The sequence below is a fragment of the Myxococcaceae bacterium genome (assembly GCA_016000045.1).
GTDB lineage: Bacteria > Myxococcota > UBA727 > UBA727 > JABDBI01 > AER2-1.
The window spans coordinates 1-80,822 of the sequence record JAECQY010000009.1 but is presented as its reverse complement, the minus strand read 5'-3'; the positions used below and the strand labels follow the sequence as shown (position 1 = coordinate 80,822).

Below are 80,822 nucleotides of genomic sequence, written 5' to 3'. Positions count from 1 at the left end.
CGATTGGAGACTCGCCATCTGAACACCCTGCTGTGCAGTATGGGTTGTATTTTCAAATTCCACTAACTCCAACAGTGTCAGAAACGAATATAGATACCACTAGCCCTTCTTTGTTCAGTGTTTTAACGACCTCCTTATCACAAAGCACGGTTCAGCCAACAGCGGATTCAGTATCTGTAACATCGCTCACTCAATCCATTGATTTATCTCACACTACAAGCATGAGCTCTGAGAATACGATTAGCATGTCTAAAAATTGCTGGTCTGGTATCTTAGCATTCTGGAATCGTACAACAGGAGTATATTCAGATGGAACAAGTCAGTTAAATCGTTACTACTCATCTGATGGAATTGTCAATGACACTTTAACCGGTTTGCAATGGGAATCTGAAATGAACAACACAACGATGAATTGGACGGATTCCATTTCATATTGCGCCAAACGAACAACAGGTAACTTAAGTAATTGGCGCTTACCTAACGTAGATGAACTGCAGACTCTGATCGACTATACACGTCCAAGTCCATGCATCAATATCACAGTATTTCCTGGTACTCAAACTTACTACTACTGGTCATCAACAAATTCTGCCTCTTCTTCTGCTAATGCATGGTATGTGAACTTGGGCACCGGCGGCTATTACTACAATGGCGGCATTGGTAGTAACTATGGTGTTAGTGCTACTTTCTATGCTCGCTGTGTACGTTCAACCGGGCTTATGAGCGTAATGTGCAGGTACACAGATGAAGATGGATCGGCGCTGAGTGTGGCCGACCAGACTGTAAGAGACAGTATTACTGAGCTGGTTTGGCAAAGAACGCAAAGTTCAAGTACTATGAATCAGACAGCTGCAAGTTCCTATTGCAACTCGTTGCATTTGAATGGATTTTCATTTCGCTTACCAACCATCCGAGAACTTTCTAGCTTAGTCGATTTTAACCGTTATGGCCCTTCTATCGATCCCAGTGCTTTTCCTGGAACCTCTGCAGATTATTTTTGGTCGTCAACGATCTACGAACCAAATCCAGCTTACGCGTGGCTTGTCCTTTTTAGTGCCGGAAATATCGATCAACTTGGTCCTAGCAGTGGGATCAGCACTCCGCACTATGTCCGTTGCTGCAGGGATCCTTAACCAGCTCTTCCTACTTCGTTCTCAACATGCGGAGCAAACGCTGTTACTCCAGTTACCAATGGATTATTAGATGTTTAGTCCCAAATTGTGATGGTTTGGTTAAGCCCTGAGTGATTCTGGCAGATTTTGCCATGATTTAAAAATAAATTCGTAAGGAGTTAGCTGGGTTTCCGTATCTGAATCGGTCTTTTCTCGGAACTCCGCACCAAAGGTGTGGCGAAGCTTGTGGGGATGGATTGGATGGGGTTGTCTAGGGAGTGCTTATTGGCTTCTTGGGCAATGTGTTGGAGAATCCGAAACACTTGGTCACATCCTAAGAAAGGCTTTGGATTGGCTCGATAGAAATAAAGCGGGCTGTTGTCCCAGTTCATCTTCCCCTGCGATTTCTTTGATGCCTCTGCTTGGAAGCACATGCCTAAAAGGTGAAGATAGCTGTTCGCGAACCCAACTGGCAAATCTTCTTAGGGAAGCGAAGGTTCTGTTGAGGGTGGTAGCGGCCCTGTCCAACTGTTCTAATTGGGATAAAAAGATTTGAGTGTCTCGCAGGTGCCATTCTTCTATCTGGACGTGTCCGTTAAATTGGGCAAACCAGTTCATAAAAGAAAACAGGTCTCAGGTTTTGGCTTCTAGGGTGGCCTGTTTTATTTGATTTTGATCTCGCTTTCGGTAGAATTGCAGGCTGAGAAGTGTAAGAGTTTTCGTCTCAATCTGTTGAGCATCTCTATGCCGAGACCAAGTAACTTGTTTAGCAGCTCACAACGCTTTTACGAATGTTGAGGATGGCTGGAAAAAGTCTTAACGAGTATGATTATCGTAATCCACTAAATCACAAGTACCTACGCTTATGTTGCTCAATCGTAAACCAACCCCCAATCCCCAGTCAAGACCTTTCTCATTTCGCACATTCACCCATTACATTTTCTTGACTCGAGATAAGAAAGCGCCCGATTACATCGCACGCAACAAAGTTGCCAGGAAACAGGCCATCTTAGTCTGCGGGATTTTAAAGCATGGAAAACCATTTAATCTAGAGCAATTTGGAGGAAAGCAGAAACCAACACCATCAGATCTTGAAAGTCTTACTCTGTAAATCTGATCACATCTGTTTGGCATAGGCTCTCGAGATGAGGAGAAAGAGCTCAATGAAGACGGTAACGCTCTGCAGATGCAGATGACAGTTCGATATCCCGATTAGCCCCTCCTCCATTTCTCAGATTTATCATAGCACCGATTGAGCTTCGGCCAATCGAGATAGCTCGAATAGACGTCTGTGGAATACTGAATTAACCATCAAAAACCACTTGACTGGGAACTGATAAAGAAAGAGCTGCAATTGCAAACTAATTAAAATGAGTTGTTAACTACGTAACGCCCTGCTTGACTGGTAGCATCTTGATATACACCCGTACTGGCGGGCCACGCGGCCAAAAGGCCGTTCATGGGCGGTACGGGAGCCGTAGTCGGAGCGGGTGATGTTTGGTTTGGCAAAAGAAGGGTGTATCCGGGCTTTGAGACTACGCTCGTTTGGTTATAGAGAGTGCAAGATAGGTTCATCTGCAGATGCGTAATGCGGTTCTTTCTGCTGAACCAGCAGTTGGCGAATCAAAGTAGTCTTACCCACCTGTCTTGGCCCAACCAAGGCCTGAATGAATTGACGCTTCTCACCCAGCCGACTCAACAGCTCTTGCGCAATCAGTCTCTGGAATTTTACACGATCCGTTGAGCAATTTTACTCAATGGATTAAGCAAAATCAATCACTTTGCAAATTTTTCATAACCGCTTTCATCGAAACTCATTTCAAATACGCGAAAGGCGTATAAGCCGCCAACTCAACTTTAGACGGTACAAGTTGACGGCAGCCATGCCAGGCCGAGAATCCAAGAAATTCCCGGCATCTGAAAGTCAACTTGTTTCAAAGAGAAAGTCATGTCCAGAGTCGAATTAATTTGGGAACACATTCAAACCATTTCACACAGTCAAAATCGCTTGGCGATTCGGCAGCCAAGCCTCGCAGAGCATTTTGGTTGCTCGCTCAAAGTACTCAAAGAATTGGACCGGTTGCAAGACACCAGCAAGCATGAAGATCGCGTGAAAGTCTATGAGCTGCCTTGCCCTCGTCCGCTTGCGGCTCTGAGAAATTACACCTGCTTCGAGTTTGAAAAAGCGACTTTTACCTCGCCCTTGTTGCGCATAGAACCAGGCCAGCGGTTGAACCCGCATGCTGAGCAACAATGGCGCCTCTATCATCGAACCATCAAAATCAGTTCGGATTGCTAGCCTATTAGGAACTATAGGTTTGAACTGGCGTTCTCTTCGAAATTTTTGAAAAAATGGCTCTTGAATTCGAAAAAAAATAGGCATACGATGAAACTTCCGTTGCGTTGATTTTAGTAAAACATGGAGGAATGAAAAATGAACGGACTAAGTAATATAATTTTTTTAAGTCTAGTTTCCGTATTCGTATATTCTAGTAAGCATGTGACTAATGAGGATCAGGTAGAACAAGCAAACTGTGCGCAGTTGATTGGCTATTCGATTGTAAATGGTGAGATTAGTCCCCCTATTCCAACTGATTCAATGGGGCTTTGTTGTCAATGGTGTGTTGAAAACACGAATTGTGTAGCTTCTGTGTTTGTCAATAATTTGTGTTCGTTGCATAACATAACAAACTTGGCCGCTAAAATCGGGTATGTAGCGTTGTTGCCGAATGGTACGATACCGTCACCTTTGCCGAGTACTCCAGTACCCATACCTACTTCGACTTCTGTCCCGACCTCACCTACAACAGGATTGCTTGCTGCTTGGAATCAAGCCAGTGGAATCTATGCAGATGGGACAAATCAAACTGCTCGCTATAATATATCCAATGGAGTGGTAATAGACACCCTAAGCTCCATACAGTGGGAGCAAGCAGAAAGTGCAAACACAATGAGCTGGTCTTCTGTATCTGATTATTGTGCTTCTCAAACGACTGGTGGCTTTAGTGATTGGCGTGCTCCCAATATTGGGGAACTTCAAACTTTGGTAGACTTCACAGTTGGTTATCCAAATGTACCTATCAATGCAACAGCTTTTCCAAATACATCTTATATTAACTTTTGGTCGTCTACTCAGGTCTCTGGAAGTTCAGCATACAATTGGGTTGTTCTATTAAGTAGATATGGTGGTACTCAGTCGGATTCCAATACCACGCTTGATCTAGTTCGTTGTGTGCGATCGAGTTATCCTGTTCCGTTTCCAACACGTTATACACTTACATCGGGTGTTGTGACGGATACTGTGACAGGTTTAATTTGGCAGCAGCATGCGCCGACAATTCCATACTCACAACCTGGGGCTAATACCTATTGCAATAGTCTCAGCTTGGGGGATTTTACTTTTGGTTGGCGTCTGCCAACGATCAAGGAGCTTTCCTCTTTAGTTGATTTCAATGTATCTCCCCCCGGTCTTATGATGGATCCCGCTGCTTTTGCAGGGGAACCACTAAGTTGGTACTGGTCATCGACTCCGCAGGCAGGTTTTTCCGGTATGACCTGGTTTGTAGATTTCTCTGGTGATGCTGAACTATCGGTGGTGATTGGCTATACCAACAATCGTTACTCTGTTCGCTGTGTCCATGATCCTGCTACCTGAGATGAATTTGAGAGTCATCATTTGTTTTAATTTCGCTGTGCTACGCGCAGAGACAGTCAATTTCTGACAAAGCGCTTGTGGGTGTTTATCGATCAAAAAACTCATTCTCTAGAACGCCTCAACTTACAAGTCGCTCGCATCAATTCTGGTCTCAGTCTCACCTTGACTTAAGAAACGACTGGAAGAGGGTTTAAACGATGAATCTTCAGAAAGAAGATCGCTTTTGTTAGCCTGTTACAGCGCTTCCCTGAAAGAGTGGATCGACATTGTCAGTTCATTATGATTCAAGAAGTTGATTGAGGAGAGTCCTTTTCCCATCCGGCAGATCCAGGTGGATGGTGGAAGTGAGTTCATGTCAGAGTTTGAAGAAGAATGCGAGAAGAGAGGGATTCTTCTGGCAGTACTGGCTCCCAAGTCTCCGAAGCTAAACGGTTATTTTGAACGGCTTAATGGCACCTGGCATTCGGATTTCTGTGACCTGTTTGATTTGCCGACTTCCCTTCAGGAACTGCGACCGATGTTGAATGATTTTACGGATAGCGATAACTGGGACCGACCTCATGATGGGATTGGTTTACAAACACCCCCAACATTTTCTAGAAGGCTTAGGTATCCAAGTGAGCCCTTTCCAGTCTCAAATGTCTTGAATTGACAGCCACCTTTACATCAGGTAGCAACCAACAGTGCGCAAGGCAGAGTTAGTGAACCTCGCAGTGTTTCTGAAGTCAGTTCGGAAATGAGTGTGGATTTGGATGGCGGCGACGTCGGAGACAGTCCCAATTTGGTCAATCCCAGAAGACTTCAAGATCTGATTAGACAAGGCCTCACTGGGGAAGATTTACTCGGGTTCGACGCGGCTCTAAGTGATCTGAATGCACAAGAAAATCGTGTGCAGCACTCTGTTGGAGAAGCTGAGTTATGAAACCGGTGAAAAGCGCTTTAATCCTTATTTTTCTTGTCAATTCGGCCCAGGCAAGCCTCATTTGGGACAGTGCTTTTCCAACGCTTTTGAGTGACCAAATTTCCAACTTAACTCAGTTCAAAAATAAACTACACTCTCCTGAAGAAAGCGCCCAAATCAAGAAGCTGATCCAAAACGTACTCAATTTTGTTGCACCTCAACTCAGTTCTCAGCCTGGGTTCAGAAAGCCCTTCGATTTGAACTGCACCCTACTGTTCCAGGCAATGCTGAACAAAATTGCCTGTGACGTAGCTTTTGGTCAACAAGCATTGCTGAGTTATCCAACCACTTGTGGTCTCAATATTCCATCACCTGGGAGCCCTTTAGAACTCCTACGTAAAAGCCATGTCTTTCGCACGAGGGTGGCAGTTGGCAGTGACCCCGAGGAACACCCAGCTGTGCAGTATGGGTTGTATTTTCAGCTTCCAGAAACGGAATCGTTGTCTTCCAGAGTTTTCGCCAGTTTGAGTGATAGTCCAAGCGAGGTCACTTCTCCGTCCATGACAAGCGAATTCTTGACCGAATCCAGCAATAAAAGTCAGAGTCAGTCAACCAGTGTTGGCAAGACTGAAACCTCAAGTACAACTCAAACCCGCTCACAAACTAACACCCAGTCGATGAGCGAAAGCTTAAGGCAATCTCTAACTTTGACTAAAACCAAGTCAGACAGCTCAGAGTTTACTGCTTCAGAGAGTATCAGCAGCACACCCTCTAATAGTTCAACGATATCAGTCAGCAGGGTATCTGGGCTTCTAGCAGCTTGGAATTGGACTTCGGGTGCCTATCAAGACGCAACCAATCAACCTGGACGTTATACTGCAAGCAATGGTGTGGTGACGGACTCGTTTACTGGCTTACAATGGCAACAAAACTCAAGTACAACGACCATGATTTGGGACCAGGCTGTTGAGTATTGTGTGAATCAAAATACGGGAGGATACACTGATTGGCAACTTCCAAACAATGCTGAGCTCCTTATGCTGGTTGACTATACGATCAATAATATTGGTTCTAATCCTGGCATTAGTGCGATTTTTTCTGAAACTCCAACTAACTACTTTTACACGTCAACTCCTCTTGTGGGATCTGCTGCTCGGCAACCTTGGTGGGTAAGTTTTGGGCAAGATGCGTGTTGGTCGGGCATTTTGTTTAGTTTAGAGTATAACCCAGGTTGTGGTCCAGTGGTAGGGAATCAAGGATATGTTCGATGTGTGCGCAGCTCTCATCGGCTGTTGCCTTGGAATCGTTATATAGTAAATTCAGAAGCTGTTAAAGACACAGTTACTGGGCTTCTTTGGCAAAAAGTGGCCCCAACGACTGGTGGATCTAATGGCACCGGGGTTTACAACCGATCTGGAGCCTGCAGCTATTGCAGCAGTTTAAGTTTAGGAGGCTATAACGATTGGCGTTTGCCAACAGTTCGAGAGCTTCAGACTCTAGTAGATTACAGCAGGAATTATGGCACATTAATGATGGATGATACTTTTTCTGGAGAATCTGGGAGTTCATTTTGGTCGTTGTCGGCAATGACGGGTAATCCGAGCGGTAGCTGGATTGTTTGGTTCGATCTGGGCGTAGTTGGAACCCTTAATATTGCGACTGATAACCATGTTCGCTGTGTAAAATCTCCGTTGCCTTTTTCATTTTTGACCTGTGTGCCTAATGTAACAACGCCTGTTCCAACGAGTTCGGTGCCTGTAACTCCAATGCCAACTACAAATGTGCCTGCGACGTTAACACCGAGCACCCTGGTTCCAAGTACTGCTATTTCAACTACAGTAGTACCAACAATGCCTGTTCCAACGAGTTCGATGCCTGCAACTTCGATACCAACGACAGCTCCTCCTCCTGTTTCAACAACACCGCTGACTTACACCTGCACCGGTGGCACCATAATCCCACCCACCAACGGCCTTCTTGCTGCCTGGAATGCCAGCAGCGGAGTTTATCAAGACGCTACAAATCAGACCAATCGCTACAGTATTTCCAATGGAATGGTGTTAGATACGTTGACTGGGATTCGCTGGGAGCAGGTTCCAAGCGCTAGTAAAATGAATTTTACGGTGGCTCAACATTACTGTACCCAACGAAATACAGGTGGTTATTCTGGCTGGCGTGTTCCAAATGTCGTCGAAATCATGACGATGTATGATCCAACGTTGCCGGCTCCATATGTGAACACCACAGTATTTTCTGGAACGACCTCCGATCATTTCTGGTCCTCAAGTCCTCGAATCGGAAATATTGGGAGTGCTTGGCAATTGCAATTACAGGCTCAACAGGTGTGGTATCCTATGCTCAGTAACATGGGCTATGTTCGTTGCGTGATTGCTTGTTACCCCATTCCTCCTGTAGATCGCTATGTAAATGCTTCGGGAGAGGTGAGGGATTTGGTGACAGGCTTAATTTGGCAACAGCATAAAAATTCTGGATCGAGTTACAGTGTGTTAAGAGCGACCGAATATTGTTCTAGCTTGACTTTAAATGGTCATACTTGGCGACCACCTACCATTCGAGAGCTGCAAACCCTGGTTGACTACAACGCGACCTATAACAGCAGCAACACAAACAACCCGATGATGGATTTGACGGTATTCTCAGGCGAAGGTGCGACAGATTCGATAGCCTCAACATCCATCCAATGTTTTGCATATTTTGACAACGGAATAGTTGGCTGTCGTCAAGGTTATGGGAGCGGTAATCTTCGTTGTGTCAGAGGTTAGTGTTTTCAATCACCAAAAACGGATCCATTTAATTCTTTTAATTTGGCCAAAACCCAACAAAGGTGTAACCAATGGCTGTGTTGCAAAAATCACTCTTTAGGAAAAATCTGTTAAAACTGACATCTGCTGGATGAGGTTTAAAATGGTCAATGTGTTCAAATGGCGGTATTTTCAAAGCGTGATTATTCTACAATGTGTTCGCTGGTACTTGAAGTACGGCATTAGCTATCGAGAACTCGAAGAAATGATGAAAGAGCGTGGGATTTCCGTAGACCACAGCACAATCTATCGGTGGGTGGTTGAATATGCCCATGAGCTCAAGAAAAGGTCTAGTTGGTATGCTTGAAATTATGGATTCTCTTGGCGAGTGGATGAAATCTATGTCAAGGTCAAAGGCGAATGGAAATACCTGTATCGAGCGATTGATAAAGGCGGTGATACCATTGATTTCTACTTGTCACATACCCGCAACACCAAGGCTGCCAAAAGGACTTGATACCGAGTAGGATTAATACAGACCAAAATTCAGCTTATAATCAAGCGATTTTCTGAACTTAAAATAGAAAATGAAAGCTACGCTCACATCGTACATCGGAAGGTCAAATACTTAAATAATCGGATTGAAAGCGATCATGGCAAGTTAAAACGATTGATAAAACCCATGCTTGGTTTTAAACCGATGAAATCAGCTTACTCTACCATCACTGGATACGAATATATGCACATGTTTAAAAATGGTCAGTTTGACTTCTAGATGGAACATAAAAACATGAACGAAGTCCAATTTATTGGCAATCTATTTTCAGTCTGTCCGGCATAATCTGAAAGTTCAAACAAGGCTGATTTCTATCCTTAAGTGATTTTTGCAACAGCGTCATTTTTTAACCGAATCAAGCAATATCGCGGTCTGGCAACTCGATACGAGCTGGCCATGCTTCACATGGCTGCAGCTCGAGTTTGGTTACTTTGAGGACACGCTCTAGTGAGCTTCCGAGAAATTATGCTTCATTCGCCAATTTTTCATTGTAGGTTCAAACAGACGTTCTCCACCAATAACTTCTTCATTGCACATCGTAGTTACAAACAGATCTGAAGCCAACACAGTTCCATCCACGGTTTCCAGAGTGTATTTTTCATTTTTCGTTACGATCGCTATATCAGTTACTAATAAAGCTATTCCATCAGCTGATAGCATTCGGTCCCCTGCATTGATGTGTTCTGCAGAATCAATGGTCAATTCGTTGTTTTCATTTGACAATACCAAGCCATGTTCAGGAGTCACTAGTATTCGTTTAGGCATGCCATTTTGAAGATCTTCAAACGTAATCTGAACAAACTCAAATCTGCCCTGTGTTTTTTGATTTCTCAATACACTTGTCAAACTCAATTTTTCATTTTTTAAAGTTGAAACAAGATCACCTACAATAATGTCTTTGACATCCTTTTCTATCCTGATTCCTTGTTCCAAGACACTTATTTTTGTCTCATCTGCGAAACAAGCTGGCGGTATAAACGCTGCAGTTGCACATGCTACCATACAAATACCGGTACAACCTGTTAATCCGACAGCAATTCCTAATGGGCCAGCAAAAGCAGCTGGTCCCCCTGCTGTTGAGCAACATGCAATCGCACATGCACCAAAACAGGCTGCGCCAGCCCTTGCGGGAGTGGGTGATAATAGTATCGAGAACAAAGCGAATACAGCTAGTAGTTTCTTATTTCCATTTATAATTTTCATTTTTATAATTTCCTTTCGTCTCGAGGAATTCGAGATTTTTTATCCACTATGGAATCCTAATTGTGTGTTAGGATCAAAAAACAAGAAAAGCAACTCCCAATTCAATGACATTAGTTTCATTTTTACAACGTCTTGACGCCATGATTTGGCAAATGCAAAAATTCCGCGGATTCCGGCTTACAACCCCTAAATGTCTCTGCAGAGCATTAGGGGTCCTTCCAACCGAGATTGCCCAATGACTTGGTCTGTTGTTCCATAAATCTCAAATCCTGCTTTATCTGATCGGCTTGGTTGTTCACTTGAAGCAGGAGCTGAGCATAGTTCAGAACACTTTGAGCTAGATTACCTTGATCAATCAGGGTTCCAAGCCCAAACACGCCAAGAGCCAGTCTAAGAATTGTCGCTTAGCACCCTATCCCAACCACGTACGGTTCTGTGGGGCTTTGGGCCGCGTAAGTGGCCCATTGTACTCGATCGTAAAATTACATGATTCTGGTTGGAGCCCTGTTTTGCAAAAAAAATTCAAAATCTTTGCAATGATGGAGATTTTTTGTTTGACAAACTTTTCCATAGACGGCTTAGAACCCATATCTGGGGTATCGGATACGCTGAAGAGCCAAGGAGATAACAGGTGGCTCATTACCATCAACAGTGACACTGCCTCCAAAAGTCATGTTATCAAAATATGCCTTTTGCCACATGCCGCTCGTTGTACCATTAAAAGTAACGTTGGATCCACGACCTATTCCAAGCATTGGTTCAATCGCAGTCCAGCCAGCGGTCGAGCAAGACCTGTTTCTTCCATCGAATAATACGGCAACCCAGTCTAGTGTGCTGCTAGAATCAACAAATGGTGTATGCCCTGAAGTAATCTCAACCATGGTGGCGCACGAACCACTCGCACCTCCACCCGAAAATAGCACGACTGAACTTAACTTCAGCGATGATTCAGAGATGGTATCCAACTGCAAAACAGATGCACTACCACCCGGGGTCGCAATGCTATGAAGAGTAGATTGAAAAATCGTTGTGCTGGAACCTGTAAACATCTCGGGCAGTGAAACGCCTTCGGCACCTTCTCCTAATGTCCAAATAGTACTATTAATGATAACAACTGTGGATGCATCGGACAATTGGGAAGAATCCCAGAAGAATGCTCGATTATAGCAAAAACCTCCATCGGGTGAACTAGTTGTTGTCAAGATGGTGCTGTTAATAAAAGCGACAGCGGATCCAGTAGAAAGAGGAGAATTGATCCACCAGGTTGATTCAATGCTTTGACCCAAAGGTATTCCCTCTAACCCAACGCTTAATGAATTTATCGCACTACCCAGCACAATCAAAGCGGAGGTATTAGACATCGGAGATTCCTCTAGAACGAAAATAAAGATTTCACATGATGTCGCCAATAACGTACTGTTAATGAAAGCCAAAGTGGATGCATTACTCCAAGGGCAACCAAAAAACTCAACGGTTGTTGCAAACGACGGCGCGGTGGATTGCAGAGTGCTATTAACTACAATGATAGAAGCGTTGGATATCTCAAGGTTAGCACAGATCATGGTGCTAGCAAAAGCCTCTAGCACCACATCTTGGGGTAAACTGGATAAACTGATGCCAACAGGAAACAAAAAATTCGAAGAGATGGTGCTACGGGCAATGGTTATGGTAGAATCGCTAAGCGGAAGGGGGTTCTGCGAATCGCAGGTGCGGCAACCAAACAGCAATGCAGTATACGAAGTTGAGAAATTCACGAGCTGCTCTGGGGTACAAGCAGTCACAGTTGATTGATAGATTGTGATCGTTGAATTAATGATTGGATACGTGAAAAGCAATATAGCAACGGACGGCTGCGAATCAAATCGAGAATAGCTAAAATTACTTATCTTCGTTATATTACTATTAACGATAAAAAATGAGCTGTCAACCATCGGCCTGTCGACAATAATTGTACAATCATCGCAGTTAATGTTTGAGAAGATGATATTGAAAGGATTAGTTCCCGTGATGTTTACAATGGTACCATCGACATATTGGCAGTTGCTAAAGAGCAGTTGGATAATATTTTCTGGGGGAACGATTGTGATATTGCGACATAACGACGATGGTATGTCTGCTTTTTGGGTTATGCTAAGCGTTGTGGATTTGCTAGGCTCTACACTATTCGAAATCGATTGTTTAGATGTGTGAGAAGGAGTTGCACCCATCAAACTACGGCTTATGCTAACCGCAAAGCTTTTCGTTGCCTCGAGTGTGTTGCTAACACTACTCAGCCAACTAGATGTCGCAAGCAGATTGATAGATACTGATTCTGTTGGTGTCGGTTTCCATAATGTGTCTGTCTGACTGATAAAATTGGTAGCGGTATCTGTGCTTGTCGAAGAGACTGTTAACAGACTGGATTTGCTCAAAGATAGATCGACTGTACTTGATCTAATTGTGGAGAAACTCAATGTGTTTAGCACAGAAAAACTGAGTGTCTTTGAGGATGTTTTGGACAGTTTTGATGGAGTTACAACTCTACTCTCACTGTGCGTGTCGGTTGCAGTTGCACTCTTGCTGATGTTTTCTGAGTGACTGTCTGTTGGCATTTGAGTTAAACTCAACGAAGTTTGTACCGACTTCGATAAGCTTTCAGTTGTAGTTTTACTAGAACTGAGCGTTGGAGATTTGGTAATACTGCCTGTCTCACTACAAGTTCCCTGCTTAAAATACAAATCACTCTCAAACTCTTGTAGCTTGCCTCGTCTCCAATCTGCAGATATTTTTGCTAGCAAAATGTTCGTCAACGTAATCTGATGCCAGTATTGAGTAGGCAAGCGCTTTTTCTTCGTTACCTTTGCATCTAAGGTGATGTTTGGAAGATTCATCGGAGCAATCTCGCAACTTGCAGACTCAACCTTATCTTCAAAAAACACCGAGCAATTACCTTTGAATACCCCAGTATAATTCACAAAGCTCTTGATTGTAGGACTCAGCGCATTAAATAGTGCTGACAGCGCATGTCGGCTGTCCATAAATTCATTCGCAACGTTGGATAAGTTTCGGTATTCAGCCAGCTGAGCAAAAAGCTCATGAATGCTTGGATCCATGGGCGGCTCTAAAGAAACATGTTGCGCAATTATTTTGGGCGTCAAAATAAATAAGCAAATTGTTAAAAAACTCGATTTCATAACTTGTTAGATAGCATTTCGTCTATCGGGTTTTGATTCTGCAGTTCTCCAAAAAAAGGTTTCAATCGAATTTCAGAAATAGCCGATGGTTCAGGATCAAACTCTTCGAACGACGATGATGAACTTCGAGAATGCGTTAACTCAGCAGACAAAAGACTCCCTTTATCTTGTGGGTTATCAACAAGGTCTTCAAGTTTAATCATTGTCAAATCATCTTGTGAATTGACACCGATAGTCGGGATTTCAACCAGATCGATAGAATCATCGATTTGAGTGGTGTTGTAGGTCTGGATAAGGCAAGCTTTTTCACTGGTACTGCTCGAGAACGTTGATAAAATCCATAAATTCGTCTTCCAACATCATAGAGGGTTCTGATTGTCAGAGTCCATTCAGCTACCATCACAATGCTTTCTGAAATGGTTCGTGTTGTTGACTGAGATTCTTCTGTGCCTGTCCATAAAGATATGGCTTGCATCGTTAGCGCTGTCGACTCCAGAGCAGCAATGCTGGTAAAAAAGAGGCGATCTTTAAACTCAGCATGAGGTCGTAATACTATAAGCGATGCCAAGTAAGCCAGAGATACTGCAGCGGCAGCGGTAACGATGTCTTTACAATTTGTCTGAGTGGCTTGATACGACTTTAATACACCCGTCGCCAATGACATGAGCAGTTCAGCATTGACAAAGAACTGTCTGCCCCCTCTATAATCTGAAAATAGCAAGCCATAATGCTTGACGTAATTAGGCTCAGATGCATCTGCCCAGGCGTACTCTTGGCCATCTCTAACCCATTGAGCACCAAAGAAAGCTGGGCTCAAAAATACCGACAACATATTCAATCCCATGCTCTGTGCAGTGATGGAACATCCGCCCAATACTTTTTGAACAGCTGTTCCATCTCGGAGTAGAGTGACCGCTGAACTTGAAGTTGGTCCCATTAAAAACAATATCGGCAATATCAACCCGCCCGGAATTCTTGCTCGAGCCATTCCTAGTTGGGTTGCTACAATACTCCAGCCGGCAGTAATTCCTGTTAAGAGAATCCAGTTACCCACCACCGCACCTACGTGATATTGAAGCAAATCATGACCAACAGATAACTGAGTTGGACTGTCCATCCATGATAAGGATCCTGAATCTGGTAAAGCCGCATCGTTACAAGACGCTATTTCAAGTGTTGTGTAAGCTCTGGTGCCTTGCGATAGTAAAGTAACATCCAAGCCTGCCAAGATGCCTGCGATTGTTGAAACAGCGGTTCCAGTTTGAGTGACTTCGGTTAATATCGTTGGAAGAGCTGGGGCAGTTGGCTCATACCAACCGACTCTACTTGAGCGCGAGTAAGGAATCTCACAGCTCGCATCAGACTCTGCCAGTAAAGGCCAATGAGCTAAAACAAAATGCCAGAGGAAGAATATTGGGACCAATTTCATACAGAGCAAAACCTTTAAGCAGCGTTACTTACCCTGCTTCATTGATTGATCGAAAACAAGAGGGCAAGCAATCATAACAGAAACGCCTGTTCTAGCATGAGCCGTAACCAGTTCACCTGCCAGTAAAGCTCTGGAAAAGTACAGATGTTTCCAGCACACGAACTTTTGAAGCGACTTTGACGCGAACGAAGAGCCATGATCTGAGCGGGAGTGGCACAGACAGTCGAAGCCAGGCTCGCAGCGTGAGTGCGAGTCGTGATTCCAGTCGATCGTCCACACAGACCAATCGTCAGACCCAAACGCTCAGCAGCAGCTCAAGTCTCAGCCTTTCGCCGAACCTCAGTGGGACAGAGTCCGTCACTCCCAGCAAGGACTCAAGTTCCAGCATGACCCTGTACAATGGTCTCTTTGCCACCTGGCATCGTAGCACCGGAGTCTATTTGGGACCGACCTCATGATGGGATTGGTTTACAAACACCCCAACATTTTCTAGAAGGTTTAGGTATCCAAGTGAGCCCTCTCCAGTCTCAAATGTCTTGAACCCGGGCAACTGTAGACGGTGCTATATTATGATAAAAGCGATTTTTTTGATGATTACAGGGCTTTTGTTGTCGCCTGACGTTCAGGCTCAGGGCTTTGTGTTACAAAATGGCTTTTCAGAGTTTTTGAACCAACAGTTTTCAAATTTGACCCAGCTCAAAAATCAGACCGACTTTCTGCAAGAGAAACTCGCCGCACAAAATGCGATGAAGGGATTGTTGGTCCTCATTGCGCCTCACATTGAAGCATTATCAGACTATAAAAAGCCATTTAGCTCAAATTGCTCGGTGTTCTTTGACTCTGAAATTGATCAGGTTGCTTGCGATGCTCAGTTTACAGATATCCAAAAAGTATCAGATTCCTGCAGAGCAGAACAACAATTTCCGAGTAGCTATTTAGCGCAATTACACAAAAGCAATATTCTTCAAATGCAAACTGTTGTTGGCTTAGATCCTGTCCAGCATCCACAGGTGATGTACTGGTTGTATTATAAGTTGCCGCCGACGCCAAGCCCTTCTGTCTCGACCAGTCAGACAGAAGCAATATCATTAGAGACAAGCAGTGCTTCGCGGAGCATGAGTTCATCACATAGCAATACAGCAACAGCCCCCATAGTTTGGAATCCAGAATGGGCCAACTGGGACATGAGCACTGGGGTTTATCGAGATGCTACCAACCAAACGGGACGATACAATGAGACGATTCCGGAAATTGTGACAGATGTGAGAACGGGGTTGCAGTGGGAGAAATACGTTTCCGCAGATTTAAATTGGACGGATGCAGGGATTTACTGCGATACCCTTGTAAAAGGAGGTTTTGCTGATTGGAGATTACCGACACCTATAGAACTGAACAGTCTTGTGGACTACGCCTCTGGCACTTGGATTAATCTAGATCATTTTCCTTCTTTTCCATGGAATCATCTATGGTCGTCTATGTCGGAAACAAATGTTAGTGCATATGAGCAAAGCTTTTATAATGGCTACTTGGAAACTTCGCCAACAAACACATACTGGGGTGTTCGTTGTGTTCGACCTCGTGCAGCTTATCAACCATCGGAGCGATATGTCGATGAGAATAACAAGCCGTTGTCTAATAGCAGTGCACAGTTAATGGATCTAATAACCGGTCTAATTTGGGAACGACACGGTTCTTCAGATTTGAAAACATGGGATGCTAGCGGAGTTTCGGGTTCAGCCCAAGAATATTGTGCCCAATTGACCCTTGGAAATCTCAGCCCTGGAACTTGGCGCCTTCCAAATGTAAAAGAGTTACTGACTCTTATGAACTTCAGCATTCCTGCTGATATCGGACTTAAGATCAATACTGTGGCATTTCCCAATACATTCGATTGCTATTGGACTGATTTAATCAGCCAGCTACCAGAGTCATGGCTAGTTTGTTTCAGCCATACTTATCCAGCTCTCACTACCAACCGCGCAAGCAGTTACGGTGTGCGCTGTGTTCGCTCTCCAGTAGTTACTAACCCCGAGTGGGCCAATTGGGACGAATCGATGCAAGTGTATCAAGACGCCACAAATCAAACAGGGCGCTACATTGAAGCTCGACCCAATGTAGTCACAGACACACTCACCGAGTTACAGTGGGAAAAAGAAACCGATCCAAATACCTACAACTGGACAGAGGCCAAAGCACGTTGTGATAACTTGTTCAAAAGTGGCTTTGGAGACTGGAGACTACCGACTCACGTGGAGCTTCAAAGCTTAATCGATTACACGATTAATTGTTCGAATCCAGCGATTAACAATTCTTCTTTTCCAGATACAGCCACGAGTTATTATTGGTCATCAGATCCTCTAGTTGGTTATCCTGGGAGTGCCTGGTGGGCAAGCTTTGGTAACACGGATAACTACGGCGGCTTAGTCTGCAGTCAGGGATATAGCGGAGCTTGCCCAAGTCCCGCTCTAGGTCACGCACGCTGCGTACGCCCTGGGTCTACTGTCAAACCGATGGATCGATACCGAGATGAAATGGGCAACACACTTACAGATGGCAGCATGCAGGTCAAAGATACTGTAACGGGTTTAATCTGGCAACGTGTGGTTTCTGGGGGTTATAATTGGACTGATGCTCAAAATTATTGTGCAGGTCTTACCTTGGGAGGCCAAACTTGGCGTCTTCCAAATGTTAAAGAGCTATCAACTCTTCTCGATGTGAGTGTACCTTTTCCAGGTCCCACGATCAATGCAACAGCGTTTCCTAGTACAACGCAGGGTGTGTTTGGATCGTTAACACCATCTGTTTGTTCTTCTACGGGCTCGTGGATCGTCTACTTTCTCTATGGCTACATTGGCTACCACGTTATGAGCGCTCCCGACTTGATTAGGTGTGTACGCTCCCCGGTAGTGACCAACCCTGAATGGGCCAATTGGGACCAATCGACGGGTGTTTATCAAGATGCCACGAATCAAATAGGTCGTTATATTCAAAACAATCCCAGCGTTGTAACAGATTCTTTGACCAGCCTTCAATGGCAAAGCAGCATCAGCCAAAACACTTTCAATTGGACTGGAGCTAAGACTTATTGCGATAGCTTAGTTCAAGGAGGCTATGCTGACTGGAGATTGCCAACAAGAGTCGAGTTGCAAACTTTGCTAGATTATACAATCTCTGCCACAACCGCCATTCCATCCATCAATACGATTCCATTTCCAAATACCCCAGCAGATTACTTTTGGTCCTCAACACCATTGCTGGGAGTTCCTGAAAGCGCTTGGTACGTAAGTTTTGGAGGCAATGCCTACTATGGTGGACTGATTTGCAGTCAAGGAAGTGGTTGTATTGCTGTCGCTAGTCGCGGCTATGCTCGTTGCGTAAGACCATCTAGTGATTTTAAAACCATCAATCGATACAAAGATGAAATCGGCAATGAACTGACATTAAACAGCACGCAAGTGCAAGACTTGGTTACTGGCCTTATCTGGCAGAGATTTGTGAATGCGACACTCAATTTGACAACTGCTCGAAGTTACTGTGATACCTTATCGCTTGGCAATCAAGTTTGGCGCTTACCTATAGTTAAAGAGCTGTCAACACTGATTGATGTTAACGTCGGCTCTTCTAATGCGACAATCAATACAACTGCTTTCTTGGAAACGCCACCAAGTTTGTTTTGGTCTGCCACGCCTTTCTATAACAACGCTGCTATCAGTTGGTATGTAGGGTTTGACGTGGGTGCTATTGGAAATCACGCCAACACCTTTTCACACTACACCCGCTGCGTTCGTACCTGCGATGTTCCCCCAGCCAACGGAGTCCTAGCAGCTTGGCCAGCCAGTACGGGTGCGTATGCCGATTCAACTAATCAAACTGGACGTTACAATGTATCTGATGAAATTGTCACAGACACCCTAACAAACACGCAGTGGCAGTTAGCAGCAAGCCCCACAAACATGAGCTTTGCCGATGCACAAGACCATTGCAAAGCACAAAGGACAGGGGGATACCGAAACTGGAGATTGCCGAACAATGCCGAGTTAATGCAGTTGGTCGATTATACCGTGAACTACCAAGGTTCAACTCCGGGCATTAATTCAGTTTTCTCGAATACTCCGCTCAATGATTTCTTTTCTGAAACTTCTTTGGTGGGTTCTCTGAATAATAACCCCTGGTGGATGAGTTTTGGACAAGATGCTTGCTTTTCGGGATTTTTGTCCAACTCTGAGTTCGGCGTATGCGGCTCAGATTTATCCGCTTATGTCCGTTGTGTGCGTTCTTGCTATCCGTTGCCTGTTTCTAAGCGATATGTTGCTTCCTCCGGAGAAGTTACCGACGTTACTACAGGCCTGACATGGCAACAAACTGCAACAGGCGGTGCGATGAATCGAACCACTGCTTTCCAACACTGCTCTCAACTGGATCTCAACGCCCACACCTGGCGCCTACCAACGTTGAAAGAGTTGGCTACCTTGGTGAACTATAGTGTTCCTTATGGAGAGTTGATGATGAACTCGCAGGTCTTTTCAGGAGAACCGGCTGATTTCTTTTGGTCTTCGACTCTATTGAGCGGAAGAAGCGCATATCAATGGGTGATGGGTTTCGGGCAAGGACGTGACGGTAATGACCTAACATCCGATCATTATGTTCGCTGTGTCCGCACCCTACCCTCTGCTTTCTTAACCTGTGCCGCAAATGCAAATACCCCACCCACCAATAGCCTTCTCGCTGCTTGGAACGCAAGCACCGGCGTTTATGGCGATGCGACCAATCAAGCGAATCGATATGTCATTTCAAACAACATAACCTATGACACTCTAACCAACATCCTATGGCAACAATACCCAAGTACAACAACCATGAATTTCACGGATACTCAAAGCTATTGTGCAAGCCAAACCACGGGAGGACTTACCGGTTGGCGGATGCCAAACATTGTGGAGTTGAATACGATGTACGACTATACATTGTCCAGTCCCTATGTGAACACAACAGTGTTTCCGAGTACTACTGCGAATAACTTTTGGTCATCGAGCCAACAGATTGGCAATGGAGGGGGTTATACTTGGGATTTGCAGCTGGGAAATCAAGAAACTTGGGTCAATACCAGAGGTACCTTAGGCTATGCACGTTGTGTGATCGCTTGCTATCCGATCTCACCCAGTGGACGCTATGTAAGCGCTTTGGGAGAAGTAGAAGATCTTGTTACAGGACTAACTTGGCAGCAATATACATCAACTATAACTAACTGGACCAATGCAGCTAATTATTGTTTGGGCCTAACTTTGAACAGACACACCTGGAGATTACCAACAGTTCGAGAGCTTCAAACTCTAATCGACTACAGCGCGGCCTTTAACAGCCTTATGATGAATTTAACTGTCTTTGCGAGTGAGCCAGAGAGTTATGATTGGACCTCTACTCTTCGATTCGGCGGTTCGTCTTACGCTTGGATTGTTGTTGCGAATAATGGTGCGTTAGTAAGCGATCACCTTATAGCTAGTAACAGCTATGTTCGCTGTTGCAGGGATTTTCGCTCTGCTCTTCCAGCTTTGTTTTCAACATGCGCCACCAACGTAACCATACCCCCAACCAATGGTCTTCTTGCCGCTTGGAACGCAAACACCGACGTTTATGGTGATGCAACGAATCAAACAAATCGATACGTCATTTCAAACAACATAACCTATGACACTCTAACCAATATCCTGTGGCAACAATATCCAGGTACAGCAACCATGAATTTCAGCGAAGCCCAAGCCTATTGTGCTAGCCAAACAACCGGGGGCTTAAGCCAATGGCGTTTACCCAATATTGTCGAGTTAAACACGATCTATGACTACACACTGTTGACTCCGTTTGTGAATACAACGGTTTTTCCGAATACGACTGGGAACAGCTTCTGGTCCTCTAGCCCGGAGATAGGTCGCTTAGGCTATACCTGGGATGTTCAACTCGGAGGTCAACAAACTTGGGTAGATATGAACAGCACCGCTAATTATGTCCGTTGTGTAATCACTTGCTATCCGGCTCCATCGACCAATCGTTATATGAATGTTTCAGGCGAGGTAACTGATTTTGTAACTGGATTGATTTGGCAACAATATGCTCCTCAGACAGGAAATTGGACTTGGTCTGATTCGACTAGCTATTGTAACGGTTTAGGTTTAAATGGTCACAGCTGGCGGTTGCCGAAAATTCGCGAGCTACAATCCTTGATTGATTATAGCGGAACTTACAACACACTGATGATGAATTTGACCATTTTCGCGAGAGAGCCAGCGAATCTTTTTTGGACCAATACGCCCTGGTCTAGCGGTTCCTCAGACGCCTGGCTCATGAACCCGGTCAGCGGAAGCCTGTACCACGATAGTGTAAGTATTAAATACTACGTCCGCTGCTGCAGGCAAACACCATGAACCGGATCATGACAACTGAGCTTTGCTAAAAAGCCCGCGTTGTTCAGGAGTCTGGCTTAAAAAACGCGGGACCTAACCTCAAATATGTTGATTTGGTTCTTGTCCCCACTCTAAGACCTGGCCATGTTATTTTGGTGAGCAACTTTTGGTCTATAAAGTTTCTGGGATTCGGGATTCAATTAAGCGAGCTTTGCAAATTTTTTTCGTAAAATTTTGAATTCTCCACTAGAGCGCTCATCAATCGAAATAAAAAAAGCATCCTAAAATAGGATGCTTCTCGAAACATGGAAGAGCGAGCTCTTACTTTTCGCCGCTTAGAGCTGTGAAGCGCTTATTGAGCGCATAAACAGCCACCAGCCACACAACAATAATCCCGCACATAATCGCAGCGGAATAAGGTGCAATGACCGTAATCGGCCCAATCACCGCGAACATAATCTGTTGTAAGAGCGATCCTCCGGATTTTCCAAGACGAGCGCCAACGACATCCACCGCGGCTTTACCCTTTGATTTCGATTCATCATCCAGCGGAATATAAGCCATTTCCTTAGTGGGATCGAACAAGGCATATTTGGTGCTTTTGCTGAGTACATTTTGAGCAAAACCAAACCACACGCCTAACATCAGCGGCGTGACTCCCAAAGCCATCGCCAAAGGAGAGAAAAATTCAGGGAAGATCATACAAGCAAAGAAGAACAAGCCAGTAATCCCCAAAATCCAAGGAGTGGCTAAAGCGCCTCGTTTCCAACCAAATCGACGAATAATTGAGCTTCCGAACAAGATCACCAAAACGGTTGCCAATCCAGTCGTCATGGTCATGGAACCCATGAATGCATTGTAGTCATTTTTATCTGCAAACTGCAGCTTCATTTGGTTCTTCCAAGCTACTTCGACCAAGTTGATCGAAACCCCATAAGCCATGACGAGAACAGCAATCAATCCCAAGTACTTAGAATGAAGCAGGAACTTGAAGCTCTCCCCCATGCTCATTTTAGGTTTTGATTTTTTCTTTGGAGCCCCATCGCTTTCAGCACGTACTTGAGCCGGATCACTCAACACAAAATAGTTCAAGTAAGTATAGGTCAGCAAAATAATGACGCCCGCGCCGACAACCGTGCTCATCAAGTAGTTGAGCGAAACTTGCCAAGCATCGACGTTCGAAGCAGCGGTTTTTCCGAGTTCTGAAAAATACTTGGTTAAGTAGCCGGCTAAGACATTTGCAACGTTACCCAACAGATAAAAATGCGCGTAAAATCGTTTTGCTTCCGATACTTTCGTCACATCGTTGGCGAAATTCCAAAACAAAAAGGACAGAACCGCGCTTCCCCAGAGTTCAGCCAAAGTGTAGAACAAGGAATAGGTCCAGTACTTGTAGATAGCAGCCAATCCTTGAAGGCCAGCCGGCAATACACTTGCGAACCACTCCGCGCTTTCAACCGGATGCAACCAATGGCGACTTGGATAAAGCACGGTGGCGAACAAAGCGAAAAAAATCAAAAATGGAGTTACAATCGTGTAAAACAAAGCTTTTTTTGAAAGAATGGTACTCAATTTTGCATACACAAAAAAGAATATAAATGCCGAAGGAACGACTACCCAAAACTTCAAGAAAGTTATGGTCTCAGAGCCTGCTTCGGTGACGATCAAAGCATCTTTAATATTACGTAAAATCGTATAGTTAAAGATGATGAATGCGATCATCAACATCATGGGCATGAACTTTTTGTGTTCTCCCGATTGGATGGGCCATAAAAATTGCTTCAACGACTTCAACATTATCACTCCTAAAAACTTTGTAAAGAAACGGCCAGCATCATACACGATTTGATTTGGATTTGCAAGAGCTCGATTGCAAGATCGCAAGGGCCCTCCAAATAGAGTTCAAACTTCCTCGAATTTAATATTCCGATACAATGCCCAAGCTTTTCGTGAAAGCGCTCGATCTTGACGCCCCATGCACATCAAAGCAGCCTGCAAGTCTTGTTCAGCCCCCTCTTGATTTCCTTCTGAGAGATGGATTTCGGCACGATTTACATACGCTTGTGGCTGCTCGGAAGCAAGTTGAATGGCGTATCCGAATTGCTCGAGTGCACGGTTCGAGTCTCCTTCGTGTTGAGCAAGAACCCCCAAAGCGCGATAATTATACTCGTTAGAGGGCTCGATCGCCACCAAAGCTTCGAACAAAATTCGCGCTTCTCGATATTTACCTTGCATCATCATAAAGTAAGCAATTTGAGAAATGGCTCCCAATTCTTCATCGGTATAACCTTTGATCTCTTTCAGTGTTTCAGGCTTTTCCACTGAAAAGCCCTTGAGACAACTGAGTCAGACTTCGATGGTAAGCTTTTAAGATAGGGCTGGCAGCTTGTTCGATGGAGGCAAAGCGATGATTGGTTTGCCGCTCCAAACGAGTCATCGCTGAACGAATGTCCTGAATCTGTTGATACACGGCTCGCACTTTGCCAGGGATCTCCAAGCGCAAACCTTCCCCATGAGATTGGTTCGCTCCAATAATTTGGCTTTGCGATGGCTCCGCCAAAGGGGCCAATGCAGGAGGCAAAGCCCCCTGAATAGCGGTTTGGGAGAGGTGCACCAACTCCGATAGAGAAGGGTCTGGACGAGTAGAGAATCCGATTCGGTCAAACATGTTGCTTCCTCATTTGATAGACCCAGTTTAACACTTCTGCCACCGCATCGTATAGCTCCTCTGGAATTTCTTCTTCAAGCTCCAACCGATTCAACGCATGCGCTAACGGAATATTCTGCAGAATCGGCACCTTGTATTGCTCTGCGATTTGACGAATCCTCTCCGCGTTTTTACCCATACCTTTGGCTAAAACAATCGGGGCGGCATGCTCTTTGGCCTCGTATCGAATAGCAACTGCAAGATGCGTTGGATTGGTAATCACGGCATCGGCTTTTTTGACAGCTTGTTGACTGCTATGCATGATCAACTCTTGCGCCAAATGCTTACGCTCAGACTTCAACAAAGGATCTCCTTCCGCTTCCTTGTATTCTTGCTTCATCTCGTTTTTGGTCATGCGCATGGTTTTCATAAAGCTATGCCGCTGCCAAAAGAAATCTGCCACCGCAATGATCAAGAACAAAATGGCTGCTTTGATGAAAATATCTTTTAAAACCAACCCAACAATTTGAAGAGCCGCGTCAAGCTCCAGGCGTTGTAAATGCACCAAGTTGGGTACCGCACTTTTGAAAGCACCATACACCAAGAGCGATACCATCGTGAATTTCGCCATTTGCTTCAATAGTTCAACGAAGCGCTTAGCGTTGAACAGCTGCTTGAAGCCCGAAATGGGGTTGATTTTTTCCAGCTTCGGCTTCAGCGCCTCGAAGGTCAGCAAGAACCCAACCTGAATATAATTCCCAACCAGGCCCCAAAAGAAAGCCGTCGCAACCAGTGGCAAAGAAACGAGCAGCCAAATCCACCCTCCTTCTTTTAGAACTTCCTGGGTGGAATTCTGGAGATTCGAACTTGAAATTTGCTGAATGGACAAAGCGATCAACGCCATCAGCGTTTTCCCCATCCAATGTATTGCTATGGCTAAGGTGATTAAAGAACCTGCAAAAACAATGGCAGAAGTCATGTCCTGACTCTTGGAAACCTGGCCTTTCTCTCGAGCCTTGCGAAGCTTTTCAGGAGTCGCCTCTTCTGTTTTTTCGCCGCTTTCTTCCGTCATCCTTTCGAGGACGCTAAGATTCTTTGGATATTTTTACAAGATTTTTAGACCATTTTTGCATTTGAACTGCATCGCCGCGCATCAAATCTCTTAATATCGCATGCCCGGGTTCTACTCGTTCAGCAGCTGTCAATAAACCCTCGGGTGTGCAAACATAGCGTCGATGGATTCCTTTTGCGGTCATAAGCCCGCTCACCACTCGCTCATGAGAGGCTTTTTGCTCATAGTCTCGACGCGCTAAAACCAAGTAACTGCATTTAAGAAACTCGCGATCAAACCCAATCGTTTGATCCACTTTTTTCAATTCCGCAGAACGCTCCACTTTGAGCTCTCGATGGCACCAATTTTCTCGATTTACCAACAAAGGACAACGGTCTATCTGCGGACAAGGAGCCAGAATACGATATTCTCCTTGGGCCATAATTTGATCGCGTAGCGCCATCAGATCTCGCGCCATCACACGAGCAGCCGGCTCGACAATCAACAAAACACCCTGAGATCCCAACAAAGCCATGGCAGACTCGATCAAAGAAAGCTTCGCCTCCAAATGACGAGCGCCCGAGCCAAACTCATTGAGAACGTGTGCCATGATAACCAGATCAGGCTTAAAAGAAGGTTTCCAAAAATAAGTAGGACCCTTGAGGTTTGCTTGAACCAAACGCACGGGCGTTCGTTGCCCTGTCAATTCTTCAACAAACTCAAAACCTGAACGCATAGCGCCAATCTCTCGATCCACTGCCATACACTCGCCCAACTGGCCATAAACTCTTTGAGCCGCCCAAGTTGCCGATAAAGGCCCTGCTCCCAGATCTAAGATGGAGGGCTTTTCCCAAGAGATTGGAAGGCTCTCCAGCAATGAAGCAATTTTCGAAACGTATAGGGGCAAGTAGTAGCCTAAATAAGCCCGTCTTAAAGCCGGTTTTCGAAAGTAGCCAGCCAGTGAATCTGCTCGCTCTGTGTTTAAAGCTTTCCAGAGCAAGCGAATATCTGGAATCAAGTCTGAAGAATGCTTTGATTTTGCTCGACTGTATGCTTGATATTCAAATTGCATGTGACTGAACATAGAAGATTCCAAAAGTTTGGGAACTCGAAAGAGAAAAGTACGATGGGGAAAACGGTCTAGGCACGTTCCAGGTATTCTCCCGAGCGGGTATCTACCTTGATATGATTACCCTCATTCACAAACAAAGGAACCTGGCAACTAAAACCGGTCTGAAGCTTAGCAGGCTTTGTCGCACCGCTCACCGTATCTCCTCGAACAGCAGGCGCACACTCGACTACTTCCAAAACAACGCTGTTGGGAATTGAGATGTTAATCGGTTTGCCTTCGTAGAACAAAAGCGAGCAAATCATCCCGTCGATCAGAAAATTGACCGCATCTCCAAGCACTTTCTTGACGACTTCAAATTGATCGTAGGAACTCGGATCCATGAAGTGATAGATTTCGTCAGCAGAGTACAAAAATTGGACTTCGCGTTCGTTCAGGTCTGGAATATCCACCTTATCACCGGATCGAAAAGTCGGATCCATGGTTAAACCGCTAATCAGATTCTTGAGCCTCGTACGAACAATGGCCGCACCTTTACCGGGTTTGTGATGTTCGAACTCAACAATTTCGTAGGGAATTCCTTGAAAAAGAATCCGCAATCCGCGGCGAAAGTCGGAGGTGGTATACATGTGCCTAGCGACTAACCCGATTTTGAAGGACTTTCAAGAGCTCCTCAAGAACGTGCCCGCTCACAAACCGCCTTCAACTTTTCAAAGTCAACGATGGAAACATCAGGATCCAGAGCTTTATTTCAATCGCCGCTAGCGATAAAAAAACACCTAAAGGCAATGCACCTGAGGGCGGGGACCACGAATCAGCGCCCCGATACGACCGTATGATCGGAAATAAACAGTAGCTCATCAGCCCTTGAAGGCTTCCCAACAAAACCACCCATGAAAGCCAATGCCAAGGAAGATTTGCGGCAATCGCAGCGAGCAAAATCGGATCCCCCCAACCCATCGCCTGGTCTTGGGCCCCAATGCGCCCTACTTTTCTGAAGATCCAAGTAGTGAAGAGCAGAAAAACAGCAAAAAAACCAAAAATGACTCCCGCTACAAGGACACGTTCATAAAACAGAGATGGATCCGCGAATAAAGCATAACCAAATCCATTTAAAAATAGCCCCGTAAGCAAGGAGATCGGGATCATCCAAGCATCCAAATCAATCCAAGCAATCGAGATCAACAGAGCCAAAACGGTAAAAGCCTCAAGCGCTTCAAGCGGAGAATTCGAATAATGCCAGCAGATAGTCCCTAAAATACCGAACAAGAGCTCATTCAAAGGATATCGCAAAGATATTCTTACAGAACAGTTGCGACAGCGCCCCTTCAGCAAAAACCAAGATAGAACCGGAACCAGATCATACCAAGCGATCACACTGTGACACTGCAAACAAGAAGACCGATCCATGAGCGACACCGGATTTTCTCTCGACAGCCTGGAGTTCACCACATTGATAAAACTTCCCACGCATGCGCCGGTCAATCCGGCCCATAAATTCCATATCCAATCGTGCACGATCTCTCCGAAAATAAAAAAAGCATGGTTTGCCATGCTTTAAAAGACAGCTTGACACTTCTTTGAAATATTAAGCAGCTTTCTTCTTGGTTAGCTTCTTCTTGGCTGCTTTCTTTTTGCCTACACTTTTTTTGGGGGTTGTTTTCTGAGAGGATTTTTTTGAAATTAATTTTTTTTCATCCAAGTTCTTCTTGGTTGCAATTTTTTTGACTTTTTTCGGTTCCGTGACTTTTTTCTTCATCGCTGTTTTTTTCTTCACTGCGACTTCAGCTTTCTTCTTGGCTGCTAATTTCTTTTTCTTAATTTCCATTTTTTTGAGCAACAGAGCTTTCTTTTGCTCAGCCGTTTTTCGGCGTTTTTTTCCTTTACGAGCAGTGCCTCCTCGGCTAGCTTCCACACGACAGATATCCCCTGACTTATCGACATAATAAAGGTAATTTTCATCACGTTTCAGGTCTGTTTTATGAACAAGCTCAGGACGATCACCTTCTTTTTTCTTCTCGCCACCGCGCACCATTTTTACACGATAGACGTTTAAATTTTTATCTAGATAATAGAGCCAGCCTTTTTTTCTTTCCAATCCTGCACGAACTACTTTCTCTGTCATATATATTACTCCTTACGATTGGGTTCTTTCAAAAGCCCATCTTCTACTCATGATCTCTTAAAGTAGACATGCACGTCGATTCATCGTCTTTATTTTTTACTATCCCTCAAATCGATAAGATTCAGATATAATTCTGCATTTTTTCAAATACTTAAAATTTTTTTAATCAAAATAGAGCTTGCCTATTTGCCTTTTGAGACCCATTTGCGCTTTCCTATTTATGCAACTATGTCCCCAGTGTGTTATTTCACGACCGGTTTGCAAACGCTTTTGACAAAAAAAGACTTCCTCATGCCCTCCTTTTTATCGGAGAGGAACAAGATACTTTGGTAACAACGGCTGTTTCCCTGACGGCGGGCTTGCTGTGCGATTTTCATCAAACCCCTTCGGGCTGTGAACAATGCTTGAGTTGCCGACTGGTTCAGGAAAAAAAACATACGAAAGCCCAATGGCTCCAGGCTGAAGGCGAGATAAAAATTGATGCCATCCGAGATTTAGTGTCTGCTCCGGGAAGCCCAAACTGGGTCATTCCGAATGCGCATCGCATGAACCGGCAAGCGTCCAATGCACTGCTTAAAACACTGGAAGAACCTCATTCCGAACAACACTATATTCTCCTCGCACCCAGCGTCCGTGCCCTTCTCCCGACCATCGTCTCTCGATGCCAGCGTTTTTATTTTCAGTCTCAGCAAGCCACGGATACACAATGCGTGGACCTGCCCAAATCCAAGCTTGAGCGCATGGCATTGGCGGAGCAGCTGGCAAAAGATAAGCCATTGCTAGAACAAACCCTAGACCATTGGGTTTCTTCAAACTCGGAACCGCTGCGTTTTGGTGCTATGAAAGCCCAAGCCGAGCTCCGAAACCACTTGAATCCTCAACTTATCCTGGAGGAATTATTGTTTTCTCTTCGCTTCTAGTCGTATTTTGAAGCATTATGAAGAAGATTACCTGGCTCCCTCTCTCGATCCTGCTCGCAACTTGCACTTCCAAGAACACAGTGGCTCCTACTTGCGATACGCAAGGCACAGCCCTGAGCCACCATTACGATTCTGGCAAAGCGGCTACGGCATCTGGAGTCGAGTATCACATTTCGCTTCAAGTAGACCAAACTCCCGTTACGGCCATTGCGGATACCGGCAGCGCCAATCTCATTCTTCAAAGTGGCACCCTTCAGCCTTCTGGAAGCCCCCTCGGCAAATTTCAAATTTCTTATGGAAGCGGGACCGACTATTTGACTGCCTATCAAGGCAGCGTGAGTCTGGACTGCCTTGCCGCAGGTGTGCCCAATTTTCAATATGGACTTGTGCAAGATGGCTCGATGAACAACGTCAGCATTTTAGGATTAGCGTTTAGAAACAAGATTGAATCGGTTCCAGATAACGAAGCGCTGTATGCCACGTTTATGACGCAGCTCGCCCAAGATAACTCAGGCATCAGCAATGAATTTAGCCTTCAACTTTGTGGATACAACAATCCCAACAGCACCATTTATTTTGGAGGCCTCCCTACTGCTTCCTCTGCCCTCCGTTTTGAATATACGCCGATTAAAGAACAATCTTGGTACGTTATCGGAGCCAATCAAATCGGCTTGAGTGGCAGCGATGGGGGCATCGTAAGTTCGTTCGGGGATCTGAGCACCTATGGCGCCAGCGTCATTCTAGACAGTGGAACGACCCTCAATTTGCTCCCCTCCGACATCGTCAATCAGATCGTGAGCTATCTTGCCCAAAACTACCCCAATGCAGCAACGTGGCCTCAAATCAAAAATCAGCTTTCGAAGCCAGTCCCCATCGACTGCCCGAGTGCAAGCGAATTGGAAAAGCTCCCAAACATCTCAATCGCTTTAGAGAACGTCACGCTCTCGATCTCGCCGCAGACCTACTTTAAGAAAATCACGGAAGGGCAGTGTTTTTTTGGTTTTAGCATTGCGAATGCTGTCGATCCCAATAATCCGATCATACTCGGACAAGTGACGATGGAAAACTATCTGATACGTTTTATTCGCACGGCTGGGGACAACGGTCCGCTCGGGGCCATTGGTTTCGCCAGCAATGCGGGTTGCAATCCCTAAAAAGTTTCTTTGGCCAAATTCATGAGGACCAGATCACCTTTCTCCACCCTGGTGCGAGCCACGCCGAGATTGGGAAGGGCATCCGAACAAAAAAAGGGCACAGAAGCAAGTTTTCCTTGGTAAAACGCTTGTTCTGCCCCTGTTCAGAATCGATCTTCGTCATGGCCACTTCATCTATACCAAACAGCTTGAAAGGGGAGCAAAAGATCCATATCGTTCCCCCAATCAAGCCATCTAGACGATACTTTCTTCGAGAAAAAAGTTAATTTTTAGGAAAATGAGATATTCTCTTCAAAAATAACCGATTGCTTTTCCGTCCCTTGCCATTTCTCTAAGCTTGCGGGACTTGCTCATACGCTAAGTGCTTTCCAATACAGCCTGTATCTCCCATTGCAGGAACTAAATACTTCTTGAAGACGATTGGAGAGAAAAGGCTTAGTGGAAGCACACATCCTAACATACATTTCCACCAATCCTCTTGGGCTTCTTTAGGGTTTTTTCGTGATTGCAAATTTATAGACTGAGCGAGCCAACCAAATCCAAGACCACTGGAAAGGCCAACTGCCAATCCCAACGGAAGAGGGTGCTTTTGCACAATCCCTGGAATTCCTTTTCTTAGCTCATCTCGCACCTTCCAGGCTGAAAGAATATGAGGCACAACCGAAGCCACTAACGTTTGTATCCGAGCTGGCCAAACATTCCATTCTGCAATCGGATCTTCTATCCTATCATTAAACTGATAAACGCTTATTTTAATCTTATCTAACACACTAGCAGTCCCGTTTGTTGCGTTAATTATGAAGCGATGTTCTCCCATATCACCCATATCCTTAGGCGTAAAACTAATATAGGCTGGCGTTCTGAACTTGTGAATCCAATTGTGATCAATTGTCCATCCTGGGATGGGGTTCCACGCCTGATCGCAAAGCAATAGGGTGTAGTTAAGAACCTGCCCACCAGGAGATGAAAAGTACTTGTTCAAACAGTAACCCGCTTCTTCTCCAAATTTGACGTTTAGATTCTGACCAACCATCACTCGTGTAAGGCTTACTTCGTTCGACACTCCAGGGGAAATAGGGCAGCCATCTTTGTCATCAGGCTTAATCGTGGCCAAAGCGGAAAAAGTGAGCACTTCAGCTCCAAAAAGCATAACGACAGTACGCATAATATTCTTAATGATCTTGGACATGTTCATTATAAATCCTCCTCAAGACCTATTTTTAATTTTCATCATGGATAACAGTAGAACAGCCTTCTTGAGTGGTCATTCTAGGATCTAACGATATAATCTTAACCGTATTACCTTCAAAATGAGTAACCAAAGCATATTTACCGTCGGGAGAGATGGCAACCGATTCAGGAGAAGCACCAACAGGGATCGTGAGTACCACTTCGTGTGTTCTAACGTCAATAACGCTTATTGTACCTTCTCCCGAGCTTAGCCTGGAAAAATTAGGCCTTGCGTATAACGTATTATAGTTTGAGACATAGAGAAAATCTTTATTTGGAGTAATAGCAACTCCTGATGGCTGAATTCCGACTTCAATACTTTTACTCATTTTTTTCGATGTTAGATTTAGAACGGAAACTGTTCTACCAAACGGCGCAAAATTGTTGGTACCGAAATTCGTGATGTAAGCTATATCACGGGAAATAGCAATCTCATATGGGCCCGATAGACGGTTTATTGTTTTGATAACTACGTCATCACTGGAGCGTATAATGCTAACTGAGCCATCCGCAGGGTTAGGATTGCCAGCACCATAGCTGATGAGATAGACAAATTGTTCGTCTTCACTCATAGCTAAAGAAACCGGACCAGCAGGTACGGCAATCACTTTAATAATAGAATCCGTTTTTAAATCAACAACACTTACCGTTTTGCCTTGTCCTCCAGGACTTCCAGCCCCCCAATTACCGACATACGCTTTGCTAGAATGCGGCGCTATCACAATACTGGAAGGCCCATCAAAACCATCTATTATGCCTGAAATTGAGTTATTTAATGTGTCAATAATAGTTACAGTTGTTCCTCCGCTATTTGTCACATATGCTAGATTTGTTTTTTTATTAATAGCTATTCTATATGGCTGATTAAAACTAGAATCGCGAATTGTTTTCAAAATTGAATGACTTCCGAGATCAATAACACTAATCGTGTGGCAATCCATTATTTCATAATCATTACTATTTGCAACATATGCAAATTTACTATCATGAGTTATTGCAATTCCAGCAGGATTAACACCTACATTGATTGTTGACTTAATAACATTATGGTCATGATTAATATCTTTGAAAGCATGTACTGTATCTGTAAGAATTGGCGACATAGAAACGGCAACGAGCGAGGCGATTCTTTGAAATATTTGCATTTTTAGACTCCTTTTAGTTACGATCGATCTAAGATCGTTTTTTTACTTCTGGCGAGTAACATAATCTAAAAATCTGCGAAAGAAAATATAATTTTGACGTCGTATAACTAACAAAACAGATGTCCATATCTTGTCCTTATCTCTTAATTTTGGCGAATAGATCAACTAGTTATGCTTGGGTCCGAGGCAGAATAGAGATCCTAAACGTGGTCTGGCCACTTGCCTCATCTTTGTCCCATGAGGTCAAATAGTATTTTGGGTCTCTAATTTCCTTGACGAAACCGTATTTATGGGATTCAAACTACGCGCCTTGTCAAAATAAAATAACACCTAAGTCAGCAGAATAATGATCAAGCCTTGTTATGTTTTCTAGTCAAATAGTGCACAGACTCTCTTTATGTTTTGGGCCAATCTTCAAATTGCCCGAAATCTTCTTGCACTAAAAGTTGATGAGTCGACTATCTCAAAAGCCACTGGCTTATCGGTGGAAAAAAATAGAGCAGCTTGAAAAATGCGGTTTTTCTGGAGCGCCAGACACAGCAATTTCTAGCAAAATTGTGTTTCAACACTCTCAGGTGTGGCTTGGCCTAAACTTTTCCGAGCGCATTGAAGAGTTAGAGCGCTAAATCAAGCAACGAATGACTTGACGGGTAAAACAGAAAGCTGCTAGAATAATCTCGTTCTCAGCTTTGTGAGAGTGGAGCGATGGCCGAGTGGCTGAAGGCGCACGCCTGCTAAGTGTGTATAGGGGAAACTCTATCCCGGGTTCGAATCCCGGTCGCTCCGCCAGACTCATTCTTGTGTCTTAGGGTTTGTATGCAGCCAATCCATCTTGTCTGGTTTCGCCAAGATCTTCGGTTATTTGATAACCCCGCCTTACAAGAGGCCTCTCGACTTGGAAGGGTTTTGCCTATCTACATTCGAGATCCCGAAGCAGGCGCAGCGAGTCAGTCTTGGGTGACTCAAAGCTTAAGCCAGCTCAACAAACATCTTTCAAACCATCTGAGAATATTTGAAGGCCAGCCACTCGAAATTATCCAAAGACTCATTCGCTCTGAACAAATTTCTGGAGTCTTCTGGAACCGACGATACGATCCCATCGGCCTCCAGCAGGACAAAGTCCTCAAGCACACTCTTCGAGAACAAGGTATTCGATGTGACACGTTTAATGCCTCCTTGCTCTTTGAACCCTGGCAAACGCAGAAAAAAGACGGCACGCCTTACCGGGTATTCACTCCTTTCTACCGAAACTTATCAGCAGAAAGCCCGCCTCCTCGAAAGCCCCTGCCAGCTCCAAAACAGCTTCAGTTGCATTGGATTTCTCCCGAGAAAGAGCTTGAAGCGCTTCCCGCTTGGGCTCTCAAAGTTGCTCAGTACTGGACCCCGGGCGAAGATGGCGCGCAACAAACCTGGGATCGTTTTTGCAACAGCAAGCTATCGGCTTATGAGCTCAATCGAGACTACCCCGCCCTTTCGGCAAGTTCTTGCTTGGCTCCTTACCTTCATTTCGGAGAAATATCCCCGAACGCAATTTGGTGGGACATCCACGAGCCGAATCATCCGTTTATCCGGCAGCTGATTTGGAGAGAATTTGCTCACTCCATTCTCTTTGATCATCCTCATACTGCTTGCGAGAATTATCAAAGCGCTTTTGACTCGTTTCCTTGGCAAGATTCCTCGCCGTTGCTTGAGCGATGGCAAAAAGGTTTGACTGGAATCCCGCTTGTTGATGCAGGCATGCGCGAACTTTGGGAAACTGGAACGATGCACAATCGAGTTCGAATGGTCGTGGGATCGTTTTTAACCAAAAATCTACTCATTCATTGGAAACGCGGACTCGAATGGTTTTCAGACTGCCTCGTCGATGCAGACCTCGCCAACAACGCGATGGGCTGGCAATGGGTAGCCGGCTCTGGAGTCGATGCGGCTCCTTTTTTTCGAATCTTTAACCCCACGACTCAAGCCAAAACTTTCGACCCAGCCGGCGAATACATTAAACGCTTCGTGCCGGAGCTCAGGCATTTAACCATTGCGGAGTTATTCGAACCCTGGAAAAGCAAGCACCCTCCAAGAACTTATCCAAAGCCAGTGGTTGACCTGGCAGAGTCCCGTGAAAAAGCCTTGAGATACTACAAACAACTTCGGTGAATGATGACGATTTTCTTCCAGGAGGCTATAGACCAAGATTATCGAGCGCTATACAGCAATCCGTGATGTTTCGCGCCTCAAAAATCGCTGTAGGAGTCCTGTTTTCGGCATCTCTGCTGCAAGGCCAATCGATGACGCCTGGCTCAATCTCGCCACATTCAAAAACAAAAAAAAACAAGACCGTACGAGATCCTACGCTATCCCGAAGCGCATTGCCTACGGCACAATTCACCGAGGAAAGTGAACAAGCCTTCAAACGCTCGGGCCAAGTAGGGGTCCTGCAAGCCAAGTCTCCTACTCCGGGTCGAATCTATGAGATCCGAGTGATAGGAGCTCAAAAAACCGAGCCCGAAGCTGTGCTGGTCCTGTTAAAATCTCAAATCAACCAACCGCTTCATCGAGAAAGCATCCAAGAAGACATTCGAGCGATCCTGAAGATGGGGCTGTTCGCGGACGTTCAATTTCACCAAGATAGAGGTCCGAATGGCAGCATACTCTTGACCATTCGTTTAACGGAGAAAGCAACGCTTTATAAAGTGCGATTTATCGGAAACCAAGAGATTCTAGAATCCGGCTTGGAAGAGGTGATTGACCTAAAACCCTACCAAATTGCCGATGTGATGAGAATTCGAGAAAACGCTGAGAAAATCCGAAAGCTCTACATCGAAAAAGGATTTTTGCTGGCCACCGTTTCTTATGAAATCAAAGCAAGTCAAGCAACGGATCTCTTAAAAGACGAAACGGTGAAAGCAACGGATTTTGTCGAAGTCATTTTCCATATTGAAGAAGATGCCAAAACGAAAATTGATCAAATCACGATCTTAGGGAACCGGACTTTATCGACTGATCGGATCAAAGCAAGCATGCGCAGCAAAGAAAAACACCCGTTAAGCTTCATCACGCAGTGGGGGCTTTACAACGAGGAGATGCTGGATATTGACGCGCTTTTAATTGAGCAGCTGTATCAAGAGCATGGATATTTAAATGTCCAAGTTTCAAAACCTCGAGCTGCTTTGTCACCAGACAAAACTCGGATCAGCGTGCATATTTCGCTCACCGAAGGCGAACCTTTCAGTTTGGGAACTCTTGAAGTTGATGGAGATCGACTTGATTATTCAGAAGATTTCTTAAGAGATCATATTGAGCTTCAGCAAGGCGATGTTTTCAATAAAACCCAATTGATGAAAGATCTGGTTTCAATCCAAGAGCTCTATCGTGATCAGGGCTATGCGTATGTCAATATTTCTCCAGAGCCACAAATCCACGAACAAGAGCACATCGTCGATTTGAAGCTTCAGATCGATCCGGGTCCCCTCGTCTACTTTGGACGTTTTGAAATCAAGGGCAACACCAGCACCGTGGATGAGGTCATCCGACGAGAACTACGCATCTACGAAGGAGAGCTCTATTCCGCTTCTCTGCTAAGGCTTAGCGAGCAGCGTCTGAATCAACTCGGTTATTTCGAATCCGTCCAAATGGATACCAAACCCAGTGCTCAAAACCCCGACCACATCGATGTGGAGATTGTAGTGAAAGAGAAGAAACTTGGGCAAATCCAAGTCGGTGGCGGTTACGGAACAGGAGGAGAAGGACTCCTCTTTCAAGGCCAGGTCACTCAAAACAATCTGTTTGGGCGAGGACAAAGCCTCAGTGCCGTCGTTCAATTATCGGCCTATCGACGCATCTTCGAACTATCTTTCTCAGACCCTTATTTACTCTATCTGAATCGTGAGCCGGTTTCGTTTTCGCTGCGGGCCTATCACACTCAGCGATTCTTAATTGACTATTATCGAGGAAATAGCGGAGGCGAGCTTGGCTTTGGCTACCCCATCGGATCTTTCTTAAGCCCCTACTCCAATCGCTGGTATCAAAATGCTTCTCCTTTTTGGAAACCCTATGTTCCTGATTTTGAAAACTTGCGTTTTTACCTGTCTTACATGGCTGAACGCGTTGAGGTCGAAGATAGCCTAGAGGGAATCAATTACTGGGGGTGGCATTTACATCAACCCCGTTACACGACCTCGCTAAAGCCGGTCCTTCAGATGGATCAACGCAATAATCGCCTTTTCCCAACAGCCGGCTATCTTTTGGAGTTTCGAAGTGAATTCGCCAATGCTTATTTGGGCTCGGGCTTACTCGACAAGTTGGAATCTCAATCCACCAGCAATAACTTCCTGCGTTTGGGTACCACCACTCGCTTTTATTACAACTTTGACCAATGGTTTTTTCTAAAAAACTGGGTTCTCAAGTTGAATGTTGATTTTGGATTTTTAAATACTTTTGGGGTCCAAATTGTCTCGGAAAATTTCCGTTTAGGAGGAGTGCAACTCGGAGCAGCTACAGGTCTACGCGGGTACTATTTTCAATCGATTGGACCCGTTCTCAACGTCAGCCAACAATACAGCACACAGCCGATCCAACAAATCAATGTAGGTGGCAACAAACAATTCCTATCCAATCTAGAACTAGAATTTCCGATTGCAAAAACACTCAATTTATCCGCAGTGTTCTTTTTTGACCTGGGAAACGTCTACTCGCCTTTTGAGAATCTATTCTACATTGGCCATAAAAATCTCAAAAATACGCATCCACAGTACTGGGATCCGTTGGGACTGTTTTACGGCATGGGTTTGTATAGCGCAGCCGGCTTTGGCCTTCGGTGGCTAAGCCCCTTTGGAGCTCTGCGATTCGAATGGGGATTTCCGTTGGTTCGGCGTCCACATGGCACTCCAGGTATCCCCGCCGGCGATTCTCCTGTGCAGTTTTTGTTTACCATTGGGCAAAGCTTTTAATTAACAATCACTCGCTAAATTGACTTCTTCAAACCCAGGAGGGGTTTTGTAATCAAATGCTGGAGCAGGCAATCGGCGATTAAACCGGCGATTCGAAAATACAAACTCGTTTTGGTTTCCATCGACATCGATCAAGATAACCCGTGAAATCTGGTATGTTTTAGCCTCAAAGCTCAAGATAAGCTTCTCGAAAAGCTCGGTCTTTTGCTTGGGAACCAACACGAGCTGGTTTTTGGAAGCAGACAAAAGCTTAAATTCACGCGCCAATCTTCCTTCTCCACCCAGAAAAATCAACGATTGACTTAAGGTATCACTCTTGAAACAGCGATTGATCGAAACTGTTTTTTCAGAAGGCTCGACTAACCAAAGTTTTTTGCCGTTGAGAATAAAAGACTTAGCGTGCGGAGACCGATAGTCCCAACGCATTTTTCCCAGGCGCTGATAGCGGACTTCCCCCGTACTGTGCTCGGTCCGGTTGAAGAGTTTGTTACGATAGGTTTGTTGAAAGTCCGCCTGAAATGCATGCGTCCGATCGTATAAGGCTTGGATCTTAGCCAAAGCAGCCGCATTCGCTAAGATAGGTAAGCACAGCAAACAAGATGCGATTCGAATCAGCATCTTGTCAACGAATACTAGATTTCGTCTTTTGGCAAGTCAGCGTTCGGAGCAACCGGGGTTTCGGAAACACTGTCTTCGTTTTCCAAGATTTGTTTGCAGGAGCTTTCAACCTTTTCCCAGCTTGTTCGAGCAGTTTCCACGTCTTTTTGAGTTTTTTTAACGAGGCTCCGAGCTCGCTGACACTTCTTGCGCGCACCCAAGAGCGCTCGAGTAACAAAATTATTTTCGTTCGTGTCTTCTTCGATCGGATAGGGCTGTTCCACACGAACATCTTCCGTCGTATTAAAAACAGCTTCCTCTTCAGCCCAAGAAGCGATTGCAAACATCATAGAAACCAAGACAAATTTCTTTTTCATGATCGTTGAACTTCTTGCGCTAGGGGCCTATTCCAGCAAACATGCTTTTTATTTTTTGATTCTCTCTGTTTTAGCCCGTCTTCCGCGAATTTGGTCAATGGTCTGAATTCGGTCTCGATTCGACAATTCTCGCTCAGCCAAATCGTGATTTTCTCGGGACAGGATCTGCTTCAAGAATCGGCCTGTATGGCTTGCTTCAACTCCAGCAATCCGCTCTGGAGAGCCTTGAGCAACAATCTGCCCTCCTCGATCCCCACCTTCTGGACCCATATCTACAATCCAATCCGCCACTTTAATCACATCCAAATTGTGCTCGATCACCAAAACCGTATTTCCTTGATCGACCAAGTACTGCAAAACCTCTAAAAGGTGTTTGACGTCGTGAAAATGCAGCCCTGTTGTTGGCTCATCCAAGATATAAAGCGTCTTTCCAGTAGAACGACGGGCTAACTCTTTGCTTAGTTTGACCCGCTGCGCCTCTCCACCGGACAAAGTCGTGGCTTGCTGACCCAAGTGCACATAGCCAAGGCCCACGCGCCGCAAAGTATCGAGCTTGCGAGCAATCGCCGGAATGGCCTGAAAGAACTCGTAGGCATCGTCTACTGTCATTTCCAGCACGTCCGATATGCTTTTGTCTCGATAACGAACGCTGAGCGTTTCCGTATTGAATCGTTTCCCTTTGCAGACATCACATGTGACATAGACATCCGGCAAAAAGTTCATTTCAATTTTAATCAGGCCTGCTCCGGTGCAAATTTCGCAGCGCCCTCCTTTGACGTTGAAAGAAAACCGGCCCACATCGTAGTGTCGCAATTTTGCGTCCGGAAGACTGGCAAAAAGAGCCCGGATCTCGTCGAAAACACCCGTGTAAGTCACCGGATTGCTTCGCGGCGTTCGCCCGATCGGCGATTGATCAATATCGATCAGCTTATCAATATGTTCCAAACCTCGGATAGACTGATACATCAAGGGCTTTTCTCTCGAATCGAAAAAAGCTTGATTCAGAATCGGCCGAAGCGTATCCACTACCAGGCTGCTTTTACCCGAACCGGATACCCCTGTTATGCAAGTCAAAGTCCCCAGCGGTAGGGTAAAATCAACTGCTTTCAGGTTATGACCCGACGCTCCCACGAGTTCGAGCTTCTTCCCAATACCTGCTCGGCGCTTTGGAGGAATTTCGATGCACAAAGCACGAGACAAGTATCTGCCAGTTAAGGACTCTGGATTCTCAAGAATCGCTTGCGGCGTTCCTTGAGCAACGATCTCTCCTCCTAGCCTGCCAGCTCCAGGCCCCATGTCGACAACATAGTCCGATTCCAGAATGGTTTCTTCGTCGTGTTCAACAACCAAAACGGTATTTCCAAGATCTCGCAACTTTTTCAAAGTGGCGATGAGGCGCTCATTATCGCGTTGATGCAATCCGATGCTCGGCTCATCGAGCACGTAAAGCACCCCAACCAAAGCAGAGCCAATCTGGGTTGCCAAACGAATGCGCTGAGCTTCACCTCCGGACAGTGATCCGGCAGCTCGATCTAAGTGTATATAATCGAGGCCAACTTCCAGCAAAAATTCAAGGCGTCCGCTGATTTCTTTTAAGATTGGCTTTGCAATCGTCTCAAACCGCCCACTCAAACGAAGCTCTTTGAAAAATTCAAAAGCCTGTTGAATCGACTTTGAGGTCAGGCCAACGATCGATTCTCCTCCCACTTGAACCGATCGTGCCTCAGGTCTTAGACGATCTCCTTGGCAAGCAGGACAAATCTCGCCGACGGCTTCTTCATCGACAACCTCTCGACCGTACAACATCCCCAGACCTGAACACTTCGGACAGGCTCCTTGAGGCGCATTGAAAGAAAATAAACGCGGCTCGATTTCCGGATACGAAATCCCACAGTCTACGCAAGCGGAGTGCTCGCTCAACAAAACTTCCTCTTGTTCAAAGAGGACGACCACCAAACCTCGGGATTTTTTAAGGGCTAATTCAACGCTTTCCGCTAAGCGCAACCGACTTTCTGGTTCGACATTCAGCCGATCGATGACCACTTCAATCGTATGCTTCACTTTGGGGTTCAGATTCAATTCTTCTTCTAAAAGTTTAATATGCCCATCGATTCGGACCCGAGCAAACCCTTGCTTTCGCAACTCGTTTAACTCTTGTCGATATTCGCCTTTTCGTGCGCGAACAATTGGCGACAAGATCTGGACTTTACCACCCAAGGCACGTTCTAAAATTTCATCCACTATTTGAGTCGCACTACGACCTTCGATGGGTTGATGACAGCGATAGCAATAAGCTTTTCCCACACGAGCAAACAGAAGCCTCAGATAGTCATATATCTCCGTAACGGTCGCGACCGTAGAACGAGGATTTTTGCTGGTGGTCTTTTGCTCAATGCTAATAGCCGGTGATAGCCCATCGATTTGGTCCACGTCGGGCTTATCTTGCATCTCCAAAAACTGCCTGGCGTAACTTGAAAGAGACTCCACGTATCGTCTCTGCCCTTCCGCGTAGATGGTATCAAAAGCCAATGAACTCTTGCCGGAACCGGAGAGCCCAGTGAGAACCACCAAGCGATCTCGGGGAAGTTCCACCCCAATGTTTTTCAGATTGTGTACTCGAGCTCCTTGAACACGAATTGATGTTATTCCCATATATTAATTTCCATAATGACAATCTTGCAATGCTTGTAAATAAATTTTGAAATCCGGCTTTTTGTCCGCCTTCATTCTTGCCTTTCCTTGTTCCCAAACCAGTATTCCGGCATCTTCGAACCACATGATTGCATTTTCAACCAAAGATTTGCTGACGATTTCTGGGTAATCACTGGCTCCACTTAACACAGCTTCTCGCAAGCAATCGAGAAGCAAACCGACCAAAATTTTGCGAGTCGGAGCCTTTAACAAAGCAGACTCAAGCTTTCTAGCGCAAACCCAATAGGCATCGACAAAGTTAGCCAACAGGTTCGCCATAAAAGAAAGCTGTGAGAATGCTTCTTTGGATTCGGACAAGCGAATTTGATCCTGTACTCGCAAGAGAATCTTCGCTTCAATCCCTTCGTTCAAGCGTTGTTCGAATATATTCTCTAAATTCTCATCCACCGAGTAACTGAATTCGAATTTAAAGATTCGACTTAAAAGCAAGGCTTGCTTGTGCAAAATAGAGCGTTTGACACTTTTTCGGCGATCGCCTCGGGCAGATATTTGAAACGCCATCGCTAAAATCGCATCGGCTGCAAAATGGTGAATCAGGTTGTTCTTGTAGTAGTCAAGCGATAATGCCGCTTTTTCAGGAACGCGATAGTACAAACGACGGCCTGCTGTCTCACAAACAATCAGCTCATCGTGGATTAGATTGTGGAGCACTTTCTCCAAGCTTGGTTTGGGAATTTGAACATACTGAGCCAAACGCTTAATGGACCACTCGATTTGTCCTCTGGAAAGGATCCTCCTCTTGGAACCCATCAAAGCTGTAGCGACTAAAGATACCGGCGTCACCACCGTTGAGCGCTGGATGCCCGCCATGATTCGATGCGCCAAACGTGGCACCAAATCAACTTGACCTGTCTGATAAAATTCCGTGAACGAAATGGGTTCATCAAAATTAACAAAAATTCGCCCATAACGTTTTCTCAAAATTTTGAGAGAACGGAAGATGTCGCCTCGGCTTTCTGCTCGCTTCTCTGCACCTTCGAGTTCTCGCCTGTATTCGTTTGCTTCTAAAAGTTTTTCGTAGGAAATGGAAACTGGGATAAAGGTCGCTTCATACAGTTTGGACTTACTCAGACAATCCACCATGATGGATAAGAGTCCCAGTTTAGGAGGCAATGTTTTTCCGCTGCGACTACGGCCGCCTTCGATGAAAAACTCTTGAGTATAGCCTTCTCGCAAGAGTTTCTTCAGGTAAGCCCGAACCACCTGCGAATAAAGAGGGTCTCCTTTGAATGAGCGACGAATAAAATAAGCGCCCCCCCTTCGAAAAATAATCCCCAGTGGAAAGAAGGACAAATTTTCACCGGCAGCAATATGAGGTACCATCAGGCCTTCCCAGTAAAATATTTGACTGAGAACCAAATAATCCATATGGCTTCGATGCGCAGGGACGAGAATCACAGGCCCTTTTTGAGAGGCTTGCTTGATCTTTTCAATATCGGATTTCTTCCACACCACTCCATCGTAAATTCGATTCCAAACAAAACCAAACACCTGGTTAATGAGATGAATCATATCTACGTCAAATCGAGCTGCGATTCGTAAGTAGTATTCTTGAGCTTTCTTAAAAAGCTTGACACGAGGAAGCCCAGTTTGCTTTTCTACCTCCATCATAAAATTTTGAAGATCGTGATCCCGCAGTGTATCCACTTGAATGCGATTCGTACTTTTCAGCGAAGGTCCATGAAAGGCTCTGGCCAATCCTTTGAAGCGCTTTTGAAGAATCCCTCGAGTCCGACGCGAGAGGACCACATCGGTAGCATGAGGATTTTGCTCTAAAAACGCTTTTAAATTCAATGGCTCTGCAGTAGCCCATTGACCCGAATTTCGGAAAAGCAGCAATCGAAGCAGCAAACGAACAAAACCCGGATCGTTGCGAGAACCAAAAATCATATCGACCGCCGAAGGCTTCAAACTCGACGACCGGTTTCCGAGAACTAAGAAGTGAGGAACCAAAAAAATAGGTGTTTCAGAGCTTTTTTGGATTCGGATCAAAGTCTTGATATAATCCCTCTTCTCACTGCTCCTTTGAGAAAAGGCGGTATTGGCTTTTCTTAAAAAAATCTCAATCGATCCCGTTGCCAATCGAACAGCTCGGATCAGATTAGATACTTTGCTGGCTTTGAATGTCGAGTATAAAATCTCGGGAAGCTCATACCGCGCTATCATACTGGCAAGAACCCAGTGTAACAAAACGGAACGCGTTCGGTGAACATACACCACCACCCCTTCCTCCGCTAAACTGCGCAAAGAAAAAGCTTGATCGTCCGAATACTTTATCTTTCGAAACATAAGCCGCGAGCCTAGCATATGCACGCTGAAACAACACCCCTAGGGTTTACTCACCAGACATTCCATTGCAACTCCACCTTCGTTCATGTAATCTTAAGACCCTATGCAACGCTACTTAGACCCGACTAATGATGTTGGATTTAAAAAAGTCTTTGGTGACCCGATCAGGATGATGGACTTTTTAAATAACATCTTGCGATTATCTGCAGGCAAAAGAATCCAAAAAGTCGAATTTGTGCCAACAGAACAAATCCCTGATTTGGGTCAGGGTAAAAGAAGCCTGTTTGACCTCAAATGCCAGGATGAATCGGGTACTTATTTCCTGATCGAGATGCAGTGCCGACGAAGTCCGATTTTTTTAAAACGCATGCAATATTATGGAGCTCACGCCTATACCTCGCAGATACAAGCAGGTAAAAAACATGCTGATCTTCTGCCGGTGGTCGTTGTCGCAGTTCTCAAAGAATCGATTTTGCCATCGAATATTGAAGCGATCAGTTACCATCGAACTTTGGAAGAGAAAACCGGTCAACATCATCTTCGAGAGTTATCTTATGTATTTGTGGAGCTGGAGAAATTCCACAAAACAGAAAAAGAGTTGTTAAACTTTGAGGACGAGTGGCTATTCTTCCTAAGAGATGCTCATACTCGTTCCCACCCTCCATTGCTTAAAGACCTCTGTGTGAGCCAAGCCTTTGAGGCCATGGAGCGTGCTAATTGGACCCCTGAAGAATATGATGCGTATGTAAGAGCGCGTCTTTTATTAGAAACCGAAGAATTAAGCGCTAAAGAACAGTTTGATCTCGGTATGGTTGAAGGCGAGGCGATCGGCTTAGAAAAAGGCAAGCCCATATGGACAGAGCTGGCCAATCTCCAAACCGCCCGAAATCTTCTTATCCTAAAAGTTGATAAGCCGACCATTTCGAAAGCCACAGGTTTTTCTCTGGAAAAAATAGAACAGCTTGAAGAAAGCGGCTCTTCTGACTCCTCGAGTAAAACACAGACTGATTGAATCAAAAAGATTCAGCAACAAATATATAAAAATTCCAGCGAAATTCAAAAATACAGCACAGTTCAGACGACATGAGCTTGATTCTGGCTGAGAAATGCTTCAACGTGTCTAAAATAACGACGAATTTTTTCATGAGTGACAAGTAGAACTGCTTGAAGTTCAGTGAGAATCCCCAACTTCAGCCACCAAATTGATAGACGACTTAGGCTGCGGATTCTCTCTCTTCGTGTTTGAAGGCTTCGATAAAGCTTGTAACCTGTCCGCTGGATTATCGGATAACATTGACACAGCGCCGACGAGCAAAACTCACCTGCGAGCCAATCATCAATCAATTTGATTCTCTCTTGATATACTTCGGTTTGATGCCAGGTCATGGGATCTATTAATGATTCTCCTTTTTGAAAGTGTTACCTATGTGCCAAGTTAGCCCCCCCTTAGCCCTCAGATTTTAGCGGTCTCGTACTTTCAAAAAGTGAAAAAGGCTTTTATAATACCTACACACAAAACGGCTCTATCGCCTGGACCAGAATGTTTTAGCTCGTTGCTGTTTGGCCCTACATCGAGCTTGTCACTCCTGCCCTCAGTGTGCTGCGAACAATAGGTTCTTCGAATAGTAAATTGAAGTGATTGAGATAAGCGCGACCGTTTATGTCTGTACCCCCGACATGATGTAAATAGTATACGCCACGAGGAGCAGTAACGTTATCGTGAGGCTCAAACGGCACGTGAATTGTTTGACTCAAAGTTCCCTGACCCTCCAATACGGTTACTTGTATATCTAAGAGACGAGCCAAAACCTCTAGAGTCCCTCCGCCTCCCCGAAAATATCCTAAGTATCCATGGCGTGCGCGATATTCATACTGGACAAAATCTCGCACTTGTTCGGCTGTTGGGACAAAGTCCCTAATCTCCGCTTCAATTTGTTGAAGCCTTTGATGATTATCGATAAAAGCTGTTGCCCAAGTATATGTGGTTGGGTTTTCCATGAGATAGTCTACAGTTCTGTGCATGGTGTCATCTTGGCCACGCTCTAGGTTGATAGTACGTCTCTGGTCTTCCAGCTGAGTCAGTAAGGCATCGCGTTCCGTCTGCTGACGCCGCAAAGTGTGAAGAGAATATGGAAGTGGTAAGGTATCATCCTCTTCAGCAGTTTCTGGAAGAGTTGCAAAGAGAATATCCGGTATCATTTGACGTTGAACGTCAGGAGCTTCAGCGTGTTGTTGTAGCAATCGAATAGCATCTGCTCGTGTAGTTCCAATGGCAATAAATCCACAATCTCCACGACTGCCATCAACATACGCTTCTTGAAACTGTCTAAAAGCTGGCTCTTGCGGTGCATGCCAGTGGTATTGGAGCTTATCCGCTTGGATCCTTGCCTTTTGGTTATGTCGATGTTCGTTAAAGAACCACTTTTTGAGATGAAGGAGGTCTGCCCTCTTCTGATCTTCAATGCACGCCCGCTCCACCTTTTCTGCTTCTCCTAAGGTCTTAGATTCTGTGAAATGCTTCCCGTTCACATTGTTGCGCTCATTTAATAGCTTCTTTGATAGCTCCTTTCCATACTTATACTCAGACAGAAGGTTGCTCAGAGACTTCCTGCCAGACTCCTCCGCTGATTCCTGCTTGCTACGACCACTCTCTTCAGATCCCTGAATGGCAATGCGTTTTTCTCTTTGATCAGCTTCGAAGTTCAACTGATCTTTACAGACACCACGGGCCTTCTCTTCAGATATCTGAATGGCAATGCGTTCTTTTCTTTGCTGAGTCTCGAATTTCAACTGATCTTCACATACACCACGAACCTTCTCTGCAGGTGTCTGAGCGGCAATGCACTCTTTTCTCTGCTGAGTCTCGAATTTCACGCATACACCACGGATCTTCTTTTCAAATGTCTGAATGGCAATGCGTTCTTTTTTTTGCTGAGTCTCGAATTTCAACTGATCTTCACATACACCACGAGCCTTCTCTCCAGGTGTCTGAATGACAATGCGTTCTTTTCTCTGCTGAGCCTGAAAATCTGATCCATCTCGCTTCCAATCGCATAGCATTGCTGGAGCGAAGTCCCAGAGGTGAATGTCGATACCCAAAGACTCTCTGAAAGCGTCGTAGGTCCATAAACTGATCAATCTTTGTGTCGCAATCGTCACCCCTCGAAAAATAGAATACAACCATTGAGTTTGCCGGTAGGACACGCTCGCATTACATAGATCCTTGTTCAACATACTATTGAGACAAATTGCCAATTCTGCTAATTGTGAATTTGTTATTTTTCCTAATTCATCTTCTAGCTCAAATAGTACTCCACGGCCTGATATCGTATCGTCTGCGGTACCATGACCGAATACGTTTCTTGCTCCATAAAAAAGGCTTGTAAATTGGTCACTATCTTCGATAGAGAAGTAGAAAGGCTGAAAATCACTGTCCTCATCATCTTTTTTGAACCATGTTTGGGTAGATACGAAGCCTGAACCATGGCGAAATTCTTTGAACCTAGGAGAAGATTCTAGGCTGATATTACATGCTCTTTGAAGAGCGCCTCGCCAAACCTCAATGAGCTCACTTGGTTTATGTGGCTTTCTTTTATGACCGGTTTTTTCAAATTCCAACTTTAAGGCATCTTTCATCTCGGCATGCGAAATAAAACCGACCTCACCCACGAACAAATTGATCGCTTCATCAAGAACCGTTTGAGCAAAGCCTTCGTAGGCAGCATACATGCCAATGCATGCGTTTCTCATGGCAGTATTTAACAAGTCTGGTTCTTCAACATGTTTATAAAATTCTTGGGCGGTTTTCCCTTGAAGATATAGACGATTTTTAAATCGCGAAATAGCTTCCGAATTCCTTAAAGAGTGTGAATATTGACAGTTTTCATCATTACAGAACGATCCAGAAACGCATTCTAATTCGTCATCATTGAAAATAAGCAAGATGTTACCAATCCGGTCGTAGCGATAGAGCGTTGTTTTTTTGGGAAGCGGGAGATTTGCTGGAAACTCTATCTCCGTACCATCAGCTAATCGAAACCACCCTGTTTCAGTAATGCACCCGATAGTTCGGTTAAGCGAATCAAAGCGAATGATCTGACTTACAAAAGGCCATTGGTTTGAGATACTGCTAGTATCATCACATGCGTGAGTCCATTCGGCTCGATCGATCGTGACATGAGACCCAAGAACAGCAATGTCCTTGGGTAGCCAGAAATGCCTGATCTGGGTACCCATCGGGTTCAATGTAGCTGCTATGAGACGTTTTTTTTGCTCATCAATACCAAGCACGACTCCTTCCACCGGAGGGTTCGATTGCGCAGGTTCTTGAGCAGCCACTGGAACCAAGGGGGTAATCACGTTCAATGCTGCTAAATTAAGTTCGACATAGGGTTTTTTGGCGACGGAAAACAATAATTTCTCTCTGGCGGAAAAAGCAGGCAATCCGATTAAACTAATTGTGAAGATGACGAAGGTCGATCTATTCATAAAATCTCCTTTTAATGAGCGTAAAAAAATTTCAGTTAATGGCCTATATCTTTGTGACTCTAAAAGCAAGTCGATAAAGTGACAGCCCAACTTAACTCCTTGGTAAAAGCAGTCAAAAGATTCATTACAGCGTGACTCTACAATCACTGAATCTCCCGAAAGCATGGCTTGAGAAAAGCGGCGCTGAGACAAGCCATGCCATGATTATAAGAGCTGATCTGACTTTAAAAAAGACGTTTAGAGCTCAGAAAAACTACACCGAAAAGCACAAGGTCAAGCGAGGAAGATTTGAATCCGAAATCTCCCAAGTCGCGACCAATAGATACGTCTACCCAGATGAAGCACCAAGCAACCTGGGCATGGGTCGTAGTCATGCCCGTTCTCCGCGAGGGAAACGGCAGTATTCCCAAAGACCTGCTGGCCAGGGTAGCAATATTTCGATAGTTGGCGCGGTACGACTGGACGAGAAATTCTTGATTCACCTATTTGATAGTCCTATAGGATAGAGAACGCTTTTTAGACTTTATCGATAGACTCATGCCTACACCTCGCAGGTACAAGCAGATAAAAAACATGCTGATCTTCTACCGATGGTCGTTGTCGCAGTTCTCAAAGAATCGATTTTGCCGTCGAATATTGAGGCGATCAGTTACCATCGAACTCTAGAAGAGAGAACCGGCCGACATCATCTTCGAGAGTTATCTTATGTATTTGTGGAGCTAGAAAAATTCCACAAAACAGAAAAAAAGCTGTTAAACCTTGAGGACGAGTAACTATTCTTCCTGAAAGATGCTCATACTCGTTTCCATACTCCACTGCTTAAAGACCTCTGCGTGGCTCAAGCCTTTGAGGCTATAGAGTGTGCTAATTGGGCCCCTGAAGAATAGGATGCGTGTGTAAGAGCGCGTTTTTTATTGGAAATCGAAAATTTAACCGCTGAGGGCGAAGCAATCAGCTTGGAAATTTGATTAAGTTGCTCATTATTCACACTTTTTGCTGCTCATATTGCAACCGAAACCACCCAACACATAGCAATCGCTATAAACATCACACAACGATCCTGATTTTCCATCGGTACAGCCTTCCGATAAATAGAGGTGCTTCTCTCCTAACCCACAAGCAACACAACGGCCTGTTTGGGTGTGATTCTGGGTGCCCGAACAATAGGCATTTCCTGTGCAGTCTGAGTTCACCGCGCAAACAGAACCCTCTTCGCCGCTCGAACAAGCTCCGAGTGAGTTCGACTGGGTCCCGCTCGGACAGCTGGTACAAACCCCATCGATTGCAATCGTATCGAATGGACATCCTGCAGCTGCAAGAATGCACTGATGATCAAAAGCGGCATAACCCGATTGGCATGTTGAGCAACTTTCCGCGTTCTCGATTTGCCCAGCGGAGCATTTGGTGCAACGGTAATTGTTCGCGTGTTCCTCTGCCGGGCAGGATTGGCAGCCATTTTTTGCATCGTTAACAATCTGATTCGTTGGACATAAAACGCATTGGTTGGACGAAACGTATTGCCCAAGCCCGCAGCTCAGGCAAGTTCCACGGTAGGCAATCTTTCCACTGGCGCAAGGTTGGCAGCTGTTCTCAACCACGACTTGATCAGCGGGGCAATCCAGACAAGTATTGCCACTCGCATACTGACCGACCTTGCAGGATTTGCATTGATGGTTCTGGCCAATTTGGCCTTCCGGGCAGGACTTGCAACCGTAAGTCGTGCCCGAAATAATGCCAACGATTTGCTCATCTTGGCAAGCGGGCTCGCAATGGATACCGTCGTTGGAATAAGATCCGGAAGGACAAGCCAAGCAAGAACCGGATCCATAGATCTTGGGTGAACACAACTTACATTGGTTGTTGGCTTGAACCTGGTTGCTGGGACAATCTTGGCAAGATTTATTCACCGAAACTTGGTTGGCCTTGCACTCGATACAAGCTTGTCCTGAGACATCCGGAACAAAGTGCAACGCACATTCACACTCATGACCGTTTTGACCTTCGTAGCAGTCATAAAAAAAGCCATTTCGGAAAGTTTGCAAATGAGATCCTTGGGCCGTTCCAGGAATATCGCAGCGGGCTACTTCGACATGATCGACTTCGAAACCGACGGTATCGCTTTTTTGAAATTGATTCGAACAGAGTTTGGCGATGCCGTATCGGTCTGTGTAAACCGTTTGATTGACTGGCGAAATGGCAACCGGAATTCCTGGAGCCCCCAAGGGAAACGACACGCTGAAATTATCGTGATAGCCCACCAGAAGATTCGGGCTATCAAGCGGTGGATTAAAGTTCTCCGCACACAAGCAGCGCGATCGACCGATCCAATCTCCGAGTTCTTCACGCCCCTCATCCGTAGACGAAGCTAGCAAAGCCATCCATGGAACAAACTGCTGAAGCAGCTGCGATGGTTCCACCGAATTGCTTTGCGTCAAACAAGCGGCTTGTAGTCCAGCATAACTGTTGGCATCCACTTTCACCGCCAGCATTCTTAAATGGCTGGTTTGACCCGAAATGAGGGATGGCAAAGAGTGCGTGTCGACCTGCACCATCGCGTAACTTGTAGCAGCCTGGTAACTTAATACGGTATCTGGGCTATCGGTACATTTCGAATAGATCACCACATCTTGGCCCGCCTTCTTCAGGGTCATGTAGCTGGAATCAGAAAAAACAGTCGCCCTTGAATCGCTATCAAATTTAAACTGAACTTGATGGCCCTTTGCAAACTGCGTTGTAGCTGCTTTTCCAATGACTTTGGCGTTCATGCCCATCACGTTAAAATGATACTCTTTCGTTTGCGGCCAAATTCCATCCGTTGAAAAGGTTAGTTGAGAATTGCAAATGGGAGCTTTTGCCAAAAATTGAAACAAGGTTGGATGCGCCACCATGTAATCGCTGAATTTAAGCACATTGGCCATAAGTCGCTCGGTGCCGTAGGCCAAAAGCACAGGATTGAATGGATCGGCTTTGCTTGTACTGGAGTCAACCAAGACATTCTGAAAATCGTAAGCGGGATGAGCCGCGATACGTTTTAGTAAATAATCAATCACTTCTGCATCAAATTCACCGACGACCAATGGCTCTGTTTTACCCGCAATGGGATGCTGAGCCGTCAGGCTAATGATTCTTTGATACGTTTTACTCAGCTTAGACGAATCATTGACAATCACATAGGTCGAATCGAACAAAGGTTGAGCAGAATAACAGAGGATAGAAGTTCCACGGGTTGAACACTCAAACGAAGCAAGGCTCTGATCTCCCTGCTCATTCAAGGAATAGACTCGAAAATCTTTCACAGAATAATCAACTGCCCAAGCGCTACCCAACGCGTATTGAGGAGTTACGTAAAAGCCCAGCGTCCCCGATGGATTCAGAGTTCTATTTTTCGTAGGAGAAGGATCCTCGGGTATCGAAGCTTCATCCGCAACTTTTAAAATATCCCCATGGCATGAAACCAAAAAGAAACTCAAAAAAATGCCGAAAATCAGATCCAATTTAGACATATTTGAATAGTAGCATCACACTGTTTTTTAAATCAAATAAGCAATCTAAATTTCTGTTCAACACAGGGTCTTGCTCAAAACCTTCAGCCATGAGAATGAAAGATGGATGAATACGTGGCTTAAAGCAAACCGACCGGTTCTGATTGGACTTTTTGTTCTTGGCACCATGGTAGTGCTCGCGATTCCGCTGGGCTTGCACCAGAGGCAGCAGCGCATCGTTCAAACCTCTGAGGCTTACTCCAAGGCACTCCAAGAGCTGAAGAAGGATGACCCAAAAAGCGAGCAAGAAACCCGAGACAAGCTGGAAAAAATTGACTTGGGAATGGCTCAGCTGTACGCAGCCCATCTATCGTTCAAGCTTGGAGAAGTGGAGCGAGCGACCCAAGCTTACGAAAGCTTTTTAGCCAAAACCCCTCTCGTTGATCCACTACGTCCTCTGGCTTTAACAGCCTTGAAGACTTGTTACGAACGTTTAGGCCAACCGGAAAAGATTGCACCGATCCAGGCTGAGCTCGAAAAACTTGGATTTTCAAACAAATAATGCTGCGTTCGATAGGCTCGATCATTCTTGGGTTGCATGCGGCTTGCCTAGCTCACGCTCTCTCTCTTAAAGGCTTACCTGTCCCAATCGTTCAGAACAACTACTGCCTGTCTTCTCTTTTCTCGGAACCCGAATCAGGCTGTACTCCTTGGAATCGCCTCGAAAAAGGCGCTCCCATCTTTGATGCAAAAACGAATCGTGTTCTGGTAGGCGGGTCCGATCGTTCATTTTACGCTTTGGATGCTTCTTTGCTCATGAAACAGCATCAGATCAGCCTCCCAAGCCCTGCCTCCAAACAACCTTTGCTCCAAAATGGTTCGATCTGGATCGGAACCACTCAAGGAGAGATCTTAAAATTAAACGCTTCGAACTTTGAAACCCAGTGGCAATCGCAATTGGATGCCGAATTAGGAGGCGCACTGGTAGCCGATTCGGACCATCTCTACGCCCTCTCAGGGCTTGCCACGCTGTGCGCTTTCGATTTAAACACAGGGGATGAGATCTGGAGTCAAAAACGCTCTTTCTCAACCGGACTCTCCTTAAAAGCTCTTTCTTCTCCCATCCTCCTCGGAGATCATCTGGTTGTAGGAAGCCCTAGTGGAAAACTGGAATTCTACCATCGAACAGACGGCCTGTTGGCCTTTGACGTTCAGTTGGGCGATCCTCAGAAAGCCTTCTCCGATGTAGCAACAACCCCTCTCGCCTTACCGGATGGAAACCTTGCAGCAGCGGCTTTCAATCGCGGGATTTCGATCGTGAGTCCTCAGGGAGTGATTCTGTCAAACTACGAAATACTCGAAATCACGCATCTGGCTTATGCAAACGGCATACTCGTAGCAGCGGGTCCTAAGAAAGTATGGGGCCTTGATCTTTCAGCCCAAAAAATACGCTGGTCTTTTCGTTTCAAGAAAGGCAATCCAACGTCTGTAGTCATTCGAGATCATTCGGTTTTCTTTGCTTCGGATCAAGGAGCTTTGTTTGTGAATCATCTTCGAACGGGTAAACCCTTGCAGAATATTGGTTCAAGCTACGGTTATTCAAGCGCTTTTGATTTCGGCTCGAACGGCACATTGTACACGTTAAGCAACGCAGGGTATCTTTTCGCGTATGGAAGATAGTCGCATCAAGGTTGTGGCAGGACTGATTCGAGAAAACGGGCGCGTGCTCATCACCGAGAGATGGCCCAACAAGCACATGGGCCTCAGCTGGGAGTTTCCTGGCGGAAAAGTGGAAGAAGGAGAGAGCGACGAACAAGCGCTCATTCGAGAACTGAACGAAGAAATAGGAGTCCTCGTTGCAGTCGGTTCGCTTTGCTTTCAAACTCTCTATCTGCATGGAACGAAAGAAATCCTACTATCCATTTACCGTTGCCGTATTCTGCAGGGCACACCTCGAGCAGTGGATGTCAAGGCGCTCGACTGGGTTCGGGAAGCAGAACTTGAGCAACGCCCATTTCCTCCAGCGGATTTGATCTTTGTTCGCGAATTAATGGCGGGCCGGATCCGAGAAGAGATAGAACCAGGCCCTGAGCCGGATTTTAAGCCTGCCCAGATTCTCAGACGTGTTTCTTTACCATCGCTTCCAGAGCCACCTTCGAAACCCCTCCGATGATTTGATCCACCGGTTGACCTTGCTTGAATAAAATCAACGTCGGAATGGAGCGAATTCCATACTGACTGGCGGTTTGATTATTTTGGTCCACGTCCAATTTTCCTACGCGTACACTCCCCGCATACTCATTGGCCAGCGCTTCGACGTGCGGAGCAATCGCCAAACAAGGCCCACACCAAGTCGCCCAAAAATCGAGTAAAAAAGGTTGCTCGGACTTCAAGACTTCCGTGCTAAAATTCGAATCGGTAACCGTTAAAACGTTTTGTGCCATAAGCAAGATTATCAAATCTTTGGCTCAAAAAAGCAACTTGTATTTCAGACTCAATAACGCTACGACCCTGCGTTGAGCCCATGCTAAAAAAAAAACGATTTACATCGGTGGCCGCGCTTCCCAGCTCTCGCTCTGGCAAATGGGTGCTGTACAGGAGGCCCTTGAAAAGGCCTGGCCCAATCGTTCTTTCGCCATTCAAACAAGGGAAACTCACGGTGATCGGAACGCTCAAGCGCCCCTACCCGAGATTGGTGGCCAAGGGTTGTTTACCGCGGAACTGGGACTCGCGTTATCTGCGGGTGAAATCGACTTGGCGGTTCACAGCCACAAAGATCTCCCGATCGAGCAGCCACGAGACTTGTGCCTTGGCGCCTTCTTGCCCCGTGGACCCACAGACGACGTGCTGGTCAGCCAAAACGGATATACGCTAGAAACGCTTCCCCTGCACGCGGTGATCGGAACCAGCAGCGCACGTCGCCAAGCTCAGCTTTTATGGACTCGCCCGGACCTTCGAATCGTGAACCTGCGTGGCAACATTGGGACTCGTCTGGAGAAAAGCCAAACACTCGATGCAATCATTTTAGCGCAGGCGGGCCTGGAACGGCTCGGTCTTTCCGATCGCATCTCTCAAATACTTCCCAAATCCATTTTTCTACCCGCACCCGCTCAAGGATCGATTGCGGTTCAATGCCTCGACAGGCTTGAGTATCACGATCTCCTTCGTCCCATTCACGATACCAATACGGAACACTGCACTGCTGCAGAACGTGCTTTTTTAAAGGGCCTTGGAGGAGGGTGCTCGCTCCCCATCGCGGCATATGCCGAAAAAATCAACGCTCAGATTCATTTACGGGTTCAGGTTTTGAAGCCGGATGGGTCGGCACGAATCACCCAAGAATCCGTTGGAGATCACCCCGTGACCTTAGGCCTTGAGCTTGCAAAAATCTGCATCGCCGAGGGAGCCCATGAGTATCTTAGAAAATAAACGGATTTTGGTCACTCGATCGGAAAAGCAAAACGAATCCATCGCTCAAAAACTTCGAGATGCAGGAGCCTTACCCGCACTCTTCCCCTGCCTTGAAAACCATTTGCGTGCCTATACTCCGCCAACCAAGCATTATGATTGGGTCATCTATACGAGCTCCAATGCTTATCAAGCTCTCCCACATACCCAAGTGCAAAGCCAAAACGTTGCAGCAGTCGGCCTTTCAACGATTCCCCAGGGACTTGCAAGCCTCATTCCAGATTCAACCTTTACCTCATTCGAGCTGGCAAAACGATTTGCCTCGTTCGTTCCGCAGCGAATTTTATTGCCACACGGAGATCGTTCCAGCGAAGAGTTGCTTCACGCTTTGCGGGCTCAGGGTCATCAAGTGGATCCAATCTGCGTTTACTCAACGCAAATTCCCCAACACCCGACCCCTTTCCCGAACGAAACCTTGGATGCCATTTTATTCTTCAGCCCATCGGCAGCCATTCATTTTTTAGCCTTGACGGGCTCTAACGCGCAAGACTGGAAACTGCCGATTGCCTGTTTGGGTCCAACAACTTTTCAAGCCGCTCAACAACTTCGGTATCCGAATTGCTTAAAATCCTCTAAGCAATCCATCGATGGAATCATTCAACGATTGGAGGCCTATTTTCGATGAGTTTCTTTCCTAATTACCCGATTCAACGACCCACGCGCCTGCGAAATTCTCCAACGCTTCGAAGCTTGGTTCAAGAAACACGGCTCAGCGTTCACGATCTCATTCTGCCCATTTTTGTGAGAGAAGAAGGCCCCAAAAAAGCGATTTCATCGATGCCAGGCCATTTTCAGCACAATTTGCTCAGTTTGAAAGAAGAAATCCACGAAATCTACCAACTCGGCATTCGTACGGTGATGCTGTTCGGAATACCCGCCCACAAAGATAATCACGGCACTTCGAATCTACACGACGAGGGTATTGCAGCTCAAGCCATCCGGCAAATCAAAAATCAATTTCCGGGCCTGTGCGTCATTTCAGATCTGTGCCTCTGCGATTACTCCGATCATGGGCATTGCTTCGTCCTTGATACGCCTTCACAGCGATTTTTAAACGAAGATACGCTTCACTATTTATCCAAAGCTTCCGTGGTTCATGCACGCGCAGGAGCCGATTTGATTGCACCCTCTGGGATGGTTGATGGAATGATTGCGGCCATTCGATCGAGCCTGGATGAATCTGGCTACACACAAATACCGACTCTCAGCTACGCAGCCAAATATGCCAGCGCTTTTTACGGCCCATTCCGCGAAGCCGCTGAATGCCAACCCAGTTTTGGCAATCGAAGATCCTACCAGATGGATCCTGCAAACAGCCGAGAAGCGATGAAAGAAATGAGCCTCGATATCTCAGAAGGCGCAGACATGCTCATGGTCAAACCCGCGGGCCTTTATTTGGATATCATTCAGCAAGCCCGAAAAGCCTTTTCGGTTCCCATTGCTGCCTATCAAGTGAGCGGAGAGTATGCGATGATGCACGCGGCCGCTCAGAATGGCTGGCTGGATCTGAAAGACGCTGCGCTCGAAAGTCTCACAGCCATCCAGCGCGCAGGCGCGGATATGATTTTAACCTATTTTGCGAAAGACTTTGCTCGATGGAATTCCTAAAAGCCCTCCGAAAAGAACCTACCTCCAAGACACCCGTATGGCTCATGCGTCAAGCAGGGCGCTACATGAAAGTCTACCGAGAGCTGCGCGAAAAGCATTCGTTGCTCGAGCTCGTCCAAAATCCAGAATTGGCTTGCGAAGTTACGCTTCAACCCATTCGAGCGTTTCAGCTCGACGCAGCCATTATTTTCTCGGATATCTTGCCAATTCTCGGAACACTGGGTCTCAAACTCGACTTTGTCAAAGGCGAAGGACCGGTTTTGGAGAATCCCATCCGGACTTCAAACCAAATCAAAAGCCTTGAACCAAGAGACCTTGAAGAATCCATTGGCTCGACTTTAAAAGCGATTCGTTTGGTGAAGCCCGAGCTCAAAGTCCCCCTCATTGGTTTCTCAGGTGCTCCGTTTACTTTAGCTTGTTACGCGATCGAAGGCAGCTCGAGCCGAGAACACCGACTCGCCAAGACCTTGATGTATTCCAAACCCGAAGCTTGGCACCAACTCATGAGTATTCTCACCAAGCTCACAGCGCAGTATCTAAAAGCCCAAGCGGCAGCAGGAGCCGATGTTTTGCAGATTTTTGACAGCTGGGTAGGCGCTCTAGGGCCTGCTGAGTATCGACTCTTCGTCTTGCCGCATCTTCAGAAACTGGTTGAACAAGTCCGAGAGACCGGCAAACCCGTTATTTATTTTTCAACAGGAACAGCGGGCTATTTGGATTTAGTGGCGGAAGTTGGCGCGGATGCCTACAGCGTGGATTGGCGTGTCTCGCTTCAAAGAGCTCACCGACAGCTGGGTGTACAAAAACCCATCCAAGGCAATCTGGACCCTCTGGCCTTGCTTGCCCCCTGGGACGTGCTCAAAAAACAAATCGATCAAGTTGTGGAGCAAGCACCTGAAACAGGTTATGTTTTCAATTTAGGCCATGGAATTTTGCAACAAACTCCGGAAGACCAGGTTCGACGATTGACGGATTATCTCAAGGTTTAAAACAGCTAAGCATCTAGGAGGAAAAGTCAACCTATGAATATGAAGTTTTGGATGGCAAGAGGTATTCTGCTGCACTGCCTGACCGCGCCTGCTCTGGTGTTTTCAGAGCATGATTCTTTTTGCCAGGAGCCTTATCACGATCTTGTCGTTGCGATCCGAGAATTAGCAAGAGAGAAGCTGTTTTTGTCCCAGAATTTTGCCAGACCAGAAACACTTTTGTCTGTAGAACAAAGCTTTTTGCAGTGTTTCAAAGAAATGATTCAGAACGGATCTAATATTAACCATGCAGATGCAGATAAACAAACCCCAGGGATTGTAGCTGCCCTCTATCATCTAGATCCGGTGATTGAACTACTCAGAGCTCACGGAGCAGATTTCAATGCGACGGACAATTCAGGCTATTCTGCGAATATTATCCTTAAGCTAAGAAGATAAACCAAAGAACTCTTGAGGAATAGAAAAGTCTGTGCTTTCTTTTATGAGCTTTCTTACACTTTGAAACTGTAAAATAGTTTGTGTAACGGGTCGCGTTGTTCATCGAATCGACACTCAATCCCCGAATATCATCTGAAGCTCGCAGTTAATGCCAGTGCTCCGATGTACTCAATTCGCTTCTAAGCCATTCAACTTTTCATTGGCTGTGCCATGCTTAAGAACAACACTTCTCGAACCAAAAATGAAAACAAAATAAGGCTACCCACTATACCCAGCACAACGGACCAATAGTTCCCCCAATAGATCAAACAAGCGAATAGACTAAATACACCCTGGGCTCCTACAAGCAGAAGCATCGTCTTTTCTTTCGAAATTCCTCGTCGGAGTAAACAGTGATGTATATGCCCTGTATCCGGTGAAAAAATGGGAATGCCCGCCTTAAACCTCCTTAAAATCGTCAAGAACGTATCCGTGAAGGGTAGCGCCAAGAATAAGATGGCCACGAGAAAATCGGTTTCACCGAGCGCATTGGAAGACACGGATATAGCATAAAAAGCCATCACAAAACCTATGAAATAGCTTCCTCCATCGCCCATAAAAATGGATGCAGGTGGAAAATTATAAACGACAAACGCTATCAGCGTAGAAAGAAACACCGCTAAGAATAGATAGGAAGACAAACACAACAGGCATGCGGCGCTCACGCTTACCACGCCTGCACACAAGCCATCCGATCCATCGATTAAATTAATCGCGTTCATACAAGCAACAAACCAAAAAATAGTCACTGGCCATGACAAGAGCCCCAGATTCCAAACAAATCCGAATAAGCGCACGTCTTGAATGACAAACCCTGCCCAGCAAACCAAGAGCGATAGCAAGATTTGAAAAATCAATTTTATGTTTGAGGATAATCCCTTGATATCATCGTAGAATCCAAGCACAAAACTTGCCAAACAGCCCCATAAGAAGGGTGTCTGCTCTCTCACGAACGGTTGACTAAAGAAAAATACAGAAAACGTTGAAATAAAAACAGCAACTCCTCCAAGCCTGGACGTAGGTTGCTGGTGTATTTTTCTCTCAGAGACGTGATCGAGAATTTCAAAGCGAAGTGAGAATAGGCGAATTAAATAAATTAATAGTGCTGAAGACAAAAAAGCTAAGGCAGAAGAAGTAACGTAAACCGATACTGTATGATGCATCATCGCAACAGATCGTATGGCGAAAGAGCATTAGATGAACATCAGGCAAATTTCGTATTTTCTTCATCACGCCAAATTTTTCCCCAAACTCCTAAGACACTGATGATGAATACGATGGGTAAACGCTGACGCACAATCAGGCCGATGTTGCTAAAAGACAACGAGTACGCATACGTTATTGGGACCACCGCCAAGATAAATAAAATAAATAGACCTAAATCTTTTTTTCTCAAGCGCCTCAACGCAAACCAGGCTTGATAGTAGACATAGTACCAGATCAAAATTTCGAATTTAGCGATTTGCAAACCCATAGATCCTCCCTGCCAAGGGAAGGGAGAGAATAAAGTATAAGTCACTCTCAGGAGTACTGCTAATATAGAACCCTCGTACCGACTGAGGTCGACCCCGGAACCACCTGCTTGAAGTTCACTGTGCCATCCGATGCTTTGCACGTGCTCTAAGTTGGTCTGAGCCTCATTGACTAAAACTGAATAGAGAGCGGGAAAACCAGAAACCACTAACAGAATGATGGGCAACGCTAAAACAATCCGATGGCTCTTCAAAAGAGCCTTGCCACCAACTAAGCTCCATAAAAAAACAGGTAAAGAGGATAAAACCATGTACGGGCGGACTTGCCATAAAGCAATCAAACAAAAAACTGCAGCTGAAGCAGACCGGATCGAACCGCTTTGCAGAAAACTGAAAGACAAGCAGAAAATTGAAACCACAAAAAAAACAACGTAAGCGTCTTTGTAAAGATCGGATGTATAATAAAGAAATGTGAATGAAAACATCAAAAAAATAAACATCTTGAATGAATATTTTCTATCGATATCATGAATGCATGATATTTTATAAACAAAAAAACAAATTAAACAGGAACAAAATGCAATAATGCTTTCTGACCCGATCCGTGAATAACCACCACTCAAATAGCTAACAAGGGCAATCATGTTTGGCGGAAGAGGCACTGAACCAATATTGAAATTTTCGTTTGTAACAAATTGCACACCTTTAAGCTGCCAATACCCGAGGATTTCTTCTGCGGAAAGCTCATACTGCGCCCAATCACCTCCTGTACCATGGGTAAAAAAGGAGATTTCTCTCAAGAAGCTCGACAAAAAAATACGAATCCAATAGCCCAGTGATACGGCAATCATTACACGATTAAAGTCTTGTCTTTCTTGATTTACTTTAACCATCGCAAACAAGATCACATAAAAAATAATCGCGAATATCATTTTCTATTCTTAGAGAACGCTCTTGTAGATATCCAATGTAAGTTCAGCGATTCTTTGGTTTGAGAACTGATCACAAGCCAATCTTCGTGCCATGGTCCCCATGCGATGACGAATCATGGCATCGGATGCAAGCCTTTGAATGGCATCTGCTAAGGCAATGGCATCTTTTGCCTTGACCAAAAAGCCAGTCAATCCGTCCAAAACGACTTCTCGGCAACCTGGCGTATCAAAAGCAACCATAGGACGGCCTGACGCTGCTGCTTCAAGCAAAGCTTTAGGTAAGCCCTCACGGTAGCTTGGCAACGCGATAATATGCGATCTTTTGATCACCTCCACAATATCCCCACGTTGGCCCAACCAACGAACCAGATTGCCAGACTCCCAAGATCGAATTTGCTTTTCCGAAATATTGGCATCGTATCCATAATCCACTCCACCCACCAATTGAAAAACAATATGAAGGCCTCGTTGTTTCAGTATCCGGCTTGCCTCTATAAACTCGAAAATACCTTTATGCGCTATCATACGCGCGATTAATGATACGACGATAGGCCCTTTCGGTTCAGGAGATGGAACAAATCTATCGCAATCAACTCCAGAACCTTTGATCAAGACAACGTCAGCAGAAAAAACCATTTTTTTGAGCTCTGAAAGATCATCACTATTTTGGACGATCGTCACTGTCCTCGGCCTAGATAATAAAGCTCGAGCTGAAATTCGAGCAACCCATGAAAATATTTGATATTTTTTACGCTCATCCGTAAAAATCAACCCAAGACCTGCAATTGTGTTGATCAGATCTTTGACCCCTGCTATTCGAGCTGCAATATTGCCAAAAAGAACAGATTTTAGAGCCACGCAATGAACGAGCTTCGGCTTCTCTCTTCTAAAAATCAAAACCAGCTGAATGAAGCTCTTAATCTGGAACCCAATATTCTTGTTTGATCTTCCAAAAAGCGTTGGAATGACTCGAATTCCCTCCTTTTCGATGAGCTCTTTTCCAGCCGTAATGTGTGTGGCCACAACTACTTCATAGCCATTTGACAACGCTGCTTTTGCTATTGGCAATCGATGCGATAAAAAATAATAATCTTCCGTCACAAGATAAATTATTTTTTTAGACATTTCTAGATTCTGAAATCCAATTCTGAAACATTAGAACTCCCCACAGTTCATGCTGGAAATTAGCCTCTCTCGACAAATGTTTCTGCCAAAGTTTTTGAATCGCTTGAGCATCTAAAAGCCCCTTCTTCTTTATGCTCCTCTCAGATAACAATTCTTCTGCCCATTCCTTCAAAGAGCCCCTTAGCCAAACGTCGATCGGCACTCCGAATCCCAACTTCTCTTGCGTGTTTAGGTGCTCAGGAACATGCTTTTTTAATAGCTCTCGCAGTAGCCACTTTGTCTTACCCTTTTGGAACTTACAACTCTCAGGTAAGCTCATCGCAAATTCGACAACTCGATGATCAAGAAACGGTACTCTGCCTTCGAGAGCAACAGCCATCGTTGCGCGGTCGAGCTTCACCAAGATATCATCTGGCAGGTAGCTCAACAAATCCACTTGTTGCATACTTTTGATAGAGCCCGATTTCTGAAAGTTCAATTCTCTCCGCTTCTCTCGCCCATGAAGCATCGCTTGTTCCGGATCGAACCATTGAGAAATCGTTCGCAAATAAAAATCACTCTCATCTTTCGCAGAAAACCAGTTGCTCAACCGATGTAGCTTTTCTCCGAAACGCTTCTCTCGGTACTTCTTCGGCAATAGCATAGACACCTTGTCCAAAAAATCCGGAGAAAGGTTTTGTATACAACCGGCCCCCAATCTTCTCACACTGAGTGGAATTTTTTTGACTTGAGTCCAGCTTCGAGCAGCACGGTATCGATTATAGCCCCCAAATAATTCATCGCCACCATCACCAGATAGAGCGACAGTGACTTGGCTTTTTGCTAACTTTGAAACCAAATACATCGGTATTTGTGACACATCTGCAAAGGGCTCATCGTAAAAACTCGGGAGAAGAGGGATAACATCTCGTGCTTCTTGCTCAGAAATACGCCAAGTTGTATGTTCGGTTTTCAAGTGTTGCGCAATCGACTCTGCTTGACTGGTTTCGTCATAAGCTTCCTCGTGAAAGCCAATCGAAAAGGTTTTAATCGGTCTTGAGCTCTGAGATTGCATCAGAGCAACAATCGTTGCACTATCAATGCCGCCCGATAAAAAAGCACCCAGAGGAACATCGGCAATCATGCGCCGTTTGACCGCATCTTTCAGCAAGAATTCCAACTCTCCCAGCGGATCGGCGATTTTCCTCTCCTCAAGATGCATCAAATCCCAAAAAACAGTTTCCTGAAAATCCTGTTTCTGAGAAAATTTTAGAATATGGCCTGGTTCCAGCTTATGAAATTGCCGATAGATTGTCTGTGGCGCAGGGATATAATTATAACGGAAATAAGATACCAACGCATCCTGATCCATCTCGGGCTTGCACGCAGGATGCTTCAGAAAGCTTTTCAGCTGAGATCCAAAAAATAATACATCGTTTTGAATACCCCAATACAGTGGCTTAATCCCTAATCGATCTCGGACAAGAGTAAGCTCTCTCAGGGCCCGATCCCAATAGGCGAATGCAAACATACCGATGAGTTTTCGACAGGTTGCTTCTACCCCCCAAAGTTCGCAGCCTTCTAAGATGACTTCAGTATCGGATTGGCCCTTCAAGCTCATCCCTGCGGCAACTAACTCATCTCTCACGTCATCTGTGTTAAATACTTCACCGTTGTAAACTAAGATTGACTTTCCAGAACGAGAAACCATGGGCTGATGGCCCGTTGCTGTTAAATCAACGATGGCTAAACGTTGATGAGCAAAACCAATCCCAACAGCCTCATCCATCCAACATCCATTAGAGTCCGGCCCTCGGTGCTCGATCGATTTGCTCATCAGACCCAAAATTTCCAGCGATCCCTCTCGCGACACATCGCCTTTAAAATTCCAAAATCCGGTTAAACCGCACATCGCTCAAGATCCTTGATACAATTCAGCGAGAGTAATTCGATATCCTGCGCAATCGGAAGACTCTGGACGCGAAAGCCATTCGATACTAAATGCTCAACAACATATAAAAAACTATGCTCTCTGGTTATTTTTCCATACTTTTTAGAAAGTTCTTTCTGTAGCATCGAAAGAACAACTTCTTTGCTAAACAGAAATAAACCGATATCTCTTTCCCCTTGAGCGGGATTTAGAACCCCCGCCTCTCGCGTTTCAATCACTCCGGTAACGCTCCCGTAGGCATCTCGTTCAACCAAAGTATAAGCGGATTGCACATACTGAGTCACGAAAGTGAAGTCGTTGCAATTTTGTGCGTGTGCTTGAACAAGCCTATTGATCGTTTCACTCTGAATAAATGGAATATCTCCCCAAATCAGTAGAATATCTTCTGTTGATTCGTAGTTGGTTGATTCCAAAAATTTCAGCACCGCATCTCCCATCCCTTGTGGGCGCGGTTGAACAACTAAATCTGCGCCCAGACCTTGTGCAGTCAAACAATTTTTTATAGCCGATTCTCCCTTTGGACTGACGATGACTGTAATAGAATCAACGACAGGAGACATCAGCTCGATGATACGCACCAGTATCGGTTTTCCATCTACCAGAAAAAGTGTCTTGGGGTACGATAAACCCGATCGAGAGCCTCTACCTGCAGCCGCAATAAGGCCTCCCATTTTACGCATCAAAATCTTTGCCCAATTGGTTTTTGAAACCTCGCACAATGGCTCGATAGAGCAGCCTATTTTTCATACCCAATAGCAAACCAATAACAGTCCAAACTCCATTTCGATAAGCTGTTCGAAATAATACGACTACAAACATCATCAAAAATCGAACCCAATAGGATCCTCGATATTTTCGATTGATAATCAAAGTATTTTTTGCGTAATAGTAAATTTTCTCCAAAGAATAAGATCTTTCTGAAACACTTGGATGGTAATGGATTGCTGCCAAAACGGATTTGACTTCACCGTATTTTTTCAACCGAAAGTAGTAATCAACCTCTTCGCCGAACATAAAATATTGAGCGTTTACATTGCCAACAGAGAGAATCGCTTTTACAGGAATCAAAGCACCATTAAACAGATGTACCATGGGATAGAATTGGCCGTTTGCCACACTTTTAAGTTGACTTAAAGTCTGTATTTTTTTTAGCCTCATACGCCCATTCTGAAATAGAGGGTACGGAAAAACAAATTCGTTAGGTCTGTTTTCTTTCACCACAACCGATGACACACAAGCCACTGTCGGATTAAGGCTATTCTTCAACTGATCGAGAGATCCATCCCCTGGAAATCCATCATCGTCCATAAGCCAGATGGCTTCATATTGATTCTCTAAAGCATATTGAATGCCGCGGTGCCAACCTCCAGCAGACCCAAGGTTGTCTTGGCGAATGAAAGGGATCTCACTCTCAGCAAGCATCTCTGAAGTTCCATCCGTGCTCCCGTTGTCAATGACCATCAAAGCATCCGGTTCGCGTAGCTGATTCTGAACGTGCTCAAGGCATCGCTCCAGAAGCTTTTTCCGATTGTGGGTAACAATGATTGCTAACGTTTTAGGCAGCATCGTTCAACTTCACTAAGCATGATTGCAGACTCGTAAGAGGCCAGTATGGCTTTTACCGTCTTTTCTCCGTTGTGCTTTCCAGAAGCGCTGCTCGATTCGAAATCATCCACCATAAGCGGAACACCAAATCTCTGGCACTCTTCTTCATCGTAAGGAACATAGCTCGAATCCTCTTTTTGAGAAGAATGGCTCACCAAAATTACACTAAAAAAATCAGACATTTGACAGATTCTTTGCGTTCCTAAACTTAAATATTGATAGCTTCCTAGAATATAATCTGAAACAGCGTAATTGGGAGTCTCATAGTCTGCACCAATGTTTGGAATCAAAACTTTATAAGCAGAACGATTTTCCGCGATCACATCCGCCAACCCAAAAGACATGTACGTTGGATAGAGTGATGAGTGCTGAGTACCCGGTGAATAAATGATAATATCTGCTTGAGCGAGTGCTAATTTGACGCTGCCCGAGATCTCAACATGACTATTGTGAGTCTCAAGATAGTATTTCAAATCGCTTCTCGAGAAGCCTTTCAATGGTGCATAGTCCAAGTAGGGTTCTAGAAGGTAGACTTGTTCGAGTTTAACATTGGAACGAAGCTCGACAATCTCGGCTTCGCAGCATAAAAACTCCCCATTGGCTCTGAGCCCTACTAGCTTTTTATTTTCGCTATTTGTCGCAAGCACTGAGCCTCGTAGGCGAAACAACCGATCCATAAAAAGCGTGGTTCGCTCCAGGTCTCGGTTAAAAACAAGGAACGCACCGGCATACAAACAGTTCATCATTGAGCAATCTGCGAATTCAAGTTCTTGAGATAAGAATTGTTCTGCGACCTGAAGACCCTTCAAAAATTCAGCGACAAACCGTTTCAGTGCTTTGTAGACAATGGAGTTATTAAATTCGAGTCCAACCAAACAGAGATCTTGGCCGGCAGCAAAACGTTCAAGATGAGCGAGCGCATCGACTCTAGAAGCATTGTTTGGAAATCGATACTGAAAGAGCCGAAGACAGGATTCGTAGTCGGGTTCGTCTTGACTCAACATTAGTTCTTGAACCTTACGAATATCGGATGGGCCCAGCATAGAAAAAAACTTTCTAATCTCGCCGGTGGATTTTCCATCGTCGTATGCATTGACTACCGATGTTACTCGAAAATTTCTGTGCTCCAACAGCTTTGGAATGAGAGCACTCGCTCCACGACCACCGTTCAATATCACGATATTAAGCATTCATCCTCCAATAGTTTCGCATAGACACCCGCATAGAGAGAGACCCCTGTTTCCAAGGAATAGCTAAAACTATTTTTCCTGATGGAAACTTTACGGGTTCTCATTTCAAGCAATTCAATCAAAGCTGTTCGAAGCGCTGCAGGTGAGAAATCTTTTACCAAAACCGATCCATTTTGCTCAGGATCGATAATCGCATCCAGATCCCCAACTCCAGCATTCGCAATCACCGGTATATTGCTCGCAAATAACTCCGCTAGTTTGGTTGGAGAACAACCCGCTTTGGATAGCGAAGAACGAATAAAGACAACGGACATATCTGCAAGGGCCAAATAATCTGGAATTTCAGCACGCTGAACCGAAACAGACTGAATCTTCTCCAAAGGCAAGCTAAGCCGATTTGCCTCTCTTTCGACTGCTTCAAATCCATTATTTAATATGAATAAAAAATTTGATTTATCATTAATTTTAATCAATTCTTTAAATAAATATAACATTTCAGAAAGCAAGTAATCGAAACCAAGGCTTCCAAGATAGACCAGAATGAAATCATGCTCTGAAAATTTTAGTTCTTTACGGATCTGTTCCACTCTATCTGTTGACACTCCTTGTGGATCAAAATGAGTAAAATCTGCACAACATGGAATCGTTTGAAATTTTTTGGCGATTAAACTCGGGTATTGCTGAACCAAAATCTCGCGCGAACGCTCCGTTAAGCAAACAATATAGTCTGACTTATTTAGCATCAAAGGTTCTAATTTTTTAATTAACAAATAAATCATACGCGAGATAATTATCGATTTTTCAATGCCACAATCGGCATAAAAATCTCGGAAATCAAAAATATATTTAATTCTAAATCTTTTTTTCAATAAAAAACCGATAATTGCTGCCGGGTGACTGCGACAATGAAGAAATTCAACATTATTATTTTGAATCAATCTTCGAACTGCCATGTAGAGTCGGCATTGAGTACGAAATTGATCAAATATCTGAATACGATTTGAATACTTTGTTCTTGTCCATGCGATTCCAGCTTTTGATAGCTTAGCCGCATGTTCCTGAATGCACTGCTCCCGCCCCTCTTTTTCTGCACTGACAATGTGCAATTGGTAACCCAACTTCGCTAAACCAATCAAATATGGCACCACCTGAGATTGACCGATGTGATCCGTCAAACCATCCTGTGACACATAGATTATCATTTCAGGTTTCTGAGCCAAATCTCAAGCGTTAATAATAGCCAGAGACTCGAACTATGGTCATAAGATCGAGCGATGTGCTGATTCACAAGTGCTTCAACATAACTTTTGTTCAGATAAGCATAGATAAGCGGACTACCGGCAATCAAATAATCTTGTAAATAGCCCGAAAGGTCCTCTCTAAACCAAGCCGCTAAAGGCATGCCAAAACCCATTTTTTCCCGAGTTAAGATGGCCTGAGGCAGCAAATCTGAAAACGCTTGCTTGAGAATCCATTTGGTATCATATCCATGGTGCAACATGCTTGCAGGAATTGTTGCAGCATATTCGATTAACTTCGTATCCAAAAACGGCGACCTTAATTCCAAACCCTGCGCCATCGAAGATCGGTCTGCTTTCACTAGAAGATCACAGGGAAGGTAAGATTTAAAATTATGTGCGAGTATCTGCCCCAGCACATCTTGGCTATCTGTATCCGATAATAGACCGCAACTCCAGATACGAGGATCATCGACAGACATCTTGCTCAGAATTTCTGGCTTAAGAATCGCATCTAATCTGTGAAAGTAAGAAGTCCAAGCAGACATTCTCTGCGGCAAAGGCAATCCAGAGATTGCTACAAATCGCTTCAATCTCCCTAACAGACCCCGGCTTCCCTCTGCCAATGATCCGAAATGCCTCGCAGAAACCATCCTCATCCACTCGGGAACAAACTCAGTCCACTTTCCGGCTATAAACCGTGGATAACCGCAAAATAGCTCATCTCCACCATCACCCGTTAAAGCCACTGTTACGCTCTGCCTCGCAAGCTTGGATACCATATAGGTTGGAATCGCAGATGAATCTCCAAAAGGTCCATCATGATGTTCTACAAGTTTCTCAATTAATTCAAACGAGGCTGGTGTTAAAATATATTCAGTATGCTCGGTATCGAACTTTTTGGCTACCAAGCGAGCATAAAATGTCTCATCGAAGCGAGAATCTCCAGAGAATCCAATACTGAATGTTTGCAGCTGCTTTCCTAATTTCTGACTCATTAATGCAACAATAATACTGGAGTCGATACCACCCGATAAAAACGCCCCGAGAGGAACATCTGCCTCCAATCTCGCGGTTACGGCTAAATCGATTAAGCGCCTGACTTCACGCTTGACTTCTTCAACACTCTGGTTTGATTTTTTGACTCGAGCCAATGGCGTCTGCCAGTAGCACTGTACTTTAGGCAATTGACCTCGCTTCAATTTTAGCACGGAAGCTGGTGGAAGCTGTTGAATGCCATCATAAAGCGTATAGGGAGCTGGAACATAGCCAAAAGTAAGCAGAAATGAGAGTTTTTTAGAATCAAACGAAGGGCTTATAAAACCAGAACGGACAATCGCTTTAATCTCTGAAGCAAAGCAAAGGCTCTCGCCTTTAGAAGCGTAGAACAGTGGTTTTTCACCCGAGCGATCTCGGACTAAAATCAATTGTTCAAGCCGACGGTCGTAGATCCCAATCGCAAACATGCCTTCCAGGCGCTCAAATACAGATTCACCCCAAGCAAGATAACCATGAAGGATCACTTCCGTATCTGAACGAGTCGTAAATTTACAGCCCTTTATCTCCAATTGCTCTCGTAGCATCGCATGATTGTAAATCTCTCCATTATAGACAATCGTAACAGACCCTAAAGAATCTGACATTGGTTGAGAAGCAGCTGAGCTAAGATCTAAAATAGACAGCCGATTGTGCCCCAATGCATAATCTTCGCCCGCCAAGTAATGGCTGAAGTCAGGACCTCGATGCAATATGGATTTCAGCGCAGCCTGAATATCCATTCGACCCAAATCCGACTCAAATACGACACCCAATATACCGCACATATACTTACATCAAAGCAACGGGTTTGATAAAACCTGCTTCTAAAAACACTGTATCCCACAGTTTGAATACTTTTTCGCTGCTAAATCGATCAACAATTTTTTTTGCATTTTTAGATAATAGTCTGCATTGGTTTTGATCGGAAAGAAGCTCGATAAGAATCTTAGACAGATGATCTACACTCCCCACATTAAACAAACGTCCGTTGACTCTATCTTGAATGACATCATTAAGCCCAGAGCAGTTTGAACCTACAACTACACAACCAACAGCCATTGCCTCGCATACAGCCATACCAAAGCTCTCTGTCTCCGATGAAGAAACAAATATATCGCTATTAAAAAGCAAGGAGTCTATATCATCTCGTATCCCGGGCAAGAATACTCTACTTTTTAGCTTCAGATGATCGATTAGTTGCTCTAAAGCATTTCGTTCGGGGCCTTCTCCATAGATTTCAAGACGAAGGTCTTCAAATTGACTCAGAACTCTACTGAATGCTTCTATCAAGATATCGAATCTCTTTGAAGGTATGAGTTGACCGATAGAAACCAGTTTACGACAAGGGAATATGAGCTCTAATTTTTCAACCTTTGCTCGATTGACAGGATTGGGGATTACCAAAACATTTTTTAGGTAATTAAAGAAATTCGCGGCAGAATCCGTTAACAAGTGAATTTTAAACGCATTATGATAAAACAATTTAATTAAAATTTTTCTATATAGTTTTGTTTTTGAATCTCGATACACGGGATCCGCATGCAACGAAACAATCAAAGGAACATCAAGTCCACTCAACGCAATAATAGATTCCAGATCAACCATAAAAGAAATAACAATACATGGACTTAGCGCTACAATCGCTTTTCTCAACTTAAAAATACAAAACCACGAGAAAACAGAATCAATTATTTTTAATTTAAAATATTTTAAAATAGGAATTATTAGTAATTTTATTTTCTTATTTAATTTATATTCTATTCGAGCGTCTTTAATTAATAAAATAATCGTGACTTTATATCCGACAGATACCCAATGATTGGCGTAAGTAGTCAATATTCGTTCAGCGCCCGCTTTTCCAAGGTCTGGAATCACCAGTACAATATGTCTACTCAACAACCTTCGCCTATACTGCTTCTCTTCATTCGGAGCTTTGCCCATAGCGTCATTCCTAATACAGCTCGTGTATTTTCTACTGAAAACTCAGAGGCTCTGTTTTGAATACCATCTCGATTGGGCATGCTAATTTGCCTTTCAATTGCATCCGCCATAGCGCGAGCATTGCCAACCTCTACCAGCAACCCATAGCGCCCATCGTCCAATATTTCCCTGGGTCCTCCGGGGCATCTTGTCGCTACACACGGGCAATTACAAGCCAGTGCTTCAATTAACACGTTTCCGAATCCCTCATAAACTGAACTTAAAACAAAAACCGAAGCTCTAGCAAAGTAACTGAATGGGTTTGGCACAAATCCAACAAAATCAACCCACGGCTCTATTGCTAATAAACGAGCTTCATTCTTTAATTGCTCCAGAAGCTCTCCTCTGCCTAAAATAAGCAGCCTGCAATCAAATTTTTTCCTAAGTATTTCAAATGATTTGAGCAATGTTGAAATATCTTTTTCAGGAGACAGTCTAGCCGCTGTAATCACAACTGTTCTTCCTTCTAAAAACCACTTATGAGAATTTTTTTCAGAGCGAAGGCTCAATATTTTTTCATCATAACTAGGATTATAAGCAACCATCACTGTTCCATTCGGCAATTTCAAAAATCTTTCTAAATCTTCAGCAACATCTTTCGAAATAGCCAAAATTAAATCTGAAAATTGATATAAAAACATAATAATATATTTCAATAATTTTCGATCTATAAATGTTTTTTGTTCTTCTAAAAATATTGACATTACCGTGTGATTATTGACTATTATTTTTTCTTTTCCTCGAAAAACCAAACGAACCAGCAAGGCTATCATCGATTGAAGAGGCCCTGAGGCCACAACAAACGTTGGTTTCTCTCGTCTCACATAGCACCAATACTTTAGAAGCATCGTTACAGCCTTTTTTGATTTTAAATTGAATATTTCCACATCAACAATCTCAACATCTTTCCAGTGAGGATGCTCCTCTGTTGTGACATAATGACATTTTAAATCTTTATTGAAATTATTTTTAAAATATTTATATGTTTTATAATTATTTTTAACTATCGGACCATTTCCAATACAGGTTGTAAAAAATGAAATTATCATTACTTAATTAGGCAATAGGCTCAACATCTTGTTCACTAGCTTCCTAGCCTTGGTTAAAAACTGCTCCGCTGCGATTGGGCCTAAAATTCGGCAAGCCAGTTGATACTGCCATTGTCCAACGATTTTATCCCCATGAGAGAGTTCTCTGCTAAGCCTAAATAACAAGGCCGCTTCCTGAATAGACCCCTCTCTTACCAAGATACGCGCTGCCTGCCAAGCTGCCGCTGAAAGAGCTTCATTTAAAACAATATCTAAAGATAATTCAGAATTTCCTTGAAGGCAAAATATCAATCCTTTAAATATTTTTAATTGCTGTTTTGATGTAGCTTTAGGAAGTTGTCGGCTAACTCTTTGGTCGCACTGATAATCACAATATACAAAAACTGGAAGCGGAATAAATACTGGCTTGTACCCACTTAAAATAGCACGCATAAAAAATTCATAATCTTCGCGATAGGTTATATCTTCCCTAAAACCGCCTAAGTTTTGAATCACGTAACGAGGCCAAAGAGGCGCTGAAATCAACGGAGCATCTAATGCTAATTCAACCCCATTAGGAACATAGCTGCTAAGCGCATCTCTTCTAGAATGAGGGCTTATAACACCAGATGCTTCGCTTAACTTCAAAGAACAACCTACTGAAAATTCGTTATTTTTTAGCAATTTTGAAAATTCAACTTCTTCTTTCAATTGATCAAGCAAAAAATCATCTGCATCCAAAAATTTTAAATATTCTCCTTGGCTAGCAGAAATACCTGCATTTCTTGCAGAACTTGGTCCGCAATTGAATTGCTTTATTAATTTTAAATTGACATTTATTTCTTTTAAAAAATAAATCAAGTCATCTTCTGAGCCATCATCAATCACTATGATCTCAATTAAATTATGTCTTTGATTCAAGATACTTTTAATGCATTCAATAATTCGTCTTTTTTTCTTGTAATACGGTATTATTACAGACACAAGACCCGGACTATACGTCATATCGAAAATTAGGCTCCGCCCATTTTAGTCCCATTTTTTCACGTATTTAAATTTTTGAACCACTTCTGCTCTTAGACTCTTAACCTCGTGAAAGCGTTCTATTACAACGTTTTATTTCGAAATTAGGCAAGAACTTCCGCTGCTAGAGTGCCTTCAACCAATCGGCCAGCATCAAAACGAAAGAGTTCATCGCAATGAGCAACGGTACTCAGACGATGAGCAACAATCAAAATTGTTTTATCGGATCTCAGAGCCTGGATCGATTCCATGACCCCTTGCTCTGTTTCAACATCTAAAGCGCTTGTCGCTTCGTCCAATACAAGCACCTCTGGATTATGGTACAGCGCACGAGCAATGCCAATTCGCTGTCTTTGGCCACCCGATAAACGAATCCCCCGTTCGCCTACTAAAGTATCCAAACCAGAGGGCAAACTGGAAACAAATGCATCAAGTTGTGCAGATCTGATTGCGCGAAGCACAGCAACTTCATCTATCTGCTCATCGGCAAGACCGAAAGCCACATTGCGACGCAATGTATCATCCGTCAAATAGATACTCTGTGGTACATAGCCAATTAAATCTTGCCACGCTCTCAAGCTGGTTTGTATGTCGCAATTATCTACCCTAATCTGGCCAGATGTTGGAGTTAGGAGACCCAAGAGCAAATCCACCATCGTGCTCTTTCCGGCTCCGCTACTTCCAACAAAACCTACAGAGGTCCCTTTGGCAATCTTGAAAGATACGGCTTTGAGCGCGTAATTCTGCGCTTGAGGGTAACAATAGCTTAGGCTCTGAACTTCAATTTCTCTTTTGAAATTAATTGGCTTACACTCGCCTTTCTCACTTTTTGATTTTTCTGAAAACAAAGACAGTTCAGAGCTGATTTGATTAATAACCGGCAAGGCGTATCGAACACTTTGAGCATTCGAAATCATTCGATTGACCGATGGCATTAAGCGAAACGCTGCAGCAGCAAAAAGGCCCAGCATCGGGATAAGTTCTGAAATAGGCTTTCTTTGCGCAAGCATGATGAGAACCAAGGCTGCCAAGGCAATGACAGCAAACCACTCAAGCCAAAGACGAGGCAATGTGCCGATCAGACTTTGCTTGCTTAAAGCTCGGCTATTATGAAAATTATGATAAGAATACTGTTTTAAAAATTCGCTTTCTCGTCCAAGGAGTTTAACATCTTTCGCACCACCAAGGCCTTGTTGAAGGCTTTGGATGCGCATCCCTTCGTGATAATGGCGCTGTTTCCCCCAGCGTAAAATACGATTTTTTGTTTGCTGATGATATACCGATACACAAGCACCAAGAAGCAGCATGACAATGAGAGTGCCCATGGGTTCTACAATCATCATCAGCAGCCAAATCCCCAGTAGCACAAAGACTTCAGCCAATAAATTAAGCCCTGCCAGCAATCCGTTGTGCACAAAAATATTCACTCCTTGTGTTGCATGATGGATTAACTGAGCTGAATTTCTCTGCAGATGAAAGGTGTAAGGTTGCTTCAAATATCCCTCAAACAGAGTTTGAGATAGACGACATCCAACAGAATAGGCAAATTTGGGTTGCTTCCAAGCCAAACATATTATGAAAACCATTTTGAGCGTGTAGAAGAGCACCAGACCCAACATCGCTCCTGCTACCATCTGCACTTGGTTAAGCATCGGAAAAAATTCGTATTTCGGAATTTTCTCTTCGCTCACAAGAGCCAATACGGGAATAATGAGCCCAACCCCCAGAGTCTCCAGAACCATCGCCCAAAGTGTGAGCAGCATCAGCAATAATCCTTGCCGACGTTCTTCTTGACTCAAAAGATTCAGTAATTTCTTAAATGTGCCCATCCATTGATTTTGGATGAACAAACTCCCGAATTTGTTCACCCATTCATCGAACTCAACTCCGGTGTGAACCCTCGTCTCACAGGGTATTCTCCGTCACAACTTTGAGGTCCACGAAGTTCAGCAAATACCCTGGCCCACCCGCCTTGGTGCCAATTCCGCTCATGCCCAAACCTGTGCTAGCTCGATTGAAGTACAGATTCCCTGCGCGAAATTCTTTTTTTGCCAATTCTAGATTCTTTGGGCTTCGAGAGTATACCATTCCTGTTCGTGCAAACTCCGTTGACGCTGCGACTCGAAGACATTCAGCAAAAGTCTTCATCTTCATGATCGCCAAGATTGGCCCCAAAAACTCCTGTTGCATGAGCCGAACTTGTTCGCTCTCCACTTCAAAAAGGGCCACTGGAACAAAAAAGCCCTGATCGGGTATCTCTCCTCGATAGAGAAGCTTATTTTCTTTGCTGGCCAGCTCAATCTCATGCAGGAGGCGTTGCCGTGCTTGTTCATCTACCACGGGAGGCAGTGAAATACTCGGCTGAACCGCAGATCCCACAACCAAGCTTTGACAACCTTCAATAAGTCTTGAGACAAAACTTTCATAGATGGCTTCATGAACCAGAATCCTGGAAGCAGCCGAGGATTTTTGTCCAGCAAAGCCAAAGGCACTGTGAAGAATGCCAAGCACAGCTTCATCCAGATCCGCGTCATCGTCGACAATCACGGCGTTCTTAGTACCCATCTCACAAATAACGCGTTTTACTTGAGGCTGGCCCCGCTTTGTCTTTGCCGCTTTTTCAATGATCTGCAAGCCCACATCTCGACTTCCGCTGAAAGCGATTTGAGCGACCAGGGGGTGCTCGACCCAATAAGCCTCTATTTCCGAGCCACATCCAGGTAAGAACTGACATACTTCCTTTGGGAAACCTGACTCCAGAATTCGATCAAACAGGCTTTTCGCGACCAGCGAAGCGTTCTTTGCAGGTTTCATAATCACCGTGTTGCCTGAAACCAAGGCCGCTACAGCCATGCCACAGAGAATCGCCAATGAAAAATTCCCAGGAGCCAGGACGAAGCAAGGTCCTCTTCCTTCGTAGCTGAGCCAATTCTGTTCCCCCAGCAGATGGCCCTGTTTTCGGGGACTGAGCTCTTGCTCAGCTTGCCTGGCGTAGTAGCGACAAGAATCGATGGCTTCTGCCACATCTCTGTCCGCTTCCAGCCAGGGTTTTGCGACTTCATAGCATTGAAGAGCAGCAAGCTCGAATCGATCGCGCTCTAAAATATCCGCTAACTTGCGAAGCCATTGAGTGCGTGTAGCAAGGCTTTGAGCTCGCCAGTTTGTCATGGCTTCAAATGCATTTTGGATCGCTTGCTCGGCTTGCTCTTGGCTAGCCATTTCAACGCGTGCGACAACCGTTTGACCATCATTCGGCGTAACACCTTCAAATACCCGTTCACCTTTTTGACTGAACCCTGATAAGATGACAGGCACTCGAATCGGAAAAGTCTTCGCCCACCGGTCCAAACTTTTTTGGAAACCTTCTCGATTCTCTGGCTTGGTAAAATCAGTCAGCGAGCCATTCGCAGAATCGTTTAAAGTAGCCTTTGGGGTTCCTTCGAGGCTCACCGCTGGCTCTTTGAGAAGAACGATCGGATCGATATTGTCCCGATGACTGAGCTTGAGAAAGCCCGTGTTCGAAGTATTCTCGAAAAGACAGCGCACGAGATAAGCCATACCGGGCAAGAGCTCTCCAATGGGCGCATAGACTCGCACTCGATGACCGCGGGCCCGTAACACTTTGCGCTCAGGTTCGGCCATGCCATAGAGCATCTGAATCTCGTAAGCGCTTGAGGGGATTTTTTGACGCTCTGCGTAAACAATGGCTTGAGCAATCGAACGAAGGTTATGGCTGCCGAATGCGATGTGAAAATGCTCTGCGTGATCGAGCAAGAATCGGCTTAGTTTTTCATAATTTCGATCCGTTTCCGCTTTGTCCTTAAAGACAGGGCATTCAAAACCCTTTTGTTGCGCGTTCACAACCTCGAAATCCCAGTAAGCTCCTTTCACCAAACAGGCTCCGATCGGCGCACCTCGTTTTTTCGCTAGAGTCAATAGACGCTCTAAATCGCCCTCTGAGCTCTTCAGATAGGCTTGAACCACAATCCCTATATTCTTGAACTTCGATAATGATTCAAACAGATGATAAGTAATCTCATGATACTCCCATTGCCCTAAATCAAGATTTAGAAACACATTCTCCCGATCCGCTGCTTCGAACAAAGGTAGAATGCGTTTTCGAAGTTTCTCAAGCGAACCCACTGGATCTACGGCCTTGATCTGAGGCTCCAAGACTGGGATCTTGATCGACATATGGACACGCGGCATAACATCCATCACCGGATCGGATCTCCACTGATTCGCGATACGAACTAAATGGTGAATGAGATCGAGATAACGCTTTTGGTATTCATCGGCTTGCTGGTTGCTGAGGCTGTATTCACCAAGTAAATCGACTGTAAACGCAATCCCTTGTTCATGCAGCGCATGCAACTCTTGGATGGCACTCTTGACCTCTCGCCCAACCACAAAACGCTCTGCCATAGCGCTGATATTTTTACGGATGCTTCTTGTCGCAATTCCTGAACTTAAACGCGCAGTCGCCGCTTTCAACGCCACGCTGATCACGCCTGGCAATATACGGCCCTCTTTCAGCAGATATTCTTTAATGTGCTGAGCGACTTGTTCAGAACTCCTTAATTGGGGCAGAACATCCACAAAATGAAACAGATCCACTCGGAAGCTTGGATCTTTCATCACCCAGTCCATCAGCTTTCCCTGCCAATAGTCGCTGTTAAATATTCCAGGGATTTCTCCCCGCATTTCTTCAAAGAGCTTTAAGCCAAGTTCTTCAATTTGCTTTTGCATTACGAAGAGCTCTTTCCATTTTTTGCTCTAAATTGGAATGCTGAAAACGACAGCGCACAAGGCATCCTTAATTCTTTGACAAAAGGTTGTGAACGGCAAAACCTTAGGTCTTCCTGAATAGGATACCTTCCATAACGAATCGCCATAAATTCAGGCTAAACCAAAATTACTCCGGACTAAATTCGGATTCACACAAAATTGCTTCGATGATCAAACAAGACAGTCAACGGCCAAAAATCAATCCAAGTGAGCCCTTTCCAGTCTCAAATGTCTTGAACCCGGGCACATGACAGCCCGCTTAAACACCATAACTTATTTTGCCAGGAATCGCTGCGGCTGCATCTCGCGGATACAAATCATCGGCTTTCTAAGAACGCATTTCTTTTTCCAACTGCTCAATCCGGACAGCTCGTTTAAACACCATAATTTATTTTGACGGGAATCGCTGTGGCTGGAGCCGCTCTAGAAGAAGTTGACAGCCAAATTGATTAGGAATAGTGGTCGTGTTGAAAAATGAATCTGGTTTGATCAGATTTTTAAATGCCCTAGTCACTTTAATTTTCGGGACCTTTTATGCTAGTGAAATCGATCTTAAGTTGGTTTGTTTGCTTTTTTTATGTTGCGCAAGTGAATCTTTTTGCTGGAGATATTCACGAGGCTGTTAAGCAAGGGGAAATAGAGATCGTTAGACTTTTGCTCAAACAGGATCCTTCCAGGGCTACTGAATTGGATGAATCGGGCGAAACACCTCTCTTTTATGCTCAAACTACTGACATTATGTTCGAACTTGTTGAGTCTCGAGACTCGTATTATTTAAAAGCTCTTGATTTTTTCTATCAGGCCGAGGAATCTGAACGAAAAGCTAAGGAGTCTTTGCAAAGTATTAACTATGTCGGTAGTTCAGATAAGAAGTCCGAAACCAATCAATTGCGACATGCCATTATTGAACTGCTTTCGAGTTCGGGATTCAAATCGGATACGGTTAAATTACATCTCTTGTTCAAGTGTTTTGCTCGGCTGCTTCAACTTCAGCCTAAATTAAAGCCGAATTCTGCAGACACTACACCAGCGTGTATGCTGTGTTTCAGAGATTGCCGGAAAAATGGATATAAAATAGCGGGCAGTCACTGGATAACGGAATCTTTACTTTCATTGTTTTCTTCCCATTTTGTAATACCTGGAATTAACCGACCTTTAGGCCTTCCAGATATGACTCTCCCGTTACTATGCACAGGTGGCCCTGGGGCATGTGAGCAACGGCTAAATAAATTAGGTGAGTCTCTTTTTCATGAACAGTTTACTCCGTTCCTTCTGGGAGTTCATCGAGCAAGATCGCGTAATCATTGTTATGTCTATCCTAAACCACTTAAATATGGCCCTTGGTTGTTTCACACAATTTCATCTTTGGCTTATCGCGCATATCTTTCCGGCCTGTCAAACCGTTACAATTTTATTTCAATGACAGACCCGAAAAACCAGCCCTTTAAGGCTCGTAATGCAATATGGAGTTTCGTTTCAAGTATAAGAGAATTTTTAGCTGATGATGCGATTCCTATTCATAAAATATATTTATATATTTCAGACAAAGGCTTATTAAAACAAGAGCCAGGATTAGTTGATATGTATGGATTAACTGGATTTCCATGGATTATTTATTCAATATCTGGTTTTCATTTTTTTATTTTACCAGCTTCTTCTGAGTTTCTTTATACTTCAAAATTAAAAAATTATTCATCTGAAATTTATCCATCTGAATTGCTTCTTTATGCTTTAAAATTACAAAATTATTTAACTGAAATTTATCCAATTGATGGTGTTTTAAGCGTCAATATTGATTCTTGCGTAGAATTGCCTGAATGGATACAAAATCAAGTTAATAAATTTATTAAAAATCTATGCGATGATATGGGGGCATTAAATCATGACATAATAGCAAAAAAATTCGGCAGAAATATTGAAGATACTCGGCGTCTTCTGTCTGATAATCCAGACTATTTAGAATATCCTAAATATAACGTAAAACTTCCAGACTTTCTTATTTTTGAACCCTCGAATTCTTCAGGAGCAATCTGGGCTCCTGGAGCAATCCAAGTCAAGGGTGATTTCAAGCTTCCCCTAGTAGCATTTCATCGCTCAATTAATGACTCTCTCAATTGGGCTTGCTGGGTCTGGAAAAGCTTGGCTGTCGTTCAGCATAATCAAATTGTGACAAGTTATGTTTTTGATCACGAGAAACTCATTCGTCTTTCAGGAGAGATAAGTAAAAACCAAGAAAAACGGATGAATTATGAAGGGGAAATAGACATATCATTAAAACAACACCCACAGACGGATAGTGCTCGTGTTACTTTTACTCATTATTCAAGTCCACAATTCGACTCTACCAATGAAATTATAAGCAGGTATGTACTCTGGACTTTTCTTTCTTCTTTGGAAGAGCCAGAGGAGCAAGAACAGCCAACAGATAAAGACTTCGAAGAGGTTGATCCACATCAGAAAGACTGGTATACTGATGATCAAATAAAAACCCTTTTGGAACGCCTCTTGCCAGAGGAAGAAGGTTACAGAGTTATTGCTCCGGCTACTGCTGTTTTTGAAAATGCAGAATTACTGCAAAACGCGATAGGAAACGCTGTTGAGCTGGTTTTGAATGGCAAAACCGTTGTTATGCCTATTTTCCTACATGGAAACCATTGGGCGGGAATGGTTTTGAGAATGCAAGCTAGTGGGGCACTTCAGGTGATAATCAATAATCCGACAGGGTCTGGTATCGAACAAGAAAAAAATGCACTTATATTAGTGAGTGCCCTGCAACACCATGGGCATTCTCTGACCGCTCTAGCGCCTGATATTATTGATTTGCATATCCAACAGCAAAATAATACTCATGATTGTGGTCCATTTACTACCGATAATCTTGTAATATTGGCAGGACTGGGGGCTCGTTTGGATGGCCTGGATCGAAATCGTATTCTTGAAATCGCGAATCTTCAACAGCCACCTAACGGATATGCCAATGAAATAAGAGCAGCTCATGATCTTATCTTTAGAGCAGCAAACACACTTGCCAATCAAGCAAGTAGTTCGTTCAATTGATTACCAAGAGCCCTTTTATACAGATGAAGCACCTACACGGTTACCAGGCATCTGATAAACAAGCTTCGCATAAGCCCTAATGATCCGGCAGCCCTCAAGCGGTGGAATGCTTTAGAACGTTTCGAACGAGCTCTTTCCAAAGGTCTTTCCAGTGGAGATGCCACTCAGATTGTTGGAGTCTCCAAAGCCACTCTTTCGTTGGAAGGCTCGAAAGACGGCCAATCTTCAATCGTTGATCCCGAAAAGCCGATGTACCTGTTCTTTGCGGAAAACGAAAGTACCCCATGAGCTCAGAATTCCCATCTTAGAGCTTCGCCGTGAACACCCTACTTGGGGTAAAAGAAAGATCCGCTGGATTCTTCAGCAGAAGGGAGTTCGAACCAGCGAGAGCGCAACTGGCCGTATCATTACCCAATTGATCCAACGCGGCTCGATTCCCAGTGCTCATCTTGCAGCTCAACGAGC

Annotated in this window: 60 protein-coding genes, 1 tRNA gene and 1 pseudogene; 24 read left to right on the top strand and 38 right to left on the bottom strand. The window is 44.6% G+C overall.

Going from position 1 to position 80,822, the window contains the following annotated elements; translation table 11 throughout:
* The coding region (locus I8H75_05860) for a DUF1566 domain-containing protein (protein ID MBH2006841.1) at positions 1-1,133 on the top strand (1,133 nt) is incomplete at its 5' end.
* 158 nt (positions 1,134-1,291) lie between these two features.
* Here I8H75_05860 and I8H75_05855 read toward each other — a convergent pair.
* Complete coding sequence (locus tag I8H75_05855; protein ID MBH2006840.1) at positions 1,292-1,504, bottom strand: hypothetical protein; 213 nt, start codon at positions 1,502-1,504, stop codon at positions 1,292-1,294.
* The gene (locus I8H75_05850) at positions 1,440-1,730 is read right to left on the bottom strand and encodes a hypothetical protein (GenBank protein MBH2006839.1); all 291 of its coding nucleotides are present in this window, start codon (positions 1,728-1,730) and stop codon (positions 1,440-1,442) included. Before I8H75_05850 ends, I8H75_05855 begins: the two co-directional genes overlap by 65 nt.
* Before the next feature lie 1,330 nt (positions 1,731-3,060).
* On the opposite strand from I8H75_05850, the gene I8H75_05845 reads away from it, so the two are divergent.
* The 6 genes and pseudogenes from I8H75_05845 (at position 3,061) to I8H75_05820 (ending at position 9,205) form a co-directional block, all read left to right on the top strand.
* The gene (locus I8H75_05845; GenBank protein MBH2006838.1) at positions 3,061-3,411 is read left to right on the top strand and encodes a hypothetical protein; all 351 of its coding nucleotides are present in this window, start codon (positions 3,061-3,063) and stop codon (positions 3,409-3,411) included.
* Between the two features lie 393 nt (positions 3,412-3,804).
* Complete coding sequence (locus I8H75_05840; protein MBH2006837.1) at positions 3,805-4,767, top strand: DUF1566 domain-containing protein; 963 nt, start codon at positions 3,805-3,807, stop codon at positions 4,765-4,767.
* Between the two features lie 352 nt (positions 4,768-5,119).
* Positions 5,120-5,419, top strand: a complete 300-nt coding sequence (locus tag I8H75_05835) for a transposase (protein MBH2006836.1) — start codon at positions 5,120-5,122, stop codon at positions 5,417-5,419.
* Positions 5,420-5,503: 84 nt separating this feature from the next.
* The gene (locus I8H75_05830) at positions 5,504-5,689 is read left to right on the top strand and encodes a hypothetical protein (GenBank protein ID MBH2006835.1); all 186 of its coding nucleotides are present in this window, start codon (positions 5,504-5,506) and stop codon (positions 5,687-5,689) included.
* Positions 5,686-8,451 carry a DUF1566 domain-containing protein gene (locus I8H75_05825; protein ID MBH2006834.1) on the top strand — a complete coding sequence of 922 codons (2,766 nt, stop codon included), beginning with the start codon at positions 5,686-5,688 and terminating at the stop codon, positions 8,449-8,451. The genes I8H75_05830 and I8H75_05825 overlap by 4 nt, the downstream gene beginning before the upstream one ends.
* Positions 8,452-8,593: 142 nt before the next feature.
* Positions 8,594-9,205: pseudogene (locus I8H75_05820) on the top strand (IS6 family transposase).
* Positions 9,206-9,430: 225 nt separating this feature from the next.
* Here I8H75_05820 and I8H75_05815 read toward each other — a convergent pair.
* The 4 genes from I8H75_05815 to I8H75_05800 all read right to left on the bottom strand — a co-directional run bounded on the left by I8H75_05815 (position 9,431) and on the right by I8H75_05800 (position 15,090).
* The gene (locus tag I8H75_05815) at positions 9,431-10,189 is read right to left on the bottom strand and encodes a hypothetical protein (GenBank protein ID MBH2006833.1); all 759 of its coding nucleotides are present in this window, start codon (positions 10,187-10,189) and stop codon (positions 9,431-9,433) included.
* A gap of 578 nt (positions 10,190-10,767) precedes the next feature.
* Complete coding sequence (locus I8H75_05810) at positions 10,768-13,281, bottom strand: hypothetical protein (protein MBH2006832.1); 2,514 nt, start codon at positions 13,279-13,281, stop codon at positions 10,768-10,770.
* A gap of 286 nt (positions 13,282-13,567) precedes the next feature.
* A complete protein-coding gene (locus I8H75_05805; protein ID MBH2006831.1) occupies positions 13,568-14,791 on the bottom strand; it encodes a hypothetical protein in 1,224 nt (407 codons plus the stop codon).
* Positions 14,792-14,862: 71 nt separating this feature from the next.
* The gene (locus tag I8H75_05800; protein MBH2006830.1) at positions 14,863-15,090 is read right to left on the bottom strand and encodes a hypothetical protein; all 228 of its coding nucleotides are present in this window, start codon (positions 15,088-15,090) and stop codon (positions 14,863-14,865) included.
* 270 nt (positions 15,091-15,360) lie between these two features.
* Here I8H75_05800 and I8H75_05795 point away from each other — a divergent pair, with 270 nt between their 5' ends.
* Positions 15,361-21,207 (top strand): DUF1566 domain-containing protein, encoded by a 5,847-nt coding sequence (locus I8H75_05795; protein ID MBH2006829.1) that lies wholly within the window; start codon positions 15,361-15,363, stop codon positions 21,205-21,207.
* Between the two features lie 300 nt (positions 21,208-21,507).
* On the opposite strand, the gene I8H75_05790 is transcribed toward I8H75_05795, so the two are convergent.
* The 8 genes from I8H75_05790 to I8H75_05755 form a co-directional block, all read right to left on the bottom strand.
* Positions 21,508-22,983 (bottom strand): NTP/NDP exchange transporter, encoded by a 1,476-nt coding sequence (locus tag I8H75_05790; protein ID MBH2006828.1) that lies wholly within the window; start codon positions 22,981-22,983, stop codon positions 21,508-21,510.
* Positions 22,984-23,088: 105 nt separating this feature from the next.
* Positions 23,089-23,508 carry a CesD/SycD/LcrH family type III secretion system chaperone gene (locus I8H75_05785; protein MBH2006827.1) on the bottom strand — a complete coding sequence of 140 codons (420 nt, stop codon included), beginning with the start codon at positions 23,506-23,508 and terminating at the stop codon, positions 23,089-23,091.
* Positions 23,495-23,854, bottom strand: a complete 360-nt coding sequence (locus I8H75_05780) for a hypothetical protein (GenBank protein ID MBH2006826.1) — start codon at positions 23,852-23,854, stop codon at positions 23,495-23,497. Before I8H75_05780 ends, I8H75_05785 begins: the two co-directional genes overlap by 14 nt.
* Positions 23,847-24,905 (bottom strand): type III secretion system export apparatus subunit SctU, encoded by a 1,059-nt coding sequence (gene sctU / locus I8H75_05775; GenBank protein ID MBH2006825.1) that lies wholly within the window; start codon positions 24,903-24,905, stop codon positions 23,847-23,849. The genes I8H75_05780 and sctU overlap by 8 nt, the downstream gene beginning before the upstream one ends.
* A 13-nt stretch (positions 24,906-24,918) precedes the next feature.
* Positions 24,919-25,956, bottom strand: coding sequence for a hypothetical protein (locus tag I8H75_05770; GenBank protein ID MBH2006824.1), 1,038 nt, complete (start codon positions 25,954-25,956; stop codon positions 24,919-24,921).
* A 68-nt stretch (positions 25,957-26,024) separates the two neighbouring features.
* Positions 26,025-26,582 (bottom strand): elongation factor P, encoded by a 558-nt coding sequence (gene efp, locus I8H75_05765; GenBank protein ID MBH2006823.1) that lies wholly within the window; start codon positions 26,580-26,582, stop codon positions 26,025-26,027.
* Positions 26,583-26,655: 73 nt separating this feature from the next.
* A complete protein-coding gene (locus I8H75_05760) occupies positions 26,656-27,471 on the bottom strand; it encodes a prepilin peptidase (GenBank protein ID MBH2006822.1) in 816 nt (271 codons plus the stop codon).
* Between the two features lie 70 nt (positions 27,472-27,541).
* Positions 27,542-28,078 carry a hypothetical protein gene (locus I8H75_05755; GenBank protein ID MBH2006821.1) on the bottom strand — a complete coding sequence of 179 codons (537 nt, stop codon included), beginning with the start codon at positions 28,076-28,078 and terminating at the stop codon, positions 27,542-27,544.
* A gap of 239 nt (positions 28,079-28,317) precedes the next feature.
* Here I8H75_05755 and I8H75_05750 point away from each other — a divergent pair, with 239 nt between their 5' ends.
* Together I8H75_05750 and I8H75_05745 are read left to right on the top strand one after the other, a co-directional pair.
* Positions 28,318-28,998, top strand: a complete 681-nt coding sequence (locus I8H75_05750) for a hypothetical protein (GenBank protein ID MBH2006820.1) — start codon at positions 28,318-28,320, stop codon at positions 28,996-28,998.
* A gap of 17 nt (positions 28,999-29,015) precedes the next feature.
* Positions 29,016-30,152 carry an A1 family peptidase gene (locus I8H75_05745; GenBank protein MBH2006819.1) on the top strand — a complete coding sequence of 379 codons (1,137 nt, stop codon included), beginning with the start codon at positions 29,016-29,018 and terminating at the stop codon, positions 30,150-30,152.
* On the opposite strand, the gene I8H75_05740 is transcribed toward I8H75_05745, so the two are convergent.
* The 3 genes from I8H75_05740 to I8H75_05730 form a co-directional block, all read right to left on the bottom strand.
* Positions 30,149-30,253 carry a hypothetical protein gene (locus I8H75_05740; GenBank protein ID MBH2006818.1) on the bottom strand — a complete coding sequence of 35 codons (105 nt, stop codon included), beginning with the start codon at positions 30,251-30,253 and terminating at the stop codon, positions 30,149-30,151. The genes I8H75_05745 and I8H75_05740 overlap by 4 nt on opposite strands.
* Positions 30,254-30,483: 230 nt before the next feature.
* Entirely contained in the window at positions 30,484-31,317 is an 834-nt protein-coding gene (locus tag I8H75_05735) for a hypothetical protein (protein MBH2006817.1), read from the bottom strand.
* A gap of 55 nt (positions 31,318-31,372) precedes the next feature.
* The gene (locus I8H75_05730) at positions 31,373-32,527 is read right to left on the bottom strand and encodes a YncE family protein (GenBank protein ID MBH2006816.1); all 1,155 of its coding nucleotides are present in this window, start codon (positions 32,525-32,527) and stop codon (positions 31,373-31,375) included.
* 699 nt (positions 32,528-33,226) lie between these two features.
* Between I8H75_05730 and I8H75_05725 the strand changes: the two genes are divergently transcribed.
* From I8H75_05725 to bamA, 3 genes are all read left to right on the top strand, one after another.
* Positions 33,227-33,316, top strand: a tRNA-Ser gene (locus tag I8H75_05725).
* Between the two features lie 27 nt (positions 33,317-33,343).
* On the top strand, positions 33,344-34,675 hold the full coding sequence (locus I8H75_05720; GenBank protein MBH2006815.1) for a deoxyribodipyrimidine photo-lyase: 1,332 nt from the start codon (positions 33,344-33,346) through the stop codon (positions 34,673-34,675).
* Entirely contained in the window at positions 34,672-37,467 is a 2,796-nt protein-coding gene (gene bamA / locus I8H75_05715; GenBank protein MBH2006814.1) for an outer membrane protein assembly factor BamA, read from the top strand. The genes I8H75_05720 and bamA overlap by 4 nt, the downstream gene beginning before the upstream one ends.
* Here bamA and I8H75_05710 read toward each other — a convergent pair whose 3' ends face one another.
* Genes I8H75_05710 through I8H75_05695 form a run of 4 tightly spaced genes read right to left on the bottom strand, consistent with a single transcriptional unit; the run spans position 37,468 to position 43,442 of the window.
* Complete coding sequence (locus I8H75_05710; protein MBH2006813.1) at positions 37,468-38,085, bottom strand: outer membrane lipoprotein carrier protein LolA; 618 nt, start codon at positions 38,083-38,085, stop codon at positions 37,468-37,470.
* Positions 38,086-38,099: 14 nt separating this feature from the next.
* The gene (locus I8H75_05705; protein MBH2006812.1) at positions 38,100-38,441 is read right to left on the bottom strand and encodes a hypothetical protein; all 342 of its coding nucleotides are present in this window, start codon (positions 38,439-38,441) and stop codon (positions 38,100-38,102) included.
* Positions 38,442-38,489: 48 nt separating this feature from the next.
* Positions 38,490-41,087, bottom strand: coding sequence for an excinuclease ABC subunit UvrA (gene uvrA, locus I8H75_05700; GenBank protein MBH2006811.1), 2,598 nt, complete (start codon positions 41,085-41,087; stop codon positions 38,490-38,492).
* A gap of 9 nt (positions 41,088-41,096) precedes the next feature.
* Positions 41,097-43,442 carry a 1-acyl-sn-glycerol-3-phosphate acyltransferase gene (locus tag I8H75_05695; GenBank protein MBH2006810.1) on the bottom strand — a complete coding sequence of 782 codons (2,346 nt, stop codon included), beginning with the start codon at positions 43,440-43,442 and terminating at the stop codon, positions 41,097-41,099.
* Positions 43,443-43,545: 103 nt separating this feature from the next.
* Between I8H75_05695 and I8H75_05690 the strand changes: the two genes are divergently transcribed.
* The gene (locus I8H75_05690) at positions 43,546-44,454 is read left to right on the top strand and encodes an Rpn family recombination-promoting nuclease/putative transposase (protein ID MBH2006809.1); all 909 of its coding nucleotides are present in this window, start codon (positions 43,546-43,548) and stop codon (positions 44,452-44,454) included.
* Positions 44,455-45,008: 554 nt separating this feature from the next.
* Here the strand turns inward: I8H75_05690 and I8H75_05685 are convergent.
* Both I8H75_05685 and I8H75_05680 read right to left on the bottom strand, forming a co-directional pair.
* A complete protein-coding gene (locus I8H75_05685; GenBank protein ID MBH2006808.1) occupies positions 45,009-47,930 on the bottom strand; it encodes a hypothetical protein in 2,922 nt (973 codons plus the stop codon).
* A 980-nt stretch (positions 47,931-48,910) separates the two neighbouring features.
* Positions 48,911-51,433, bottom strand: a complete 2,523-nt coding sequence (locus I8H75_05680) for a hypothetical protein (GenBank protein ID MBH2006807.1) — start codon at positions 51,431-51,433, stop codon at positions 48,911-48,913.
* Positions 51,434-51,539: 106 nt separating this feature from the next.
* Between I8H75_05680 and I8H75_05675 the strand changes: the two genes are divergently transcribed.
* The 3 genes from I8H75_05675 to I8H75_05665 are packed head-to-tail and all read left to right on the top strand — an operon-like array spanning position 51,540 to position 53,585.
* Complete coding sequence (locus tag I8H75_05675) at positions 51,540-51,974, top strand: hypothetical protein (protein ID MBH2006806.1); 435 nt, start codon at positions 51,540-51,542, stop codon at positions 51,972-51,974.
* A complete protein-coding gene (locus tag I8H75_05670) occupies positions 51,974-53,092 on the top strand; it encodes a PQQ-like beta-propeller repeat protein (protein ID MBH2006805.1) in 1,119 nt (372 codons plus the stop codon). The genes I8H75_05675 and I8H75_05670 overlap by 1 nt, the downstream gene beginning before the upstream one ends.
* Entirely contained in the window at positions 53,082-53,585 is a 504-nt protein-coding gene (locus tag I8H75_05665; protein ID MBH2006804.1) for a (deoxy)nucleoside triphosphate pyrophosphohydrolase, read from the top strand. The genes I8H75_05670 and I8H75_05665 overlap by 11 nt, the downstream gene beginning before the upstream one ends.
* On the opposite strand, the gene trxA is transcribed toward I8H75_05665, so the two are convergent.
* The gene (gene trxA, locus I8H75_05660; protein ID MBH2006803.1) at positions 53,530-53,856 is read right to left on the bottom strand and encodes a thioredoxin; all 327 of its coding nucleotides are present in this window, start codon (positions 53,854-53,856) and stop codon (positions 53,530-53,532) included. The two genes, I8H75_05665 and trxA, sit on opposite strands and share 56 nt — an antisense overlap.
* A 139-nt stretch (positions 53,857-53,995) precedes the next feature.
* Between trxA and hemC the strand changes: the two genes are divergently transcribed.
* Genes hemC through I8H75_05635 form a run of 5 tightly spaced genes read left to right on the top strand, consistent with a single transcriptional unit; the run spans position 53,996 to position 57,912 of the window.
* Positions 53,996-54,841, top strand: coding sequence for a hydroxymethylbilane synthase (hemC, locus tag I8H75_05655; GenBank protein ID MBH2006802.1), 846 nt, complete (start codon positions 53,996-53,998; stop codon positions 54,839-54,841).
* Positions 54,822-55,505, top strand: coding sequence for a uroporphyrinogen-III synthase (locus I8H75_05650; GenBank protein MBH2006801.1), 684 nt, complete (start codon positions 54,822-54,824; stop codon positions 55,503-55,505). The genes hemC and I8H75_05650 overlap by 20 nt, the downstream gene beginning before the upstream one ends.
* Positions 55,502-56,488, top strand: coding sequence for a porphobilinogen synthase (gene hemB / locus I8H75_05645; GenBank protein ID MBH2006800.1), 987 nt, complete (start codon positions 55,502-55,504; stop codon positions 56,486-56,488). The genes I8H75_05650 and hemB overlap by 4 nt, the downstream gene beginning before the upstream one ends.
* Complete coding sequence (gene hemE, locus I8H75_05640) at positions 56,476-57,477, top strand: uroporphyrinogen decarboxylase (protein MBH2006799.1); 1,002 nt, start codon at positions 56,476-56,478, stop codon at positions 57,475-57,477. The genes hemB and hemE overlap by 13 nt, the downstream gene beginning before the upstream one ends.
* A gap of 33 nt (positions 57,478-57,510) precedes the next feature.
* A complete protein-coding gene (locus I8H75_05635; GenBank protein MBH2006798.1) occupies positions 57,511-57,912 on the top strand; it encodes a hypothetical protein in 402 nt (133 codons plus the stop codon).
* A gap of 188 nt (positions 57,913-58,100) precedes the next feature.
* On the opposite strand, the gene I8H75_05630 is transcribed toward I8H75_05635, so the two are convergent.
* The 14 genes from I8H75_05630 to I8H75_05565 form a co-directional block, all read right to left on the bottom strand.
* Positions 58,101-59,117 carry an undecaprenyl/decaprenyl-phosphate alpha-N-acetylglucosaminyl 1-phosphate transferase gene (locus I8H75_05630; protein MBH2006797.1) on the bottom strand — a complete coding sequence of 339 codons (1,017 nt, stop codon included), beginning with the start codon at positions 59,115-59,117 and terminating at the stop codon, positions 58,101-58,103.
* A gap of 38 nt (positions 59,118-59,155) precedes the next feature.
* The gene (locus I8H75_05625; GenBank protein ID MBH2006796.1) at positions 59,156-60,355 is read right to left on the bottom strand and encodes a hypothetical protein; all 1,200 of its coding nucleotides are present in this window, start codon (positions 60,353-60,355) and stop codon (positions 59,156-59,158) included.
* Positions 60,356-60,364: 9 nt separating this feature from the next.
* On the bottom strand, positions 60,365-61,480 hold the full coding sequence (locus I8H75_05620; protein MBH2006795.1) for a glycosyltransferase family 4 protein: 1,116 nt from the start codon (positions 61,478-61,480) through the stop codon (positions 60,365-60,367).
* Positions 61,473-63,371: an asparagine synthase (glutamine-hydrolyzing) gene (gene asnB / locus I8H75_05615; protein MBH2006794.1), complete on the bottom strand. Its 1,899-nt coding sequence runs from the start codon at positions 63,369-63,371 to the stop codon at positions 61,473-61,475. Before asnB (I8H75_05615) ends, I8H75_05620 begins: the two co-directional genes overlap by 8 nt.
* Positions 63,359-64,090: an NTP transferase domain-containing protein gene (locus tag I8H75_05610; protein ID MBH2006793.1), complete on the bottom strand. Its 732-nt coding sequence runs from the start codon at positions 64,088-64,090 to the stop codon at positions 63,359-63,361. The genes asnB (I8H75_05615) and I8H75_05610 overlap by 13 nt, the downstream gene beginning before the upstream one ends.
* Positions 64,083-64,976, bottom strand: a complete 894-nt coding sequence (locus tag I8H75_05605) for a glycosyltransferase (protein ID MBH2006792.1) — start codon at positions 64,974-64,976, stop codon at positions 64,083-64,085. The genes I8H75_05610 and I8H75_05605 overlap by 8 nt, the downstream gene beginning before the upstream one ends.
* Positions 64,958-66,205, bottom strand: a complete 1,248-nt coding sequence (locus I8H75_05600; GenBank protein MBH2006791.1) for a YvcK family protein — start codon at positions 66,203-66,205, stop codon at positions 64,958-64,960. The genes I8H75_05605 and I8H75_05600 overlap by 19 nt, the downstream gene beginning before the upstream one ends.
* Positions 66,190-67,395: a glycosyltransferase gene (locus tag I8H75_05595; protein ID MBH2006790.1), complete on the bottom strand. Its 1,206-nt coding sequence runs from the start codon at positions 67,393-67,395 to the stop codon at positions 66,190-66,192. The genes I8H75_05600 and I8H75_05595 overlap by 16 nt, the downstream gene beginning before the upstream one ends.
* An 8-nt stretch (positions 67,396-67,403) precedes the next feature.
* Positions 67,404-69,266, bottom strand: coding sequence for an asparagine synthase (glutamine-hydrolyzing) (asnB, locus tag I8H75_05590; GenBank protein MBH2006789.1), 1,863 nt, complete (start codon positions 69,264-69,266; stop codon positions 67,404-67,406).
* A 4-nt stretch (positions 69,267-69,270) separates the two neighbouring features.
* Positions 69,271-70,422 (bottom strand): glycosyltransferase, encoded by a 1,152-nt coding sequence (locus tag I8H75_05585; GenBank protein MBH2006788.1) that lies wholly within the window; start codon positions 70,420-70,422, stop codon positions 69,271-69,273.
* A complete protein-coding gene (locus tag I8H75_05580) occupies positions 70,374-71,510 on the bottom strand; it encodes a glycosyltransferase (protein ID MBH2006787.1) in 1,137 nt (378 codons plus the stop codon). The genes I8H75_05585 and I8H75_05580 overlap by 49 nt, the downstream gene beginning before the upstream one ends.
* Positions 71,511-71,513: 3 nt before the next feature.
* Positions 71,514-72,494 carry a glycosyltransferase gene (locus I8H75_05575; protein ID MBH2006786.1) on the bottom strand — a complete coding sequence of 327 codons (981 nt, stop codon included), beginning with the start codon at positions 72,492-72,494 and terminating at the stop codon, positions 71,514-71,516.
* Positions 72,495-72,616: 122 nt separating this feature from the next.
* Entirely contained in the window at positions 72,617-74,362 is a 1,746-nt protein-coding gene (locus tag I8H75_05570) for an ABC transporter ATP-binding protein (GenBank protein ID MBH2006785.1), read from the bottom strand.
* A gap of 55 nt (positions 74,363-74,417) precedes the next feature.
* Complete coding sequence (locus I8H75_05565; protein MBH2006784.1) at positions 74,418-77,261, bottom strand: proline dehydrogenase family protein; 2,844 nt, start codon at positions 77,259-77,261, stop codon at positions 74,418-74,420.
* 627 nt (positions 77,262-77,888) lie between these two features.
* Here I8H75_05565 and I8H75_05560 point away from each other — a divergent pair.
* The gene (locus tag I8H75_05560; protein MBH2006783.1) at positions 77,889-80,357 is read left to right on the top strand and encodes a hypothetical protein; all 2,469 of its coding nucleotides are present in this window, start codon (positions 77,889-77,891) and stop codon (positions 80,355-80,357) included.
* A gap of 157 nt (positions 80,358-80,514) precedes the next feature.
* Positions 80,515-80,822: helix-turn-helix domain-containing protein (locus I8H75_05555; protein ID MBH2006782.1), on the top strand; the 308-nt coding region annotated here is incomplete at its 3' end.

What these genes read in the sequence shown, in the direction of transcription:
- I8H75_05855 (MBH2006840.1), bottom strand. Translation starts at nt 1,504, where the DNA reads ATGAACTGGGACAACAGCCCGCTTTATTTCTATCGAGCCAATCCAAAG.
- I8H75_05850 (MBH2006839.1), bottom strand. Translation starts at nt 1,730, where the DNA reads ATGAACTGGTTTGCCCAATTTAACGGACACGTCCAGATAGAAGAATGG.
- I8H75_05845 (MBH2006838.1), top strand. Translation starts at nt 3,061, where the DNA reads ATGTCCAGAGTCGAATTAATTTGGGAACACATTCAAACCATTTCACAC.
- I8H75_05835 (MBH2006836.1), top strand. Translation starts at nt 5,120, where the DNA reads ATGTCAGAGTTTGAAGAAGAATGCGAGAAGAGAGGGATTCTTCTGGCA.
- I8H75_05830 (MBH2006835.1), top strand. Translation starts at nt 5,504, where the DNA reads ATGAGTGTGGATTTGGATGGCGGCGACGTCGGAGACAGTCCCAATTTG.
- I8H75_05825 (MBH2006834.1), top strand. Translation starts at nt 5,686, where the DNA reads ATGAAACCGGTGAAAAGCGCTTTAATCCTTATTTTTCTTGTCAATTCG.
- I8H75_05815 (MBH2006833.1), bottom strand. Translation starts at nt 10,189, where the DNA reads ATGAAAATTATAAATGGAAATAAGAAACTACTAGCTGTATTCGCTTTG.
- I8H75_05810 (MBH2006832.1), bottom strand. Translation starts at nt 13,281, where the DNA reads ATGGATCCAAGCATTCATGAGCTTTTTGCTCAGCTGGCTGAATACCGA.
- I8H75_05805 (MBH2006831.1), bottom strand. Translation starts at nt 14,791, where the DNA reads ATGAAATTGGTCCCAATATTCTTCCTCTGGCATTTTGTTTTAGCTCAT.
- I8H75_05795 (MBH2006829.1), top strand. Translation starts at nt 15,361, where the DNA reads ATGATAAAAGCGATTTTTTTGATGATTACAGGGCTTTTGTTGTCGCCT.
- I8H75_05790 (MBH2006828.1), bottom strand. Translation starts at nt 22,983, where the DNA reads ATGTTGAAGTCGTTGAAGCAATTTTTATGGCCCATCCAATCGGGAGAA.
- I8H75_05780 (MBH2006826.1), bottom strand. Translation starts at nt 23,854, where the DNA reads ATGTTTGACCGAATCGGATTCTCTACTCGTCCAGACCCTTCTCTATCG.
- sctU (MBH2006825.1), bottom strand. Translation starts at nt 24,905, where the DNA reads ATGACGGAAGAAAGCGGCGAAAAAACAGAAGAGGCGACTCCTGAAAAG.
- I8H75_05770 (MBH2006824.1), bottom strand. Translation starts at nt 25,956, where the DNA reads ATGCAATTTGAATATCAAGCATACAGTCGAGCAAAATCAAAGCATTCT.
- efp (MBH2006823.1), bottom strand. Translation starts at nt 26,582, where the DNA reads ATGTATACCACCTCCGACTTTCGCCGCGGATTGCGGATTCTTTTTCAA.
- I8H75_05755 (MBH2006821.1), bottom strand. Translation starts at nt 28,078, where the DNA reads ATGACAGAGAAAGTAGTTCGTGCAGGATTGGAAAGAAAAAAAGGCTGG.
- I8H75_05745 (MBH2006819.1), top strand. Translation starts at nt 29,016, where the DNA reads ATGAAGAAGATTACCTGGCTCCCTCTCTCGATCCTGCTCGCAACTTGC.
- I8H75_05735 (MBH2006817.1), bottom strand. Translation starts at nt 31,317, where the DNA reads ATGCGTACTGTCGTTATGCTTTTTGGAGCTGAAGTGCTCACTTTTTCC.
- I8H75_05730 (MBH2006816.1), bottom strand. Translation starts at nt 32,527, where the DNA reads ATGCAAATATTTCAAAGAATCGCCTCGCTCGTTGCCGTTTCTATGTCG.
- I8H75_05720 (MBH2006815.1), top strand. Translation starts at nt 33,344, where the DNA reads ATGCAGCCAATCCATCTTGTCTGGTTTCGCCAAGATCTTCGGTTATTT.
- I8H75_05710 (MBH2006813.1), bottom strand. Translation starts at nt 38,085, where the DNA reads ATGCTGATTCGAATCGCATCTTGTTTGCTGTGCTTACCTATCTTAGCG.
- I8H75_05705 (MBH2006812.1), bottom strand. Translation starts at nt 38,441, where the DNA reads ATGAAAAAGAAATTTGTCTTGGTTTCTATGATGTTTGCAATCGCTTCT.
- I8H75_05695 (MBH2006810.1), bottom strand. Translation starts at nt 43,442, where the DNA reads ATGTTTCGAAAGATAAAGTATTCGGACGATCAAGCTTTTTCTTTGCGC.
- I8H75_05690 (MBH2006809.1), top strand. Translation starts at nt 43,546, where the DNA reads ATGCAACGCTACTTAGACCCGACTAATGATGTTGGATTTAAAAAAGTC.
- I8H75_05685 (MBH2006808.1), bottom strand. Translation starts at nt 47,930, where the DNA reads ATGAATAGATCGACCTTCGTCATCTTCACAATTAGTTTAATCGGATTG.
- I8H75_05680 (MBH2006807.1), bottom strand. Translation starts at nt 51,433, where the DNA reads ATGTCTAAATTGGATCTGATTTTCGGCATTTTTTTGAGTTTCTTTTTG.
- I8H75_05675 (MBH2006806.1), top strand. Translation starts at nt 51,540, where the DNA reads ATGAATACGTGGCTTAAAGCAAACCGACCGGTTCTGATTGGACTTTTT.
- I8H75_05670 (MBH2006805.1), top strand. Translation starts at nt 51,974, where the DNA reads ATGCTGCGTTCGATAGGCTCGATCATTCTTGGGTTGCATGCGGCTTGC.
- I8H75_05665 (MBH2006804.1), top strand. Translation starts at nt 53,082, where the DNA reads ATGGAAGATAGTCGCATCAAGGTTGTGGCAGGACTGATTCGAGAAAAC.
- trxA (MBH2006803.1), bottom strand. Translation starts at nt 53,856, where the DNA reads ATGGCACAAAACGTTTTAACGGTTACCGATTCGAATTTTAGCACGGAA.
- hemC (MBH2006802.1), top strand. Translation starts at nt 53,996, where the DNA reads ATGGGTGCTGTACAGGAGGCCCTTGAAAAGGCCTGGCCCAATCGTTCT.
- I8H75_05650 (MBH2006801.1), top strand. Translation starts at nt 54,822, where the DNA reads ATGAGTATCTTAGAAAATAAACGGATTTTGGTCACTCGATCGGAAAAG.
- hemB (MBH2006800.1), top strand. Translation starts at nt 55,502, where the DNA reads ATGAGTTTCTTTCCTAATTACCCGATTCAACGACCCACGCGCCTGCGA.
- hemE (MBH2006799.1), top strand. Translation starts at nt 56,476, where the DNA reads ATGGAATTCCTAAAAGCCCTCCGAAAAGAACCTACCTCCAAGACACCC.
- I8H75_05635 (MBH2006798.1), top strand. Translation starts at nt 57,511, where the DNA reads ATGAATATGAAGTTTTGGATGGCAAGAGGTATTCTGCTGCACTGCCTG.
- I8H75_05630 (MBH2006797.1), bottom strand. Translation starts at nt 59,117, where the DNA reads ATGATGCATCATACAGTATCGGTTTACGTTACTTCTTCTGCCTTAGCT.
- I8H75_05625 (MBH2006796.1), bottom strand. Translation starts at nt 60,355, where the DNA reads ATGATATTCGCGATTATTTTTTATGTGATCTTGTTTGCGATGGTTAAA.
- I8H75_05620 (MBH2006795.1), bottom strand. Translation starts at nt 61,480, where the DNA reads ATGTCTAAAAAAATAATTTATCTTGTGACGGAAGATTATTATTTTTTA.
- asnB (MBH2006794.1), bottom strand. Translation starts at nt 63,371, where the DNA reads ATGTGCGGTTTAACCGGATTTTGGAATTTTAAAGGCGATGTGTCGCGA.
- I8H75_05610 (MBH2006793.1), bottom strand. Translation starts at nt 64,090, where the DNA reads ATGCGTAAAATGGGAGGCCTTATTGCGGCTGCAGGTAGAGGCTCTCGA.
- I8H75_05605 (MBH2006792.1), bottom strand. Translation starts at nt 64,976, where the DNA reads ATGCTGCCTAAAACGTTAGCAATCATTGTTACCCACAATCGGAAAAAG.
- I8H75_05600 (MBH2006791.1), bottom strand. Translation starts at nt 66,205, where the DNA reads ATGCTTAATATCGTGATATTGAACGGTGGTCGTGGAGCGAGTGCTCTC.
- asnB (MBH2006789.1), bottom strand. Translation starts at nt 69,266, where the DNA reads ATGTGCGGTATATTGGGTGTCGTATTTGAGTCGGATTTGGGTCGAATG.
- I8H75_05585 (MBH2006788.1), bottom strand. Translation starts at nt 70,422, where the DNA reads ATGGGCAAAGCTCCGAATGAAGAGAAGCAGTATAGGCGAAGGTTGTTG.
- I8H75_05580 (MBH2006787.1), bottom strand. Translation starts at nt 71,510, where the DNA reads ATGATAATTTCATTTTTTACAACCTGTATTGGAAATGGTCCGATAGTT.
- I8H75_05575 (MBH2006786.1), bottom strand. Translation starts at nt 72,494, where the DNA reads ATGACGTATAGTCCGGGTCTTGTGTCTGTAATAATACCGTATTACAAG.
- I8H75_05565 (MBH2006784.1), bottom strand. Translation starts at nt 77,261, where the DNA reads ATGCAAAAGCAAATTGAAGAACTTGGCTTAAAGCTCTTTGAAGAAATG.